Raw genomic sequence first — 115343 nt, forward strand, 5'->3', positions numbered from 1 at the left:
TACCCAACTCCAATCAATCAATGCGTTTTAATCGACAATACAAATAATATAAGACGCGTGAGATGTCGCCCGGTGATTCGCTTTCTGGTGTTTTTTCGATCTTTCCGGGTTTTAAATTCCTATCGATCAAGCTCGCCATCGGGGATAGCAACATGTCGGGAAATCACAATCATGACGGTTGTTGCCAGACAGTTAAGTTTACTTCCAGATTATTCTTATCATCCGATAACCAGATAATGCCGTCCTGAATCGTTGCCTGTAGTGTCATGGTGCGATCGGCAAAGGCACTCACTTTTGCCAGTTGCTCGTCGTCCAGATACCAGACGGAAAGATTGGCAAACTGCGCGCATTTGTTCTGATTTTGCTGCCACCAGATCTGCGCCGCCCGACTATTATAGGCAAACAGCGCCACTTCCGCGGCCTGGGTGCAGGCTTTCTTAATTCGCCGCTCGTCCGGCAGCCCCAGTTCAATCCACAAATCAATACCTAAATGATCATTACGCAGCCACGCTTCCGGCTCGTCATCGGCACACAAACCACGGGTAAATTGCAGACGTTCATCGGCATATTTCAGCCATGCCAGAAGGCGCAGCATCATGCGCTCCTGAGTTTCTGAAGGGTGGCGCGCCAGCGTCAGAGAGGCATCGAGAAACTGGTTGCGGTCAAGATCGGCCACATTAACCGTCGCTTTATAAATTGTCGCTTTAAGCGCCATAAGAAAACTCCTTTCGAATCAGGAGGCCATTGTAACGGAATACGTGCAGTTGCGGCGCTGATATTGCAGAAATGAGTGTGGTATAGTCACCTTGCGAAACAGGGTTTATCTTCGTAGGCTTAGACTTGCATCCACGGTTAAGTCAGAGTGCTGACAGGAGGGCATGTGGAAAAATATTGTGAGTTAATACGCAAGCGGTACGCGGAAATCGCCAGCGGAGACTTAGGATACGTTCCGGACGCGCTGGGCTGCGTTTTGAAAGTGCTGAATGAAATGGCTGCCGACGATGCCCTTTCAGAGGCTGTCAGGGAAAAAGCAGCATACGCTGCGGCCAACTTACTGGTGAGCGATTATGTCAATGAATGATACGTATCAACCTATCAATTGTGATGATTACGATAATCTTGAGCTCGCCTGCCAGCATCACCTGTTGCTGACGCTGGAGCTGAAAGATGGCGAAAAATTGCAGGGTAAAGCCAATGATTTAGTGTCCCGCAAAAATGTGGAATATCTGGTCGTCGATGTCGCTGGCGAAACCCGCGAGTTGCGCCTGGATAAAATTACCAGCTTTAGCCATCCGGAAATCGGTACGGTAGTGGTGAGTGAGTCCTGATTCACTTTTGCCGGATGCGACGCATAGCGCGTCTTATCCGGCTATGCTGAACTAACTATTTCTCTGCCAGAAAAAACTTACACCAGCCTCATCTTCAGCAAAGCCTTCACGTGTAACAAAAATTCCCGCTGCCGCAATCAACGTTTCGCCATAAAACAGCAGTGGCGTAGTATCACGCAGCCACGGCGGCACGCCCAGTTCCTGCCAGATTTTCTTTAACTTACGTCCACCGTTGCGCCCGACAATGTGCAGCAATCCCGACGCTTTGAAACGCACGCTGACCGCTTCATCTGCACGCGGAGGGCGAATATCGCCTCCCGCAGTAAACTGCACACTTCCCAGATCAACCGGTAATTCCAGCGGCTGTTGCCACGCCAGCCACGGCACAATGGTTTCGCTTTGTCCGGCAACGGATTTAATCCACCACAGTTGCGACAGATAGCGACGGATTTCAAACGCGCCAAAGCGCAAACAGGGGGAAGCATCTTCCCGCGCCAGTGCAACTTCTTGCCAAATCCGTACCAGCGCATCGCGGGAAGGCATCGGCGCATTCAGCCCAGCCAGCCAGCGGCGGATAATCGCCGCGCGGCGGACATCGCTCATCGCCATCATTGGCGCAATCTGTAGCGTTCCCTGCGACGTTTGGCAGTGCGCTAAATCATCCGCCAGCAGTTCATCCAACAGGCTCTCTTGTTCAGCGCAAAGCGTGGCGCTGCGTGCCGTTGCTTCGGCAAAATGCGGCCAACGCTGCTGTAATAACGGCACCACGTGCAGGCGCAGGAAGTTACGATCGTAGCTATCGTCCTGATTACTTTCGTCTTCAATCCAGCGTAAGCCATGTTTATGTGCCCACTGCTCCAGCTCTCCACGTGTGCGAGTGAGCAACGGGCGGATAAGCCGGGTTCCGGCAAAATCAGATACTTCTCCCATAGCGGAAAGCCCGGCAGGGCCACTGCCACGTTTTAACGCCAGCAAAAAGGTTTCACATTGATCGTTAAGATGTTGTGCAGTGACCAGAACTTCTCCGGGTAACAGCGTTCGGGCAAATGCCTGATAACGCGCCTGCCGTGCCTGGGCCTCAATGCCTAACCCCTCTTGCGCAAGCTGCACGCGCTCAACCACCAGCGGCACCTGCCACTGCTGGCAGATATTTTCACAATGCACGACCCAGGCATCAGCATTAGCACTTAAACCGTGATGCACATGGATAGCGCGTAACGTGACGTCCGGATTTTCAGCCCGCCACTGCACCAGTTGATGCAGTAAAACGGTGGAGTCCAGTCCGCCACTAAAGGCCACCAGAATCTGGCGTGAGGCGAGAAGTTGAGTATTCAGCGTGAGTGTCATGATAGTGCGAATCTACAATAGAGATGCCCGGCACGTTACCGGGCAAATGCGGCGATGACAAGCCTTACTGCTCATACAGTTCCAGTGGCAGCCCGTCAGGATCGTTAAAGAACGTAAAGCGTTTTTGCGTATACGGGTCGACACGTATCGCTTCACATTTCACATTATGGCTTTCAAGGTGCGCCACTGCCGTATCAATATCATCAACGCTAAATGCCAGATGGCGCAGGCCGCAGGCTTCCGGTCGGCTGGGGCGCTCCGGTGGGAATGGAAATGAGAAAAGCTCAATCACGTACTGCCCGTTAAGCGCCAAATCCCCTTTCCACGAATCACGCGCTTCGCGATAAACTTCGCTTTGCAGCGTGAAGCCGAGAATATCGCAGTAGAAGGCTTTGCTCACCGCATAATCCGTCGCAATAATCGCAATATGGTGAACCTGTTTTAAACCCAACATAGAATCTCCTGCATTGATATGATACGCACGTGCATCGCTATATATTGATAATACGCACAAATTACAGGAAAGATGAATCAGACATTTATACTCGTCATACTTTAAGTTGCATGTGCTGCGTCTGCGTTCGCTCACACCAGTCACTTACTTATATAAGCTCCTGGTGATTCACTCGCTTGTCGCCTTCCTGCAACTCGAATTATTTAGAGTATACTCTGATTTTAAAACAACATCTCAAACGCCTGTAATAGCGGTTGAGATGCGGTTTGGTGAAGCGCTTTGCGGGAGATTACTCTGCGCTATTCTTGCTAACACTCTCGGCAATGCGGCGCAAATATTCGTTATTCTTAAACGCTATCATAATTAATTCGAAAGTCATACGACAGCTTATAAGGCCAATGACGGTATAAGCTACCCCTAAGATAATGTTTCCGCTAAATATGGAGAAGACACCGCCTATCAGTGTCAGCACCATAGCCAGCCAGTAAAAAAACACCAGAACACGCGGCATAAGAAGATGATCGAATCCTAAAATTGCTTTCATATTTTATCCTTAAAAATTCTATGAGATTGATAAATCTATATTATTTTTGACCACTGTGTATATTTGTATATGCCTCCGAAATCGGAGTTATCAACATGAGTTCAAGAATTTTATGGCAGGGGAAAACGAAAGAAAGATTATCTAAATGTATTTATAATATGACTAAATAAACTACATAGAAAAAAAGGCCACCGAAGTGACCCTTTTCAGAAAATTTGCTGATTACGCGTAACCGTAGCTCATCAGTCGCTGATAACGACGATTTTTTAAATCTTCAGTGCTTAACACGTCGAGATCGGCCAGATCCGCCAGCAGTTGCGCTTTCAGAGACGCAGCCATCTCTTCCGGGTTACGGTGAGCGCCGCCCAACGGTTCCGGGATGATGGAGTCAATCAGTTTCAGTTCTTTCAGACGCGGAGCGATGATGCCCATCGCTTCAGCCGCCAGCGGGGCCTTGTCTGCGCTCTTCCAGAGGATAGAGGCACAACCTTCCGGCGAGATAACGGAATAGGTGCTGTATTGCAGCATATTCACTTTATCGCCCACGCCAATGGCCAGCGCACCGCCAGAACCACCTTCACCGATAACCGTACAAACGACCGGTACGCCGAGGCGAGACATTTCACGCAGGTTACGCGCGATGGCTTCAGACTGACCACGTTCTTCTGCGCCCACACCCGGATAAGCCCCAGGGGTGTCGATAAAGGTGATGATTGGCATCTTAAAGCGTTCAGCCATTTGCATCAGACGCAGTGCTTTGCGGTAACCTTCTGGCGCTGGCATACCAAAGTTACGACGAATTTTCTCTTTGGTTTCACGGCCTTTCTGATGACCAATAATCATCACCGGACGACCGTCAAGACGGGCGATACCACCGACGATAGCTTTGTCATCTGCATACGCGCGGTCGCCTGCCAGTTCGTCAAATTCATCAAATGCCAGGCGAACGTAATCCAGGGTATAAGGGCGCTGTGGATGGCGTGCCAGTTGGGCAATCTGCCATGCACCGAGATCGGCGAAGATTTTACGCGTCAGTTCTACGCTTTTTTCACGCAGACGATGCACTTCTTCATCGATGTTAATATCCAGTTTCTCATCCTGGCGGCTAACCGCAGTCAGAGAATCGATTTTCGCTTCCAGCTCTGCAATCGGCTGTTCAAAATCAAGGAAATTCAGACTCATAGTATTCCTGTATTAGTCAAACTCCAGTTCCACCTGCTCCGAACCAATGAGGCCACGGAGATCGTTTAACAAACGATCGCTCGGAGAGACACGCCACGTCGCGCCAAAACGCAACCGTGCACGTGCATCCGCCCTCTGATAGTAGAGATGTACTGGAATTGTCCCAGAGCGGTGGGGTTCCAGAGACTGACGGAGTCGGTTTAAAAGCTGGTCATCAATTTGCCTGTCCGTCAGCGAGATAGCAAGCCCGCGAGCATATTTTTCCCGGGCTTCGTCAATATCCATCACTTCGCGAGCGGTCATTTTAAGCCCACCGCTGAAGTCATCAAAGCTGACCTGTCCGCTGACGATAAGTATGCGGTCTTTTTCCAGCAATTGCTGGTATTTATCCAGGGCGTCAGTAAATAACATCACTTCCAGCCGCCCGGAACGGTCATCCAGCGTGCAGATACCGATACGATTGCCGCGCTTGGTGACCATAACCCGCGCGGCAACAACGAGCCCCGCAGCCGTGGTGACTTTACCACGTTCTGTCGGGTGCATGTCTTTCAGCCTTACGCCTCCGACATAACGCTCAATCTCTTTTAAATACTGGTTGATCGGGTGGCCCGTCAGGTACAGACCCAACGTTTCGCGCTCCCCATCTAACACCACCTGCTCCGGCCACGGCTGGCAGCTAGCGTAGGATTGTTCAATTTGTTCCGGCTCTTCTGCCAGCACGCCGAACATATCGGCCTGGCCGATGGCTTCCGCTTTCGCGTGTTGATCTGCCGCTTTTAACGCATCGCCCAGCGAGTTCATTAACGCCGCGCGGTGTGGCCCCAGGCGGTCAAATGCCCCTGACATGATCAGTTTTTCCAGCACCCGCCGGTTCAGTTTTTTGGTGTCGGTACGGGCGCAAAGATCAAACAGTTCGCGGAAGTAGCCACCTTTATTACGGGCTTCGATGATGGCCTCAATTGGCCCTTCACCCACCCCTTTGATAGCGCCAATACCATACACGATTTCCCCGTCATCGTTGACGTGGAAATGGTAAAGACCGGAGTTTATATCTGGCGGCAGGATTTTAAGGCCCATCCGCCAGCACTCATCCACCAGGCCAACCACTTTCTCGGTATTGTCCATATCGGCAGTCATTACCGCCGCCATAAACTCTGCCGGATAGTGCGCTTTCAGCCATAACGTTTGATAAGACACCAAAGCATAGGCCGCAGAGTGCGATTTGTTAAATCCGTAACCCGCAAATTTCTCTACCAGGTCGAAGATTTTCATCGCCAGTTCGGCATTGATGCCGTTCTTTTCTGCACCTTCGGCAAAAACAGAACGCTGCTTGGCCATCTCTTCCGGCTTTTTCTTACCCATCGCACGACGCAGCATATCCGCGCCGCCGAGGGTATAGCCAGAAAGTACCTGGGCAATCTGCATTACCTGTTCCTGATACAGGATAATACCGTAAGTTGGCTCCAGAACCGGTTTCAGGCTTTCATGCTGCCACTGCACGTCTGGGTAGGAGATCTCCTCGCGACCATGTTTACGGTCGATAAAGTTATCCACCATCCCTGATTGCAACGGACCTGGGCGGAACAGCGCCACCAGTGCGATCATATCTTCGAAGCAGTCAGGTTGTAGACGCTTGATCAAATCTTTCATGCCGCGCGATTCAAGCTGGAATACCGCTGTGGTTTCCGAGCGTTGCAGCATGTCGAAACTTTTCTTGTCATCCAGCGGGATCGCGGCGATATCCAGCGGCGGCTCGCCATTTTTCGCCCGCCGCTTGTTGATCATCTCCAGCGCCCAGTTGATGATGGTGAGAGTACGCAGGCCGAGGAAGTCGAACTTCACCAGTCCGGCGTATTCAACGTCGCTTTTATCAAACTGAGTGACCGGATGTTTGCCTTCTTCATCGCAATAAAGCGGCGCAAAATCGGTAATTTTGGTCGGCGCGATAACCACCCCACCGGCGTGTTTACCCGCGTTACGGGTAACCCCTTCCAGTTTACGCGCCATGTCGATCAGCGCCTTAACTTCTTCATCCGCTTCGTAAATTTCTGGCAACTGCGGCTCGGCTTCAAACGCTTTCGCCAGCGTCATCCCCGGATCTGTCGGGATCAGTTTCGAGATACGATCGACAAAACCATACGGATGCCCCAGCACGCGACCTACGTCGCGGATCACCGCTTTTGCCGCCATCGTACCGAAGGTGATGATCTGCGATACCGCATCGCGACCGTACATGTCCGCCACATGTTCGATAACCTGGTCGCGTTTCTCCATACAGAAGTCAACGTCGAAGTCAGGCATGGAGACACGTTCCGGGTTAAGGAAACGTTCGAACAGCAGGTCGAATTCTAGCGGATCGAGGTCAGTGATTTTCAGCGCGTAGGCCACCAGTGACCCCGCACCGGAACCACGGCCAGGCCCTACCGGTACACCGTTATCCTTCGACCACTGGATAAATTCCATAACGATGAGAAAGTAGCCTGGGAAGCCCATCTGGTTGATAACCTGGAGTTCAGTATCCAGACGCTCGTCATATTCCGGGCGGCGCTTAAGACGTTCTTCTTCGTCAGGGAATAAAAATGCCAGACGCTCTTCCAGACCTTCTTTTGCTCGCTTAACCAGATAATCTTCGGTGCTCATGTCCCCGGTCGGGAACTGCGGCAGGAAGTATTCACCAAGACGCACGGTCACGTTACAACGTTTGGCAATCTCCACGGTGTTAGCAAGAGCTTCCGGGATGTCGGCAAACAGCTCGCACATCTCCTCTTCGCTACGCATATATTGCTGCGGCGAATAGTTACGCGGACGTTTGGGATCGTCGAGGGTAAAGCCGTCGTGGATCGCGACGCGGATTTCGTGCGCGTCGAAATCACTGCTGTCAATAAAGCGCACGTCGTTGGTTGCCACAACAGGCAAACCGCGCCTTTCCGCCAGTTCCACCGCCGCGTGCAAATAGCTTTCTTCATCCGGCCTGCCGGTGCGAATCAATTCGAGAAAATAGCGATCCGGGAAGTGCTCTTCATAAAACGCGACACACTCATCTACCAGTGCGCTGTTACCACGCAAAAGGCTGCGCCCGACGTCGCCCATGCGTCCGCCGGAGAGGAGGATCAACCCTTCGTTTAATTCGATAAGCCAGTCGCGATCGATGATCGGCCCGGCGGCACCATACCCGCGCTGATACGCTTTTGAGATCAGCAACGTCAGATTCTGATAGCCGGTATTGTTCGCCGCCAGCACCGTCAGGTGGGTTAACTCATCACCCAGCAGGTCGCACTGGACATTAAAATCCGCCCCGACGATAGGCTTAATCCCTGCGCCATGTCCCGCTCCGTAGAACTTCACCAGACCGCAAAGGTTGGTGAAATCAGTGATCGCCAGTGCCGGCATCCCCAACGCCGCCGCCTTTTTTACCAGCGGTGCGGTTTTTGCCAGACCATCGATCATCGAGTAGTCGCTGTGCACCCGTAGGTGAACGAAACGTGGTTCAGACATCTTCAGATTCCGGTTTACTTAATCTCGACACAAGAATCAGGACGCAAGTCCCAGTGCGCGTTTGACAGGGCCAAAGCTGCGCCGATGGTGTTCGGTCGCACCGTGTTCAGCCAGTTTTTCCAGATGAAAAGCCGTTGGATACCCTTTGTGTTGGGCAAATCCATATTGTGGGTAAATGATGTCCAGCTCCGCCATTTCAGCATCGCGTGTCACTTTCGCCAGGATAGACGCCGCACTGATTTCCGGCACGCGACTGTCGCCTTTAACAACCGCCATCGATGGCATCGGTAATTTCGGGCAGCGGTTACCATCAATCAACACATATTCCGGCGCAATATGCAGCCCCGCTACGGCACGCTGCATCGCCAGCATGGTTGCGTGTAAAATATTCAGTTCGTCGATTTCATGAGGTTCCGCGCGACCCAGACTCCAGCTTAACGCCTTCTCTTTGATCTCTTCACAGAGCGCCAGACGGCGTTTTTCACTCAGCTTTTTGGAATCATTCAACCCGACAATCGGGCGCGCCGGATCGAGGATCACGGCAGCGGTAACGACCGCACCGACCAACGGCCCGCGCCCAACTTCATCCACACCTGCAACAAGCTGCGTATGCGGATAAACAAATTCGATCATTGTGCTAACTCCAGAACGGCCTGCGCCGCCTGCTCATCGGCATTGCAGCGGATCTGCTGATGCAGCTCGCGGAAAGTGTCGTGCATCGCATGGCTGGTTTTACCATTCGCCAACAGCGGTAACAGCGCCGCAGCCAGTTTTTGCGGCTCACACTCTTCCTGCAATAACTCTTTGACTAACTCTCTGCCCGCCAGCAAATTTGGCAGTGAGACATAATCAGTTTTCACCAGCCGCTTCGCCAGCCAGAAGGTGAAAGGCTTCATACGATAGCCCACCACCATCGGGCATTTCGCCAGCATACACTCCAGTGCTGCCGTGCCCGACGCCAGTAGCGCCGCATCGCTGGCGACCATCGCCTCACGGCCCATCCCATCCAGCAAATGAACCGACAGGTCTGGCGCGACTTCAGCTTTGATGCGTTCAAACTGCTCGCGGCGTTTGGCATTCACCAGCGGCACCACAATCTCAAGATCCGGATATGTCTGGCGCAAAAGCTGGGCCGTTTTCAGGAAATCGGCACTAAGCATTTCGACTTCCGCGCCACGGCTCCCCGGCAGCAACGCCAGGCAGTGGGCATCGTGAGGGATCCCCAACACATCTCGTGCGGCATTTTTATCTGGATCTAACGGCATGGCATCAGCCATTGTGTGGCCGATAAAACGGCACGGCACGTTGTATTTGTCGTAAAACGCTTTTTCGAAAGGCAGAAATGCGAGGACTAAATCAGTGGCTCTGCCTATTTTGAAAACGCGTTTCTGTCGCCACGCCCACACGGACGGACTGACATAATGAATGGTTTTGATACCCTGCTTTTTGAGGTTACCTTCGAGGGTAATATTGAAGTCAGGCGCATCAATGCCAACAAAAACATCTGGCTTCAGTTCGCCAAAACGCTTTGTCAGATCGGCACGAATATGCAGTAAGCGACGCAGACGACCAAGCACTTCAACAATGCCCATCACCGCCAGTTCTTCCATTTCGTACCAGGCTTCGCAGCCTTCAGCCTGCATCCGTGGCCCGGCAACACCGACAAAGCGGGCGTTGGGCACACGTTCTTTCAGAGCGCGGATTAAACCGGCCCCCAGGATATCGCCGGAGGTTTCTCCGGCGACCAGGGCAATCGTTAATGGACGCTGTTCAGCCATTAACGAATCAGACCGCGCGTTGAGCGAGCAAAGAAATCGGCAAAGGCTTTCACTTCCGGATGCGTTTCCGCCAGTTCAGCAATTTCCGGTTTCACTTCATCAAGCGTTTTACCGCTGCGATAAATCAGCTTGTACGCATTGCGGATAGCGGTAATCGCCTCACGGCTGAATCCGCGGCGCTTCAGCCCTTCGATATTGACACCGAACGGCGTTGCGTGGTTACCCTGCGCAATGACATAAGGAGGGACGTCCTGTGCCACACCGGAGCAACCGCCAACCATCACATGCGCACCAATGATGCAGAACTGATGGACTGCGGTCATGCCGCCGATGATCGCAAAGTCGTCTACCGATACGTGCCCCGCCAGCGTTGCGTTGTTGGCGAGAATGCAGCGGTTACCTACCGTACAATCGTGCGCAATGTGCGCATTGATCATCAGTAAGTTGTCGCTGCCCACCTTCGTCAATCCACCGCCCTGGACTGTGCCACGATGAATGGTGACGCTTTCGCGAATGCGGTTACGATCGCCAATCTCCACACGGGTCGGTTCGCCAGCATATTTCAGATCCTGGTTAACTTCACCGATGGAGGCGAACTGATAAATCTCATTGTCGCGGCCAATTTTAGTATGACCATTCACGACAACGTGAGATTTCAGTACGGTATTCTCACCAATTTCGACATGGGGTCCAACGATACAAAAAGGACCAATGTGAGCGTTGGCACCAATCGACGCGCCCTCTTCCACAATGGCGGTTGGATGCACAAAGGCGGATTTATCAATCACGTATCAGGCCTCCCGGCTACGAGCACACATCATCGTTGCTTCGCAAACTACCTTACCGTCGACCAGAGCAACCCCTTTAAAACGGGTCAGGCCACGGCGCGTTTTTTCGAAAGTGACTTCCATGATCATTTGATCGCCTGGTACAACCGGGCGCTTGAAGCGCGCTTCATCAATACCGGCGAAGTAGTAAAGTTCACCCGGTTCCAGTTTTCCTACGCTTTTAAACGCCAGAATACCTGTTGCCTGTGCCATAGCTTCCAGAATCAGCACTCCCGGGAAAATCGGTTTTCCAGGGAAATGGCCCTGGAAGAATGGCTCATTGACAGAGACATTTTTAACTGCGCGCAGAAAACGACCTTCTTCAAAATCCAGCACGCGATCCACCAGTAAGAATGGGAAACGGTGCGGTAGAAGTTCTAAAATCTCTTCAATCTGCAGAGTATGAGTGTTAGTAGTCAAGATACTCTTCCTGTCAAAATATAAGAAACGATAATAATAACACGGCCTGCCGCAATCGTAAGAATGAGACAGGCCGTAAAGTTTGGCGAACAATAGATGGAACGTTAGTCTTGCTGATTAACCTTGCGCTCAAGCGATTTCAGACGCTTGCTCATATCATCAATGTTCATCACCAGTGCAGCGGTTTTGCGCCAGACTTTGTTGGGTTGCAGCGGAATGCCTGAGGAATAGACGCCAGGTTCAGTAATAGGACGCATCACCATACCCATGCCCGTAACCGTCACTTTATCGCATATTTCCATATGCCCGTTGATTACGCTGGCACCGCCGATCATGCAGTAACGACCAATTTTCAGGCTGCCCGCCATAATGACGCCACCGGCAACCGCCGTATTGTCGCCAATCACGACGTTATGTGCAATCTGACACTGATTATCAATGATCACGCCATTGCCGATCACCGTGTCATCCAGCGCGCCGCGATCGATGGTAGTACAGGCACCAATCTCCACGCGATCGCCAATAATCACGCGACCAATCTGTGGGATCTTCACCCAGTTACCACGATCGTTGGCATAGCCAAAGCCGTCTGCACCGATCACAGTTCCGGATTGGATCAGGCAATTCTGACCGATCTGGATCTCATGGTAAATGGTTACGTTCGCCCAAAGGCGCGAACCTGCGCCGATTTTGCTGTTTTTACCAACGAAGCAACCGGCACCGATAATCACGTTATCACCCAGCTCAACGCCGGACTCAATGACCGCGTTAGCGCCAATTGAGACGTTGTTACCCAGCTTCGCCGTTGCATCAATCACCGCACTTGGTGCAATGTTCTGCGCGGGCTGCGGCGTGGTATCTAAAATTTGCGCCATGCGCGCGTAAGTCAGGTAGGGATTCTTCACTACCAGTGCGGCACTTTTCGCGAAAGGAAGATCGTCCTGGGTCATCACAACCGCGGACGCCTGGCACAAGCCTAAATGTTCACGGTATTTAGGATTAACCATGAACGTAATATGACCTGTTTGTGCAGATTGCATGGACGCAACGCCGGTGATGACGATATCGCCATCACCGTGTAGTTCTGCATCCAACTGCTGCGCTAAATCAGCCAGTCGAATTGAAGGCATTACTTATTTAACCTGTTTCAGTACGTCGGCAGTGATGTCTTTTACATCGCTGCTGTTGTAAGCAACGGCGTTTGCATCAACAACCAGATCGATGCTCTGGCTGCTGGCAACGGATTTCACAGCAGTCTGGATACGAGTAACCAGTTTGCCGCGTTCTTCGTTGGAACGACGTGCGCGATCTTGTTCAAAAGCCTGCGCTTTCTGAGCAAAAGTCTGGCGCTGAGCCATCACGTCTTTTTCCAGCTTAGTACGATCGCTACCGGCTTTCATGGACTGCAGCTTTTTCATTTTAGCCTGCAGATCGGTTTCCATACGCTGCAGTTCGCTGGCACGGCCTTTGAACTCATTTTCCAGCGTGTTAGAAACACCGGTTTTCTGTGCTACCTGCTGGAACAGGCTACCCATATTGACGATTGCAATTTTGTCAGCCGCCTGAGCAGAAGTTGCCAGTGCTAAACCGAGACCTGCAGCTAATAACCACTTTTTCACAATAAACTCCTTACCATCCCATTTGCACCGGAAGGTGCAGTTCTTTGCGTGGCCCGGCGATCTTATAAAGATCGCCAAAAGTCATCGCTACACTACCACTACATTCCTTTGTGGAGAACACTTACCAGGTTTTACCAATGTTAAACTGGAACTGTTCTGCTTTGTCTCCATCGTACTTTTTGAACGGCTGGGCGTAGGAGAACACCAACGGCCCCAATGGGGACATCCATTGTAATGCGATACCCGCAGACATACGGATATTGCTTGGATCACTATAGTCCGGATATCCAGAATATTGGCTGGAATCCCAGTTTGTATCCCAAACAGTACCCATATCCCAGAAGAAGGAAGTGCGGACTGAGTTAGCATACTTGTCGCTAATGAACGGTGTCGGGGTGATGAGTTCGAGGCTGGCAACCGCCATGGCGTTACCGCCTACAGCATCATCCGATTTACACAGATCTTTTGCGCCGTCCTGAGTCGCACATTCGTAGTCGTAGTCCGGATCATAATTACTGGCCTGATGCGGGAAGTAAACCGCTTTCGGACCAATGGTGTTGGACTGGAAGCCACGCACGGTGCTGGAACCACCGGCATAGAAGTTTTCATAGAACGGCATCTCTTTGCCGCCTAAGCCATCACCGTAACCCCAACGAGTACGGCCCAGCACAACCCATTTGTGATCGTCGTCGATCGGCACATAGGTCGCCGTGTCTAACGTCACTTTGTAGTATTCGTTATCCGATCCCGGAATGGTCACTTTACCCGTCAGGTTGACACGCGAACCATCCGTCGGGAAGTAACCACGGTCGAGCTTGTTATAGGTCCAGCCATAGTTGAACGTGAAGTCGTCCGTTTTGAAGCTGTTATCTTGATCAGAGGTGCTCGGATGTTCACCCATAGAGTAGAGATAACGCCACATCGCGACCTGCGGCTGCATGTTAGACAAGGAGTTATGTACATAACCCAGACCTGCACGCAGCGAGTTGTATTCGTTAACCGGGAAGCCTAACGTCACGTCTGTACCATAACTCTTGTTGGTATAGTCGGACAGGTCGGCATCATCTGCCTGGAAGTCATTATAGAAGACACGACCACCAAGGCTTACGCCATCTACAGTGAAGTATGGGTTGGTAACGGACAGTTCAGCATAGGTCTGGTAATCGTTTTTAGTACCGTTAATACCAACAGCATAACCCGTACCTAACCAGTTATCCTGCTGTACGCCCGCCTGGAAGCTCACGCCACTTTCTGTACCGTAACCAATACCGAAGTTGAAGCTACCGGTGTTACGTTCTTTGACCTTGTAAACCACATCAACCTGGTCCGGACTACCCGGAACACGTTGGGTATCGGTATCAACCGTTTCAAAGAAGCCCAGACGATTCAGACGTTCTTTACCCTGATCAACCAGATCGCTGCCTAACCAGGCACCTTCCATCTGGCGCATTTCACGGCGCAGGACGGCATCTTTCGATGTGTCGTTACCTTCAAAACGGATCTTACGCACGTAGAAACGGTTACCCGCATCGACATTCACACGTAATTTAACGGTTTTGTCGGCATCGTTAATTTCAGGCATCGACTGTACGCGCGGATAGGCATAACCATAGCGACCGAGAAGCTTTTTAATATCATCTTCCATTTTGGTCACTTTGGTGCCGTTATACAGCTCACCCGGCTCGATTTTCGTCAGTTGCTCAATTTCAGCGGAGTGGCCGGCAAGATTGCCGCTCACTTCAACACCAGAGAGCTTATACTGATCGCCTTCGGTGATGTTCACCGTGACGTAGATACCTTTCTTATCCGGCGTCAGACTGACCTGAGTCGAGTCAATGTTGAAACGAGCATAACCGCGATCCAGATAGTAACTGCGCAGGGTTTCAAGATCGCCCGCCAGTTTCTGTTTCTGGTATTTACGATCACCTACCACGTTCCACCACGGCACTTCGTCACGCAGTTGGAAATGAGAGATCAGTTCGTCGGTGGTGAAAGCATGGTTACCAACAATGTTGATTTGCTGGATTTCTGCTGACACACCTTCCTGGAACACCAGTTTAAGGTCAACACGGTTACGCGGCAGTGGTGTCACGACAGCTTTTACGCTGGCGCTGTATTTACCGACGCTGTAGTAGAAGTCTTCCAGACCTTTTTCGATATCAGCAATGGTGGTGCGATCAAGAGATTCGCCCACACGCACGCCAGAAGCCTCGAGGTTTTGCTTCAGCATGTCATCTTTCACCGATTTGTTACCGGAGAAAGTGATGCTGGCAATGGTCGGACGTTCTTTTACCTGAACCAGAAGGGTATCACCATCACGAAGGACGCGAACATCCTCAAAGTTGCCGGTAGCAAACAGAGCGCGAATGGTATTACTGATATCTTCATCATTAACCGTGTCGCCTGTGCGCACCGGCATACTGAGGAGGGCCGCACCAACGGCGACACGCTGAAGGCCTTCGAAATGAATGTCTTTCACTACGAACCCTTCAGCACCGTATACGGTGGCGCTGCTAAACAGCAGCGACGCTATGAGCAACTTTTTCATCGCCATCGTTATTATGCGTTCTTCCTAACTAACTCTCATAACCGAGAGAAATCATTGAAAAGTGCAAGCCCCATTAACAACACCAGCAGAATCGAGCCAATGCGATAACAAAAGTCTTGAACCCGCTCGGATACCGGTCCGCCCTTGATCTTTTCGATCGCAAGGAACAGCAGATGCCCCCCGTCAAGTACGGGCAACGGAAACAGGTTAATTATCCCTAAGTTCACGCTAATAAGCGCAAGAAACGGCAGATAATAAACAACCCCGAGTTCCGCTGTCATCCCAGCCCCCTTGGCGATAGAGATCGGCCCACTGAGGTTGTTCAGTTTCACATCACCGGTGATCAATTTTCCCAGCATACTGACCGTCAGCTTCATCAACTGCCACGTTTTGTCCGTGGCTTCGACGATGGCGTTGAACGGCCCATACTGGCGTACAACTTTATACTCATCTGGCAAAGGAATGACTTTCGGCTCAATACCGACAAAGCCAATCGCCTTGCCATTACCCGGTTTGCTCTCCGGGACTAATGTTAAAGACAAGGGACTCCCCTGCCTTTCAATTTCCAACGCTAAGGCTTTACCCGGGTTATCCCGGACAAGCATCACAAACGCCACCCATTGCGTTAATGGCTGACCATCGACTTTAACGATCCTGTCGCCTGCTTGCAAACCCGCCTTGCTTGCCGCTGAGTTTGGCTGCACATTTTCCAGTACAGGTTCAATTTGCGGCCCACGGGGACGAATCCCCAAAGAAGATACAGGATCTTCTTTATCAGGCTCAAACGCCCAGTGACGTAAATCGAGCCTTACATCGCGTCGCTGGTCGCTGCCGAATGGTGCTACGGTAACGGTGGTACTTTCATCGCCAATTTTATCGACCAACTGCAAACGCACAGCATCCCAATCAGGCGTTTCGATACCATCAACGGCTTTTAGTTCCGTACCTGGTGCAATTTGTGCTTGCGCAGCTATCGAGTTGGGCAATATTTCGCCAATCACCGGACGAACACCAGGCACGCCAATGATAAAAACCAGCCAGTAGGCAAAGATAGCAAAAATGAAGTTTGCAACCGGACCTGCGGCTATAATCGCCGCACGTTGGCCGACAGATTTATTATTGAAGGCCTGGTGGCGGAGTTCCGGAACAACCGGTTCTGCGCGCTCATCCAGCATTTTGACATAACCGCCCAACGGAATCAGGGCGATGACATATTCAGTGCCTGACTTATCAGTCCGGCGCCAGAGCGCCTTACCAAAGCCTATCGAGAATCGCTCAACGCGGACACCACAACGCCGGGCAACCCAGAAATGACCAAATTCATGCACGGTGATAAGCACACCCAGTGCAACGATGAACGAAGCCAAATCCCAGAGAAAACTCAGCATAATACCTTCCGTCAAAGCGTCCTGAATACCAGCAACAACAGACAAGCAAAGACCGGCACCGCAGCCGTCAGGCTATCAATACGATCCAAAATACCGCCGTGTCCTGGAATTAAATGACCGCTGTCCTTAATTCCTGCTTCACGCTTAAACATGCTCTCGGTCAAGTCGCCTAACACTGAGGCTAACGCCGCGACAATAGAGCAAATGAGTAAGGTGATAGGTGCAACGTTCAAATTCGCCCACATGCCGTAACCCCATGAGATTACCGCTGCGGTCGCGAGTCCGCCAATAAAGCCCTGCCAGGTCTTGCCTGGAGAAACCTTCGGTGCCAACTTATGTTTGCCAAACAATTTGCCAAACATATATGCGCCAGAGTCGGCTCCCCAGACCAGGATCATGACATAGAGCAGCCATATCGCGCCACTGTAATGATTCTCGTCATAGTGCCATGTCCGTAACGCCAGCATGCCCCAAAAGAAGGGAACAATGGTTAATACACCAAAGATAATGCGCAATGTTTTGGAGTTTCGCCAGATTGCCGCAGAACCGGGGTAGAATAACACCAATAACAACGCAGCAACCCACCAGCCAAGCGAAGCCCAAAGCGAGACTTCAACCAGCGGTTGATGGATATTTCGGTGATATTCTGGCAACAGAAAAAGCATCAGCGCCAGCAATAACCCGCACAGCACCGCCAGCCATACCCGCTGCGAGCGAGTGGTAAAACCGCTAAGCTGTCCCCATTCCCACGCTGCCAGCATACAGACCACCAGCGTAACAATAGCGAACCCCACCGGCGGCAACAGAAACAGTGCCGCGATGACTACGGGTATTAAAACAAAAGCAGATATCAGGCGATACTTCAGCAAAAGCGACCCCCATCAGGCTGTTTCATCACCAGGCTCGGTGCCGCCGAAACGACGCTCTCGATTAGCAAAGGCATTTAACGCCCCTTCAAAGTCTTGTTCATCGAAATCGGGCCAGAGAACATCTGTAAAGTAAAGTTCGGCATAGGCAATTTGCCAAAGCAAAAAGTTACTAATGCGATGCTCTCCCCCAGTCCTAATTACTAAATCTACAGGGGCCAGTTCATGCATACAGACATGCTGGTTTAGCATCTCTTCATCTATCTGATCCGGTTGCAGATTTCCTTGCTGCACCTTTTCAGCCAGTTGCCTGACGCCCTGGACTATATCCCAACGTCCACCGTAGTTCGCCGCAATATTCAACGTCAGACCGGTATTCCCGGCAGTTAACGCTTCAGATTTACGAATACGTTCTTGCAAACGCGAGTTAAAGCGACTGGTATCGCCAATAATACGCAGACGCACGTTATGCCGATGCAGGCTTTTTACTTCGCTATCAAGCGCCCACACAAACAGTTCCATTAACGCACTGACTTCCTGCGCTGGTCGGTTCCAGTTTTCACTACTAAAGGCATACAGCGTTAACGCCTCAATACCGTTGTTGGCCGCAAAAGAGACCGCCCGACGGACCGATTTAGCCCCGGCTTTATGCCCGAAGGCGCGAATTTTCCCTTGCTTTTTTGCCCAGCGCCCGTTGCCATCCATAATGATCGCGACATGGCGACAGCCATGAACTGGCAATTTTTCGCTAAGTGGTTGAGTAGCAGACAACATCACGCGTTTCTTATTCCCTGAAAGGGTTTACGGTACTCAGGAATACTGAAGCCTATACAAAAAAAAGCCGTGTCAAACCACGGCATACCTGACCTTAGAAAGCCAACTACTTACGATCAGATGGCGCAGACTATATCACTGAAGCCCTACGCTAACAAATAGCACGACTCTCTGTAGCCGGATTATCCTCAGCTTGCGAGACGCATCACCTCTTTTCTGGCGACCTCGCGCGCATTGACATCAACAGACAACACATCGTCCACGCATTGTGGTTCGCGCATATCCATTTTTTCCAGCACGGATAAATTCAACGCGGCGATATCCGTAAAACGAATCCGTTGCGCAAGGAAGGCTGCAACACTAATTTCGTTTGCGGCGTTCAATGCCGTCGTCGCAGCCTGGCCTTGTTCAAACGCATCCATCGCCAGTTTCAGACATGGATAACGTTCATAATCCGGTGCGGAAAATGTCAACGCACTCAGTTTGCAAAAATCGAGCGGCTTCACGCCAGAGTTCACGCGATTCGGCCATGCCATGGTGTGGGCAATTGGCGTTCGCATGTCGGGTTCACCCAACTGCGCCAGAACACTGCCGTCCTGATAACGCACCATTGAGTGAATCACTGACTGCGGATGAATCAGCACTTCCATCTGGCTGGCGCTGGCGTTAAACAACCAGCGCGCTTCAATGTATTCCAGACCTTTGTTCATCATGGTGGCCGAATCGACGGAAATTTTACGTCCCATCGACCAGTTCGGATGACGACAAGCTTGATCTGGCGTCATTGTTGCCAAATCACGCAATGGCGTCTCACGGAAAGGGCCACCAGACCCGGTAAGTAAAATGGACACCACGCCATTTTGCTCAAGGTCAGCGTATCCCAGATTGTGCTGAATAGGTTGCGGTAAACTCTGAAAAATGGCGTTGTGTTCGCTATCGACGGGTAATAACTGCGCTTTGCTCTGCTTTACGGCGTCCATGAACAGACGTCCACAGGTGACCAGTGATTCTTTGTTTGCCAGCAGTATGGTTTTACCCGCGCGGATCGCGGCAAGCGTAGGTAGCAGGCCTGCGGCACCGACAATCGCAGCCATCACCTGATCAACATCGTCAAGCGCCGCCATATCGCAAGCAGCCTGCTGGCCACTTAAGACTTCGGTGCGGCTACCTTGTTGTTGTAGTGTCGTTTTAAGAAGTTTCGCACTCGCTTCATCGTCCATAACAGCATAGCGGGGAGAGAATTCCAGGCACTGTTCTACCATACGAGTGACATTTTTTCCTGCCACCAGCGCAACTACGCGGAAGTGTTCGGGATTATGGCGCACCACGTCCAGCGTGCTGCAACCAATCGAGCCGGTCGAGCCCAGAATGGTGAGTTGCTTCATGAAACATCCAGAGTTGAGACAGAATAAAAAGCAAAACGCCGCCAGCCGATCCGCAAGGATCTACTGAGCGGCGTTTTTGTCGTTCAAGAAATCAGAACTGCATCAGTTCTGCTTCTTTGTCTGCCAGCGCCGCTTCAATTTTCTTGATTGCAGCGTCAGTCAGTTTCTGTACATCGTCTTGAGAACGGCGATCATCATCTTCGCTGATCTCTTTTTCTTTCAACAGTGCTTTCACTTTGTCGTTCGCGTCACGGCGCACGTTACGCACCGCAACACGTGCTTGTTCTGCTTCACCACGAACGATTTTGGTCAGATCTTTACGACGTTCTTCCGTCAGCGGAGGCAGTGGAACACGAATGTCGCTACCCGCAGAGTTCGGGTTCAGGCCGAGGTCGGACGCCATAATCGCTTTTTCAACGGCCGGAGACATTGAACGGTCAAACACGTTGATTTTCAGTGTACGGGAATCTTCTACCGTTACGCTTGCCAGTTGACGCAGCGGCGTCGGCGTGCCGTAATATTCCACGACAATGCCATCCAGCAGGCTGGGAGAAGCACGACCCGTGCGTATTTTGCTGATTTGGGTTTTGAACGCTTCTACGCATTTGTCCATGCGTACTTCAGCATCTTTTCTGATATCGCTAATCACGTTACGAATCCTTGAAAACTTGTCTCAGTCAGACCAGACAGTCACACACAGTGGAAGTGTGCTAAGTATAGCCCTGATTAAACATATTACGGGTAATCGTCTGGATTATTAGACTATTTTATTTGCCATTTTGACCCAGGGCTGTGCTCGCAATCCTCACGTACTTTTGTACGCTCCGGTTGTTGCGCGCTGGCCGTGACCAAACTGCCTGAAACAATAACGCCTTATAATCAGACTTACGCCCCCGCGATACTTATGCGGAATCTTACCCTTATTTATCCATTACGGGAATTATTCCGTAATCAAAGTCCCTTCTTTTTCACCCATTACCACACGGCGCAGCGCACCCGGTTTGTTCATGTTGAAAACACGAATCGGTAATTTGTGGTCACGAGCCAGCGTAAAGGCAGCCAGGTCCATCACTTTCAGTTCTTTCTCCAGCACTTCACTGTAGGTCAACTGCTCGTACATAGTTGCAGTTGGATCTTGCGCCGGGTCAGCGGTAAACACACCGTCAACTTTGGTTGCTTTCAGCACCACATCGGCTTCAATTTCGATACCACGCAGGCAAGCTGCAGAGTCAGTGGTGAAGAATGGGTTACCAGTACCGGCAGAGAGGATCACCACACGGTTATTACGCAACAGGCTGATAGCTTCGGCCCAACTGTAGCTGTCACACACGCCATTCAATGGAATAGCGGACATCAGACGAGCGTTCACATAGGCGCGGTGCAGTGCATCACGCATTGCCAGGCCGTTCATCACGGTCGCCAGCATGCCCATGTGGTCGCCCACAACGCGGTTCATACCCGCTTTCGCCAGACCAGCACCACGGAACAGGTTACCCCCACCAATCACCACACCAACCTGAATACCCAGTTCAACCAGTTCTTTGATTTCCTGAGCCATGCGATCCAGTATGCTTGCATCAATACCGAAGCCTTCAGTGCCCTGCAGAGCTTCGCCACTTAACTTAAGCAGAATGCGTTTATAGACGGGTTTTGCATTGGTAGCCATGTTTCTTTCCTGAGACTGTCAACGATTGAAATGAATTAATACTGGCGACATTGTACGTCGCTTTTCAGCGCAGCCCCATAAGGGTTAGCTGAATTTACAAGATGGGCGCAAAAAGAAGCCGCCCTCAGGCGGCTCCTTTTCGATAATTAAGACTGCTTGGACATCGCAGCAACTTCTGCTGCAAAGTCAGTCTCAACTTTCTCGATGCCTTCACCCACTTCGAAGCGGATGAAGCCAGTCACTTCAGCGTTATGCTCTTTCAGCAGTTGACCAACAGTTTTTGCCGGTTCCATAACGAACGGCTGACCGGTCAGAGAAACTTCGCCGGTGAATTTCTTCATGCGGCCTTCAACCATTTTCTCTGCGATTTCTTTCGGCTTACCAGACTGCATCGCGATGTCCAACTGTACCTGGTATTCTTTCTCTACCACTTCAGCGGATACGTCTTCCGGTTTGATGAATTCTGGTTTGCTTGCAGCAACATGCATAGCGATGTGTTTAACCAGCTCTTCGTCAGCGCCTTTAGCAGCAACCAGAACGCCGATACGCGCGCCGTGCTGATAAGAACCCAGAACGTCGCCTTCCAGCGCAGCAACACGGCGAATGTTGATGTTTTCACCGATTTTCGCTACCAGCGCAACACGTTCTTCTTCGAACTGTGCTTTCAGAACTTCAACGTCAGTGATTTTGCCAGCAACCGCTGCGTCCAGAACTTTGTCTGCGAACGCCTGGAAACCAGCATCTTTTGCCACGAAGTCAGTCTGGCAGTTAACTTCCAGAATGATGCCGTAGTTGCCGTCGATTTTGGTTTTGATCACGCCGTCAGCAGCAACGTTGCCTGCTTTTTTCGCTGCTTTGATCGCACCAGACTTACGCATGTTTTCGATTGCCAGCTCGATGTCGCCGTTAGCTTCAGTCAGTGCTTTTTTGCAATCCATCATGCCTGCGCCAGTACGCTCACGCAGCTCTTTTACCAGGGATGCGGTAATTTCAGCCATTCTAAAATCCTCGGAGATGTGATCTGCCCGGAATTAAACCGCACAGATATAAAAGTGAAAAAGGGGGCCATATGCAGGCCCCCTAACCAAACGTGTACTACCTGGTCTATAAGGGCTCTCCCCTTCATATTTCAAGCTGCAGGCGCGTTGTCTTCGCTCGCTCACTCAGGTCACTTACTTAAGTAAGCTCTCTGGGATTCTCGAGCTTGCCGCCTTCCTGCAACTCGAACTATTTCGGGGGAGTTATCAAGCCTTATTACTCAGCTTCTACGAAGCTTTCTTCCGCCTGGGAAGCCAGATCCTGAGAACGGCCTTCACGAACGGTTGCAGCAACAGCGCCCAGGTACAGGGTTACAGCACGGATTGCGTCGTCGTTACCCGGGATAACGAAGTCAACACCGTCCGGATCAGAGTTGGTATCAACGATAGCAAATACCGGAATACCCAGGTTGTTTGCTTCTTTGATAGCAATGTGTTCGTGGTCAGCATCGATTACAAACAGAGCGTCCGGCAGACCGCCCATGTCTTTGATACCGCCCAGGCTGTTTTCCAGTTTCTCCAGCTCACGAGTGCGCATCAGCGCTTCTTTCTTGGTCAGCTTGTCGAAAGTACCGTCCTGAGACTGAGTTTCCAGATCTTTCAGACGTTTGATGGACTGACGAACGGTTTTCCAGTTAGTCAGCATACCGCCCAGCCAGCGATGGTTCACGAAGAACTGGTCGCAGCTCAGAGCAGCGTCTTTCACCGCTTCGCTTGCAGCGCGTTTAGTACCAACGAAAAGGATTTTACCTTTGCGAGAAGCAATCTTGTTCAGTTCAGCCAGAGCTTCGTTGAACATCGGTACAGTTTTCTCAAGGTTGATGATGTGAACTTTGTTACGCGCACCGAAAATGAACGGCTTCATTTTCGGGTTCCAGTAACGGGTCTGGTGACCGAAGTGAACACCAGCCTTGAGCATGTCGCGCATGGAAACAGTTGCCATGATTAAAACCTCTATATAAAAGTTGGGGTTATGCCTCCACGTATCCCATATTACCGACCCCAAAGGGCACCCCGGAATATGTGCCGATACGTGTGTGTTGTTACACAAAGTGAGATTGTCGCTTCCGTCCAGTCTGTGTATACGAAATGGATCGGAAGTCCGGCGCGCTTTATACCACAAATACGCCGTGGACTCCAATAATTGTTGGTGCGGTGTACAACATCACACGATGAATTTTCTATTACAGGAAACCCTCGGTGGCACGTTTCGCGAAGTTCAGAATGATTCTCAATTTGGCAGGGTGTGATACCATTGACAGCACTTAAATATATATTGTCGGTATCACCGACGCTGATGGACAGAATTAATGGCTATCTCAATCAAGACCCCTGAAGATATCGAAAAAATGCGCGTCGCTGGCCGCCTGGCTGCCGAAGTGCTGGAAATGATCGAACCGTATGTTAAACCGGGCGTCAGCACCGGCGAACTGGATCGCATCTGTAATGATTATATTGTTAATCAGCAACACGCAGTTTCTGCCTGCCTCGGCTATCACGGTTATCCGAAATCCGTTTGCATTTCTATTAATGAAGTGGTGTGCCACGGTATCCCGGACGACGCCAAACTGCTGAAAGACGGCGACATCGTTAACATTGACGTCACCGTAATCAAAGATGGTTTCCACGGCGACACCTCAAAAATGTTTATCGTCGGTAAACCGACCATCATGGGCGAACGCCTGTGTCGCATTACGCAAGAGAGCCTGTATCTGGCGCTGCGTATGGTAAAACCGGGCATTAATCTGCGTGAAATCGGCGCGGCAATTCAAAAATTTGTCGAAGCAGAAGGCTTCTCCGTCGTTCGTGAATATTGCGGGCACGGCATTGGTCGCGGCTTCCATGAAGAGCCGCAAGTGCTGCACTATGACTCCCCAGAAACCAACGTCGTGCTGAAACCGGGGATGACCTTCACCATCGAGCCAATGGTCAACGCGGGTAAAAAAGAGATCCGCACCATGAAAGATGGCTGGACGGTAAAAACCAAAGATCGCAGCTTGTCTGCACAATACGAGCATACTATTGTAGTGACCGATAACGGCTGCGAAATTCTGACGCTACGCAAGGATGACACCATCCCGGCGATAATCTCGCACGACGAATAAGAGGAAGACAAACGCAAAATTGCCTGATGCGTCCTACCTTCTCCATTTGCAAGAAGTTGTAGGCAGGATAAGGCGTTCACGCCGCATCCGGCATGAACAAAGCGTACTTTGTCAACAATCTGAAGCCGGCGAATGCCGGCTTTTTTAATGCGATAATTTAATCTTATGGGTGGCGCACAATGAATACCCTTCCAGAACAGTACGCAAACACCGCTCTCCCCACCCTTCCCGGTCAACCGCAAAACCCTGGCGTCTGGCCCCGTGATGAATTAACCGTCTGTGGAATAAAAGCCCATATCGACACTTTCCAGCGTTGGCTGGGCGATGCCTTTGACAGCGGGATTTCTGCGGAACAATTGATTGAGGCGCGCACTGAGTTTATCGACCAGCTCCTGCAACGTTTATGGATAGAAGCGGGTTTCAGCCAGATTGCCGATCTGGCGCTGGTTGCCGTCGGTGGCTATGGTCGCGGCGAGTTACATCCGCTTTCAGATATCGATTTACTGATCTTAAGTCGTAAAAAACTCCCGGACGATCAGGCGCAAAAAGTGGGCGAACTGTTAACGCTGCTCTGGGATGTGAAGCTGGAAGTCGGTCATAGCGTGCGCACCCTTGAAGAGTGTATGTTGGAAGGGTTATCGGATTTAACCGTCGCCACCAATTTAATTGAATCACGTCTGTTGATTGGCGATGTGGCGCTATTTCTCGAACTGCAAAAGCATATTTTCAGCGAAGGATTCTGGCCTTCTGACAAGTTCTACGCGGCGAAAGTTGAGGAGCAAAACCAGCGCCACCAGCGTTATCACGGCACCAGTTACAACCTCGAACCAGATATCAAAAGCAGCCCCGGCGGCTTGCGTGATATCCACACCCTGCAATGGGTCGCCCGCCGACATTTCGGTGCTACATCGCTGGATGAAATGGTGGGGTTTGGCTTCTTAACGTCTGCGGAGCGGGCGGAATTAAACGAGTGTCTGCATATATTGTGGCGCATTCGCTTTGCCCTGCATCTGGTCGTTAGCCGTTACGATAACCGACTGCTGTTTGATCGCCAGTTAAGCGTCGCCCAGCGTCTGAATTACAGTGGCGAAGGTAACGAACCGGTCGAACGAATGATGAAGGATTATTTCCGCGTCACGCGTCGCGTCAGCGAACTCAACCAGATGCTGCTGCAACTGTTCGATGAAGCCATCCTCGCCCTCCCCGCAGATGAAAAACCACGTCCGATTGACGATGAATTTCAGCTACGTGGTACGCTGATCGACCTACGCGATGAAACGCTGTTTATGCGCCAGCCGGAAGCCATCTTGCGCATGTTTTATACCATGGTGCGCAATAGCGCGATCACTGGTATTTACTCCACCACGCTGCGTCAGTTGCGCCATGCCCGTCGCCATCTGCAACAACCGCTGTGTAATATTCCGGAAGCGCGAAAACTGTTTTTAAGCATTCTTCGACACCCTGGCGCAGTGCGTCGCGGACTTTTGCCAATGCATCGTCATAGCGTGCTCGGTGCCTATATGCCGCAGTGGTCGCATATCGTCGGGCAGATGCAGTTTGACTTGTTCCACGCTTACACAGTAGATGAACACACCATTCGCGTGATGCTGAAACTGGAAAGTTTTGCCAGTGAAGAGACGCGCCCTCGCCACCCGTTGTGTGTGGATGTCTGGCCACGCCTGCCATCGCCGGAGCTGATTTTCATCGCCGCATTGTTTCATGATATCGCCAAAGGACGCGGCGGCGATCACTCCATACTCGGCGCACAAGACGTGGTAAATTTTGCTGAACTCCACGGGCTGAACTCGCGCGAAACGCAACTGGTGGCCTGGCTGGTTCGCCAGCACTTGCTAATGTCGGTAACCGCTCAGCGCCGTGATATTCAGGACCCGGAAGTCATCAAACAGTTTGCCGAAGAAGTACAAACGGAAAATCGTCTGCGCTATCTGGTATGCCTGACGGTGGCTGATATTTGTGCCACTAACGAAACGCTGTGGAATAGCTGGAAGCAAAGTCTGTTGCGTGAGCTCTATTTTGCTACCGAAAAGCAGCTACGACGCGGAATGCAAAATACGCCGGATATGCGCGAACGGGTTCGCCATCACCAGCTTCAGGCGCTGGCTCTGTTGCGCATGGATAACATCGACGAAGAGGCGCAGCACCAAATTTGGTCGCGCTGTCGCGCTAACTATTTTGTCCGCCATAGCCCAAATCAACTGGCCTGGCACGCGCGCCATTTATTACAGCACGATTTAAGTAAGCCGCTGGTATTACTTAGCCCGCAAGCCACGCGCGGTGGCACCGAGATTTTTATCTGGAGCCCGGACCGCCCATACCTGTTTGCCGCCGTTTGTGCCGAGTTAGACCGTCGCAATTTAAGCGTTCATGACGCGCAAATTTTCACCACCCGCGACGGTATGGCGATGGATACCTTCATCGTGCTGGAGCCAGATGGCAGCCCTCTGTCCACTGATCGCCATGAAGTTATTCGTTTTGGTCTGGAGCAGATACTGACACAAAGTAGCTGGCAGCCACCTCAGCCGCGTCGTCAACCCGCCAAACTGCGTCATTTTACCGTTGAAACCGAAGTGACGTTTTTGCCAACCCATACCGACCGAAAATCATTCCTCGAGCTGATTGCTCTCGACCAGCCTGGACTGCTGGCACGGGTAGGGAAAATTTTTGCCGATCTGGGAATTTCGCTTCATGGTGCCAGAATTACAACCATTGGTGAGCGAGTAGAAGATTTATTCATAATCGCCACCGCTGACCGACGTGCACTTAATAACGAGTTGCAGCAGGAAGTACATCAGCGGTTGACAGAGGCCCTCAATCCAAACGATAAAGGGTGATGTGTTTACTGATATGAAAAGAGTTTAACAATGCAGCAGTTACAGAACATTATTGAGACCGCTTTTGAACGCCGTGCCGAGATCACGCCAGCCAATGCAGACACCGTTACCCGCGAAGCGGTAAATCAGGTGATCGCCCTGCTGGATTCCGGCGCACTGCGTGTTGCGGAAAAAATTGACGGTCAGTGGGTGACGCATCAGTGGTTAAAAAAAGCGGTGCTGCTCTCTTTCCGTATTAATGATAATCAGGTGGTAGAAGGAGCAGAAAGCCGCTACTTCGATAAAGTGCCGATGAAATTCGCCAACTACGACGAAGCACGTTTCCAGAAAGAAGGCTTCCGCGTGGTGCCACCCGCGGCAGTGCGTCAGGGTGCGTTTATCGCCCGTAACACTGTGCTGATGCCGTCTTATGTCAACATCGGTGCATACGTTGATGAAGGTACGATGGTTGATACCTGGGCCACAGTCGGTTCCTGTGCGCAGATTGGTAAAAACGTGCACCTGTCTGGCGGTGTAGGTATCGGTGGTGTGCTGGAGCCGCTGCAGGCTAACCCGACCATCATTGAAGATAACTGCTTCATCGGCGCGCGTTCTGAAGTCGTTGAAGGCGTAATTGTCGAAGAAGGTTCCGTTATTTCCATGGGCGTATACATCGGTCAGAGCACCCGTATTTACGACCGTGAAACGGGTGAAATCCACTATGGTCGCGTTCCGGCAGGTTCTGTAGTTGTTTCTGGCAACCTGCCGTCGAAAGATGGTAAATACAGCCTTTACTGTGCTGTTATTGTTAAGAAAGTTGACGCGAAAACCCGCGGTAAAGTCGGCATCAACGAACTGCTACGTACCATCGATTAAGAGTATGTACACGGGCAGCATGATGCTGCCCGTTTTCTTTGCAGGGAAAGATGATGATTTCACGCCGACGTTTTTTACAGGCTGCCACCGCAACGTTAGCCGCAGGCTCAGGTTTCGGCTATATACATTACCTGGAACCCGGCTGGCTTGAATTAACCCATCAGCACATCGTCTTTTTTAAAGATAAAGCCGCACCGTTCAAAATTCTTTTTCTTGCCGATCTCCATTACTCCCGCTTTGTTCCACTCACCCTGATATCAGAAGCCATTGCCCTTGGAGTGGCGCAAAATCCCGATTTGATATTGCTGGGCGGCGACTACGTACTATTTGATATGCCGCTGAATTTTTCGGCGTTTGGTGGCGTACTATCTCCCCTTGCCGAATGTGCGCCGACATTTGCCTGTTACGGCAACCACGATCGCCCCGTCGGTACGCAAAAGAATCGCTTAATTAGCGAAGCGCTGAAATCGGCTGGTATCAAGGTGTTGTTTAACGAGGCAACGGTTCTCTCCACACAGAATCGACAATTTGAACTGGTTGGCACAGGGGATTTATGGGCCGGGCAATGTAACCCTCCCGGCGTAAACGACGCTAATCTGCCACGGCTGGTGCTGGCACATAATCCCGACAGCAAAGAAGTCATGCGTGATGCCCCCTGGGATCTGATGCTGTGCGGTCATACTCATGGCGGGCAGCTACGCGTGCCATTGGTTGGCGAATCTTTTGCACCAGTCGAAGATAAACGCTACGTCACCGGGTTAAATGCGTTTGGTGAACGAAAAATCTATACGACCCGCGGCGTGGGAAGTTTGTATGGGCTGCGGCTTAACTGCCGTCCGGAAGTGACGATACTGGAACTGGTGTAGAACGTAAAATCTATCGCCAGAATAAAGCAGGTAATTTTTTAATTTTTACGCCATGATAGAAGTCTGGAAAAAGGCTTTCTGCGATCACAGTCGAGCCGGGCGGGCCAGGCCAAATGCTAAGATAAGCACAATTTACTGACTCATTTTGAGGTAACGCTATGTACGACAATCTGAAAAGTCTGGGTATTACCAATCCTGAAGAAATTGATCGTTACAGCCTCCGGCAGGAAGCCAACAACGATATTCTGAAAATCTATTTCCAGAAAGATAAAGGTGAGTTTTTTGCCAAGAGCGTGAAGTTTAAATATCCACGTCAGCGCAAAACGGTGGTTGCAGATGGTGTGGGTCAGGGCTATAAAGAAGTTCAGGAGATCAGCCCGAATCTGCGTTATATCATTGATGAGCTTGATCAAATCTGCCAACGCGATCGTAGCGAAGTGGATCTTAAACGTAAAATTCTCGATGACTTGCGTCACCTGGAGTCAGTGGTGACCAATAAGATCAGCGAAATTGAGGCGGATCTGGAAAAGCTGACACGCAAATAATAGTAACTGATGTCATTCTGCGAGCCGGGTAAAGTATCACCCGGCTTTAATTTTGTTATGAACCTACCGCTCTTCATCCAGTTGCAACGCCACATACAGCAACAGCCTGTCATCAAAATTACCCAAATCCAGCCCGGTCAATTCAGAGATACGGTTGAGACGATACTCCAGCGTATTACGATGGATAAACAACGCCTTTGACGTTGCCAGCGGCTGCACATTATGGCGAAACCACGCCGCCAGCGTACGCCGTAGCAAACCGTTATTATCCATCGCTTTGAGCCGTGCCAGAGGACGAGCCAGTTCGTTGGCTTGCCAGTCACCGCGCAAACTATCAAGTAAAACAGGCAACATCAGATCCTGATAAAAATAGCAGCGATTTTCTGGCATTCGCTGCTTACCGACGACCATCGTCGTTTTCGCCGTGCGATAAGAACGGGCAATACTACCATGACCGGTAAAATAGTTACCCAGCGAAACGCGGAAACGTAACTGACCATACTCTTTCATGCAGGTAATGAGTTGTTCAACTCGCTTACGATGATCTTCCGCATCCCAGCGCCCAAACTGATTCAACGCCGGTTTTAGCACCACCATTTCAGTCAGCGAAACAATCGCAACCAGATTATTACGTTCCGGCATAGTCAGCGCGTTTTGCAGTTGCTGTAATTCCGCCATCGCGCTATCGACGCCAAGCTGACCGCTGTCGACCTCGACAATGGCTACTACGCGGGGTTGATTGAGATCGATGCCCAACCTCTGCGCCCATTCGGTTAATGCTGGCGTACTCTCCTCAGCCTGAATCAGATGCATCACCAGCTCTTCACGCAGTCGGCTATCCTGCGCCAGCAGGTGCATCAACCGTGACTGTTCCAGCATCATTTCTGCCGTCATACAGACCAGCTCGCCATATTTACGCAAATGCTCCGGTTCACCGGTCAGTCCGATCACGCCGACAATTTCGCCCTCAAGCCGTAACGGTAGATTGCTCCCCTGTCGCACACCATGCAGATGGCGCGCCACGGCATCATCAATATCGACTACTCGCCCCTGCGAAAGTACCAGCAATGCACCTTCGTGCAATTCACCAATACGCTCACGATCGCCGCTGCCGATAATTCGCCCGCGAGCATCCATTACGTTGATATTGGTATCGATAATGCGCATAGTGCGCGCCACGATATCCTGCGCCATTTTGGTATCAAGATGCCAGCCAGCCATAAGCCCTCCGTTGAGCACGGTTTAGCATAAGGAAGTACGCAACGCACAGCATTGTGCAAATGCACAAAGGACAATGCAGAAATATGGAGTTGTGGAGGGAGTCACAAATTGAAAAGAGAACCCCTTCCCGTTTGCAGGAAGGGGTTGAGGGAGATTACTGCATTAACAGGTAGATGGTGCTGTCGCCGCGCTGAATGTTCAGTGCCAGAACAGACGGTTTGCTGTCGAGAACTTTACGCAGTTCAGCAATATTTTTCACTGCCTGCTGGTTCGCGCCAATAATCACATCACCTTTTTTCAGGCCGATCTGTGCAGCCGGAGTGCCCGTTTTCACGTTGTTCACTACCACGCCCTGATCTTTGCCTTTGTTGCTCATCTCTGCGCCTTCAATACCGTTGAAGATGGAGCTGGAATCAACCTGATTCTGGCTGCTCTGCTGCAGTTCCAGGTTCACGTTAACCTGCTTACCATCGCGCAGTAAGCCCAGGGTCAGTTTGCTACCCACCGGCATGGTGCCAACCTGGGCACGCAGCGCGGCAAAGCTGCTGATCGGTTTACCGTTCAGTGAGGTGATCACATCACCCGCTTTAATGCCAGCTTTCGCAGCGGAAGAGTTCGGCAGAACCTGACTTACGAAAGCACCGCGCTGGGCGTCAACTTTCATTGCTTTCGCCAGTTCAGAGTTCAGCTCGGTTCCCATAATACCCAGCTCGCCGCGTTTCACCTGGCCGAATTCCACCATTTGCGAGGTCAGGTTTTTCACCATGTTACTCGGGATAGCAAAACCGATACCGATGTTACCGCCGTCCGGCGCGAGGATCGCGGTGTTAATGCCGATCAGTTCGCCGTTCAGGTTAACCAGCGCGCCACCGGAGTTACCGCGGTTGATTGCGGCATCGGTCTGGATGAAGTTTTCGTAGTTTTCGGCGTTCAGGCCGCTACGTCCCAGTGCAGAGACGATACCGGAAGTTACCGTCTCGCCCAGACCGAACGGGTTGCCGATTGCTACGGTGTAATCACCTACACGCAGCGCATCGGAATCCGCCATCTTAATTGCAGTCAGGTTTTTCGGATTCTGGATCTGGATCAGCGCGATATCAGAGCGCGGATCTTTGCCAACCATCTTCGCGTCGAACTTACGGCCATCGCTCAGTTGAACTTTAATGACCGTCGCGTTATCAACAACGTGGTTGTTGGTAACAACATAGCCTTTATCGGCATCAATGATGACACCGGAACCCAGCGCCATGAATTTTTGTTGCTGACCGCCGCCGTTACCGCCCTGGCCACCCTGGCAGAACGGAGAACTCTGGAACGGAGAACCGTCCTGGCAGAACGGAGAATCATCACCGAAGAACTGCTGGAAATTACGCGGCATACGCGGCGTATTAACAGTTGTGCTACCTTCTACGTTAATGCTGACTACTGAAGGCATCACCTTTTCGAGCATCGGTGCAAGGCTTGGCATCTGCTGGGCTGTCGTTGCTGAAGAAGTCTCAGCCGCCGTTGCAGAGATCGGAGATAACGCCAAACCTAAACTCAGAGCCAGTGCACTCAGTGCTAATGTGGTTTTTTTCATGTATTTCAGTCTCGATTAACAGATAACGCAAAATTGCTGTGTTCTTCAGATTCGTTTTATAGCGCGAAGTTCCGAACTAAAGTTTCTGCAAAAAGTAAAAATTTATTGTCCGTCTTTACAAAAGCCTGGTTATTGTTCTACAGCCATCAGACGCCGGTATTCATCCCACGCATAGAGGTCTGTCATACCGCTGATATAATCCTGTAGCAGGCGGCAGCGATAATAATATTCCCATAGAGGAAATTCAGGAGAATCTGACGATAATTTACTGACGGCCTCGACATAGGCCAGCCGATGGCGCGTGGAGAGCTTGTGGAATAAGCGCGATTCAATCGGGAAACGTTTCACCCGTTCTTTTTCTACCAGTTCAGTAAAGTCTGATAACGACAAACTTAATAAAGGACGATAAATCTCTAATAACCCACTAATCACCCGGTAGCCCTGTAATTCAAGCTGCTCGACATCTGGATGGCTAAATACATGTTTTACGGCGACATTTTTATATAACTTCAGAAGATCGCTACATTCACTGGCATCTTCCAACAGCGCATGATTAAACGTTCCGGCAAAAATCGTCGGTAAATTATCAATAAATCGTTGTGCCGCATAAGGCACCAGTTTATTGAGAGTATTAACCCGTAAATACATAAAAAACTGATCTTCCGTGCTGCGACTTAAGCTATTTGAGCGTGATTTTTCCCAGGCATTTTCTACTACCTGTGCAAACAGCGAACCTTTCTCATGCTGACCCCATGCCTCGTGGAGATGATGATAAAGCTGTTCAACGGTAAATATTCTTTTCTCAACCGCATCTTCAAGATCAGCCACACAATAAGAGATATCGTCGGCAGCTTCCATAATCCACGTTAATGGAAAACGACTGTAAAGAGCCAAATTAAGTTCTTTACGCAAACGGGAAATATAGACTTCTTCGGAAAGATAATAGCCCGGCTTTTTCATTAAATAGTTATGCGTCTCAGGCGTATCACCACGCCACCACGCCGGACGGGTATATTTTAAAATACCGCCAACCTGCGCCCAGGTGAGATTCATCCGCATCAATGTATGCACCAGGCGAATCCCCTGCGCATTGCCTTCAAAATGACATAAATCCTGACGAATTTTGCGCCGCAATTCATTGAGCGGTTCCTCTCCTTCCCTTAATCGCAACGTTGCCACACGACAGCGATCATCGGTCAGCGGCTGACTTTCGGCATCCCCCGGGTACAAACGCTGGCGAAACCAGTCATTAATCGCCGCTTCGCCAAAATGACCAAACGGCGGGTTACCGATATCGTGCATCAGGCATGACATCTCAACAATGCTTTCAAAGGGGCCGGTCAGCTCGTCCAGACCATACTCCTCCAACAATTTAAGCTCTTTCAGACGACTTAATATCTCTTTGGCGATATAGCGCCCTACCTGCTGCACTTCCATAGAGTGGGTAAGACGCGTGCGCACGGCGGCATTACGCTCAAGTGGGAAGACCTGGGTCTTTTGTTGCAGACGACGAATTGCCGGGGAGTTGATAATACGTCCCCGATCGCTTTCAAAGATCCGCAGGATCTCATGCTCGGTTTTAATACCCTGCGGTGAACGATAACGACGATGCCAGTTTATTTTTTTTCGGAAATCAATCTGTGTCATGTCCTCTCCCGCGTGAGAAATACGCTTCCCCTTAAGCGCATGATAAACTATGCCCTCAAATCGGGCTTATCGCGAGTAAATCTATGAAAATCGGCATCATTGGTGCAATGGAAGAAGAAGTTACACTGCTGCGTGACAAAATCGAAAACCGTCAAACTCTCCGCCTGGGTGGCTGTGAAATCTACACGGGTCAACTGAACGGAACCGAGGTTGCGCTTCTGAAATCGGGTATCGGTAAAGTCGCTGCGGCGCTGGGTGCGACTCTACTGCTGGAGCACTGCAAGCCAGATGTGATTATTAACACCGGTTCTGCGGGGGGGCTGGCATCAACGCTGAAAGTAGGCGATATCGTTGTCTCTGACGAAACACGTTATCACGACGCCGACGTAACGGCATTTGGCTACGAATACGGTCAGCTACCTGGCTGCCCGGCAGGCTTCAAAGCTGATGATAAATTGATCGCGGCTGCCGAGTCATGCATTGCCGAACTGAATCTTAACGCCGTGCGCGGTCTGATTGTCAGTGGTGACGCTTTCATCAACGGCTCCGTTGCTCTGGCGAAAATCCGTCACAACTTCCCGCAAGCCATTGCGGTAGAGATGGAAGCGACGGCTATCGCTCATGTCTGCCACAATTTTAACGTACCGTTTGTGGTGGTACGCGCCATCTCTGACGTGGCCGATCAGCAGTCTCATCTCAGCTTCGACGAATTTCTGGCCGTTGCAGCCAAACAGTCCAGCCTGATGGTTGAGTCACTGGTGCAGAAACTGACTCATGGCTAAGTCACTGTTCAGGGCGCTGGTCGCCCTGTCTTTTCTCGCGCCGCTGTGGCTCAACGCCGCGCCGCGCGTTATCACTCTTTCTCCCGCCAACACTGAACTTGCCTTTGCCGCCGGGATCACCCCGGTAGGGGTCAGCAGTTATTCCGACTATCCACCAGAAGCCCGGAAGATTGAGCAGGTTTCCACCTGGCAGGGGATGAATCTGGAGCGCATCGTGGCGCTGAAGCCCGATCTGGTGATTGCCTGGCGCGGGGGCAATGCCGAGCGGCAGGTTGACCAACTGATTTCGCTGGGAATAAAAGTGATGTGGGTCGATGCGACAAGCATTGAACAAATTGCTGATGCGCTACGCCAACTGGCACCCTGGAGCCCGCAGCCAGACAAAGCCGAGCAAGCCGCGCAAACCTTACTGGAACAGTATGCGCAACTGAAAGCGCAATATGCTGATAAACCTAAAAAACGTGTTTTCTTACAATTCGGCATTAATCCGCCGTTCACCAGCGGAAAAGAGTCGATTCAGAACCAGGTGCTGGAAGTTTGCGGCGGAGAAAACATCTTTAAAGACAGCCGGGTTCCCTGGCCGCAGGTTAGCCGCGAACAGGTATTAGCACGCGCCCCACAGGCTATTGTCATCACGGGCGGAGCGGATAAAATTCCTAAAATAAAGCAATACTGGGGCGAACAGCTCAAAATTCCCGTTATTCCTCTCACGAGCGACTGGTTTGAACGCGCAAGCCCACGTATTATCCTCGCTGCACAACAACTCTGTAATGCGCTTTCACAGGTGGATTAGCGCCTGATATTTTCAGGTGCTCAGTGGGGATTGAGAAATGCTCGTCTATTGGCTGGATATAGTCGGCACAGCGGTATTTGCCATCTCCGGCGTTTTGCTAGCCGGAAAATTGCGTATGGACCCTTTTGGCGTCCTGGTTCTGGGCGTGGTTACCGCAGTAGGTGGCGGGACAATTCGCGACATGGCGCTGGATCACGGTCCGGTATTTTGGGTGAAAGATCCCACAGACCTGGTCGTCGCGATGGTGACCAGTATGTTGACTATCGTTCTGGTACGCCAGCCAAGACGCTTACCAAAATGGATGCTGCCTGTGCTTGACGCGGTTGGCCTGGCGGTGTTTGTTGGTATTGGTGTCAACAAAGCCTTTAATGCGGAAGCAGGCCCACTGATTGCCGTTTGTATGGGTGTGATCACCGGCGTTGGCGGCGGGATCATCCGGGATGTACTGGCGCGTGAAATCCCGATGATATTACGCACAGAAATCTACGCGACGGCCTGCATTATCGGCGGTATTGTCCACGCTACAGCCCATTACACGTTCTCCGTACCGCTGGAAACAGCCAGTATGATGGGGATGGTTGTAACGCTATTGATTCGGCTGGCAGCTATCCGTTGGCATCTTAAACTACCGACGTTTGCACTGGATGATAATGGACGTTGAAGAGAAGATATGCCGGATAGGTTATCCGGCATATTAAAAGCAGATTAGATGCTGAAGGAAGAACCGCAACCGCAGGTGCTTTTCGCGTTCGGGTTGGTCACGATGAAACGTGAACCTTCCAGACCTTCGGTATAGTCAACGGAACCGCCGACCAGGTATTGCAGACTCATCGGATCAACCACCAGGCCTACGCCCTGTTTTTCGATAGTCATATCGCCTTCGTTCACCTGATCATCAAAGGTGAAACCATACTGGAAGCCGCTGCAACCGCCACCAGTGATATACACGCGTAACTTCAGATTCGGGTTATCTTCATCAGCGATCAGGCTTTTAACTTTGTTGGCTGCTGCGTCGGTAAATTCCAGCGGCAGTGCTACGTCATCACTCATATTTTGCTCCAAACGACATCGGCAATTGGGCAAATTCTAACCCAATAATAAGCGCCATTATCTAATACCCTGGTATTTCGTTCAAGTATTCTCGCTGGCAGCCGCGGCCTTGCTTCGCGCCAGTTGTTCCGCTTCCTGTTTTGCCAGCGTGCGGGCAAGAATCGCTGAGTATAGCGGTTTTCCGCCGGTAAATTGTGCTAATAGTGTTGCGCCAAGACCAGTAATAATCATTGGCAAAATGAGCTGATAGTTATCTGTCATCTCAAGTACCAATATTATCCCGGTTAGCGGCGCACGAACGGATGCCGCCAGTAACGCCCCCATTCCAGCAATAGCAAATGTCCCTGCTTCAAGGTGATATTGCGGAAACAGTTCCGTAGCGACCATGCCAAATGCCGTTCCCAAAACCGTACCAAGCGCCAGCATCGGGGCGAAAATACCGCCCGGTGCACCAGAAGAAAAGCAGAGCAGTGTGGTGATCACCCGCGCAACAAAAATAAAAATCAGCATTCCCATGCTGAAATTCCCTGCTGTCGCGATAGGAATCAGGTTAAAACCGCCGCCCGAAGTTTCTGGCGCAACGAAACCAAGCAAGCCACACAGGCCGCCAATCGCACCGCCCATCAGCACCCATTTCGTGATATTGCCGCCGTGCACACGGTGCAACAAATCCTGCATCCCCAGCACCCATTTATTAAAAATAGGGCCGAAGATACCAAAAATAATACCGAGGATCAGATAAAGCCAGAGCGTATTGAGCGGCGCATCAGAGAGTTTACCTACGTCAATTAACGCGACTTCGTGATTAAATATCCGGTACATAATGGTCGACATAATGACGCCAATAAATACCGCTTTAATCGAAATTAGCGTATAGCGGAATTGCGGACGCATCTCTTCGATAATAAAAAGAATGCCCGCGAGCGGCGCGTTAAAGGCCGCCGCCAGCCCCGCCGCCGCACCGGTTGCCAGCAACGTGTGACGAGCTTCATCACCTTTCATGCGGAAAATATCAAGCACCATGCGGCCAATGTTACCGCCGATCTGTACGGTTGGCCCTTCGCGTCCCAGCACCATGCCACCGCCCAGCGTTCCCAGACCACCAAAGAACTTCACCGGCAATACACGCCACCAGCGGACGGGACGTTGATCTTCCAGCGCGCCTTCAATTTCCGGAATACCCGAACCACCTGCTTCCGGCGCGTATTTGCGCACCAAAAAATAACCGAACATCGCCAGCACCGCCGAACAGAGAAAAGCGACGGTCAACAAAAGTGGGTAATTATCGGCAGTATGTACCAGCGCGCCCATACGTTGGTTCTGCAACCAGGCGACGCCTTTGTCAAAAGCTACTGCTGCCAGCCCGACAAGGGTGCCAACGACCGCAGCCATAAACAAAATGGCTAATGGCGTTTTGTCGCGCTCAAGAAGTTGACGAATCAGTTGTCTGCGTCGCAGACGCGCAGCCTGCGGTATTTCAGAAGAGGGTGTATCAGTTTTCATCCAATGATCACTTATTGGTCATACAAATAAGATGACGGCATTCTACTCGCTCGTTCGATGAAAATCCTTTGCAAAGCGTAATGTTTCAAATGCGCAAAACTTTTATACTCTTAGAAATCCGGGTTGCCGCAGTACAAGCAACCTGATGCTTGACGAGTATTTAACTTGTTATGAATAACATAGAATAGCAGCCATTCACTTTTTCTACGAATCAGGAACCCTCCATGAGTAAGTCTGAAAATCTTTACAGCGCAGCGCGCGAGCTGATCCCTGGCGGTGTGAACTCCCCTGTTCGCGCTTTTACCGGCGTGGGCGGCACTCCACTGTTTATCGAAAAAGCGGACGGCGCTTATCTGTACGATGTTGATGGCAAAGCGTATATCGATTATGTCGGTTCCTGGGGGCCGATGGTGCTGGGCCATAACCACCCGGCGATCCGTAACGCAGTAATTGAAGCCGCCGGGCGCGGTCTGAGCTTTGGTGCGCCGACCGAAATGGAAGTAAAAATGGCGGAACTGGTGACCGAACTGGTGCCGACGATGGATATGGTGCGTATGGTGAACTCCGGCACCGAAGCGACGATGAGCGCTATCCGCCTCGCCCGTGGTTTTACCGGCCGCGATAAAATCATTAAATTCGAAGGTTGTTACCACGGCCACGCCGACTGTCTGTTAGTGAAAGCAGGATCTGGCGCACTGACGCTGGGTCAACCGAACTCTCCGGGCGTTCCGGCGGATTTCGCCAAACATACCTTAACCTGTACCTATAACGATCTGGCGTCTGTACGCGCCGCGTTTGAGCAGTACCCGGAAGAAATTGCCTGCATTATCGTTGAGCCGGTAGCCGGTAACATGAACTGCGTTCCGCCGTTGCCGGAGTTTCTGCCGGGTCTGCGCGCGCTGTGTGACGAGTTTGGCGCGTTGCTAATCATTGATGAAGTAATGACCGGCTTCCGCGTGGCGCTGGCGGGCGCACAGGATTATTACGGTGTCGTGCCGGATCTCACCTGTCTGGGCAAAATCATTGGCGGCGGGATGCCTGTTGGTGCCTTCGGCGGCCGTCGTGATGTGATGGATGCGCTGGCCCCGACCGGCCCGGTGTATCAGGCGGGTACACTTTCCGGTAACCCAATTGCGATGGCAGCCGGTTTCGCCTGTCTGAATGAAGTCGCGCAGCCGGGTGTTCACGAGACACTGGATGAGCTGACAACACGTCTGGCGGAAGGCTTGTTGGAAGCGGCAGAAGAAGCGGGAATTCCTCTGGTTGTGAACCACGTTGGCGGCATGTTCGGTATTTTCTTTACCGATGCCGGGTCAGTGACGTGTTATCAGGACGTAATGGCCTGTGACGTGGAACGCTTTAAGCGTTTCTTCCATATGATGCTGGACGAAGGTGTTTACCTGGCACCGTCAGCGTTTGAAGCGGGCTTTATGTCCGTGGCGCACAGCATGGAAGATATCAATAACACCATCGATGCCGCACGTCGGGTGTTTGCTAAGTTGTGATGATTTTGCCTCGCCCACCGGGCGAGGCATTTTATTAACGGCTCTGCTTTCTCAGCAAATAAATAAAATACGGCGCGCCGATAAACGTCGACAATAATCCCGCCGGGATCTGGAACGGAAACAACACCATCCGCCCGCACCAGTCCGCAAACACCAGCAGCAAACCACCCACCAGCGCCGAAATCACAATGTGCGGCATCGTCCGTCGAAAGCCCATCATCCGTGCAATATGTGGTGCCATCAGACCAACAAAACTCAATGGCCCAATGGTCATTGTCGCGGTCGCCGTCAGACAGGCCGCCAGCATCAGCAACGCAACTCGCGTCGGCGTCAGCGCCATCCCCACGGCTCGTGCGGTATCACCACCCAGCGGTAAAATGGTCAGCCAGCGACGGCACAGCGGCGTAATTGCCAGCAAAATCACCATCACAATTCCGGTGCGCCAGACCTGCGCATCGGTGGCATTGTAGGTCGAACCGGAAATCCAGGTCAGCACTTGCGCCATACGTGGATCGCCGCTCGCCTGCAACATCATCAGCAGCATAGTGAACGCGGTGCTTAATGCCATCCCCGCCAGCAGCATCCGATGTGGTGAAAATCCACCGCGCCCGGCGGCGATCATAATGATCAACAGCGTCACCGCCGCACCGAGACTTCCCGCGGGCAGCAACCAGCCAAAGGCGTTGCCCGGCACCAGAAACAGCATCAGCACTACGCCAAACGCCGCACCAGAGCTGATCCCCAGCACTTCGGGGCTTGCCATCGGGTTTCCGGTCAGCCGCTGAATAATACAGCCAGCCACTGCCAGCATCACGCCTGCAAACAGTGCCGCCATAATTCGCGGCCAGCGCCAGGGCATTAAATCCTCAAGCAGTCCCCCACTCGCCCACGTCCAGCCTTGCGAATCACGACCAAACGACAGCGCCACCACTACGGCAATCAGCAGCAGCACACCACCAGCGAGGGCAAACGCCAGCACATGTTGGCGTTCAATCGCGACCCGATCGTTAACCTTCATATCCGGCGCGCTAATGCTGCGTAAACGTGGCAGCAGCCATAGCAGCAGCGGCGCACCAATCAGTGCAGTGACCGATCCGGTGGAAACTTCCATCCATACGCGGGTTAGCCAGAGAATTATCTGATCGGAAAGCCAGAGAATGAGTGCCCCAATCAGTGACGCCAGCATCAGCCGCGGCAGCAGACGACGCGCGCCCAGCATTTTCGCCAGCAGCGGCGCGAACAAACCGATAAAGCCGATAATCCCGACCGCGTTCACCAGCAAGGCGCTGATAACAATCGCCAGAGACAGCGCAGCCAGACGCGCCAGCGACAGTGCCAGCCCCAGATTGCGCGCCACGCCATCATCAAGCCCCATCAGGGTTAACGGGCGCAGTAGTAGCAATGTCAGCATCACGCCGCCCAGTAACTGCGGCCATAAACGTTCAACGCCGCCCCAGTCGGTTTGCGTCAGCGTACCGGTGCTCCACAGGAACATGCTTTGCAACTGGTCATGATGAAAAATGACCAGTAACTGGTTGATTGCCCCGCAATAAAGGCTCACGACCAGACCCGCGAGGATCAACGTCACTGGCGAAAGGCGTTTACCCCACGCGACGCCAAAGACGATTAAGCCAACCACACAAGCCCCCGCCAGCGCGGCGAACTGACTTGCCGCCACACCAGGAATCGCCCACAGCGTGGTGACGGTAATCCCCAGTTGCGCGCCCGTTGCGACGCCAAGCGTGGTCGGTTCCGCCAGCGGGTTACGTAGCACTTGCTGAAACAGCACGCCAACCAGCCCCAGACCCGCGCCAACCAGCAGCGAAATAGCCAGACGCGGCAGCAAGCTGTAGTGAAAAATCATCTGCTCAATGACGTCAATATCCGGCGACCAGATTGCCTGAGTCCACTGGCTACGCGGCAGCGCATGCGAGAAGTTCATCCAGGTGAGCACCACAGCGGCAATCACCAGCAACGCCAACAATAACGCCGGAAAAAGCGCAATTCGTTTACTCACGCCTGGCCTCCAATGGCGTTATCCAGAATGCGCACAAAGTGCATTGCCGAAAGCGTCGCGCCATAGAACCAAACTGCGGGTACGCGTTGAAAACGCCCTGCACGGACAAACGGCATGGCCTGCCACAGCGGCGTCGCCATTAACGCGTCCATGTCCTTACTGTTATCGTGATCAAAACACAGCACATCAACATCTTTATACGCCGCCAGACGATCAATACTGACCGCGGTACTGCCCCAGAAGTTGGTTTCCCCTTGCCATGCATTCACAATACCGTACTCATCGAGAATTTCCTGGAACAAGCTGTTTGGACCGAAGACCAGCATATGGCGCGGATCGAGAAGCGACGTCAGCAATAACGGGCGCGCTCCACGCTTTACAAAGCGGGGTTTCATACTGCGGATAAATTTTTCATATTGCGCTAAATGCTTTTCTGCCGCGCTTTGCAGGTTGAGCAAATCCGCCATTTCCATCAGTGATTTACGCGCCATCATCAGTGGCTGCTTGCCGTCGCTGAAGTTAAATCCGCGCCCCGGTGCAATGCGTGCCAGCATTTCTGGCGAAGGGCCATATCCTGCCGACCAGACCATAAACGACGGTTTCATTTCGGTCAGTAGTTCGAGGTTAGGTTCTGTACGCAAACCAACGTCAATCACCGATTCCGGTAATGGCGGTTCGCTGACCCACAGTCGATAGTTAATGGTGTCCGCCACACCGTAAGGCATGATGCCGAGCGCCAGTAGCAGTTCCACCGGCAACCACTCCAGCGCCACAATACGATGCGGATCAATCGCCGCCGCGCGAGCGGTATTCATCTGCCATAACAACGGAGAAAGCGCCATCGCCGTTAACAGTCGACGACGCGAAAGAAGAGGTAAGCCGCTCATCAATAAACAAAACTCACAGGTGCGGCACCCGCCGGATGCGGCAAAATACCCATCGGGATGCCATAAATCATTTCGAGGGTTTCGCCGCGCATAATTTCCGCAGGCGTTCCCTGAGCAATCATTTCACCGCCGCGCAGGGCGACCAGATAATCACAGTAACGCGCCGCCATATTGATATCGTGCAGCACAGCAATCACCGTCAGGCCGCGTTCCTGGCTTAAACGATGCACCAGCGCCAACACGTCAACCTGATGAGCGATATCCAGCGCCGAGGTCGGTTCATCCAGCAGCAGGCATCGGCTATCCTGCGCCACCAGCATGGCGATCCACGCTCGCTGACGTTCACCGCCAGAAAGGCTATCCACCAGCCGATGCGCCAGTGGTTTTAAGCCGACAAGAGCGATGGCTTCTTCGACCTTTTCGCGATCTGCCGCGCCAAATCGCCCCAACGCGCCGTGCCACGGATAGCGACCAATCGCCACCAGTTCGCGCACGGTCATCCCTTCAGCCGGAGGAATCTGCTGCGGCAAATAAGCGACTTTGCGGGCAAAGGCTTTACTGCTCCAGCTTTCCAACGGCTGGGCATCAAGAAGAATTTCGCCTTCCGACGGCGGCTGATGACGTCCCAGCATTTTGAGCAGTGTGGATTTACCAGAACCGTTGTGACCAATCAGGCCGGTCACTTTCCCGGCAGGAAAGGTTAACGACAGCGGATGCAAAAGCGTGCGCCCCGGCACACGAAAGGAAATATTACGCAGTGCAAAAGTGGTATCGGAATGATTCGTGTATTCCTGCATAACAGCCAACTTGTGAAGCGGGCACGGAAATCCGTGCCCAAAGCGAAAATTAGAAACGGAAGGTTGCGGTTGCAACGACCTGACGTTCTGCGCCCCAGAAGCAGCCATAGGTGTTAAAGCAACTGGCGACGTATTCACGATCGAACAGGTTGTTAACATGCAGCGCCACGTTGGAGCCAGCCATACCAACTCGCGCCAGATCATAACGCACTAACGCATCAACTACCGTATAACTTCCCACTTTAAAGGAGTTAGCCGGATCGCCGTAGCTGGAGCCAGTATAACGACCGCCAGTACCCAGCGTCAGGCCAGAAAGTGGGCCGTCAAAGAAGGTATAGTCAGCCCACAGAGAAGCCATGTGTTTTGGCACCTGCGCAGGCGTATTACCTTTGTAGGTAGTATCGGTGGTGTATTCCGCATCGGTGTAGGTATAAGAACCGACCACGTTAACACTTGCCGACAGCGCCGCTTTTGCTTCGATTTCTACGCCACGCGCGCGGATCTCACCACCTTCAACCGAGAAGAATGAACCCTCAGGATCTGCCATCAGGTTGTTAGTTTTGGTGAGATTATACAGTGCACCCGTCACCACGATTGGGCGATCTTCCGGTACGTATTTCACGCCGACTTCGTACTGCTTACCTTTAGACGGTGCGAAAATATTACCATCCTTCCCGACCTGAGAAGAAGGTTCAAACGATTCGCTATAGCTGAAGTACGGTGTTACGCCGTTATCAAACAGATAGTTAACACCACCACGCCAGGTGAACTGTTTGTCATCACGTTTGTCAGTCGTTCCCGCTACGCGGTTAAGCGATTCTTGATCTGCCCAGTCATAACGACCGCCCAGAGTGACCAGTACTTTATCCCACTGCGCCTGATCCTGAACGTAAATGCCTGTTTGCTTCTGCTTATTCAGGATGCGGTACGGGCCGGAGTTATCCGGGTCTTTGGCATTGAAATCGAAATCGGTATTCACCGGATTATACAGATTCAACAGCGGCACAGAGTCGTCGTAACCAAACCAGGCGTTGATGTCATTACGCATACGCATAAAGTCGACGCCAGTCAGCAGAGTATGGTCGATATCGCCAGTGGCGAATTTGCTTTGTAACTGGGTATCAACAGAGAAGTTTTGCAGTTTCTCATCATCAACAACGTATTTCCGCGCCAGGTAGTGACCTTTATCCGCAGGTGCTATAGCTGCACACTGCTGGCTGTAAGCATTCGCCGGATCGGAGCAGACACCGTAGCCATAAACGCTGTTTTGCGAGGTTTTGTTTTCAGCAAAACGCAGGTTCTGACGCACCGTAAAGGTGTCGTTAAATTCGTGGTCGAAGCTGTAGCCCACCATCTTCTCGTTACGAGAATAGGTATTGTTCTTCGCACCTTCGTTAAAGTCGGTCGGCAGACGCTTACCGTTCGGCAGCGGCTCAACGGTTCCCTCTTTCGGCAACCAGCCGTAATAGCCCGTTTCCGGCTCGTTCTGGAAGTAAGAAAGGAAGGTGAAATTGGTTTTATCGTCCGGACGCCAGGTGAACGCAGGAGCAATAGCATAACGCTGCTCTTCTGCGCCCTTCTGCTGGGCATTAGCAGAACGCGCAAGACCGGTCAGACGATAAGAATAAACGCCGTCATCATCCAGCGCATCGCTGAAATCAAAACCAGTCTGGAACAGGCTGTCAGTACCGGCTTTAAACTGAACTTCTTTCAGCGGTTCGGTAGTCGGGCGCTTGCTGACCATATTCAACAAGCCACCCGGGCTGCTTTTCCCGTAAAGCACGGAAACCGGACCACGCATGATTTCAGCGCGCTCAAGCATATACGGATCGATAACCGCATCGTTATAGAAGTTACCCTGCATCTTCAGGCCGTTCAGATAGTTATTCTGACTTTGGCCTTCTGCAGCAAAACCACGGATGATCAGGTGGTCATAAGTGTTGGACGCACCACGCGTACCGACCGAAACCCCTGGCGTATAGCTAAGCGCTTCTTTTACTGACTTCGGCTGGTGTAGCGCCATCTCTTCGGCTGTGACCACAGAAATAGACTGCGGTACTTTTTGAATCGGCGTATCTGTTTTAGTACCGGTGGCTGACTGTCGCGCCGCAATAGTGGCTGCCGGCCCCCATGCGCTTTCTTGCGGCGCAGGTGCAGCGGTAACGGTGATAGTCTCTTCTTTCGGTTCAACCGCTGCCTGTGCATAAACAGACATGCCGCTAACCGCTGTGGCTACTACGACTGCGATTTTACGCAGCGAGTGTTTTGGCTGAGCAGTTTTGTAACGCGCCATTGGTATATCTCTGATGTAAAGTGAAAGTGAATGATAACGTAAACGAGAATGATTATTATAAAGATGAAATAATATTCGAAACGGCGAGACGATGGCAAGCAATACCCATCAGAGAAGCAACCAAAGGGTCAATAAACAATCAGATGAAAAGAAAGGGTTAATGCTTTTGGAAGGATGTTATTTTACCGGATGGCGGCACGCCATCCGGTAGGTCACAGTTAAATGTTAATTACTACCAAACATTTCCTTAATCCAGCCCGCCACGCCGTCGCTGTCTTTCTGCTCTTGTTGAGCAGGTTGCTGCTGCTGCGGCTGAGAAGACTGATCAAACGGATTGCCTGACGGCTGCTGCTGCATCTCACTCTGTTGACACAGCGATTGCGGATCGCTGGTCCAGACCGGCAAGATACGCATTCCACCGCTGCAAACAAAGTTGCCGTCGTAGTCGACGCCCATATCCACGATATCTTCCGGCGGTACAAGATTCAGCGGCGTTGGCGTCTGGTTAGCCAGATAACGCTGGTAAATCGACATCGCCCCGCTGGCACCGTACAACTTAGTCGGCTGGTTGTTATCGCGGCCAACCCAGGTGATGGTCACCGTGCTGCCGTCAATGCCCGCAAACCAGGTATCAACGTTGTTGTTGGTAGTCCCGGTTTTGCCCGCCAGGTGCAGATTCGGGTATTTCGCTCCCAATTGGCGACCAGTACCACGTTGCACCACTTGCTGCATGGTCCATAGCGTCAGATACGCCGCTTGTGCCGGAACTGCGCGTTCCGCCTGCGGGAAGCTCTGATAGAGCACTTTACCGTCTTCGGCAATGACTGAACGCAATGCAGAAAGCGGCGCACGGTTACCGCCGCTGGCGATAGTCTGGAATGCCTGCGCCACTTCGATTGGCGTTAAGTTCAGCGCCCCAAGCAACATTGCCGGAACCGGATTCAACTGATCTTTCGGCACGCCCAGTTTAATCCAGGTGTCCGTTACCGCAGGTAACCCTAACGCCATCCCCAGATTCACCGTTGGCACGTTCATCGAACGGGTCAGCGCATCTACCAACATTACTCTGCCGCTCTCGCTATAACGGCGGTCATCGTTCTGTGGTGACCAGACCTGACCGTTAGGCTGACGCAGCGCGATTGGCGCATCGGCAATCCACGTATTCAGGCGATAGATTTTCGGCTGGCTTAAGGCCGTCAGATAGGTCGCTGGTTTTGCCAGTGATCCAATCGAACGACGCGCCTGCATCGCACGGTTGTAACCCGCAAACTGCGGTTCAGAGCCACCGACCATCGCGCGAACTTCACCGCTAAAGCGGTCAACAACCACAATCGCCGTTTCCAGATCGCTCAACTTACGCTGTTTCTTCAGTGCCGGAATGCCTTCCACGGCGGCTTTTTCTGCCGCGTCCTGAGCCACCGAGTCAAAAGTAGTGAAGATCTTCACGCCAGAGAGATCTTTCACTTTATCGCCCAGTTTCGCCTGCAACTCCTGGCGCACCAGTTGCATAAAGGCAGGCTGCGGAGAGATCACCCCACCGCGCGGCTGTACGCCCAGCGGACGTGCGCTCAACATGTCGTAGAGTTCTTGATCAATAATCTGCTGCTGTTGCAGCAGACGCAGTACCAGGTTACGTCGCTCAAGCGCCAGTTTCGGGTTGCGCCACGGGTTATAGATAGACGCACCTTTCACCATACCGACTAACAGCGCCTGCTGATCAAGGCTCAACTCTTCTACCGGACGACCAAAGTAGTACAGGCTTGCCAGCGGGAAGCCACGGATTTCGTTGTCACCGCTCTGACCGAGATATACCTCGTTCATATACAGCTCAAGAATGCGGTCTTTGCTGTAACGCGCATCCATGATTAACGCCATATAGGCTTCGTTCGCTTTACGCCAGTAAGAACGTTCGCTAGAGAGGAACAGGTTCTTCACTAACTGTTGAGTCAGCGTACTCGCCCCCTGCACCGTGCGCCCGGCGGTCAGGTTCGCCAGCACCGCACGTCCAATGGAGTAGAGACTGATACCATCATGCTCGTAGAAATGACGGTCTTCTGTCGCCAGCAAAGTATCTACCAGCAAATCCGGGAAGCCACTACGCGGCACAAACAGACGCTGTTCGCCGTTTGGTGAGGAGATCATGGTGATCAGACGCGGATCAAGACGGAAGAAACCGAACTGACGGTTGTTCTCCATATTGACAATAGTCGCCAGATGATCGCCCTCAAAAGTCAGACGCGCACGCACCTGTCCTTCTTTACTATCCGGGAAATCAAACGGACGGCGGATCATCTCAATGCTGTTGGCCTGCACGGTAAATTCGCCAGGACGGGTCATCTTCGACACCTGACGATATTGCGTGGCCTCCAGCAATTTCACCATCTCGTTCTTACTGATGGTCATGTCTGGCTCAAGGTTTACCATCCGACCATAAACTGCCGCTGGCAATTGCCACACCTTGCCATCAATACGACTGCGAATTTTTTGATCGAGATAAACACCGTAAACGGCGATTAACACCGCAAATACGATCCCCAGTTTCAGTAGCAGCCATAGCAAGCCGCGTTTACCACGAGGCTTACGCCCTTTGCCCTTACCTTTGCGTGGCATCGGTTCTTCATCCTCATAGTCATCATAATCGTCGTCATCTTCGTAGCGACGACGGCTTACCTTTTGTTTGACAGGACGCGTCGGTTTCCCTTTGCGTCCAATTGGCTCGCGGTCATTCCCGGCCATACATTTTCTCCGCAATATTCAGGCGCAAAAGCCCGATTTTCTATTCTTCTGTGACAAGACAGAAGAAGATATCTCTCAAAGTACTTTTCGCCCTCCCCCTATGGGAGAGAACCGGGGCGAAGGGACTGCCCGTGCCCGTTTACCAACCTCACGAATACTTTTTCGTCCGTCGCGTCGGTGCGGTATTCGCCGGGTCGTCCGGCCAGACGTGTTTGGGATAACGCCCTTTCATCTCTTTTTGCACCTCGCGATACGCTCCCTGCCAGAAGGCACTTAAATCACGCGTGATTTGCAGCGGCCTCTGGGCGGGTGAAAGCAATTCCAGCACCAGCGGCACGCGCCCCTGAGCGATAGTCGGATTAGTGGCTTCGCCAAACATCTCTTGCATTCTCACCGCCAGCGCGGGTGGGTTATCTTCATGATAACGAATGGCGATCCGGCTTCCCGTCGGCACAGTGTAATGCGCAGGCAATTCACTATCCAGACGTTGCTGCATTCCCCAATCAAGTAATCCGCGCAGCGCCTGATAAACATCAAGAGATTTCAGGCCACGCAGCGAATGTACGCCGGCCATATGTGGCAGCAGCCACGTTTCCAGCGACGCCAGCAAGCTCGCCTCATCCATTGCTGGCCAGTCATATTCCGGTAACCACTTTGCAGCACACAGCAAACGCAAGCGTAGCTGCTCCGCTTCCGGCGTCCAGTTAAGAACGTTTAGACCTTTATCGCGAATACCGTTGAGCATTGCATGATGTAATTCATCTTCCGACGGTTTCGCCAGCGGCTGTACTTTTACTGTGAGCTGACCAATCTGCAACCGACGCCAGGCCTTCAGCGTGCCTTGTGCATCGTCCCATTCAACGGTGTCAGATTGCTGTAATAGCTGTGAGCAGCGTTGCACTAACTCATCAATATCGACCGGTAGCGCCAGTAGAATTCGCGCATCCGGCGAGGCGCTGCCCTGCAATAATAAAGGAGCGATCAACCACTCGTGGCGGCTTAAGGCATCATCCGCGTCCAGCATTGCTCCCATACCGTTCGCCAGTTGATAACGACCATCCTGGCCACGGCGACGAGCAATACGATCGGCAAAGGCCTGGGCAAGTAGCGGCGCAATAAACGCACTGTCGGCCTCGCCGCCACGGACATTTAAGCGCTTTAACAGTTGCTGACTACGCTGTTGCCAGGCCGGTTGATTGCGGGAAAACGCCACTTCCAGGTCGCTATTCCCCATGCGGGGCGGCTCTTCGAGAATGGCGGCAATTTTTGCGGCGGTAGCGGCTTCATCATCACTCTTCGCGCTCACCAGCATAGCGGCTAACCGCGGATCATTACCCAGCGTCGCCATTTTTTGCCCTTTCGCGCTAAGTCGTTCGCCATCCAGCGCGCCAAGCATCTGTAACAGGCGTTTCGCAGCCTGTAGATTCACCGTTGGTGGTTGATCCAACCAGTTCATCTGCGCCGGATCGCTGCATCCCCATTGCAGTAATTCCATCAGCAAACCGGAGAGATCGCTTTGTAAGATTTCCGGTTCACTTTGTGCAGCGGCGCGTTCCGCCTGTTCTTTGGCGATCAAATGCAGGCAAATGCCCGGCTCCAGTCGCCCGGCGCGCCCGGCACGCTGCGTCATCGACGCCTGACTAACTCGCTGGGTAATCAACCGTGTAAGACCCGTTCGCGGATCAAAGCGCGCCATCCTTTCCTGGGCGCAATCCACCACCAGGCGAATACCTTCAATAGTTAAACTGGTTTCAGCAATATTGGTTGCCAGCACCACTTTGCGCATCCCTTGTGGTGCCGGGAGGATCGCTTTTCGCTGATCGTTCAACGACAATGCGCCATACAGTGGACAAAGCAACACATCACTGCCTACACGCGAAGCCAGTTGTTCCTGCACACGCTGAATTTCCCCGACGCCAGGTAAAAACAGCAGCAGAGATCCTGCTTCCTGGCGTAGCAATTCGGCGGTGGCGACAGCAACGGCTTCGTCAAAACGTTGATGTGTAGGCAGCGGCAAATAGCGGCGCTCCACCGGATACGAACGTCCTGCGGAAACAACAACGGGGGCTTCCGGCAACATTTGCTGTAAGCGCTCGTTATCCAGCGTGGCTGACATAATCAGCAGCTTCAGGTCATCGCGCAGCCCTTGTTGCACATCGAGTAACAACGCCAGCGCCAGATCCGCCTGCAGACTGCGTTCATGAAACTCATCAAGGATCACCAGACCGACGCCGCTTAGTTCCGGGTCGCGTTGGATCATGCGCGTCAACACCCCTTCAGTAACGACTTCCAAACGGGTATTCGGCCCGACGCAATTTTGCGCACGCATCCGGTAGCCAACGGTATCGCCGGGCTTTTCGTTAAGCAGCTCCGCCAGCCGTTGCGCGACGTTACGCGCCGCCAGACGCCGCGGCTCCAGCAGGATGATTTTCCCGCGAATACCAGGATGCACCAGCAGTTGCAGCGGCAGCCAGGTCGATTTCCCGGCTCCGGTCGGCGCGCTTAATAACACCTGCGGTGCACAATCGAGGGCGGCAAGTAATTCAGGTAAGACGGCAGCAACGGGCAACGACGACACAAAACGCTCCTGAGGGTTAACATTCTTCGCGGCGCATTGTAGCATCGCGGTAATTCATAACCGAGTGCCTGACATGTCTGAACCGCAACGGCTGTTCTTTGCCATCGACTTACCTGCAGAAATCCGCGAACAGATTATCCACTGGCGCGCCGCACAGTTTCCACCAGAAGCGGGGCGTCCGGTTGCCGCTGAGAACTTGCATCTGACGCTGGCGTTTTTAGGCGAAGTGAGCGCAGAGAAAGAGAAGGCGCTCTCACTTTTGGCCGGACGGATTCGTCAACCCGGTTTCACACTAACGCTTGATGACGCCGGTCAGTGGCTACGTTCTCGCGTGGTGTGGCTTGGTATGCGCCAGCCGCCGCGCGGATTAATCCAACTGGCGAATATGCTTCGTTCACAAGCAGCGCGCAGTGGTTGTTTTCAAAGCAATCGACCGTTTCATCCGCATATCACCTTATTGCGCGATGCCAGCGAGGCGGTGACAATCCCGCCGCCTGGCTTTAACTGGTCGTATGCGGTGACGGAGTTCACCCTTTACGCTTCCTCGTTTGCCCGAGGACGCACACGCTACACGCCGCTAAAACGCTGGACACTGACGCAATAACAAGGGTTTTATCGCAATGGAATTTTCACCCCCTCTACAACGCGCCACGCTGGTTCAACGTTATAAACGTTTTTTAGCCGATGTGATCACACCAGATGGCCAAGAATTAACGCTACACTGCCCGAATACTGGCGCGATGACCGGTTGTGCAACACCTGGAGATACCGTCTGGTATTCAACTTCCGACAACACAAAACGGAAATATCCGCACACCTGGGAACTGACCCAAAGCCAAAACGGTGCATTTATTTGCGTCAATACACTTTGGGCAAACAGATTGACGAAAGAGGCTATCCTTAATGGGAATATTTCGGAGCTGTCAGGCTATAGCTCGCTGAAAAGCGAAGTAAAATACGGTGCCGAACGCAGCCGTGTTGACTTCATGTTACAGGCGAGGTTTCGACCTGACTGCTATATTGAAGTGAAATCGGTTACGTTAGCGGAAAACGAACAGGGATACTTTCCCGATGCAGTGACTGAACGAGGTCAGAAACATCTTCGGGAGTTGATGAGCGTAGCGGCTGAAGGCCAGCGTGCAGTGATTTTTTTCGCCGTGCTACATTCAGCCATTACACGGTTTTCACCCGCGCGCCACATCGATGAGAAATACGCGCAACTATTGTCAGAGGCTCAACAGAGGGGGGTAGAAATTCTGGCTTATAAGGCGGAACTTTCTGCTGAAGGTATGGCTCTTAAAAAATCACTGCCCGTTACTCTGTAGTTGAATAAGTAACTGGTTAATTTACATTCTGGTCGCGTGCGCAAATACGCTTTTCCTCACACAGTTGTCAAGTGTTACGTTTAGATAATTGCTATCCGGAAAAGCATCTGCTATTTATAGCGGCCTCATTTTTCCCCCGAACATGGGGATCGATAGTGCGTGTTAAGGAGAAGCAACATGCAAGAAGGGCAAAACCGTAAAACATCGTCCCTGAGTATTCTCGCCATCGCTGGGGTGGAGCCATATCAGGAGAAGCCGGGCGAAGAGTATATGAACGAAGCCCAGCTGGCGCACTTCCGTCGTATTCTGGAAGCATGGCGTAATCAACTCAGGGATGAAGTCGATCGCACCGTTACACATATGCAGGATGAAGCCGCCAACTTCCCGGATCCGGTAGACCGTGCCGCCCAGGAAGAAGAGTTCAGCCTCGAACTGCGTAACCGCGATCGCGAGCGTAAGCTGATCAAAAAGATCGAGAAGACGCTGAAAAAAGTGGAAGACGAAGATTTCGGCTACTGCGAATCCTGCGGTGTTGAAATTGGTATTCGTCGTCTGGAAGCGCGCCCAACAGCCGATCTGTGCATCGACTGCAAAACGCTGGCTGAAATTCGCGAAAAACAGATGGCTGGCTAATTAAAGCTGTTCCATCACGTTTACCACAGGCGGGAAATGCTCCCGCCTTATTTTTTGTTCAAAGAGATGACAGACACACACTATATTGGGCGCTTTGCCCCCTCACCTTCCGGCGAGCTTCATTTTGGTTCTCTGATCGCTGCGCTTGGCAGCTATCTGCAAGCACACGCCCGGCAAGGTCGCTGGCTGGTACGCATTGAAGATATCGACCCACCCCGTGAAGTTCCCGGTGCCGCAGAGACTATCCTGCGCCAACTGGAACATTACGGCCTGCACTGGGACGGCGATGTTCTCTGGCAATCCCAACGTCACGACGCCTATCGTGAAGCCCTCGCCTGGTTACGTGAGCAAGGACTAAGTTATTACTGCACCTGTACGCGCGCACGTATTCACAGTATTGGCGGTATCTACGACGGTCATTGCCGTGAATTGCATCATGGCCCGGACAACGCGGCTGTACGTATTCGGCAGGTGCATCCGGTTATGCAGTTCACTGACCAACTGCGCGGCATTATCCACGCCGACGAAAAACTGGCGCAGGAAGATTTTATTATTCATCGCCGTGATGGTTTGTTTGCCTATAACCTGGCTGTGGTGGTTGATGATCACTTCCAGGGCGTGACTGAAATTGTCCGTGGCGCAGATTTGATTGAACCCACAGTGCGGCAAATCTCGCTGTACCAGCTTTTTGACTGGCAAGCGCCAGATTACATTCATTTGCCGCTGGCGCTTAACGCACAAGGCGCTAAACTTTCCAAGCAGAATCATGCGCCTGCGTTACCAAAAGGCGACCCGCGCCCGGTACTAATCGCGGCACTTCAATTTCTTGGTCAGCAGGCAGAAACACATTGGCAGGATTTCAGCGTCGAGCAAATCCTTCAGTCAGCCGTCAAAAACTGGACGCTGACCGCCGTACCTGAGTCGGCAATTGTAAATTCAACATTCTCAAATGCGTCATGCTGAGCTATGATTAGCCGCTATTTTTTGTCCTGAATGATGTTTGACACTACCGAGGTGTATTATTTTTACCCGAGTCGCTAATTTTTGCCGCAAGGTGCTAAGCCGCGAGGAGAGCGAGGCTGAACAGGCAGTCGCCCGTCCACAGGTGACGGTGATCCCGCGTGAACAGCATGCTATTTCCCGCAAAGATATCAGTGAAAATGCCCTGAAGGTAATGTACAGGCTCAATAAAGCGGGATACGAAGCCTGGCTGGTTGGCGGCGGCGTGCGCGACCTGTTACTTGGCAAAAAGCCGAAAGATTTCGACGTGACCACTAACGCCACGCCTGAGCAGGTACGCAAACTATTCCGTAACTGCCGTCTGGTGGGTCGCCGTTTCCGTCTTGCTCACGTGATGTTTGGTCCGGAAATTATCGAAGTCGCAACCTTCCGTGGGCACCACGAAGGCAACGTCAGCGACCGCACGACCTCCCAGCGTGGGCAAAACGGCATGTTGCTGCGCGACAACATATTCGGTTCCATCGAAGAAGACGCCCAGCGCCGCGATTTCACCATCAACAGCCTGTATTACAGCGTCGCGGATTTTACCGTCCGTGATTACGTTGGCGGCATGAAAGATCTGAAAGACGGCGTGATTCGCCTGATTGGTAACCCGGAAACGCGCTACCGTGAAGATCCGGTACGTATGCTGCGCGCGGTACGTTTTGCCGCCAAGTTGGGTATGCGTATCAGCCCGGAAACCGCAGAACCGATCCCACGCCTGGCTACCCTGCTGAACGATATCCCACCGGCACGCCTGTTTGAAGAATCACTCAAACTTCTACAAGCAGGCTACGGTTACGAAACCTATAAATTGCTGTGTGAATATCATCTGTTCCAGCCGCTGTTCCCGACCATTACCCGTTACTTCACGGAAAATGGCGACAGCCCAATGGAGCGGATGATTGAGCAGGTACTGAAAAATACTGATACGCGTATCCATAATGATATGCGCGTTAACCCGGCGTTCCTGTTTGCCGCCATGTTCTGGTATCCACTGCTGGAGACGGCACAAAAAATCGCGCAAGAGAGCGGCCTTACCTATCACGATGCTTTCGCGCTGGCGATGAACGATGTGCTGGACGAAGCCTGCCGTTCACTGGCGATCCCGAAACGTCTGACTACGCTAACTCGCGATATCTGGCAGTTGCAGTTGCGCATGTCCCGTCGTCAGGGCAAACGTGCATGGAAACTGCTGGAGCATCCGAAGTTCCGCGCCGCTTACGACCTGCTGGCACTGCGTGCAGAAGTGGAACGCAACGCTGAGCTGCAACGTCTGGCGAAATGGTGGGGTGAATTCCAGGTTTCTGCGCCACCAGATCAAAAAGGGATGCTCACCGAGCTGGATGAAGAACCAGCACAGCGCCGTCGTACTCGTCGTCCGCGCAAACGCGCACCGCGTCGCGAGGGCACCACATGACAGTGGCATATATTGCCATAGGCAGCAATCTGGCCTCTCCGCTGGAGCAGGTCAATGCTGCCGTGAAAGCACTCGGTGAAATTCCTGAAAGCCGCATTCTTGCCGTTTCTTCGTTTTACCGTACCCCTCCGCTGGGGCCACAAGATCAGCCGGATTACTTAAACGCCGCCGTGGCGCTGGAAACAACTCTCGCACCTGAAGAGTTACTCAATCACACACAGCGTATTGAATTGCAGCAAGGTCGCGTTCGTAAGGCCGAACGCTGGGGGCCGCGCACGTTAGATCTCGACATCATGCTGTTTGGTGATGCGGTGATTAACACTGAACGCCTCACTGTTCCGCACTATGATATGAAGAACCGTGGTTTTATGCTCTGGCCGCTGTTTGAGATTGCGCCAGGTCTCGTATTCCCGGATAACCACACGCTTGCCCGGTTACTGACTGATGCACAATTTCCGCGCCCTTCTCTTTGGTAATACGTGTTCTCCTGTATTAATTAGCCCCGCTTTCGCGTAATACAAAAAATACGCACAAAAAAATAATTAAAACATCCTCTAATTTAATATTATTTCCCCCGTTCGCTTTGACATCAAACTTTAATCAATTACACATGATTTTATCTTAAATGTAATTTAATTTATTCTAACAATGATAAACATTGACTTTTAAAAAATTTAGAGCCATTTAAATGAAATAGAAAGGATATATATATCTTTCATCCACTTACCCTGCCAGATTTGCCGCTAAACAATTCATCACAGAAATAAAAAGCCACACATAATATTCATTATAAAAATAATATTTAATATAGAAATACAAATAGCCCATTAATATAAAAACAATATTTTACAAAAAAACACACTCCTATTATATTGCCCATCCCGTAATTAACTTTACGTATCATTTTTTAACTCATTTAATATTTTATGGAGAATTATAATGAACAAGAAGCTTCTGGCGGTTGTTCTGGCAGCGTCCTGTTTTTCTGCTGGTAATGCAATGGCTGTGGATGGTGGTGAAATCAATATCAACGGTCTGGTTTCTGATGAAACCTGCCCGGCAACCGTTAACGGTGGCAGCAACGATGTTAACATCACCCTGAAAACCGCGAAACCAAGTGATATTACAGCGCTGAATGACAAAGCGCTGGGTGCATACCCGGCAGCAATCAGCATCTCAGTAAACTGCTCCAATGCAGCCGCAAATAAAACGGCAACAATGAGCTTTACCTCTACTTTCCACAGCTCCACCCAGGGTACTCTGGAAAACGACAACTCCATCAGCGGCCCGGCTAAAGGTGTCAACATCGCACTTCACGATGTCTCCGCCACCACCCCGGCACTGGTTAAAGTAAACGATCCTTCAAGCAAAATTTCTTCTCCTATCGATTCAACCAGCCATATCGCCACCTTCAGCTATATGGCGTCCTATGTGAAATCTTCTTCAACCGCAACCGTCACCAGCGGCCCGGTGAAAACCAACGCAACCTATACCCTGACTTATCAGTAATAGCGTTACCGTTGTAAAAATCACAAGGGGATGTGTTACATCCCCTGTTTCAGGATTTAGAGATGTTTCAGGGAGAGATAACATGTTGAATTATAACAAGACTATCGCTGCTATCGTTGTCGGTGCAACGCTTACGGCATTCAGCCCCATAACCCAGGCCGATATCGTTATCAACGGTACGCGCATCATCTATAAAGAAAGCGACAAAAAGATCACTGCTCGCCTGGAAAATAAAGGCTCTCGCCCATTGCTGGTGCAGTCCTGGCTTGATACCGGTGATGACAATGTAGACCCGGCTTTGATCAAAGTCCCGTTTAACGCGACCCCACCGGTCTCACGCATAGACCCGAAAAAAGGCCAAACCGTTACCATCACCTATACCGGTACGCAGGCATTACCGAAAGACAGGGAAAGTGTGTACTGGTTTAACGTGCTGGAAGTTCCACCCAAAATGCAGGCAAAAGAAGCTGAAAATAAAAATGTCCTGCAACTGGCTTTCCGTACCCGTATCAAACTGTTCTATCGCCCTGATGGATTAGCCGGTGAGCATTTCAAAGCGCCAGAGCAATTAACCTGGCGCTGGAATGGAAATAAAATAAAAGTGACGAACCCAACGCCTTATTACGTTTCCTTCTCGTCTGTCGATGTGCAGTCGGGAAATAAAAAATATATCGTAGACGCCACAATGGTTGCACCAAAAAGCGATGCCGAATTTACAGTACAGGGTCTGAATACCTCCCCTGGCGGCGCTAAATTACACTATTCAGCGATTAGTGATTACGGCAGTGAAATAAAAGGCGAAGCAAATATGTAATCTCACGAATTACATTATCGCCAGGGTAAATATCTTGAATTAATTATTGACTGAATGATTACAGCGTCGAGCATAAGAAAAAACAGATGACTCATTGTAAACTGACACGGATTGCCGTTATTTTTGCCTGCATTTATGGCCATGCTGCCAATGCGGCAGAAAGTATTGAATACGATCCCAGCTTCCTGATGGGGAGTTCTGCCCAGGGGATTGACCTGTCGCGTTATTCCGACGGTAACCCTGCTATGCCCGGCAGCTATGACGTAAAAGTCTACGTCAATGAAAGTGCCGCAACGAGCATGACCGTAGAACTTATTGATACCGGCAAGAAAAGTGCCGACGCCTGTATTTCTCGTAAAATGCTCAATCAGTTGCATATTAAACAGCCGGATCTCAAAGACGGAGAGGCTGTATTACGCAAAGGCGAAACGGAAGCTGATGATTGTCTCGATCTGGCGCGGGCGATCCCACAGTCAGAAGTCTATTTCGATACTAACGATCAGAAGTTGGATATCACGGTTCCGCAGATCTGGATCCTCAGTAATTATCAGGGATATATCGACCCGTCATTATGGGAAGACGGCATCAGTGCCGCCATGTTGTCCTACCGTATGAACGGCTGGCGCAACACGCGCCGGGGTGATGAAACTCAGTCGTTCTATACTGCACTCAACGCAGGGCTTAACCTCGGGAACTGGCATTTCAGAAGCAACGGTAACTATAGCTGGCAGCAGGATGTTGGCGGTAATTTTGATATCCAGAACAGCTATATGCAGCGCGAGCTGCCATTTATTCGTTCTCAACTTGTGGTCGGGGAGACCTACACCACCGGGGAAACCTTCGACTCTGTCGGCATTAAAGGCGCACGCCTGTACAGCGACGACCGCATGTTACCGCCTTCCATGACCAGTTTTGCCCCGGTGATCCGCGGCGTGGCAAACAGTAACGCCAAAGTCACCATCACCCAGGGCGGCTATAAAATTTACGAAGGAACCGTACCGCCTGGCGAATTCGCCATTGATGACATCATGCCTTCTGGCTACGGCAATGATCTGGTGGTCACCATTGAAGAAGCCGACGGTTCACGGCGGACATTCTCACAACCGTTCTCCTCGGTTATGCAGATGCTGCGTCCGGGCGTCGGGCGTTGGGATCTCAGCGGCGGGCAAATCGTTCGCGACGATTTGCGCGAAGACTATAACTTGCTGCAAGGGTCATTCTACTACGGTATCAACAACACCTTCACCGGCTATACGGGTATCCAGTTCACCGATGCTGACTTTATGGCCGTGCTGCTGGGGCTGGGCGTAAACACCAGCATCGGCGCAGTATCGCTGGACGTCACTCAGTCGAAGGCGAATATCTACAACGATCAAACCTACACCGGGCAAAGCTATCGTATTTCGTGGAACAAAATGTTCAGTGCCACCAATACCTCACTAAACCTGGCCGCCTATCGCTATTCCACTAGTAATTACCTGGGGCTGAACGATGCCCTGACGTTACAGGATGATGCCAGACACAGCTCACCAGACGAGCAACGCACAATGGGGAATTATCAGCGTACCCGCAATCAGTTCACTATCAGTCTCAACCAGCCGCTGATGTTCGAGGAGGTCGATTACGGCTCGTTTTATCTTAATGGTAGTTGGACGGATTACTGGAGCGGAAGCCATAGCCAGAGCACGTACTCCATGGGCTACAGCAAAGGGACAAGTTGGGGAACCTGGAGTGCCACAGTACAACGCACCTGGAATGAAGACGGCGATCAGGATGACAGTTTCTATCTGAGTTTCAGCATTCCGCTGGAAAAATTACTGGGCGGTAAACATCGCGACAGCGGCTTCCAGTATCTCGACAGCCGTATGAGCACTGACTTTAACGGCAGCCATCGTTTGAGCGCCAGCGCCAACGGCAGCAGCGGCGACGGGAAATATAACTACAGCGTGAATACCAATTACTCCACCAATAAGCAGAGTTCCAATCTGGCGGATATTGGCGGTTATCTCAGCTATGAATCGCAATGGGGTACATGGTCTGGCTCAGCATCGGCTGACACTGACCACAGCCGTCAGATGTCGCTCAGCACCGATGGCGGCTTTGTCCTGCACGGTGGCGGGCTGACGTATACCAATCACAGCTTTAGCGATACCGATACGCTTGTCCTGGTGAAAGCCCCTGGAGCGCATGGCGCACGAATCAACTACAGCAGTAACACCATTGACCGCTGGGGTTATGGCGTCGCCACGTCCGCCTCTCCGTACCGTGAAAACAACATCACGCTCGATATTCAGGAGCTGGAAAACGACGTAGAGCTTAAGAGCACCAGCTCACAAACGGTTCCGCGCTACGGGGCCATTACCATGACCAATTTCGAAACCGATCAGGGCCGCTCGGCGATGATCACGATGCGTCGTAGCGATGGCGAACCTCTGCCATTTGCCGCCAATATCACCAATGAGCAAGGGCAATCTCTGGGCTATATCGGCCAGAACAACCAGGCCTTTGTGCGTGGTATCGAAGATAACGGCGTGTTGCAGGTGAACTGGTCCGATAAGGACAACGTTTCGCAGCACTGCATCGCGCGCTATCAGGTTCCGGCATCCGCTGCTGACCAGCGCGGGAACCAGACCCTGTCACTGGATAACGTACTCTGTACGGTATCTGCAACTCACTAAAATCCGCGAGATATGGATAACCTATGACACGGAAAAATATTCCTCTGGCACTCGCCATGCTGACGCTCTCAGCCTCGGCACTGGCCGTTGATGTCAACGTTAAATTCAGGGCCGATATTATACAGCCGACCTGTGATATCAAACTGGAAGGAACCGGTACTTCTAAAACCGGCACTGATGCCTATAAGCTGGTCATTCCTGATATCAGGCTGGACCAGTTACGCGCGAAAAGCGCCGAAACGGTAGGTGAATTTACCTTAAAAACGGAAAACTGTACGGGGAGCCCGAGCAAAATCGTTTCTACCATCATGGCTGAGAAAAAAACCGGTGTCGCGGGGATGAACCTGGCGATCCCTCTCGCAACTGGGGCAGGGTTAACGGGCAGTATCGGTGTCGGTTTCCGTCGGGCCAGTACGTCAACTGACACATTTTTTAAAGTCCAGAACGATGAAAAAATCACGTGGACTGCCAATGAAATCACCAAGGATGGGTTAAAACTGGCTGCCGTAATGCGAGAAACCCAGACTGATAAGGGCACAATCGGTGATTTCAGCGCCAAAGTCACGTTTAACTTCACCTATGAATAACGGGGTAGCACAATGAAAAAAACAACTTTAGCCTGCTACGTCGTCAGCGCCATGGCATGCTTCAGCATTGGGATGAATACCGCCAATGCCACCACGGATTCCCTGGATCTTACCGTCGTGACAAAAGTCACAGCGGGAACCTGTAGCGCCGAACTACAGGAAAACTCAAAGACAGTTACCGACATTGATTTTCAGGATGTTTTCATCCCAGAAGTGATCAGCGGAAACAAAGCAAAATCATTCAATCTGATACTCAGCAACTGCGCAGCAACGCCCAGCGCTGAGTTGACATTGAAACCGGCCAGTGGTTCAACCTGTGATGGTGCAGCAGGCGCGGGAGAAGCATTTGCCAACTCCTCCGTTGCAACCCCGAAAGCAGCAGCAGTCGCCGTTGAAGTCTGGGGGTCAGCAACCCCTAAAAGCGGCACACAACTGAAGTGTAAATCCGCCAACGCGTTCCCGGTCACGATAGTCGGCAAAAGCGTGACCGTGCCGCTCAGCGCACGGCTAATCCGCGATAGCGGTAAGGCTGACGCGGACGTCACTGCCGGTGAGTTTTCCAGCCAGGCAGTATTTGATATTACCTATAAGTGATTTACAGCGCAGCCTGTGTAAAAGGGACGTTATGAAAAAGCACGGTTTATCTACCACTCTTATCATTAGTGCTACGCTATTTAGCGCCAGTACATTGGCTGATGTGAGTGTCGACTTTAACGCAAAAGTGCTGAGCACCACCTGCACGGTATCCGTTAGCAACAACGGGACGGTCGATTTAGGTACGGTGAGCCTGGGTTATTTCGCCAGCGGCATTACGGCGGAGCAATATTTTTCAGGGGGTCAGGAATTCTTTATCCATTTGTATAACTGTTCCGGGAGTGCCCCAACAGGGACCACAAATTTGCATCTGGATTTCAAACCTAAAAACGGCGCTTTTGCAGCAGGCTCGCAACAAGTTTTTCCGAATGAGGAAGTCAATGGCGCCAAAAATGTTGGCGTGGTGATTTTTTCAACGCACGATCGCAGCAATATGTTTAACGTCTGGTCTCCTGCGGGTATTTCACGGTCGACATATACGGTTAATGCACAGAGTATGAATAACTCGACCTGGGCTTTTTATACCCGAATGCAAAAAGTTGATGATATTGCCTCTGTCACTGCCGGAAAAGTGGCAACCAGTGTACTGGTAGATACTTGGTACGATTAATTCAATGGAATGAAAAATAAAGAGCGGATTCAGATGATCATTAACAGACTGAGTAAGACAGTAATTAGCCTGGTATTATTAATCAGCACTGGTGCTGTATTTTCAACATGGGCGGGAACACGTATTAGCTACGGCGAACCAAATGATGATGGTGATGTTATAATCAATATTTTCCCTAATGGAACACAACCCGCTTCTGCCGGAGGGCAGCCTGCACCAGGATTGATTACGCCGTTAGGCGTATACATGATATCGAACTCCACATCCAATATGATTTACTGTTATTCTGGCGACGCGTCCAGCGGAGATCAATCTGCTTCGGAGCTTTACCATAACCTGATTAACTCAGGCAAACAGTATGGTGGCAAACCCTTATTTAAGACAACGACACAAGGTGTCTATGTGTCGGTCGAAATCCTTAATTTCAGTAGCCCTGGCATTACATTTGGCATAGGAGCGGAACACAGCCTTCTTGCTGATGGAACCAATAAAGATGAATTCTCGGGCCATGTTGTCGACCCATCACAATGTACAGGCTATCAACAACTCACTTTCCAGGTGAGAACCACCTATTACCTCGGCAGCGACTATCAGCCCGCTATATATACTGGCGGCGGCGGTGCCGGTAACTACGATTCATTTAAGGCGGAGATTGACAGTAACAGTACCCTTGATACCCGTGGTTTCGCTTCAACAAATTCCCCCGGTTTTAGCATCAGAAGCAGCACCCATGGGCAAGGGTATTATTTAGTGGTTGAGTTTAGAAACCTTGGTCTGATGATTACGTCTCCAACCTGTTATGCCGATGCCGTTGCAGGTACAAATGTTAAAGGCAACACCGTCGATTTTGGCAATGTTTTAACCACGGATATTAGTAACGGGACCAGTAATTCCAAACGTCAGTTCCAGATAGCATTAAAAGACTGTGTGGGGATTGGAAGCATAATAACGAAACTGTCCACCACAAAAACCGGGAACAGCGTCAGGCTATTGGGCAACCAACAGACAAACAATGCAGCCGGAGGAATTGGGGTGAAAATTACCGGCCTGAATGATTCCGTGACCGGTAAAGCGGAACAGCTTTATCCTAACAATCCATATTCCGTTTATACAGAATATGAGTCGGCGACAAACTCTGACGGTTGGATTGACGTTAATGCCATTGATGTGACTCACCCTGGGGTCGAACATATCCTGGATTTCGAAGCGCAACTGGTTCCCGATTTCGTGCAGGATCAACCTGCCCCGGTGATCACCGCAGGTGGATTTGAAGCCACGGGCACGTTCTCCATGACTTATCCCTGATATTACTTACTGCCAGGTGCGCACTGCGCCTGGCAATAAGCGGTTTGTACCACATAACTACACTGATAAATTAAAAAATCATAACTCTATATCATTTCTATCATATGAATAAATGATGTTAGTTACGCCAAAGGGAACCAGCATTATGCTGATTAAATCTTACTATCACTAAATATCAAACACTCATGCAATGAGTGTCTGAAATGGAGTGCATATGTACAGTGGGAGTATCTATTTTAACTTCAATTTAGCGAATGTGACCTTATCACTTCCGACCTGTTTTTCCTCAGTGATTACAGGAAAAACAGTCAATGGAACGACTGTTGAACTTGGCAGTTATACAACCGGTCAGATCAAAAATGGTGCAACTCCAGTACCTTTTCAAATATCCCTACAAAACTGTATTCGTGTGCAAAATATTGAAACCAAAATGTCCTCTGGAAACATTGGGGTGCAAAACAAAAAATTAATCACTAATACTTTGACAGGCGCCAATGCCGCAGAAGGCGTCGGAGTTCTGATCGAAGGGCTAAAAAACCGTGTGAGTGAAAAAATGGTTCTCGAACCTAACGTGGGAACCTCTGTGTATAAAGCATATGAAGATGAAATTGATACTTCAGGTGGCATCTATCCAGGCAAAGGCCAGGGAACAACACAGGTGCTTGAGTTTCAGGCGACATTGCAACAAGACGGAAACGAAGCTATCAAGGGAGGCGCTTTCGAGGCCACCAGCAGATTCCAGATAACTTATCCTTGATAGACGCCAGATTGCTGGAAAAGCGTTCGTTGTTACACGCCGGATGTGACGCGGACACTTTATCCAGCCTATGAAATCGTGAAAAAATTCAATAAATTGTGACACACCATATGAGCCTGATAAGCGTAGCGCATCAGGCAATTTTGCGTTCGTCATCAGTCTCAAGTCATATCATCAGTTAACTGGTGATATGAGCGTACCGAAATGATTGCCCCACCCGATATGGCTGCTAGAATGCCAATAATTGCACTTTAGCCATCAGGATACGTTATGAAACCGACGACTATTTCGCAGCTTCAAAAATACAAGCAGGAAAAAAAACGCTTCGCGACCATTACCGCTTACGACTACAGCTTCGCCAAATTGTTTGCTGACGAAGGCCTTAACGTGATGCTGGTAGGTGACTCGCTAGGTATGACCGTTCAGGGACATGATTCCACCCTTCCCGTAACAGTTGAAGATATCGCCTATCACACCGCCGCCGTGCGTCGCGGTGCGCCAAACTGCCTGCTTTTGGCCGATCTCCCCTTTATGGCTTATGCCACGCCGGAACAGGCATTTGAAAACGCTGCCAGGGTAATGCGTGCCGGAGCCAATATGGTCAAAATTGAAGGCGGTGCATGGCTGGTAGAAACGGTACAAATGCTGACAGAACGTGCCGTGCCGGTATGTGGTCACTTAGGCTTAACGCCACAGTCCGTGAATATTTTTGGTGGCTACAAAGTGCAGGGGCGTGGTGATGAGGCTGGCGACCAATTACTCAGCGATGCGTTAGCACTAGAAGCCGCAGGTGCGCAATTGCTGGTACTGGAGTGTGTACCCGTTGAGCTGGCAAAACGCATTACCGAGGCACTGGCGATCCCCGTCATTGGCATTGGTGCGGGTAACGTCACTGACGGACAGATCCTCGTGATGCACGACGCATTCGGCATTACCGGTGGTCACATTCCTAAATTCGCCAAAAATTTCCTCGCTGAAACGGGCGACATCCGTGCTGCGGTGCGGCAGTATATGGCTGAAGTGGAGTCCGGCGTCTATCCGGGCGAAGAACACAGTTTCCATTAAGGAGTGACGTTGTGTTAATTATCGAAACCCTGCCGCTGCTGCGTCAGCAAATTCGCCGCCTGCGTATGGAAGGCAAGCGCGTGGCACTGGTGCCCACTATGGGTAACCTGCATGATGGCCATATGAAACTGGTCGACGAAGCCAAAGCCCGCGCCGATGTGGTGGTGGTTAGCATTTTCGTTAACCCAATGCAGTTCGACCGCCCGGAAGATCTGGCGCGCTACCCGCGCACCTTGCAGGAAGATTGCGAGAAGTTAAACAAGCGTAAAGTGGATTTGGTCTTTGCGCCATCGGTAAAAGAGATCTACCCGAACGGTACAGAAACCCACACCTATGTTGATGTTCCCGGCCTTTCCACTATGCTGGAAGGCGCCAGCCGCCCGGGACATTTCCGTGGCGTGTCGACCATCGTCAGCAAGCTGTTCAACCTGGTCCAGCCAGACATCGCCTGCTTCGGAGAAAAGGATTTTCAGCAACTGGCGCTGATCCGCAAAATGGTCGCTGATATGGGCTTTGATATTGAGATTGTCGGCGTGCCGATTATGCGCGCGAAAGACGGCCTTGCGCTCAGCTCCCGTAACGGTTATCTGACGGCAGAACAACGCAAAATTGCACCAGGTCTGTACAAAGTTTTAAGTTCGATTGCTGACAAATTGCAGGCTGGAGAGCGGGATCTCGATGAAATTATCGCCATTGCTGGGCAAGAGTTGAATGAAAAAGGCTTCCGCGCCGATGATATTCAGATTCGCGATGCCGACACGTTGCTGGAAGTCACTGAAAAAAGCAAACGGGCAGTGATTCTGATTGCCGCCTGGCTTGGCGATGCTCGCCTGATCGACAATAAAATGGTCGAACTGGCGTAATACTTAACTGGCGCTACGGCTGATAGCGCCAATTATTAATTGCCACGTCATCTGTCATAACACAGGTAACTTAGTTAAGGTTAATTAGCTTATCAATCTCTGTAAGTGGTAAATTTGCCAACTCTGCAACATCCTCACGAAGCATTCCTTTACTCAGAAGACGCTGGGCGAATTCCTGTCTTACTTCCTGTCTTACCTTCTGGAGACCCTCTTTATATCCCTTCTGAAATCCCTTCTGAAATCCCTTCTGAAATCCCTTCTGAAATCCCTTCTCTTCAAACCACTGCGCCAACGTCTGCCTGGTTTCTCTCCGTGTCTTTATGTCCATAGGTTCCCTTAATTATCTGGTCAGTTAATAATAATCATTATCTGGCTATAACTGATAATGCCGGCAACTTAGTTAATTAGCTTATCAAGCTCAGCAAGAGATAAATTCGTCATCTCTGCAACGTCTTCCCGAGACATCCCTTTACTCAGAAAACGCTGGGCGAATTCTTGCCTTTCCTCCTGTCTTCCCTGCTGAATTCCCTTCTCAATTCCCTTCTCTTCAAACCACTGCGCCAGCGTCATCATAGACTCCCCTCCCGTTTCCCTGTCTCTCACCACACCGTAAAACAAATCCGCTTGTTCAGTATGACCGCGTTGCAGCATATAGTTTTGCATGGCAACTAACTGACTTCCGCTAGTGTACCCTTCGTCAATCAGCGTGACCAGTTGCTCCAGCAATAACATTAAGTCGCGCTGGCGAATATGTTTTTGCAGCAGTTCGAGAATCGCAATCCGCCGATGTTTCATGATTTCATCATCTGGCGTGATGGTGATATCCACCAGCGGGAAAGGGTTGTTATAGACACGTCGCGCCAGCTCCGGTGAGTAAAACATATCAAACCAGCACATCGAGAGTGGGTAAGGCGTGGCCTCGCCCTGATAAAACAGAATCGGCACCACCAGCGGCAGCTTATCGTGGTCCGCTTCCAGATGTCGGTGCATGGCGGCAATAGAGTAGCGCATCATGCGAAAGGCCATTTTTTTGTCCGGCTTGCTTTGATGTTCAATCACAACATGCAGATAGCCGGGATTACCCAGCATTTGCACAGAATAGAGTACGTCAGTGCTATGCCCTTTCAGGCTTTCTTCGATAAAACTCCCCGACTCAAGATGCAGCGTGTCGAGATCACACAGCTCGCGTAATTCCGCTGGCAAATGTATCTCCAGGAAATCGCGGGCCGTTTCCGCATGCATTAAAAATTGTTTAAAAACCGCGTCATGCGGAGTGGTACTTGGTGCGTCCATCTTCCCTGTCTTCCATGTTGGCTTGCGTGAAGGCAGTATCCAGTCAATGTATACCGTCGTCAGCCGTCTCTTGATTGTTTACCGAGCAGCATTCAGAGAAATTTCAATCGGTTACAGGAGTTGCATAGCGGGCTTCGGCGCGGCACGCAAACTCCCGCTGTAAATGGCCTCAGATGAGTAGACACTAAACAAAAATCGGGCAATACTGCGTGAGAATTTTCTCAAGGCAGGCATCGCCTGCTTCGTTAACGACAGGGTAGAAAGGTAGAAGTTATGATTCGCACGATGCTGCAGGGCAAACTCCACCGCGTGAAAGTGACTCATGCGGACCTGCACTATGAAGGTTCTTGCGCCATTGACCAGGATTTTCTTGACGCAGCAGGTATTCTCGAAAACGAAGCTATCGATATCTGGAATGTCACCAACGGCAAGCGTTTCTCCACCTACGCTATCGCGGCAGAACGCGGTTCGAGAATTATTTCTGTCAACGGTGCGGCGGCCCACTGCGCCAGCGTCGGTGATATTGTGATCATCGCCAGCTTCGTCACCATGCCGGATGAAGAAGCCCGTACCTGGCGGCCAAACGTCGCCTACTTTGAAGGCGACAACGAAATGAAACGTACCGCAAAAGCCATTCCGGTACAGGTTGCCTGAGTATTACCCCTGCGGCTGGTTACTCACCAGCCGCGACATTGTCTCCAGCGAATCCGTTCTTAAGATATAAAGCCGTTTTAACAACAATGGATTATCCCCCGGTTTAACTTTACCTTTCATGGTGGTCACCGCCAGATGAAACCCGGCTTCATTTGCCGCTTTAACCGCTTTATCATTAAATCCGCCAAACGGGTAAGAAAGATACAATACATGCGGATTAAATTGCGTCAGCGCCCGGCGTGAGCGTTCGAAATCAAACAGAATATTGTGCTCACTACGGCTGAGTAATATTGGTCGGCGATAGCCATCAACCCGATGTAAAAAGTGGGTATGTGACTGGAAATCAAAAACATCGCTGACATCACGTAGTTCAGAAATACTCATAAACTGTAATGACTGCGGATTCCATTTTTGTGGGTGACGTTTAATACGCGAGGTAATAATAAATGCCGTCGCCTTCATACCATATTGTTTCAGAACAGGATACGCATAGCGACTTACCGATTTTAAGCCATCATCAAAAGTCAGCACAACCGCGCGAGCTGGAAGATTTATCGAATTATGCAAATATCCTTCCAGTTGATACAAGGTTAACGTGGTATATCCCCTGTCGCGCAACCAGGTCATCTGGTTATTGAATGCACGTACCGACGTTGTGGTCGAAGTATGGCGAAAACGGGTATTCTCTTCATCGCGTAAAATATGATGGTAGGTCAATACAGGAATACCATTATCCTGCTGCGCATCTAACGCACTGATATAGGCCAGACGTTCGCCAATACGAATTTGATACCAGGTTTGATTCAGGCGATCTTTCAATTTATTAATAATGGGATAACGCAAATTATCGGCCAGCACGCCAAATGGTGCGCTGCCAGCATCAGGCGCGTTATATATCGGTGTATCTTTCCAGGTAATAAGATTTTGGTTGCTCAGTGGCTTATGCAAATCCCCCAGGCCATCTTCAACTTTTTGCCGCCCTTGTACCGGTTCCAGATGACCTTTATCAATATATCCCGTACCAAAACCAAAGTTGAATTCATAATAATCGGCTGCGGTTGGCATGACCGAAATAATCTGCCCGGCGCGAATGTTACCAACAGTTACCGTTTTGTCGCCAATTTTACCCCAGATAGCCGCATCCTGAGTGGTTTGCATATAACGCATGGGAAGCGCTGCGCCGGCACCAGATGAAACCAGCAGCAGTAGAAAAATAAACTTTTTAATCATGAGGAAACAACCAGGCGAGAAACAACGCCGTTAGTGTAGCAAAATCGGAATGCGATTTAATACTCGAACCAATTGTGCTTTAGCACAAAGGGGGGATTTTTTTGTTGCTGATGCCAGAGACTACTGACTTCAGGAGCCCCCAGTTCGACAATGCGATTGCGGAACTCTGCACTCGACATTGTTTCACGACAAGCAATCATCTGTTCAATTAACGGTAGCGTGATACCAGAAATCACTTCGCAACAGGAATGTTTGTGGCTTAATAAAGACGCAACGCGATAAGGCGCTGCGCCCGCGATATCCGTGAAAAAGATCACGCCATCGCCGGAATCCGTCCCATGCAGGGCATCACATAACATTCGGCTAAGCATATTGGCACTAAGACCACGCCAAAAATTCACTGCCCGGCACTGGATAAGTGCGCCATATTTTTTTTCCAGCGCATCCAGTATCTCTTGCGCCCGATCGTCGTGACAGGTAATGACCCAACCTAACATCGCTTTCCTCCTTAGCCGAAAATCAGTCTACCCTGACCATTGTTGATAAAGGGTGATAACCGTCAAAACTCCCCTCCCCCGCATCCGGAGGAGAGGAGATCAACTTAGCTACGCAAGCCGCGTCCGCGCTGAATCAGCGACCAGCAGATCAGATAAAACGCAATAATAAAGACAACCAGCACACCAAAGGTAGTAACCAACGGCACATCATTAATGCCGAGGAAGCCGTAGCGGAAACCACTGATCATATAGACTATCGGGTTCAGGTGCGACAGCCCCTGCCAGAACGGCGGCAGTAAAGTCAGGGAGTAAAATACCCCGCCCAAATAAGTGAGTGGCGTTAACACAAAGGTCGGCACCAGGCTGATGTCATCAAACGTTTTGGCAAACACACCGTTCAGCAGTCCGGCAAGAGAGAACAACACCGCCGTGAGCACCAGCGTTAAAGCAACAAATACCCACGAATGCACCTGAAACGGCACAAAGAATAGCGAAATAGCCGTCACCAGCATGCCAACAAGCAGTCCGCGCGCCACGCCACCGCCGACATATCCAGCAATGATGACGTGTGTTGGCACCGGCGCTACCAGCAATTCTTCAATATTACGCTGGAACTTGGCACCAAAAAATGATGATGCAACGTTAGCGTAGGCATTGGTGATCACCGACATCATGATCAGCCCCGGCACGATAAACTGCATATAACTAAAGCCATGCATATCGCCAATGCGCGAACCAATCAGGTTACCAAAGATAATAAAATAAAGGGTCATGGTGATGACCGGCGGCACCAGCGTTTGTATCCAGATACGCATAAAGCGATGGATCTCTTTCGCCCAGATGCTTTTTAGCGCCACCCAGTAAAGATGCATCATGCGCGATCTCCTTGTTTTTCATTAACCAGTGAAACAAACAGCTCTTCCAGACGGTTGGCTTTGTTACGCATACTTAATACCTGCACGCCCTGCTCACTTAGCTGCGTGAATACGCTGTTAATCCCCTGCTCGCGCAACACTTCAACTTCAAGCGTAGCGGTATCCACCAGCCGATACTGGTAGCCATCGAGCTTCGGTAATGGACTTTTCGGCGCAAGATCGAGAATAAAGGTTTCCGATTTCAGCTTCGCCAATAGCGCCTTCATCGAAGTGTTCTCCACCAGTTCACCATGCTGAATAATGCCGATATTGCGACACAGCATTTCTGCTTCTTCCAGGTAGTGCGTGGTGAGAATGATCGTGGTGCCTTTGTCGTTTAAATCCTTCAAAAATCCCCACATTGAGCGGCGAAGTTCGATATCCACGCCTGCCGTTGGTTCATCCAGAATCAGCAGTTTAGGTTCATGCATTAACGCACGGGCGATCATTAAACGGCGTTTCATCCCACCAGATAACATACGCGCACGTTCGTTGCGTTTTCCCCACAAATCAAGCTGCTTAAGATACTTTTCGCTGCGGATATACGCTTCTTTGCGCTCTACACCGTAGTACCCCGCCTGATTCACCACAATTTGCTGCACGGTTTCAAACGGGTTGAAGTTAAATTCCTGCGGCACCAGTCCTAACTGGCGTTTGGCGTTCACGACATCTTTTTCAAGATCGTAGCCAAATACGCTGACCCGCCCGGAGGTTTTATTCACCAGCGAGCTAATAATACCGATGGTGGTCGATTTCCCGGCTCCGTTCGGCCCCAGAAGCGCATAAAAATCGCCGGCTTCGACCTGTAAATCTATTCCACGAAGCGCCTGAACGCCGCCTGGATAGGTTTTTTTAAGCTGTTGAAGTTCCAGTGCAATGGTCATAAATTTTTACTTACCTTACGTTCTTACACTTTATCTGTGGTTTAAATCGTCCCGGAGTTGCCCTATATTAGCCAAACGTAATTATTTGGTTACAGGTCGTTAACCTCCATGAAAGACATAGATACACTCATCAGCAATAATGCACTATGGTCAAAAATGCTGGTGGAAGAGGATCCCGGGTTTTTTGAGAAACTGGCACAAGCGCAAAAACCGCGCTTTCTATGGATTGGATGTTCCGACAGTCGCGTTCCTGCAGAACGTTTAACCGGTCTTGAGCCGGGCGAACTCTTTGTTCACCGTAATGTTGCCAACCTGGTCATTCACACCGATCTCAACTGCCTCTCCGTGGTGCAGTATGCAGTGGATGTTCTCGAAGTTGAACACATTATTATCTGTGGCCACTATGGTTGCGGTGGTGTGCAAGCCGCGGTTGAAAACCCGGAACTGGGGCTGATCAACAACTGGCTGCTGCACATCCGCGATATCTGGTTCAAACATAGCTCATTGCTTGGCGAAATGCCGCCAGAGCGCCGTCTGGATACCCTGTGCGAACTGAACGTAATGGAACAGGTATATAACCTGGGCCACTCCACCATTATGCAGTCAGCATGGAAACGCGGGCAGAAAGTGACCATCCACGGCTGGGCTTACGGCATTCACGACGGCTTGCTGCGCGATCTGGATGTTACAGCCACCAACCGCGAAACCCTGGAGCAACGTTATCGCCACGGGATTTCCAACCTCAAGCTAAAGCACATCAACCACAAATAAATTCGCCATGCCGGATGCAACACATCCGGCACATCCGCACTTACTCGTCCAGCAGCACCACTTTGCCGATATACGGCAGATGACGGTAACGCTGTGCGTAATCGATGCCGTAGCCAACCACAAACTCATCCGGAATAGAGAAACCGATAAATTCTACCGGTACGTTCACTTCACGGCGAGACGGTTTATCCAGCAGCGTACAAATCGCCAACGATTTCGGTTCGCGCAGGCTTAAGATTTCACGCACTTTCGACAGTGTATTACCCGAGTCGATGATATCTTCAACAATCAGCACATCCTTGCCGCGGATATCTTCATCCAGATCTTTGAGGATTTTCACATCACGGGTGGTGGACATGCCGCTACCGTAGCTGGAGGCGGTCATAAAATCGACTTCATGAGATACCTGAACTTCACGGCACAGGTCCGCCATAAACATAAATGAGCCACGCAGCAGGCCTACCAGCACCATATCGCTGCCGCTGTCTTTGTAACGCTCAGTAATCTGACGACCCAGTTCAGCGATGCGCGCTTTAATCTCCGCTTCGGGGATCATTACTTCTACAGTATGTTTCATATCTCTAACCATATGATTTAAAAACAAATCACTTCGCACGGGCGGGTTTCAGCGCCGCAACAAAGCGCAAGACACGCAGTATACCAGCAAAACTATTCATTGGCGGAATCTGTTAATAAAGCTCAAATTGTGATGACGATCACACATGTTAAAACCTATAATTAATTGCTACTAAAATATTAATGAATTGAAATGGTGTTTCTTTATGGCAATTAACAATACCGGCTCGCGACGCTTACTCGTGTCGCTAACCGCCCTTTTTGCAGCACTCTGCGGGCTATATCTTCTCATTGGCGGAGGCTGGTTGGTCGCGATTGGCGGCTCCTGGTACTACCCCATCGCTGGTCTGGTGATGCTTGGCGTCGCCTGGATGTTGTGGCGCAGTAAACGCGCAGCACTTTGGCTGTACGCCGCTCTGCTGCTCGGCACCATGATTTGGGGCGTCTGGGAGGTCGGTTTCGATTTCTGGGCACTCACTCCGCGCAGCGATATCCTGGTCTTCTTCGGTATCTGGCTGATCCTGCCGTTTGTCTGGCATCGCCTGGTCATTCCTGCCAGCGGCGCAGTTGCCGCACTGGTGGTCGCACTGTTGATTAGCGGTGGTATCCTCACCTGGGCCGGATTTCACGATCCGCAGGAAATCAACGGCACCTTAAGCGCTGATGCCACACCTGCCGAAGCTATCTCCCCCGTTGCCGATCAGGACTGGCCTGCCTATGGCCGCAATCAGGAAGGTCAACGCTATTCACCACTGAAGCAGATTAACGCCGATAACGTCCACAAGCTGAAAGAAGCCTGGGTGTTCCGTACAGGCGATGTGAAACAGCCGAACGATCCGGGCGAAATCACCAATGAAGTGACGCCGATTAAAGTAGGCGACACGCTTTACCTGTGTACCGCTCACCAGCGTCTGTTTGCGCTCGATGCCGCCAGCGGCAAAGAGAAATGGCATTACGATCCTGAGCTGAAAACCAACGAGTCTTTCCAGCATGTAACCTGCCGTGGCGTCTCTTACCATGAAGCCAAAGCAGAAACTGCTTCGCCGGAAGTGATGGCGGATTGCCCGCGTCGTATCATTCTTCCTGTGAATGATGGTCGCCTGATTGCAATTAACGCTGAAAACGGCAAGCTGTGCGAAACCTTCGCCAATAAAGGCGTGCTCAACCTGCAAAGCAACATGCCGGATACCAAACCGGGTCTGTATGAACCGACGTCGCCGCCGATTATCACCGATAAAACCATCGTGATGGCCGGTTCAGTCACCGATAACTTCTCAACCCGCGAAACGTCTGGCGTAATCCGTGGTTTTGATGTCAACACCGGTGAACTGCTGTGGGCTTTTGATCCGGGCGCGAAAGATCCGAACGCCATCCCATCAGACGAACACACCTTTACCTTTAACTCGCCAAACTCGTGGGCACCTGCGGCCTATGATGCGAAGCTGGATCTGGTGTATCTGCCGATGGGCGTGACCACGCCCGATATCTGGGGCGGTAACCGCACACCGGAACAGGAACGTTATGCCAGCTCGATTCTGGCACTGAATGCCACCACCGGGAAACTGGCGTGGAGTTACCAGACCGTTCACCACGACCTGTGGGATATGGATCTTCCGGCACAACCAACGCTGGCGGATATCACCGTTAACGGTGAAAAAGTGCCGGTCATTTACGCTCCTGCAAAAACTGGCAACATTTTTGTACTCGATCGTCGTAATGGCGAACTGGTCGTTCCGGCTCCGGAAAAACCGGTTCCACAAGGCGCAGCGAAAGGCGATTACGTTACTCCTACCCAACCGTTCTCTGAACTCAGCTTCCGTCCGACGAAAGATTTGAGCGGTGCGGATATGTGGGGTGCCACCATGTTTGACCAACTGGTGTGCCGCGTGATGTTCCACCAAATGCGCTATGAAGGCATTTTCACCCCACCATCTGAACAGGGTACTCTGGTCTTCCCGGGTAACCTGGGAATGTTCGAATGGGGCGGGATTTCCGTTGATCCGAATCGTGAAGAGGCAATTGCCAACCCAATGGCGCTACCGTTTGTGTCGAAACTGATCCCGCGTGGCCCGGGTAACCCGATGGAACAGCCGAAAGATGCCAAAGGTACAGGTACGGAATCCGGCATTCAGCCGCAATATGGCGTGCCGTATGGCGTAACGCTCAACCCGTTCCTTTCGCCGTTTGGTCTGCCGTGTAAACAGCCTGCCTGGGGATACATCTCGGCGCTGGATCTGAAAACCAATGAAGTGGTATGGAAGAAACGTATTGGTACGCCGCAGGACAGTATGCCGTTCCCGATGCCCGTTCCGGTGCCGTTCAATATGGGGATGCCAATGCTCGGCGGGCCAATCTCCACTGCGGGCAACGTGTTGTTTATTGCCGCTACGGCAGATAACTACTTGCGCGCTTACAACATGAGCAACGGTGAAAAATTGTGGCAGGGCCGTTTACCAGCAGGTGGTCAGGCAACGCCGATGACCTATGAAGTGAATGGTAAGCAATATGTGGTGATCTCCGCAGGCGGTCACGGTTCATTTGGTACGAAGATGGGCGACTATATTGTGGCTTATGCGTTACCGGATGATGTGAAGTAACCATAATGCCCGGAGAGATCCGGGCATATTCCCGAAGACGCTGTTTTTACACCGTAAACCCTAACATCATCCCCGTATCTTCATGCTCCAGCAGATGGCAGTGCGCCATATAAGCATGTTCTTTCGGTGCATCGTGATTAAACTTCACCAGCACCTCACTGACATTACCTTCCACCTTCACAGTATCTTTCCAGCCCGCGCGATGCACCGCTGGTGGTTGGCCATTTTCCGACAAGATACGGAACTGGGTGCCGTGAATATGGAACGGATGCAACATCATGTCGCCAACGCCAGAGATAACCCAACGTTCGAACTTCCCTTTCGCCGCCGCAAACATCGGCTTGTTCATATCGAAGGCCTGACCGTTGATTTTATTAGCATGGTGGAAATCGAACTTCCCGCCGTGGTTCATATGATTCATATTGCCGTGGCCCATGTGGCCCATCATCTGTCTGTGGTTCATTCCGCTCATTGCCTGATCGCCATATTTCTCCATTAACATCTGCATCCCCATCATATCGAGCATCGGATCCATAGAGAGTTGCAGTTTGCGTATCGTTAATCCGTCCAGCGAAGGTAACGCTGGCAGGCTACTCAAGGTATCCGGCAAAGCACCAGAGGCACTAATGGCAATCGGCTGAATACGCATTACCGGGTGCGGCTTGTCAAACGGTGCAATCGCCATTCCCATCTGGCTGACAGGCAGTGTCACCAGATCAAACGGTTTGTTGTCGTTAACCTCCACCAGCACTTCAAAACGCTCGCCCATCAGCACCGGAAGTTCACTCACCTTTACCGGTTCAGGCAACAGGCCACCATCGCTGGCGATCACATACAGTGGGCGATTATCACTGGTGGCAAAATTGAGCGAGCGGGCGTTACAGCCATTGAGCAAACGCAGCCGCAACCAGCCACGCGGCGCGGCATGTTGCGGGTAAATAGCGCCGTTGGTCAGCAACGTATCGCCAAACCAGCCCACGGCGGCGGTCATCACATCGAGTTGATAATCAATCTGCCCGTCGGCGTTAAATTTTTTATCCTGAACAATCACCGGGACATCATCGATCCCCCACTGTTTTGGCAGCATTAATTTCAGGATCTCATCGTCCTCAATCACCACCAGCCCAGCCAGCCCCATCGCCACCTGACGCCCGGTTTTGCCATGTTGATGCGGGTGGAACCAGCAGGTAGCGGCAGGCTGATCGACATTCAGCGTCACTGTGCGTTTACCGCCAGGCGGAATAATTCCCTGCGGGCCGCCGTCCACTCCCCCCGGCACTTCCAGACCGTGCCAGTGCAACGTCGTCTCTTCCGCCAGTTGGTTATAGATATCAACCGTCACGGCTTTTCCACGCTGTAACTTCACCGCAGGCCCCAATAAATTGCCGTTATAGCCCCAGGTGGTCGCCGTTTTTCCAGCAAAGGTGGACTGGCCTGTGCCAATGGTCAACTGAATGCGATTACGGGCATCGGTAGCGAGCAAATCAGGGATCGGTAATGTTGGGCGTTCAGCAGCAAAAACCGCGCGGCTCCATAGTGGTAAAGCAGAAGCCACGCCCAACGCGACGGAATATTTTAAGAAATCACGACGTTGCATAGATATTTCCTTATTCTCAAGCAGGCGAAACAAAATCAAACGTTGAGCATAGTCCTTCCCCTTACGGGAAGGTCAAGCCACAGACACAACTTAATCCACAATAATGGTCGTCGCCTCGCTCGCAGTGTGCTAACGTTTATCTTCTTTAAGCCCCTGGTAGAAGCAATGAAGACGTTTTTCAGAACAGTATTATTCGGCAGCCTGATGGCTGTATGCGCAAACAGTTACGCGCTCAGCGAGTCTGAAGCCGAAGATATGGCCGATTTAACGGCAGTTTTTGTTTTTCTGAAGAACGATTGCGGTTACCAGAACTTGCCTAACGGGCAGATTCGTCGCGCACTGGTCTTTTTTGCCCAGCAAAACCAGTGGGATCTCAGCAACTACGACAACTTCGACATGAAAGCCCTCGGTGAAGATAGCTACCGCGATCTGAGCGGTATCGGCATTCCCGTCGCTAAAAAGTGTAAAGCCCTGGCCCGCGATTCCTTAAGCCTGCTTGCCTACGTAAAATAATTCCTGATACCTTTTTGTAGAAACATTGACCGTGCATCCGCGGTCAATGTTAGCTATTATGTTGCGCCCTTTTTTTACGGGTGTTAACAAAGGAGGTATCAACCCATGGCCGAAAAAAAACTGTGGCATGAAACGCTACACGACCAGTTTGGGCAGTACTTTGCTGTAGATAACGTTCTGTATCATGAAAAGACCGATCACCAGGATCTGATCATTTTTGAGAACGCCGCATTTGGTCGCGTAATGGCGCTGGATGGCGTAGTACAGACCACCGAGCGCGACGAATTTATCTATCATGAGATGATGACCCACGTTCCGCTGCTGGCTCACGGTCACGCTAAACACGTGTTAATCATTGGCGGCGGCGACGGCGCGATGTTACGTGAAGTAAGCCGACATAAAAACGTTGAGTCAATCACGATGGTGGAAATCGACGCGGGCGTAGTGTCTTTCTGCCGTCAGTATCTGCCTAACCATAACGCCGGTAGCTACGACGATCCGCGCTTTAAGCTGGTGATCGACGATGGCGTCAATTTCGTGAATCAAACCAGCCAGACCTTTGATGTCATCATCTCCGACTGCACCGATCCCATCGGTCCCGGCGAAAGCCTGTTCACCTCAGCATTTTATGAAGGCTGCAAACGCTGCCTGAATCCTGGCGGTATTTTTGTCGCGCAAAACGGCGTCTGCTTTTTACAGCAGGAAGAAGCCATCGACAGCCATCGCAAACTCAGCCATTACTTCAGCGATGTTGGCTTTTATCAGGCGGCAATCCCGACCTATTACGGCGGCATCATGACCTTTGCATGGGCGACAGATAACGACGCCTTACGCCATCTCTCTACCGAAATTATTCAGGCACGTTTTCTCGCCTCTGGCCTGAAATGCCGTTATTACAACCCGGCAATCCACACGGCAGCGTTTGCCTTACCCCAGTATCTGCAAGACGCACTGGCTTCACAGGCGTCCTAAGGAGAAGATAAGAAATTGAAAAAACTGAAACTGCATGGCTTTAATAATCTGACCAAAAGTCTGAGTTTTTGTATTTACGATATCTGCTACGCCAAAACCGCCGAAGAGCGCGACGGTTATATCGCTTATATCGATGAACTCTATAATGCCAACCGTCTGACCGAAATCCTGTCAGAAACTTGTTCCATTATCGGGGCCAATATTCTTAACATCGCCCGCCAGGATTACGAACCACAAGGTGCCAGCGTCACTATTCTGGTGAGCGAAGAACCTGTCGACCCGAAACTTATCGACAAAACGGAACACCCCGGGCCGCTGCCAGAAGCCGTGGTTGCGCATCTCGATAAAAGTCATATTTGCGTACATACCTACCCGGAAAGCCATCCTGAAGGCGGTTTATGTACTTTCCGCGCCGACATAGAAGTCTCTACCTGCGGCGTGATTTCCCCGCTGAAGGCGTTGAATTACCTGATCCACCAGCTTGAATCCGATATCGTGACCATTGATTATCGCGTGCGCGGTTTTACCCGCGATATTAACGGTATGAAGCACTTTATCGACCATGAGATTAATTCGATTCAGAACTTTATGTCTGAAGATATAAAGGCGCTGTATGACATGGTGGATGTAAACGTCTATCAGGAAAATATCTTCCATACCAAGATGTTGCTTAAAGAGTTCGACCTTAAGCACTACATGTTCCACACCAAACCGGAAGATTTAACCGACAGCGAGCGCAAAGAGATTACCGCTGCGCTATGGAAAGAAATGCGCGAAATTTATTACGGGCGTAATATGCCTGCCGTTTAACAGCTCTGGCGGAGCACAAAGGCTCCGCCAGATTTACCTACTTCTACTGTACGAAATTGCGGTACGCCGCCACCACCTGAAGAAAATCCTCAACGCCGCACAGCGACAGGCTTTCTTCGTCGTAGTAGTTCATCCCTTCTTCCATTTCGTCACCCGCAAATTCCAGTTGATTGGCGCGGATCATCACCTCCTCGCCATCCATCCACAGGGTGTATTCGTGCCCTGCCCGCTGCCAGGAACGTTCGCTACCTTTTAATGTGCGCGCGGCTTGTTCCACTTCATCAAGCAAGGCCAGGTTTTCTTTCACCTCTTCATTAAACCAGTGCCCGACCACTTCATGCCCCATGGACATGCGCACCTTTACCACTCCGGTAATATCGCGCAGAAATTCGTAATCCATAGTGTGTTCCTCTGCTCCCGGCAATGCGCCGAAATCGCATTGCGCCATTGATGTAATTATCGCAGCCTTACCAGAGAAAAACAGCGGAACGACGATGGTTTAGAGATAAAAATAGTGAAAAAAGCGTTCCAGCCACCATGGCCAGAATTTTTGTCATTTTCGACAGACATCTTCTTACCAGGGAAGAAGACAATCCAGTGCTACTCTGCGCACAAAACATAGATTAATAAAGAGGGTGAATTGTTTTATAATCAAAAATCCACCAGTCATCCGTAATCTTGCCATTATCATAAAGTTGAAGATCGCTACTTCCCTCTGCGTCGGTGGTTGTTATCACATCAGCATTTCGCTTCCAGTGTGATATAGGAGATTCAGTGCTCATGGTTAAAAGGTTTTCTTTCATCGGCTCACACTGTGCGCATCCCCTGACATTACCGTCCTCATAAAAACCCACTAATCCACCATTTGCGACAAACAAATATTGTAATTTTGCTGTCGCGGCAAAAGCGTTGCCGCATAGTAGAAAAAAGATAATTATAATAAACGCTTTTTTCATTCACTTTATCTCCATTAAGTGAAAAACTTCACCCTGTAATAACCAGCAGAAAACCAAATAAGATAAACACTATCAATATCTTATTTCGCCTATCAGAATTGAAATCGATTGATTTTTTAGCGAACATATTCATTTAAAACATAAAAATATAATTCACTAAAATGATAACGACATTATTATGATAATCGCTCTCTTACATGCAGGGAAACACTATCATTAAGGAAAAGAGTGCGGGTTCTGAGAATTAACGTTATTGAGTTGCCCGTCAGATATTCCGGCAAAAAAAAGCCACTCCCCAAAAGAAGTGGCTCAGATTGCTGACAAAGTGCGCTTTGTTCTTGCCGGATGCGGCGTAAACGCCTTATCCGGCCTACAAAATAGTGCAAATTCAATAAATTGCAGAAACGTTGTAGGCCTGATAAGCGCAGCGCATCAGGCAATGTTGCGTTTATCATCAGTCTTAGCCACTTCCCAAAAGAAGTGGCTTTTCACAACAGGCTACTACCTTAAACCGCAGTCTGGAAAATCACCCCATCCGCTTTTTCGGTGTACTGAGAAAGCTGGTTGAAGTTCAGATAACGGTAAGTATCAACGGCTGTTTTATCTACCTGCGCAACGTAGGTCTGGTACTCTTCCGGCGTTGGCAGTTTGCCAAGAAGCGCTGCAACGGCTGCCAGTTCCGCAGAAGCCAGGAAGACGTTCGCGCCAGTACCCAGACGGTTCGGGAAGTTACGGGTAGAGGTGGAAACCACCGTCGCGCCGTCCGCCACACGCGCCTGGTTACCCATGCACAGTGAACAGCCCGGGATCTCGATACGCGCGCCGCTCTTACCGAAGACGCTGTAGTAGCCTTCTTCTGTCAGTTGCGCGGCGTCCATCCGGGTTGGCGGTGCTACCCACAGGCGGGTCGGCAACTGGCCTTTATGCGCATCCAGCAGTTTACCTGCTGCACGGAAGTGACCGATGTTGGTCATGCAAGAACCGATAAACACTTCGTCGATCTTCTCGCCCTGAACCGCTGACAGCGGACGTGCGTCATCCGGATCGTTCGGTGCACAGAGGATTGGCTCTTTGATATCGGCCAGATCGATGTCGATCACTGCCGCGTATTCGGCATCAGCATCGGCTTCCAGCAGCTCAGGATCCGCCAACCATTTTTCCATGCCCTGAATACGACGTTCCAGGGTACGACGATCGCCGTAACCTTCCGCGATCATCCACTTCAGCAGGACAATGTTGGAGTTCAGGTATTCGATGATCGGCTCTTTGTTCAGCTTGATGGTACAGCCCGCAGCGGAACGTTCAGCGGAAGCATCGGTCAACTCAAATGCCTGCTCAACTTTCAGATCCGGCAGGCCTTCAATTTCCAGAATGCGACCAGAGAAGATGTTTTTCTTACCTTTCTTCTCAACGGTCAGCAGACCTTGCTTGATTGCGTACAGCGGGATCGCGTGTACCAGATCGCGCAGGGTGATGCCCGGCTGCATTTTGCCTTTAAAGCGCACCAGAACGGATTCCGGCATATCCAGCGGCATGACGCCAGTCGCCGCAGCAAACGCGACCAGACCAGAACCTGCCGGGAAGGAGATACCGATCGGGAAACGCGTATGGGAGTCACCACCGGTGCCCACGGTATCCGGCAGCAGCATACGGTTCAACCAGGAGTGGATTACGCCATCACCTGGGCGCAGCGACACACCGCCACGGTTCATAATGAAGTCAGGCAGCGTATGGTGCGTGTTAACGTCAACCGGCTTCGGATACGCCGCTGTATGACAGAAAGACTGCATCACCAGGTCAGCCGAGAAGCCCAGGCACGCCAGGTCTTTCAGTTCATCACGGGTCATTGGGCCGGTAGTGTCCTGAGAGCCGACAGACGTCATTTTCGGTTCGCAGTAAGCGCCCGGACGAATGCCTTTCACGCCACAGGCGCGACCCACCATTTTCTGTGCCAGCGAGAAGCCACGATCGCTTTCAGCGACATCTTTCGCCTGACGGAACACATCGCTCTGCGGCAGACCGAGCGCTTCACGCGCTTTGGTGGTCAGACCGCGACCGATAATCAGCGGAATACGACCGCCCGCCCGCACTTCATCAATCAGTACGTCGGTTTTTAGTTCAAAGGTCGCCAGCAGTTCACCGGTTTCGTGGTTACGCACTTCACCTTTGTACGGGTAAACGTCAATCACGTCGCCCATATTCAGGTTGGAAACGTCCACTTCAATTGGCAGTGCACCGGCATCTTCCATCGTGTTAAAGAAGATTGGCGCAATTTTGCCGCCGAGACACAGACCGCCGCCGCGTTTGTTCGGCACATGTGGAATATCGTCGCCCATAAACCACAGTACAGAGTTAGTGGCGGATTTACGCGAAGACCCCGTACCCACAACGTCACCCACATAAGCCAGCGGGAAACCTTTCTGTTGCAGGGCTTCGATCTGCTTGATCGGGCCAACAACACCGGGTTGATCTGGCTCGATCCCTTCGCGGGCGTTTTTCAGCATCGCCAGCGCGTGCAGCGGGATATCCGGGCGTGACCACGCATCCGGTGCCGGAGAGAGGTCATCAGTGTTGGTTTCGCCGGTGACCTTGAAGACGGTAACGGTCAGTTTTTCAGCCAGTGCCGGGCGATTCAGGAACCATTCAGCATCCGCCCAGGACTGCATAACCTGCTTCGCGTATTTGTTACCTGCTTTGGCTTTCTCTTCTACGTCATAGAAGTTATCGAACATCAGCAGCGTGTGGGACAGTGCTTTAGCAGCGATCGGTGCCAGTTTGGCATCGTCCAGCGCGTCGATCAGCGGATGAATGTTGTAACCACCCTGCATGGTGCCCAGCAGTTCAATGGCTTTTTCCGGAGTCAGCAGCGGAGATTTGGCTTCACCTTTTGCGACGGCGGCCAGGAAGCCTGCTTTTACATAGGCTGCTTCATCGACGCCAGGGGGAACACGGTTGGTTAACAGATCTAACAGGAATTCTTCTTCGCCCGCGGGCGGGTTTTTCAGCAGCTCTACGAGCGCGGCCATTTGGTTTGCATCCAGGGGTTTGGGCGCAATCCCCTCAGCGGCACGCTCAGCTACGTGCTTACGGTATTCTTCTAGCACGACGGTTCTCCTCGCTCTCATTGTCATAGTGCGGCAGGCGATTCTCTTCACGCTCCTGTGAGACAGCAGTTTGTAGGGTAAATGCCCAGTACCGCAACGGGCAGAATAGCAGGATTTTGACGATGTGTTAATCTGTTTACAAAAAAGCAACATAAAAAAGTGGCTGAATCGTTAAGGATAGTCTAGAGATTGTTTCCCTCCGAAAAACCTGTTAATTCGCATTGTGATAATCACCCTTCTCAACAAATCCCAACATTAGTCAAAATTTAAACTACCGCCTCTTTATACTCGTGTCTACAGCACCTGCGGGTGGCAGTTCGTCGACCATTGCGATTTCCTTGAGATCAGGACTATGAAAATTACTTTGCCGTTTAAACCCCATGTGCTGGCGCTAATTTGCAGCGCCGGGCTATGTGCCGCTTCCGGTACGTTGTATGTGAAAAGTCGCACGGTGGAAGCCCCCGTAGTAGCGCAATCAACACAACAGCCTGCGCCTGACGTCGCTGCGGTTACGCTTCCTGCAACAGTTTCCATGCCCCCGGTAACGCCTGCCGTCGTCAAATCTGCCTTCAGTACTGCGCAAATCGATCAATGGCTCGCACCTGTCGCGCTGTACCCCGATGCACTGCTTTCGCAAGTGCTGATGGCATCGACCTATCCGGCAAATGTCGCCCAGGCCGTGCAGTGGTCGCACGATAACCCGCTCAAACAAGGCGATGCGGCTATTCAGGCAGTATCCGGTCAGCCGTGGGATGCCAGCGTCAAATCACTGGTGGCTTTTCCGCAATTGATGGCGTTGATGGGTGAAAACCCGCAGTGGGTACAAAATCTTGGCGATGCGTTTCTGGCGCAGCCGCAGGATGTGATGGACTCGGTACAACGTTTGCGGCAACTGGCGCAACAAACCGGGTCACTGAAGTCATCAACTGAACAGAAAGTTATTACGACCACGAAGCAAGCCGTACCGCTAAAACAGACTGTCACGGCTCCTGTCACACAATACAATACCGTTTCAACATCCAGCCCCGTCGTCGCAGAACCTGCGCCGACCGTAATAACCATTGAGCCAGCCAATCCGGATGTAGTTTATATTCCCAACTACAACCCAACCGTGGTTTACGGGAACTGGGCCAATACCGCGTATCCGCCGGTTTACCTGCCGCCACCAGCCGGAGAACCGTTTGTTGACAGCTTCGTGCGCGGATTCGGCTACAGCATGGGCGTTGCCACCACATACGCGTTATTCAGCAGCATCGACTGGGATGACGACGATCATGACCACCATCACCACGACAACGATGATTATCATCACCACGACGGTGGTCATCGTGACGGCAACGGCTGGCAACACAACGGCGACAACATCAACATCGACGTCAACAATTTCAACCGTATCACCGGTGAGCATCTTACGGATAAGAATATGGCATGGCGGCACAATCCGAATTACCGCGATGGTGTGCCTTATCATGATCAGGATATGACTAAGCGATTTCATCAAACCGATGTCAAAAGCGGTATGAGCGCCACACAACTACCCGCACCGTCGCGCGACAACCAGCGCCAGGCGGCTGCAAGTCAGTTTCAGCAACGAACACATGCTGCACCAGTCACTACGCGCGACACCCAACGTCAGGCTGCGGCACAGCGGTTTAATGAGGCGGAACACGATGGGAGTTATGACGACTTCCGCGAGTTCAGCCGTCACCAGCTACTGACCCGGCAGCAAAAGGACACCGCTCGCCAGCGTTATCAATCGGCCTCTCCTGAGCAGCGCCAGGCAGTCCGCGAGAAAATGCAAACCAGCCCGCAGAATCAGCAGCGAAGAGAGGCGGCACGTCAGCATATTCAGTCCACTACTCCCGAACAGCGCCAGGTATTTAAAGAAAAAGTACAGCAGCGCCCGCAGAACCAACAACAGCGTGATAACGCCCGCCAGCGTATTCAATCGGCATCACCAGAACAGCGGCAGGTCGCACGCGCGAGAATTCAGGAGAGTCACCCGCAGCGTTTAAACGACAATAACCGTCCGGCCAGACTGAATAACGAACAACGGTCAGCGGTACGCGAACGGTTGTCTGAGCGTGGAGCAAGACGACTGGAAAGGTAAATTGCAGGCATAAAAAAAGCGGCGCTGTTAGCCGCTTAAGACTGATGACAAACATCGAATTGCCCGATGCGCAAGCTTATCGGGCCTACACGGAACCTGCAATATATTGAATTTGCATGATTTTGTAGGCCGAATAAGGCGTTTACGCCGCATCCGGCGTAAACAACCAGCACTTTGCCAACAATCTGAAGCGTCAGAATAGCCGCTTCTTAATTTACCGGATGCCCCGGCACAAGAAAAATTACTTCTTCTTCGCTTTCGGGTTCGGCAGGTCGGTAATGCTACCTTCGAACACTTCTGCCGCCAGGCCCACAGACTCGTGCAGAGTCGGGTGCGCGTGGATGGTCAGCGCGATGTCTTCAGCGTCGCAACCCATTTCGATTGCCAGACCGATTTCACCCAACAGCTCGCCGCCGTTAGTACCGACAATCGCACCACCGATCACACGATGAGACTCTTTGTCGAAAATCAGCTTGGTCATACCGTCCGCGCAGTCAGAAGCGATCGCACGACCAGAAGCAGCCCACGGGAAGGTGGCAGTTTCGTAGCTGATGCCTTTCTCTTTCGCTTCTTTCTCGGTCAAACCCACCCATGCAACTTCTGGTTCGGTATAGGCAATAGACGGAATAACTTTCGGATCGAAGTAGTGTTTTTTACCGGCGATAACTTCAGCGGCAACGTGACCTTCGTGAACACCTTTGTGTGCCAGCATCGGCTGACCGACGATATCACCGATAGCAAAGATGTGTGGTACGTTGGTACGCAGTTGTTTGTCAACGCGGATGAAGCCACGGTCGTCCACTTCCACGCCTGCTTTGCCTGCGTCGAGGTTTTTACCGTTCGGCACACGACCAATCGCCACCAGCACGGCGTCGTAACGCTGTGGTTCAGCCGGTGCTTTTTTGCCTTCCATCGTCACGTAGATACCGTCTTCTTTTGCTTCAACGGCAGTGACTTTGGTTTCCAGCATCAGGTTGAATTTCTTGCTGATACGCTTGGTGAAGACTTTAACGATGTCTTTATCTGCTGCCGGGATAACCTGGTCGAACATTTCAACCACGTCAATCTGTGAACCCAGCGCGTGGTATACCGTCCCCATTTCCAGACCGATGATACCGCCACCCATAACCAGCAGGCGTTCTGGCACTTCTTTCAATTCCAGAGCGTCGGTGGAGTCCCAGATACGCGGATCTTCATGCGGAATAAACGGCAGTTGGATCGGGCGAGAACCCGCCGCGATGATCGCATTGTCGAAGTTGATCACAGTCTTACCGTTCTCACCTTCAACTTCCAGGGTGTTCGCCCCGGTGAATTTACCCAGACCGTTGACCACTTTCACTTTACGGCCTTTCGCCATACCAGCCAGACCGCCGGTCAGTTGAGTGATAACTTTCTCTTTCCAGGTACGAATCTTGTCGATATCGGTTTTCGGCTCACCGAAAACGATACCGTGTTCAGCCAGTGCTTTGGCTTCTTCGATAACTTTTGCTACGTGCAGCAGTGCTTTAGAAGGGATACAGCCGACGTTCAGGCAAACACCGCCGAGGGTGTTGTAGCGTTCTACGATTACGGTTTCCAGACCTAAATCAGCGCAGCGGAAGGCAGCGGAGTAACCTGCGGGGCCTGCCCCAAGTACCACGACCTGAGTTTTGATTTCAGTACTCATCATGACCTCTATATATTTATCTCCGGCGGGTCTGACGTTTTTTTTATGACGCCCATTATCCACCGGGTCGTTCTATCCGTCGGTATTTTACAAAATTGTTAACAATTTTTAAACAACAAACGGCAACCGATTTGTCTATTACCTGATAACCTCAATATATTCATAAGATTACCAGAAAAAAGCCGGCCGTTGGGCCGGCTCTTTTATTTACATCACCAGACGGCGAATGTCAGACAGCGTGTTGTTAATGATGGTAATGAAACGCGCACCATCAGCACCGTCGATCACGCGGTGGTCAAAGGAGAGAGAAATCGGCAGCATCAGACGCGGCACGAACTCTTTACCATTCCACACAGGTTCCATCGCGGACTTGGAAACGCCGAGGATAGCCACTTCCGGTGCGTTCACAATCGGCGCGAAGTGGGTAGTACCCAGGCCGCCGATACTGGAGATGGTGAAGCAACCACCCTGCATTTCGCCCGCAGTCAGCTTACCGTCACGCGCTTTCTTGGAAATGGTCATCAGCTCGCGAGACAGCTCGATGATGCCTTTCTTGTTGACGTCTTTGAATACCGGAACAACCAGACCGTTCGGAGTATCCACCGCCACACCGATGTTGATGTATTTCTTCAGGGTCAGACGCTGACCGTCTTCCGACAGAGAACTGTTGAAGCGAGGCATCTGCTCAAGTGCCGCAGCAACGGCTTTCATGATGAAGACAACCGGGGTGATCTTCACATCCAGCTTACGTTTCGCAGCTTCTTCGTTCTGCTGTTTACGGAACGCTTCCAGCTCGGTGATATCGGTTTTGTCGAAGTGGGTAACGTGCGGGATCATCACCCAGTTACGGCTCAGGTTAGCACCAGAGATTTTCTGAATGCGACCCAGTTCCACTTCTTCGATTTCACCAAACTTGCTGAAGTCCACCTTCGGCCACGGCAACATGCCTGGGATACCGCCGCCAGTCGCTGCCGGAGCCGCTTCTGCACGTTTGATGGCTTCTTTCACATAAGCCTGAACGTCTTCGCGCAGGATACGACCTTTACGGCCAGTGCCCTTCACTTTCGCCAGGTTAACGCCGAACTCGCGAGCCAGACGGCGGATCAGCGGAGTCGCGTGAACATAAGCGTCGTTTTCAGCAAATTCAGATTTGCCTTCCGCTTTTGCAGCCGGTGCTGCTGCCGGAGCTTCAGCTTTTGCAGCCGGGGCCGGAGCAGCCGCTTCCTGTTTCGCCGGAGCTGCAGCAGGCGCAGCGCCTTCAACTTCGAAGATCATAATCAGCGAGCCAGTTTTCACTTTGTCGCCAACATTCACTTTCAGTTCTTTCACCACGCCCGCGAACGGAGCCGGAACTTCCATAGAAGCTTTGTCGCCTTCTACGGTGATCAGTGACTGCTCAGCGGTAACTTTGTCGCCCACTTTCACCATCACTTCGGTCACTTCAACTTCGTCGCTGCCGATATCCGGAACGTTAACGTCTTTTGCCGCCGCAGCCGCTGGTGCTGCTGCCGGAGCTGCTTCTTTCTTCTCTTCTGCCTGAGCAGGTGCAGCGTCTGCTGCACCGTCGGCGGAATCGAAAATCATAATCAGTGCGCCGGTCTGGGTTTTATCGCCAACAGAGACTTTGATCTCTTTAACGATACCCGCCTGCGGAGACGGAACTTCCATAGAGGCTTTGTCGCCTTCTACGGTGATCAGCGACTGTTCGGCTTCAACTTTGTCGCCCACTTTGACCAGGATCTCGGTGATTTCAACTTCATCAGCCCCGATGTCCGGTACTTTGATTTCGATAGCCATTATTCTTTTACCTCTTACGCCAGACGCGGGTTAACTTTATCTGCATCGATGTTGAATTTGGCGATTGCGTCAGCAACCACTTTCTTATCGATTTCGCCACGTTTAGCCAGTTCGCCCAGCGCCGCAACCACGACATAAGAAGCATCAACTTCAAAGTGGTGACGCAGGTTCTCACGGCTGTCGGAACGACCGAAGCCATCAGTACCCAGTACGCGGTAGTCGTCAGCCGGTACGTAAGTACGGACCTGCTCAGCGAACAGTTTCATATAGTCGGTAGATGCCACTGCCGGAGCGTCGTTCATCACCTGAGCGATGTACGGAACGCGCGGAGTTTCCAGCGGATGCAGCATGTTCCAGCGTTCACAATCCTGACCATCACGCGCCAGTTCGGTGAAGGAGGTCACGCTATAAACGTCAGAACCTACGCCGTAATCTTTCGCCAGGATCTGTGCTGCTTCACGGACGTGGCGCAGGATAGAACCGGAGCCCAGCAGTTGAACTTTACCTTTGCTACCTTCAATGGTTTCGAGTTTGTAGATACCTTTACGGATACCTTCCTCAGCACCTTCCGGCATTGCCGGCATGTGGTAGTTTTCGTTCAGCGTGGTGATGTAGTAGTAAACGTTCTCTTGTTTTTCACCGTACATACGCTCCAGACCATCATGCATGATGACAGCAACTTCGTAAGCGTAAGCCGGGTCGTAAGAAATACAGTTCGGGATAGTCAGCGACTGAATGTGGCTGTGACCATCTTCGTGCTGCAGACCTTCGCCGTTCAGGGTGGTACGACCGGAAGTACCGCCGATCAGGAAGCCACGCGCCTGCTGGTCGCCAGCCGCCCAGCACAGATCGCCAATACGCTGGAATCCGAACATCGAGTAATAGATGTAGAACGGAATCATCGGCAGATTGTTGGTGCTGTAAGAGGTCGCCGCAGCCAGCCAGGAACAACCTGCGCCCAGCTCGTTGATCCCTTCCTGCAGAATCTGACCTTTCTCGTCTTCTTTATAGTACGCAACCTGCTCGCGATCCTGCGGGGTGTACTGCTGACCGTTCGGGCTGTAGATACCAATCTGACGGAACAGACCTTCCATACCGAAAGTACGCGCTTCGTCAGCGATGATCGGCACAAGTCGGTCTTTGATCGACTTGTTCTTCAGCATCACGTTCAGGGCACGAACGAAAGCGATAGTGGTGGAGATCTCTTTGCTCTGTTCTTCCAGCAGCGCACCGAAGTCTTGCAGGCTCGGCAGCTCCAGCTTCTCGGTAAAGTTCGGCTGGCGGCTTGGCAGATAACCGTGCAGTTTCTGACGCTGAGCGTGCAGATAGGTATGCTCTTCAGAACCTTCCGGGAAGGTGATGTACGGCAGTTTTTCGATATCTGCATCAGACACCGGCACATTGAAACGGTCGCGGATATGGCGCACGCCGTCCATGTTCATTTTCTTAACCTGGTGCGCAATGTTTTTACCTTCAGCCGCATCGCCCATGCCGTAACCTTTAATGGTATGAGCAAGGATTACTGTCGCTTTGCCTTTGGTTTCCTGCGCTTTCTTGAATGCAGCGTAGATTTTCTTCGGATCGTGACCGCCACGGTTCAATGCCCAGATCTGCTCGTCAGTCCAGTCTGCAACCAGCGCTGCGGTTTCCGGATATTTACCGAAGAAGTGTTCACGAACGTACGCACCATCTTTCGATTTGAAGGTCTGGTAGTCGCCGTCAACGGTTTCGTTCATCAGTTGGATCAGTTTACCGCTGGTATCTTTACGCAGCAGCTCATCCCAACGGCTACCCCACATCACTTTGATCACGTTCCAGCCAGCACCTTCGAAGATGCCTTCCAGTTCGTTGATGATCTTGCCGTTACCGGTGACCGGGCCGTCAAGACGCTGCAGGTTACAGTTGATAACGAAGACCAGGTTATCCAGTTTTTCACGGGTAGCGATGGTGATCGCACCTTTGGATTCTGGTTCGTCCATCTCGCCGTCACCAAGGAATGCGTAAACGGTCTGTTTAGAGGTATCTTTCAGGCCACGGTGTTCCAGATATTTCAGGAACTTCGCCTGGTAGATAGCACCGATTGGCCCCAGCCCCATAGATACGGTCGGGAACTGCCAGAATTCCGGCATCAGTTTCGGGTGCGGGTAGGAAGAGAGGCCATTACCGTGGACTTCCTGACGGAAATTATCCAGTTGCTCCTGAGTCAGACGACCTTCCAGGAAAGCTCGTGCGTAAACGCCCGGGGAGATGTGCCCCTGGAAGTAAACCAGGTCGCCGCCATCCTGCTCGTTGCGTGCACGGAAGAAGTGGTTAAAACACACATCATAAATGGTTGCGGAAGACTGGAAAGACGCCATGTGGCCGCCCAGTTCCAGATCTTTTTTGGATGCACGCAGAACCGTCATGATGGCGTTCCAGCGGATAGCTGAACGAATACGGCGTTCCAGTTCCAGATTACCCGGATACTCCGGCTGTTCTTCAACGGGGATGGTGTTGATGTAGTTGCTGACGCCGGTGCCTGCGGCTACGTTGACTCCGCCTTTGCGGGCTTCAGCAAGCAGTTGGTCGATCAGATACTGAGCACGCTCAACACCTTCTTCACGGATGACCGATTCGATCGCCTGGAGCCAGTCGCGAGTTTCGATCGGATCCACGTCATTTGGGAAACGTTCTGACATGGGTTATTCCTTATCTATCTAATAACGTTGAGTTTTCTGGAACCTGTCCCATTGAACTCTCGCTGGAAAGCTCAATAAGACAGGTTCTACGTTTAGTTGCTGCGCTTTTATATGCGCTTGATTTACAACATCTTCTGGCTAATTTTCACCAGAAAAATCACTAATTCTTTCGTTGCTCCAGACGGCGCAGAGAACGTTCACGGCGGCTCTCCTCACGGCTTCTGTCGAGCAAGATTTCTTCGATAAAGGCCAGATGGCGATGCGATGCTTCGCGCGCTTCTTCTGGCTTACCGGCCATAATTGCTTCGAATATGCGAGTGCGGTGACTACTCACCAGCGGCAGCATCTCTCGACGCGAATAGAGCAATTCGAAGTTTTGACGGACATTCTGGGCCAACATCGGCTCCATACACCTTAGCAGATGAAGCAAAACCACATTGTGGGCCGCTTCGGTGACGGCAATCTGATACTGGAGTACGGCGTTTGATTCCGCGTCCAGATCGCCAGACTGCTGCGCCAGCTCTATGGCGTGGTGGAGTTCACGAATGCGTTCCTTGTCTTCATCGGTACTACGCAACGCGGCGTAATAGGCGGCTATGCCTTCCAGGGCGTGTCGTGTTTCGAGCAAGTCGTATTGTGATTCAGGATGGTCGGAGAGCAGCTCCACCAGCGGATCGCTGAAGCTTTGCCAGAGGCTGCTCTGGACAAAAGTGCCGCCACCCTGGCGACGAAGCAACAAGCCCTTCGCTTCGAGACGTTGAATCGCCTCACGCAAGGAGGGACGGGAGACGTCGAACTGTTTCGCCAGTTCGCGTTCCGGTGGGAGTTTTTCACCAGGGCGAAGGGTGCCCTCGAGGATCAAAAACTCCAGTTGCTGCTCAATCACATCGGAGAGTTTTGGTTGGCGGATTTTGCTGTAGGCCATGAGTTCCTGTCTTAAGCCACTTGCCGAAGTCAATTGGTCTTACCAATTTCATGTCTGTGACGCTAAAGTAACAAAGTATTCACCTTATGTCTATACAGGTTTTGATTGAAATCATGAAACTGTGCACATTTTAACAACTTGACATATATAGCGTTTCAAAGTTGTAACTATGCACAAATGTAGGCTTTACGTGAGCAAGGTTTTTTTTAACGATTATTAAACTATAAAAATCCGAATTGAACCGATTCACTTACCAATTTTTCGATTTTTAATTCAATAAAAATGAATTTATATTCTTTGTTATGGGTGGGATTGTTTGAGACTGGTCTTTACAAATGGTTTCTTTTTAGACAACCCATCTTCAACCATGCATAAAGCGGGTGCATTCGCTGCCGCATACCATTATTCTTGATCTGACGGAAGTCTTTTTGTAACAATTCAAACTTCCAAGTTGTAAACAAATTAATACAACAAACGGAATTGCAAACTTACACACGCATCACTGCGTAGATCAAAAAAACAATCACCGCACGAGGTTTCATGATGGAAGGTCAACAGCACGGCGAGCAGCTAAAGCGCGGCCTTAAAAACCGCCATATTCAGCTTATCGCGCTGGGTGGCGCGATAGGGACCGGGCTATTCCTGGGAAGCGCCTCCGTAATACAGTCCGCAGGGCCAGGGATCATTCTGGGTTACGCCATTGCTGGTTTTATCGCCTTTCTGATCATGCGTCAGCTAGGTGAAATGGTGGTCGAAGAACCGGTAGCAGGCTCCTTCAGCCACTTTGCTTATAAATACTGGGGGAGCTTTGCTGGCTTCGCCTCAGGCTGGAACTACTGGGTATTGTACGTATTAGTTGCCATGGCGGAGCTTACTGCCGTCGGCAAATACATTCAGTTCTGGTATCCGGATATCCCAACCTGGGCTTCTGCCGCCGTGTTCTTTGTGGTGATCAACGCCATCAACCTGACCAACGTTAAAGTGTTTGGCGAGATGGAGTTCTGGTTTGCCATTATCAAAGTTATCGCGGTGGTGGCGATGATCATCTTCGGCGGCTGGCTGCTGTTCAGTGGCAACGGCGGTCCGCAAGCGACCGTCCGTAACCTCTGGGAACAGGGCGGATTCCTGCCGCACGGCTTCACCGGGCTGGTGATGATGATGGCGATTATCATGTTCTCGTTTGGTGGTCTGGAGCTAGTGGGGATCACCGCCGCAGAAGCCGATAACCCGGAGCAAAGCATCCCGAAAGCAACCAATCAGGTTATCTACCGCATCCTGATTTTCTACATTGGTTCGTTAGCCGTCCTGCTCTCACTGATGCCGTGGACGCGCGTTACCGCTGATACCAGTCCATTCGTGTTGATCTTCCATGAACTGGGCGACACCTTTGTGGCTAACGCCCTGAATATCGTGGTGTTGACGGCGGCACTTTCCGTGTACAACAGTTGCGTCTACTGCAACAGCCGTATGCTGTTTGGTCTGGCACAACAGGGAAATGCACCGAAAATGCTCGCTTCCGTCGATAAACGCGGCGTGCCGGTCAACACCATTCTGGTATCTGCGCTGGTTACGGCATTGTGCGTACTGATTAACTACCTTGCCCCAGAGTCCGCATTCGGACTGTTAATGGCGCTGGTGGTTTCCGCTCTGGTAATCAACTGGGCGATGATAAGTCTTGCGCACATGAAATTCCGTCGTGCCAAACAAGCACAAGGTGTGGCTACCCGCTTCCCTGCCCTGCTCTATCCGCTGGGTAACTGGATCTGCCTGCTGTTTATGGCGGCGGTACTGGTAATTATGCTGATGACGCCGGGGATGGCGATTTCGGTTTACCTGATCCCGGTATGGCTGGTGGTGTTAGGCATCGGCTATCTGTTTAAAGAGAAAACCGCAAAAGCAGTAAAAGCGCATTAACCTCTCTCCGCCCTCACCCTGTCTGGGTGAGGGCAACAATCTTTACACCAATGTCCCGTAAATCGTCAGTAGCGCAATCACTACCACGACCACAAACGAGGTTTTCTTCGCCATTGAAACTGCTGCTTTCGGTGTCTCCACCTTATCGACATGCGGTTCACGCGCCAGAGAGAACTGCGCCAGACGCGTTAACACCTGATATTGCGAAGTATGGAAATCGGCCAGCGAAGCAAACCAGGCAGGTAACGCTTTCTCACCGTGGCCGATCAAGGCATAAACCACACCCGCAAGGCGAACCGGCACCCAATCCGCGACATGAAGCACTGCATCAATCCCCGACTGTAAACGATGATGCGGCGTCTGGTAACGCGCCAGCCAGTATTGCCATGCGCGCAAAAACGCATACCCCATCAGCGTAACTGGCCCCCAACTTCCCCCCACAATCAACCAGAACAGCGGTGCCAGGTAAAAACGAAAGTTAATCCACAGCAGTGCATTTTGCAGTTCCCGCAAGTATTCACGTTCATCGCAGCCTGCAGGGACGCCGTGAATCATAGTGAGTTCGCCAGCCATTGTGGAACGGGCATGGCTATCATTACGTGAAGCGGCTGCCAGATAAGCATGATAATGAAGACGAACTTTACCTGCGCCAATACACAGCAAACCAATCAGCAGCCACACCAGCAGCGTCGGAACGTTGAACAATAGCCCATGCAACGCGCGCAACAGCAAAAAAGTCACCCCCATCGCAATAATGGTCATACCTAACGTGCGCCCGAGTGAAAAATGTTTCACCCGCCGAAAGAACGCCTCAAGGCGGTGATCAAGCTGCCAGTGCTCGCCCAACTTAAACAGGCGCTCAAAAATTAACACCAGTAAGGTTGTGAATAGCGTCATGTTGTCTCCTTGCTGACCAGCGCGCGAAACCGTGCCCAATCAAATGCAGGACCAGGATCGGTTTTACGATCCGGCGCAATATCGCAATGCCCCGTCATGTTATTAGCAATAGCTGGATAGCGATCAATCAGCGCCCGAGTGACCGCCGCCAGTTGCTGATACTGCGCATCGGTGTAAGCCAGCGTATCGGTGCCTTCCAGCTCAATCCCAATAGAAAAATCATTACAGCGTTCACGACCTTGATACTGAGAGACACCCGCGTGCCAGGCGCGTTTATCGAAAGGAACATACTGGACAATTTCACCATCACGGCGAATCAAACAGTGAGCGGAAACGCGCAAATGAGCTATCTCAGCAAAGAAGGGATGCGCCTGCGGATCAATAGTTCCGGTGAATAATGCGTCGATCCACGGGCCGCCAAACTCACCTGGCGGCAGGCTAATATTGTGCACCACCAGCAGGGTGGGAACTTCGTCATCCGGGCGACAATCGTAATGAGGCGAGGGAACGCGGCGCGCGCCGGTCAGCCACCCCTGTTCTAACAACATGCAGGATCTCCTTATATGTGGTGCTAATATCCGGTTCAGAGTAGCATGTTTCTACCTTATGATTCGTTAGCTATCTGGAGTTTTAACATGCCGCCTCGCCGCTATAACCCTGACACCCGACGTGACGAGCTGCTGGAACGCATTAATCTCGATATACCCGGCGCGGTGGCCCAGGCGCTGCGGGAAGATTTAGGCGGAACAGTCGATGCCAACAATGATATTACGGCAAAACTTTTACCGGAAAATTCTCGCTCTCATGCAACAGTGATCACCCGCGAGAATGGCGTATTTTGCGGCAAACGCTGGGTTGAAGAGGTGTTTATTCAACTGGCTGGTGACGATGTCACCATTATCTGGCATGTGGATGACGGTGATGTCATCAACGCCAATCAACTCCTTTTCGAACTTGAAGGCCCCTCCCGCGTGCTGTTAACGGGTGAACGTACGGCGCTCAATTTTGTACAAACCCTTTCTGGGGTTGCCAGTAAGGTTCGCCACTATGTCAAACTGCTGGAAGGCACCAACACGCAGTTGCTGGATACTCGCAAAACCTTGCCCGGTCTGCGTTCGGCTCTGAAATATGCGGTACTTTGCGGCGGCGGAGCGAATCACCGCCTGGGACTTTCTGACGCCTTCCTGATTAAAGAAAACCATATTATTGCCTCTGGCTCAGTACGTCAGGCGGTCGAAAAAGCGTCCTGGCTGCACCCGGATGCGCCAGTAGAAGTCGAAGTCGAGGATCTGGAAGAACTTGATGAAGCCCTGAAAGCAGGTGCCGATATCATCATGCTGGATAACTTCGAAACAGAACAAATGCGCGAAGCTGTCAAACGTACCAATGGTAAGGCGCTGCTGGAAGTTTCGGGTAACGTCACCGACAAAACTCTGCGCGAATTTGCCGAAACAGGCGTGGACTTTATCTCTGTCGGCGCGCTGACCAAACACGTACAGGCACTCGACCTTTCAATGCGTTTTCGCTAATTGCTGACAGATTCATCCGCTCCGTAGCGAGCGGATGAATCTTACCTTCTCCAACTTTCTTCGTAACGCCTCGCAAATATCTTGTCTTTCACTGCAACATAATAAAAAACCTCGGAACCCGCCTTCCCGTTTCGTTTTTTGCCCCTCGCCTGTGCCGATGGCGTTTGCCAAAGTAGCGCCAACGAAATCAAGGAGCGAAACAGATGGACAAACAACGCGGCTTTACACTCATCGAACTAATGGTAGTTATTGGCATTATTGCCATTTTAAGCGCCATTGGTATTCCCGCTTATCAGAACTACCTGCGCAAAGCAGCGCTCACCGACATGCTGCAAACCTTTGTGCCTTACCGCACCGCCGTAGAATTATGCGCACTGGAGCATGGCGGATTAGATACCTGCGACGGCGGCAGTAACGGCATCCCCTCGCCCACCACCACTCGCTATGTCTCTGCTATGAGTGTGGCAAAAGGCGTGGTGTCGCTGACAGGACAAGAGAGCCTCAATGGGTTAAGCGTCATCATGACACCAGGTTGGGATAACGCCAACGGCGTCACCGGCTGGACGCGCAACTGCAATATTCAAAGTGACAGCGCGTTGCAGCAAGCCTGCGAAGATGTCTTCCGCTTTGATGACGCCAACTAAGGAGCGGCAATGAATATTTCACAGCTCACCGCTCTGTGCCTGCGTTACCAGGGCGTCTTGCTGGATGCCAGCGAAGAGGTGGTTCATGTTGCGGTGGTCGATGCGCCCTCACATGAGTTACTTGACGCTTTGCATTTCGCTACTACCAAACGCATTGAGATCACCTGCTGGACGCGCCAGCAGATGGAAGGCCACGCCAGCCGGTCACAACATAGGTTGCCCGTAGCAGCCCCGGAAAAATATCAGCCCAAAACAGAATTGCTGACTCAAACGTTACAATCTGCACTCGAACAACGCGCTTCTGATATTCATATCGAACCAGCGGACAATAGCTACCGCATCCGCTTACGCATCGACGGCGTGTTGCATCCTTTACCAGATGTTCCACTGGATGCCGGAATAGCATTAACCGCCAGATTAAAAGTGCTGGGAAGCCTGGATATTGCGGAACATCGCCTGCCGCAGGATGGGCAATTCACTGTCGAACTGGCGGATAACACAGTCTCATTTCGCATTGCTACCTTGCCATGTCGGGGCGGTGAAAAAGTGGTATTGCGGCTGTTACAGCAGGTGGACCAGGCGCTGGATGTCAACACGCTGGGAATGCAGCAGTTACAACTGGCGGACTTTGCTCATGCCCTACAGCAACCACAAGGGCTGGTGTTGGTTACCGGTCCTACCGGTAGCGGTAAAACGGTCACACTTTATAGCGCTCTGCAAACGCTGAATACCGCCGATATTAATATTTGCAGCGTCGAAGATCCGGTGGAGATCCCCATCGCAGGGCTTAACCAGACGCAAATCCATCCGCGTGCTGGTCTTACCTTTCAGGGGGTTTTGCGTGCGTTATTACGTCAGGATCCCGATGTCATCATGATCGGAGAGATCCGTGATGGTGAAACGGCAGAAATTGCCATTAAAGCCGCACAAACGGGTCACCTGGTGTTGTCCACGCTACACACCAACTCTACCTGCGAAACACTGGTGCGTTTACAGCAAATGGGTGTTGCCCGCTGGATGCTCTCATCAGCACTCACGCTGGTGGTAGCCCAACGTCTGGTTCGCAAACTTTGCCCGCATTGTCGCCTGCAGCAAGGGGAAGCAATCCGCCTTCCAGGCAATTTATGGTCATCGTCGTTGCCCCGCTGGCAAGCACCTGGTTGTAAACATTGCTACCACGGTTTTTATGGCCGCACGGCCTTATTTGAAGTTCTGCCCATAACACCTGTCATACGCCAGCTCATTTCCGCTAATACCGACGTTGAATCGCTGGAAGCGCACGCCCGACAAACAGGAATGCACACGCTTTTTGAAAACGGCTGCCTGGCCGTGGAACAAGGTTTAACCACCTTTGAAGAGTTAATCCGCGTATTGGGGATGCCACATGGCGAGTAAGCAACTCTGGCGCTGGCATGGCATAACCGGCGACGGCAATGCGCAAGATGGAGTACTGTGGGCAGAGAGCCGTTCTTTGCTACTTATCGCACTACAGCAACAAGCCGTTACCCCACTGCACCTGAAGCGGATATCTATTAATTCAGCCCAGTGGCACGCAGACAAAAGCGCGGAAGTCATTCATCAACTGGCAACATTACTCAAAGCCGGACTAACCCTTTCGGAAGGATTAGCCCTATTGGCGGAGCAACATCCGAGCAGGCAATGGCAGGCGTTATTGCAATCGCTGGCACACGATCTCGAACAGGGTATTGCCTTTTCCAATGCCTTATTGCCCTGGTCAGAGGTTTTTCCGCCGCTTTATCAGGCGATGATCCGCACAGGTGAACTGACCGGTAAGCTGGATGAATGCTGCTTTGAACTGGCTCGTCAGCAAAAAGCCCAGCGCCAGTTAGCCGACAAAGTGAAATCAGCATTGCGTTATCCCATTATCATTTTAGTGATGGCGATAACGGTAGTTGTAGCAATGCTGCATTTTGTTCTGCCCGAGTTTGCCGCTATCTATAAAACCTTTAACACCCCGCTACCGACACTTACACAGGGGATCATGACGCTGGCAGATTTCAGCGGTGAGTGGGGCTGGCTGCTGCTGTTGTTCGGCTTACTGCTGGCAATAGCCAATAAGTTGCTGATGCGCCGCCCGACCTGGCTTATCGTGAGGCAGAAATCGCTGTTACGCATCCCAATTATGGGTTCACTAATGCGGGGACAAAAGCTCACGCAGATCTTTACGATTCTGGCGCTGACACAAAGTGCAGGTATTACTTTTTTGCAAGGGGTAGAGAGCGTCAAAGAGACAATGGGCTGCCCGTACTGGGCACAACTTCTGACACAAATCCAGCACGATATCAGCAACGGTCAGCCCATCTGGCTGGCGTTAAAAAATGCCGGTGAGTTTAGCCCGCTCTGTTTGCAGTTAGTGAGAACGGGAGAAGCATCCGGGTCGCTGGATCTCATGCTGGAGAATCTCGCCCACCATCATCGGGATAACACGTTGGCGCTGGCAGATAATCTTGCTGCTTTACTGGAACCGGCCTTACTGGTCATTACCGGAGGAATTATCGGCACGCTGGTGGTGGCAATGTATTTGCCAATTTTCCATCTGGGCGACGCGATGAGTGGGATGGGATAACGCTGGCGCAGTGATCCACGCCAGCATTGGGAGATTACAGGTTATTGAAGATGCGGTTTTCTTGTTCCAGTACGCGGATAAACGTGGTGCGCTTGGTCAGTTCTTTCAGGCGAGAAGCCCCAACATATGTACAAGCTGAACGCAGGCCACCCAAAATATCACGCGCGGTGTTTTCAACTGGGCCACGCAGCGGCAGCTTAACGGTTTTACCTTCCGCTGCACGATATTCTGCAACGCCGCCAACGTGACGTTTCATCGCAGACTCGGAGCTCATACCGTAGAACAACATAAATTTTTCGCCGTTCTCTTCGACGATACGACCGCCGCTCTCTTCGTGACCCGCCAGCATACCGCCGAGCATCACGAAATCAGCACCGCCACCAAAGGCTTTAGCTACATCGCCCGGCGTGGTGCAACCGCCATCGCTGACGATCATCCCGCCCAGACCGTGCGCGGCATCAGCGCATTCGATTACTGCAGAAAGCTGCGGGTAACCGACGCCCGTCTTGACGCGAGTCGTACAAACAGAACCTGGGCCAATGCCAACTTTAACGATATCGGCACCGGAGAGGATAAGCTCCTCACACATTTCACCTGTCACTACGTTGCCAGCACAAATGGTTTTGGTCGGCCACGCTTCACGCGCTTTCGCAACGAACTGTACGAAGTGCTCGGAATAACCATTCGCCACGTCAATACAAACGAAGTTTAATGCCGGGTTCAGGTCGAGAATCTGTTTAGTTTTTTCGAAATCCGCATCTGACGTGCCGGTAGAAACCATCACATGTTTCAGCACATCAGCGGAAGAATTGTTGATAAACGCTTGCCACTCGTCAACAGAGTAATGTTTATGTACAGCAGTCAGAATATCGAAAGAAGCCAATGCCGTAGCCATGGTAAAAGTGCCTACGGTATCCATATTTGCGGCGATAATCGGCACGCCGGACCAGCTCTGACCTGAATGTTTGAAGGTGAATTGACGTTCCAGTTCAACATCGGAACGGCTTTTAAGAGTGGAGCGTTTAGGACGGATGAGAACGTCTTTAAAACCTAACTTCAGATCTTCTTCAATACGCATGTGCGGATTCCTGGGGTTAATGGCTATAAGGGTAAGAGCACAACTCCAGTGACGCTATCATACGCACTAATCTATGTGGCGCAAGACTGCGAAATTGTCTTTTTTTACGCTACAATCCCATAAATTTACCTGGTAAATAATGGGCGAACGTTTCATTAATCCCGCTTTCGCGTGCTCATTTTTAATGTTTTGATAATCATGATGAATTCCCGGGAATATAAAATATGAGGTATACGGTTGCCTTAACGGGTGGCATTGGCAGTGGCAAGAGTACCGTTGCAAATGCGTTTGCTGACCTCGGAATTAACGTCATTGATGCCGATATTATTGCGCGTCAGGTAGTTGAACCGGGTAGACCTGCACTGCGTGCCATTGCTGAACATTTCGGCGCTGATATGATTGCTGCTGATGGAACATTGCAGCGCCGGGCCTTACGCGAGCGGATCTTCGCCAACCCGGAAGAGAAAAACTGGCTTAATGCCCTGCTACATCCGTTGATTCAGCAGGAGACGCAACATCAGATCCAGCAAGCAACTTCCCCCTATGTACTTTGGGTTGTGCCATTGCTGGTAGAAAACTCGCTGTATAAAAAAGCGAATCGTGTGCTGGTGGTGGATGTCAGCCCAGAAACGCAACTTAAGCGCACCATGCAGCGCGATGATGTTACTCGCGAACATGTCGAACAAATTCTTGCTGCCCAGGCAACGCGCGAAGCCCGCCTTGCCGTGGCAGATGACGTCATTGATAATAACGGCGCACCGGATGCTATTGCATCGGATGTTGCCCGCCTGCACGCAAATTACTTGCAGCTTGCGTCGCAGTTTGTCTCACAGGAAAAACCTTAATGCAGACCCAGGTCCTTTTTGAACATCCACTAAATGAAAAAATGCGTACATGGCTACGCATTGAGTTTTTGATTCAGCAACTCACTGTAAATTTACCCATCGTTGACTACGCTGGCGCTCTGCATTTCTTCCGTAATGTCAGTGACTTGCTGGATGTTTTCGAGCGTGGGGAAGTACGCACCGAATTGTTGAAAGAGCTTGACCGCCAGCAGCGTAAACTCCAGACCTGGATTGACGTGCCAGGCGTGGACCAGAGCCGTATTGAAGCATTAATTCAGCAGTTAAAAGCGGCGGGCAGCGTGCTGATTTCCGCACCGCGTATCGGGCAATTTCTGCGTGAAGATCGTCTGATTGCTTTAGTGCGCCAGCGTCTGAGCATACCCGGCGGTTGTTGTAGCTTTGATTTGCCAACTTTGCATATCTGGCTGCATTTACCCCAGGCGCAGCGCGACAGCCAGGTAGAAACCTGGATTGCCAGCCTGAATCCGCTCACCCAGGCACTTACCATGGTGTTAGATTTAATTCGCCAGTCGGCACCGTTTCGCAAACAAACCAGTCTGAACGGTTTCTATCAGGATAATGGCGAAGACGCTGATCTTCTACGGCTGAATCTGGCCCTTGATTCACAGCTTTATCCGCAAATTTCCGGTCATAAGAGTCGTTTTGCGATTCGTTTTATGCCGCTGGACAGTGAAAATGGTCTGGTGCCAGAGCGCCTGGATTTTGAACTGGCGTGCTGCTAAGGAGTTACGATGTCAGAAACTATTACGGTGAACTGCCCAACTTGCGGGAAAACGGTGGTATGGGGTGAAATCAGCCCGTTTCGGCCATTTTGTTGCAAACGTTGTCAGTTGATCGACCTCGGAGAATGGGCTGCTGAAGAAAAACGCATCCCCAGCAGCGGCGATCTGTCCGAAAGCGATGACTGGAGCGAAGAGCTGAAGTAATTGGGTGTAAGAGGTGAGGCATTGTCGGATGCGGTGTAAACGCCTTATCCGACCTGCAAGATCTTGCATATCAACGGATTACAAAATCCCGCAGGCCTGATAAGACGCGCCTGCGTCGCATCAGGCATCAGGGCAAATGTCGGATGCGGCGTGAACGCCTTATTTGACCTACAGGCGCTTAAGCTTCGCAATTACCGGTTCATTGGCTGGCGGAAAATCTTCTGCATTGAGGCTGGCCAGCGCCATCCACTCACCAGGTTGCCCTTCTTTTCCCCACGGTTCCCCTTCCCAGCCTTCGACCAGCCAGAACCACAGTGTGATATGCCTGTCAGGGAACTGATATTCCAGCTTTTCAAACAGCGAAAAACGTTGTGGCGTAATCCCGACTTCTTCCTGAAGCTCCCGCACCACCGCCTGTTCTGGCGTTTCACGCGCTTCAATTTTACCGCCAGGAAACTCCAACTTATTCGCCATGTGCGCATCTGCGGCACGGCGGGTTATAAAGATTTCGTGGTTCTCGTTGCGAATAATACCTACCGCAATTTGCAGTTTTTTCATTGTCTTAAACCTATAAAAAAGGCGCAGATTTCTGCGCCTTTTGTCTTATTGATTAGCTTTTATTGCAGGCGACCATGGCACTGCTTGTATTTTTTACCGGAACCGCACGGGCAAGGATCGTTACGCCCAACTTTACGCTCGCCGGTTTGTGCAGCCAGCGCCGCTGCGGCTGCAGAGTCGTCATCCTGATGGCTAAGCTGCTGCATTTGCGCTAAACGCTCGGCTTCCATACGACGCTGTTGCTCCAGCTCTTCAACTTCTTCCGGCATACGAACCTGAACTTTGCTCAGCGTGCTAACCACTTCATATTTCAATGATTCCAGCATCGCCGCAAACATTGCGAAGGATTCACGTTTGTATTCCTGCTTCGGATCTTTCTGCGCGTAACCACGCAGGTGGATCCCCTGACGCAGGTAATCCATCGCCGCCAGGTGCTCTTTCCACAGGGAGTCCAGCGTTTGCAACATCACACCTTTCTCGAAGTGACGCATCATCTCGGCGCCAACCACTTCTTCTTTACGCTGATACACTTCGATGGACTGCGCCAGAATACGCTCACGCAGCGTCTCTTCATGCAGCTCTGGCTCTTTGTCCAGCCACTCGGCAATCGGCATATCGAGATCGAAATCGTTTTTCAGACGCTCTTGCAGCCCAGGAATGTCCCACATTTCTTCCAGTGATTGTGGCGGAATGTAGGCATCGATGGTCGCTTTGAACACATCTTCACGAATGCTGTTGATGGTTTCGCTCACATCGCTGACATCCAGCAGTTCGTTACGCTGGGAGTAAATGGCGCGACGCTGATCGTTAGCTACGTCATCGTATTCCAGCAACTGTTTACGAATGTCGAAGTTACGGCTTTCAACTTTACGCTGGGCGTTGGCAATTGCTTTGGTTACCCAAGGGTGTTCAATCGCTTCACCAGGTTTCATACCCAGTTTACGCATCATGCCGGAAACACGGTCGGAGGCAAAAATACGCATCAGCGCATCTTCCATCGACAGGTAGAAACGGGAAGAACCGGCATCGCCCTGGCGACCCGAACGGCCACGCAACTGGTTATCGATACGACGAGATTCGTGACGTTCTGTACCGATGATATGCAAACCACCTGCTGCCAGAACCGCGTCGTGGCGTACCTGCCAGTCAGCTTTAATTTTTTCAATTTGCTCTGCGGTCGGGTTTTCCAGCGCGGCAACTTCTGCCTGCCAGCTACCGCCGAGCACAATGTCAGTACCACGACCCGCCATGTTGGTCGCAATAGTCACAGCCGCCGGATAACCCGCCTGGGCAACAATCGCAGCTTCGTTGGCGTGGAATTTGGCGTTCAGAACGTTATGCTTGATACCCGCTTTGGTCAGCTCGTTTGATACCAGTTCTGATTTTTCGATGGAGATAGTACCAACCAGCACCGGCTGGCCTTTCGCGGTACGCTCTTTGATATCTTCAATGATCGCCTGGATTTTTTCCGCTTCGGTCATGTAGACCAGATCCGGCAGATCTTTACGAATCATCGGACGGTTAGTCGGAACGACGACGGTATCCAGCTTGTAGATTGAGCTAAATTCGAATGCTTCGGTATCAGCCGTACCGGTCATCCCCGCCAGTTTTTCATACAAACGGAAGTAGTTCTGGAAGGTGATAGAAGCCAGCGTCTGGTTTTCGTTCTGGATCTGCACACCTTCTTTCGCTTCCACAGCCTGGTGCAGGCCATCGGACCAGCGACGCCCTTGCATGGTACGACCGGTATGTTCGTCAACGATGATAACTTCACCATCTTTAACGATGTAATCGACGTCGCGGGTAAATAGCGCGTGGGCACGCAGCGCCGCCGTTACGTGGTGCATCAGCATGATATTAGCCGGAGAATACAACGACTCGCCTTCGGCCATGATCCCTTCTTTCACCAACAGCTCTTCAATCAGCACCAAACCACGTTCGGTCAGATTCACCTGACGAGATTTTTCATCAACCGAGAAGTGACCTTCGCCCTGGAAGGTTTCAGAGTCTTCTTTTTCCTGGCGGATCAGGTGTGGAATGATTTTGTTGACGCGCTTATACATTTCCGAACTGTCTTCTGCCGGACCAGAAATGATCAGCGGTGTACGCGCTTCATCGATCAGGATGGAGTCCACTTCGTCCACCAGCGCATAGTGCAGTTTACGCTGTACACGCTCTTCTGGGCTGAACGCCATGTTGTCGCGCAGGTAGTCGAAACCGTACTCGTTGTTAGTACCGTAAGTAATGTCGGCCGCATAGGCTTCACGTTTCGCTGGCGCAGGCATGCCCGGTAGGTTGATGCCGACGGTCATACCGAGGAATTCAAACAGCGGACGGTTGTTTTCGGCGTCACGCTGCGCCAGGTAATCGTTGACGGTAACAACGTGCACGCCCTTACCGGTTAATGCGTTCAGGTAAGCAGGCAGCGTTGCGGTCAGTGTTTTACCTTCACCAGTACGCATTTCCGCGATACAGCGTTCATTAAGAACCATGCCGCCGAGCAACTGAACGTCGAAGTGACGCATCCCAAAGACACGCTTACTTGCTTCACGCACAACGGCAAAGGCTTCCGGGATCAGGTTTTCCAGCACTTCGCCTTTTTCCAGACGTGCGCGAAACTCTGCAGTTTTTCCCTTCAGTTCTTCGTCGGAGAGTTTTTCCATCTCCGGTTCCATGGCATTGATGAGGTTGACGACTTTGCGCATCCGGCGCAGGGTGCGGTCGTTACGGCTACCGAAAACTTTTGTTAATAATTTGATTAGCATAATAAAATCTCAAACGCCCCGCAGTGCGGAGTTAATAAAATGAAATAAAGGTTTTGTCGTTATTAGCTAAGGCGTTGAGGGCCAGCACGGATACCTTGCGCCTGGCTGATCCAGACGGGCGTGCTGAATGCTGCTTGCGGAGTAAAATGCGCATAATCAATGCGATAACCATTTTCAGGCGGCGTGCCTTCCTGGGTCAGCAGCGCGCTGAGCGTATCCAGTAAAGCAAGATGTTGCGCCTGAAACGGTAAAGACTCTTCAGCAACGGGCAGCGTTTGCGGTGCCATTGCGAAGGAAAGATGACGGATTACCGTGCGAATTGCGTGTTGATGCCAGTAATCAACGGAATAGTTCGAGTTTGGGCGGCGCGTATTCGCTTCCAACAAGGCCAACTGACTAAAGTTAACTTTGGCGGAAGGCTCGTGGTTGCGGGTTGTCGCTTTTGCGGGCGCATTTGGTTCGGCGGCGTTGCTGAGCGCAGGCAAACCTAAACTCGCCGCGACCATCCCTAATAAGAGATGCGGCCAGAAGTAGCGTTTACCAAACTGTCGCCAGCGCGTCAGTATTCCACTCACGTTATTGCCATCCCAATCGTATTCAAACGTTTTTAGCGCACAAATCTTATCATTAAAGGCCGAAGTCCACAGCAGGAATGAAGATAAGTTGTGCGTAAAAGTGCTTAAGAAAACAGCGTTCGCACCGTTTCTTACGGCCCTGATAACAACTCAAAAAAAACGACTGGTTCACCTGGCCGGAGAGAGTGCCAGATTTGCCAGTCGAATTTTATACGACAGTATAAATGTCGTTATGCCAGTACCGTCGAAGGCGCTTTGAAGGCCAACGGCAGTTCTGCGTCGTCCTGGAAGGTCACATATTCCCAAGCTTCCTGTTTTGCCAGGACAGCCTGCAACAGTTTGTTATTCAGTGCATGACCGGATTTATAGGCGGTAAATGCACCAATAATATTGTGACCACACATGAACAAGTCACCGATCGCGTCAAGCATTTTGTGACGCACAAATTCGTCTTCAAAACGCAAACCGTCTTCGTTCAGTACGCGATAATCGTCAACAACGATGGCACAATCGAAGCTGCCGCCCAGGCACAAACCACGAGACTGCAGATATTCAATATCGCGCATGAAACCGAATGTACGCGCACGGCTGATCTGACGCATAAACGCATCAGCAGAGAAGTTCATCGCATAGCGTTGATTGCTGGAATCGATAGCCGGATGGTTGAAATCGATGGTGAAATCCAGCGAAAAACCATTATATGGCTTAAATTCAGCCCACTTATCGCCATCTTCGACACGAACAGTCTCTTTGATGCGAACAAATTTCTTGGCGCAGTTGAGTTCGTCGATACCAGCATCAAGCAGCAGGTAAACAAACGGAGCAGCGCTGCCGTCCATAATCGGGATTTCCGGTGCGTTAACTTCGATAACGATGTTATCGATGCCTAAGCCCGCGAGCGCAGCGTTCAAGTGCTCAACGGTTGAAATCCGTACATCATGCTCGTTGACCAGACACGTACAGAGCATGGTATCACGCACAGATTTGGCATCGGCCGGGAAATCTACCGGTGGATTCAAGTCGGTGCGACGATAGATGACCCCGGTGTTGGCCGGCGCAGGGCGTAACGTCAGGGTGACTTTCTTGCCGGTATGTAAACCGACACCCGTCGCCTGAACGATACGTTTAAGTGTCCTTTGTTTGATCATCGTATTATCTCGCCAAATTATCTATCCAACCGAAGTGTACTATACATTCGGCAGGCCAGTTTAGCACAAAGAGCCTCGTAACCCAAATTCCAGCTTATTCTTAGTCAGCTTGCTTACGCAAGAATGCAGGGATATCCAGATAATCAGGTTCTTTCGCGGTTTGCGGCGTATTGTCGTTCACCACTTTAGCGACCGGTTTCTGTTCCTGAGTCAGCGGTGCCATACCGTGCTGTTGGTAACGATCCATCACCGGCTGCTGAACTTGTTTATTGGTCACGAGAGTGATTTCAGGACGTTTGTCCATGCCGATGCCTGTTGCAACCACGGTTACACGCAGTTCATCGTTCATATCCGGGTCAAGAGATGTACCGATAACCACAGTCGCGTTATCCGAAGCAAATGCACGGATGGTGTTACCTACGGTTTCGAATTCATCCAGACGCAGGTCGAAGCCCGCCGTGATGTTAACCAGCACGCCGCGCGCGCCAGACAGGTCGATGTCTTCCAGCAGCGGAGAAGAGATAGCCATTTCAGCCGCTTCTTCCGCACGGTCTTCGCCGCTTGCCACACCAGAACCCATCATCGCGTAGCCCATTTCAGACATCACGGTACGAACGTCTGCAAAGTCGACGTTCATCAGACCCGGACGAGTAATCAGTTCAGCGATACCCTGAACAGCACCTTTCAGCACATCATTCGCTGCGCCAAACGCATCAAGCAGGGAAATACCGCGACCGAGCACCTTCAGCAGTTTATCGTTCGGGATGGTAATCAGTGAGTCCACATGCTTGGACAATTCAGTGATCCCCTGCTCCGCGAAGGCCATACGCTTCTTGCCTTCAAAGTTGAAAGGCTTAGTCACGACAGCAACGGTCAGGATCCCCAAATCTTTTGCAACTTCAGCAACGACCGGCGCAGCACCTGTACCAGTACCGCCCCCCATACCTGCTGCAATAAATACCATGTCTGCACCTTCCAGCGCCGCACGCAGTGCATCGCGATCCTCATCAGCCGCATTACGGCCAACTTCTGGATTAGCGCCAGCTCCCAGTCCTTTGGTTATACCACTACCGATCTGAATCGTCTGCCCAACCGCTGTTTTACGCAGCGCCTGTGCATCGGTATTTACCGCGAAGAATTCAACACCTTCAATGCGCTCACGCACCATGTGCTCAACAGCATTACCGCCGCCGCCGCCGACGCCGATGACTTTAATCACCGCGTCGTTGGTAAGTTCCATTGGTTCAAACATAGTTTCTCTCCGATATGTGCCTGTCGCCTGAGGCCGTAATCACCGTCGACCTCATAAAAATTAAAACTCTTTTCGCAGCCAACTATTGAGTCGCTTGATCCACGAGCCAACTGATGCTGTAACACGTTTTTCTACTTCCGCTTCACCGTTAAGATGTGACTCTTTCCCGTAGTGAAGCAATCCCACAGCCGTCGAGTAATACGGCTCCTGAGCATAATCAGTTAAACCAGTGATATTCAGCGGCGCGCCAATACGCACCTGCGTATGAAACACTCGCTGAGCGCAGGCGGCAAGACCTTCGATCTGCGCCGCGCCACCGGTTAATACAATGCCCGCCGCCAGGTGATGTTTCACACCTTGTTGGCGAAGCTTTTCCTGCAACTGCAATATCTCTTCGTTGACCAGATTGAGCAGCTCGGTATACCGTGGCTCAATCACCTCCGCCAGCGTCTGACGTTGCAGACTACGCGGTGGTCGCCCACCTACGCTCGGCACTTCCACACTCTCATCTTTACCAACGATGGAGCCTAACGCGCAGCCATGGCGAACTTTAATCGCTTCGGCGTCGCTTGGCGGCGTGCCAAAGGCATAGGCGATATCACTGGTCACCACATTGCCAGCATAAGGAATTACCTTGGTGTGGCGCAATGCCCCACCGGTATAAACGGCGATATCCATTGTACCACCACCGATATCGACGACGCAGACTCCCAATTCACGTTCGTCTTCCGTCAATACCGAATAACTTGATGCCAGTCCGGCAAATATCAGTTGGTCAACTTTCAGGCCACAACGTTCAACCGCTTTAACAATGTTTTTCGCCATATCATTGTGACATGTGATCAGGTGCACTTTTGCCTGCATTCGCACGCCGGAAAGCCCCACCGGGTTCTTGATCCCTTCCTGATAGTCAATCGCGTACTCTTGCGGGATCACGTGCAACACACGATGTTCATCACGCACGCGCACCGATTTCGCGGTATGGACGACGTTTTCCACATCTTCTTGCGTCACTTCTTCTTCAGAAATGGGCACCATACCTATTTCATTCTGACAACTGATGTGCTTACCAGAAAGCGCCAGATATACTGAAGAGATCTGACAATCTGCCATCAATTCTGCCTGGTCAATAGCGCGTTGTACGCATTTGACCACGGATTCGAGGTCGTTAACCCCGCCTTTATCCATACCACGTGACGGGCAACTGCCCACACCAATGATATTGACCATACCGTCGGGCAGAACTTCCCCTACTAAAGCGGCAACCTTCGCGGTACCAATCTCCAGTCCTACTACCAGTTTTCTGTCCGTCGCCTTGATCATTGTTGTTCTGCCTGTGCCTGATTTTGTTGCTGAGTAGATTCCTCTGGCGGCAAGGGCGCCCAGCCTACTGCCGCACCAGAGTCATAACGCAAATCAACGTAGCTAATCCGTTTGCCATCGGTTTGCGCCTGCTGCTGTAAAACCGGATAAAGTTCTACAAAGCGAGCCAAACGTTTCATCGTATCGCCCCGGCCAAGGTTGAGCTTAATATCGTTATTCAGCGTCAACTGCCAGGAACGCCGCGCGGTCATCGCCGCTTCCTTCAGAGTAAATCTGTCCTTTGCCAGCATCTGCCCCATTTCGCGATAGCCCTGCAACACTTCATTTGCGCTGCCTTCCGGGCCATACAACATCGGGAGCACCTGCTTGCTGGTGCGATCTGGTGGCACGCTGAAGGTATTTCCTTCGGCGTCTACCATATGTTGATCATTCCACCGCGCAATCGGCACATATTCAACCAGATGAATCTTCAATTCATCAGGCCACTGCTTTCTGACGCTCACCTGCTTAATCCACGGCAGGCGTTGTTCTATTTGCGTCTGGATGATGTTGACATCCTGGGTCATAAAAGTACCCGGCTCACCCAACGCCAGGATCGACTGCCGGATATCGTCATTACGCGTGTAATGCCGTTCACCGGTCAACACCAGCTTTGAGAGCGGCAGGCGTTGCGCATCTTCCATCCAGCCCAACACGACCCAGCCGCTCACCAACACTGTCGTTAAAACCGTCAGCAGGAAAAGGATCCCCGCCAGACGTGTTCCATTATTGCGGCGAGAAGAAATCTCTTCCTCGCTGTTTCGCGTGTTCAGAGCAGCCTGCGACATATTAGTCCGCCAGTTCCAGAATTCGTACTACCAACTGCGAGAAGCTTAACCCCGCCTGACGCGCCGCCATCGGCACCAGACTATGGCTGGTCATACCCGGTGAGGTATTGGCTTCCAGCAGATAAAACTGTCCATCACTGTCCAGCATGACGTCAATACGCCCCCATCCTTTGCAGCCTAAAGTCGTCCATGCTTTCAGCACTAATGCCTGCAAATTGGCCTCTTGTGACGCTTCCAGACCTGCGGGGCAGAAATACTGTGTCTCATCAGAGAGATACTTTGCCTCATAATCATAGAAGGTTCCGGCGGGTTGAATACGTATTGACGGTAAAATTTCTTCACCGAGTATCGCAACCGTGAACTCCGGCCCACTTAGCCATTTTTCAATCAATACTTCTTCATCGTGCTGAAATGCCAATCTTAATGCATCTTGTAGAGCATTTTCTGCTACTACTTTTGACATTCCAACGCTGGAACCTTCGCGACTCGGCTTGACAATAAGCGGCAAACCTAAGGCAGAAATTTCTGCTAACTGCTTATCACTAAGGCCTTTTTCAAATTCTGCGCGGGTTAATGCCACCCACGGCGCTACCGGTAAACCTGCTCCCTGCCACAGCAATTTGCTGCGTAGTTTATCCATTGAAAGCGCAGATGCCATCACCCCGCTGCCGGTATAAGGTAGCCCCATCAGCTCGAGCATGCCCTGCAATGTGCCGTCTTCACCGCCGCGCCCGTGCAGAGCGATAAATACTTTCTGAAAGCCCATCGCCTTCAGTTGCGTCACGTCGACTTCTTTCGGATCGACAGGATGCGCGTTGATACTGCCTTCACGCAGCCCGGCTAACACTGCAGCACCAGAATTCAAAGAAACTTCTCTCTCTGCGGAGTTCCCGCCCAACAGGACCGCGATTTTATCAGTCATGTTGCTCTTCCTCCGGAGTTTGCGGCTTCAGTTTGATTTCAGCTAAAGAACGAGCAATTTTTCCGATATTACCCGCCCCCTGCACAAGAATCAGGTCGTTACCAGTTAATACCGGTGCTAACATCTCGGCTACCTGCGCCGGATCAGGCACCAGAATGGGATCAATTTTCCCACGTCCACGAATTGTACGACACAACGAACGGCTGTCCGCTCCCGGAATCGGTGCTTCGCCAGCCGGATAAACGTCCAGCATCAATAAGGTATCGACCTGGGTCAGGACATTGGCAAAATCGTCATACAGATCACGAGTGCGGGTGAAACGGTGCGGCTGAAACAGCATCACCAGGTTTTTATCCGGCCAGCCAGCACGCGCCGCTTTAATCGTGGCATCCACTTCTGTCGGATGGTGGCCGTAGTCATCGACCAGCATTGCTGTACCGCTTTTACCGTTGACCGGCTCCAGCGGAAACTCACCGAGGAAATCAAAGCGACGACCGGTTCCCTGGAAGCTCTCCAGCGCACGCAGAATAGCGTCGTCGTCAATCCCCTCTTCCGTGGCGACCGCAACCGCAGCGGCAGCGTTCAGCGCATTATGACGGCCTGGCGCATTCAGAGTAACGCGCATCGGCTCTTTGTCCTGGCGCAGCAACGTAAAGTGCCCCTGCGGGCCAATCTGCTGATAATCTTCCACACGAACGTCAGCATCTTCACTGAAACCATAAGTGGTAATCTGACGGCCAACGCGCGGTAACAACTCACGGATCACCGGGTCGTCAACACACATCACCGCACGTCCGTAAAACGGCAGGTTGTGCAGAAAATTAATAAAAGTCTGTTTTAAATTCTCGAAGTCACCCTGGTAGGTATCCATGTGATCGGCTTCGATATTGGTGACAATCGCCACCATCGGTTGCAGATGCAGGAACGATGCGTCGCTCTCATCCGCTTCGGCAATCAGGTAACGCCCGTGACCTAAACGCGCATGAACACCCGCCGCTTTTACCAGCCCACCGTTAACGAAGGTCGGGTCGAGGCCCGCTTCTGCGTAGATGCTGGAAACCATCGCGGTGGTGGTGGTTTTACCGTGTGTCCCGGCAATGGCGATGCCATGACGAAAACGCATTAACTCAGCCAGCATTTCCGCACGACGAATAACCGGAATACGCGCTTCATGGGCAGCAACAATCTCTGGATTGTCAGCAGAAATCGCGCTGGAAACAACGACCACGCTGGCGTCACGCACGTTTTCCGGGCGATGGTTGAAGTAAATCGTCGCCCCCAGATTCATTAACTGCTGCGTGACCGGATTTGGCGCTAAATCGGAACCACTGATCTGATACCCTTCATTGGCCAGAACTTCGGCAATACCGCCCATACCGGCACCACCGATGCCGACAAAGTGTATGTGCCGAACGCGACGCATTTCGGGCACGATGGAACGCAGTTTTGCCAATTGTTGTGTATTCATTCTTTACGCCATTAACTTCTCAAATTCATGCGATGCAAAAGGCATCGCCACAATTACGCCCGGGCAGCCCGGCTCACTTCATTTGCCACTCGCTCGGTGGCATCCGGAATGGATGCAGCACGGGCGCGTTCTGCCATGGTTAATAAGGTTTCTCGCGACCACCCGGCCAGGGTGTTGGCGACAGCGTCCACAGTAAGTTGCGGTTGCTCGATAATTTTGGCTGCGCCCGCTTTTTCCAGCGGCAGCGCATTCCAGTATTGCTGGCGGTCTTTATGCTGAAACGGCACAAACAATGCCGGTAGCCCCGCCGCGGCGATTTCACTCACCGTCAACGCGCCGGAGCGGCAAACAACGACATCCGCCCATGCATAGGCCGCCGCCATATCATCAATAAATTCTGTCACTTTATGCTGCGGTTGCCCCGCTTCGGCATAAGCCTGTTCAACAGATTGTTGCGAACCTTTGCCACTCTGATGCCAGATAGTTACCGTATCGCCCAGCTTTGCTGCGACCTGAGGCATTGTCTGGTTAAGAATACGCGCGCCCTGCGAACCACCCACCACCAACACACGAATCGGGCCTTCACGCCCGGCCAAACGTTGCTGCGGTAACGGCAGCGCCAGCACATCGGTACGCACCGGGTTACCAACCACTTCCGCATTGGGGAAAGCGCCTGGAAACGCCTGCATCACTTTGGTGGCAATTTTCGCCAGCCATTTATTGGTCAAGCCTGCAATGCCGTTTTGTTCGTGAAGTACAACCGGAATGCCTAACGACCATGCTGCCAGACCACCTGGCCCGGAAACGTAGCCGCCCATCCCGAGCACCACATCAGGCTTGTAAGCTTTCATAATTGCCCGCGCCTGCCGCCAGGCGTTAAAGATACGCAGCGGAGCCACGAGTAATGCTTTGATCCCCTTACCACGCAGGCCGGAGATACGAATAAAGTCGATCTCAATACCGTGCTTCGGCACTAAGTCCGCTTCCATACGATCGGCAGTACCCAGCCAGCGAACTTGCCACCCCTGGGTCATTAAATGGTGCGCAACCGCCAGCCCGGGGAACACATGTCCGCCAGTACCGCCAGCCATC

Annotated in this window: 104 protein-coding genes and 1 pseudogene (1 of these 105 running past the window's edge); 42 read left to right on the forward strand and 63 right to left on the reverse strand. The window is 51.5% G+C overall.

What is annotated here, in order from left to right; all coding sequences use genetic code 11:
* Positions 1 to 169 precede the first annotated feature (169 nt).
* On the reverse strand, positions 170 to 715 hold the full coding sequence (locus C0K55_RS10540; RefSeq protein WP_001185278.1) for a YaeQ family protein: 546 nt from the start codon (positions 713 to 715) through the stop codon (positions 170 to 172).
* Positions 716 to 880: 165 nt separating this feature from the next.
* On the opposite strand from C0K55_RS10540, the gene C0K55_RS10545 reads away from it, so the two are divergent.
* Positions 881 to 1081, forward strand: a complete 201-nt coding sequence (locus C0K55_RS10545) for a YaeP family protein (protein ID WP_000417058.1) — start codon at positions 881 to 883, stop codon at positions 1079 to 1081.
* On the forward strand, positions 1068 to 1328 hold the full coding sequence (gene rof / locus C0K55_RS10550) for a Rho-binding antiterminator (protein WP_001517780.1): 261 nt from the start codon (positions 1068 to 1070) through the stop codon (positions 1326 to 1328). Before C0K55_RS10545 ends, rof begins: the two co-directional genes overlap by 14 nt.
* 51 nt (positions 1329 to 1379) lie before the next feature.
* Here the strand turns inward: rof and tilS are convergent, their stop codons facing one another.
* The 20 genes from tilS to rpsB all read right to left on the reverse strand — a co-directional run bounded on the left by tilS (position 1380) and on the right by rpsB (position 23601).
* Positions 1380 to 2675 (reverse strand): tRNA lysidine(34) synthetase TilS, encoded by a 1296-nt coding sequence (gene tilS / locus C0K55_RS10555; protein ID WP_105267035.1) that lies wholly within the window; start codon positions 2673 to 2675, stop codon positions 1380 to 1382.
* Between the two features lie 64 nt (positions 2676 to 2739).
* Complete coding sequence (locus tag C0K55_RS10560) at positions 2740 to 3129, reverse strand: VOC family protein (protein ID WP_000901101.1); 390 nt, start codon at positions 3127 to 3129, stop codon at positions 2740 to 2742.
* Between the two features lie 289 nt (positions 3130 to 3418).
* Positions 3419 to 3673, reverse strand: a complete 255-nt coding sequence (locus C0K55_RS10570; protein WP_000644312.1) for a DUF4282 domain-containing protein — start codon at positions 3671 to 3673, stop codon at positions 3419 to 3421.
* Between the two features lie 222 nt (positions 3674 to 3895).
* Positions 3896 to 4855, reverse strand: a complete 960-nt coding sequence (accA, locus tag C0K55_RS10575; protein WP_105266587.1) for an acetyl-CoA carboxylase carboxyl transferase subunit alpha — start codon at positions 4853 to 4855, stop codon at positions 3896 to 3898.
* A gap of 12 nt (positions 4856 to 4867) precedes the next feature.
* Complete coding sequence (gene dnaE, locus C0K55_RS10580) at positions 4868 to 8350, reverse strand: DNA polymerase III subunit alpha (RefSeq protein ID WP_105266588.1); 3483 nt, start codon at positions 8348 to 8350, stop codon at positions 4868 to 4870.
* Positions 8351 to 8386: 36 nt separating this feature from the next.
* Complete coding sequence (rnhB, locus tag C0K55_RS10585; protein ID WP_000569435.1) at positions 8387 to 8983, reverse strand: ribonuclease HII; 597 nt, start codon at positions 8981 to 8983, stop codon at positions 8387 to 8389.
* Positions 8980 to 10128: a lipid-A-disaccharide synthase gene (gene lpxB / locus C0K55_RS10590; RefSeq protein ID WP_000840596.1), complete on the reverse strand. Its 1149-nt coding sequence runs from the start codon at positions 10126 to 10128 to the stop codon at positions 8980 to 8982. Before lpxB ends, rnhB begins: the two co-directional genes overlap by 4 nt.
* The gene (gene lpxA, locus C0K55_RS10595; protein ID WP_000565976.1) at positions 10128 to 10916 is read right to left on the reverse strand and encodes an acyl-ACP--UDP-N-acetylglucosamine O-acyltransferase; all 789 of its coding nucleotides are present in this window, start codon (positions 10914 to 10916) and stop codon (positions 10128 to 10130) included. Before lpxA ends, lpxB begins: the two co-directional genes overlap by 1 nt.
* 3 nt (positions 10917 to 10919) lie before the next feature.
* Positions 10920 to 11375 carry a 3-hydroxyacyl-ACP dehydratase FabZ gene (fabZ, locus tag C0K55_RS10600; protein WP_000210739.1) on the reverse strand — a complete coding sequence of 152 codons (456 nt, stop codon included), beginning with the start codon at positions 11373 to 11375 and terminating at the stop codon, positions 10920 to 10922.
* A gap of 104 nt (positions 11376 to 11479) precedes the next feature.
* Positions 11480 to 12505: a UDP-3-O-(3-hydroxymyristoyl)glucosamine N-acyltransferase gene (lpxD, locus tag C0K55_RS10605; RefSeq protein WP_001139277.1), complete on the reverse strand. Its 1026-nt coding sequence runs from the start codon at positions 12503 to 12505 to the stop codon at positions 11480 to 11482.
* 3 nt (positions 12506 to 12508) lie between these two features.
* A complete protein-coding gene (gene skp, locus C0K55_RS10610) occupies positions 12509 to 12994 on the reverse strand; it encodes a molecular chaperone Skp (RefSeq protein ID WP_000758958.1) in 486 nt (161 codons plus the stop codon).
* A 121-nt stretch (positions 12995 to 13115) separates the two neighbouring features.
* Complete coding sequence (gene bamA / locus C0K55_RS10615; protein ID WP_001240903.1) at positions 13116 to 15548, reverse strand: outer membrane protein assembly factor BamA; 2433 nt, start codon at positions 15546 to 15548, stop codon at positions 13116 to 13118.
* Positions 15549 to 15577: 29 nt separating this feature from the next.
* The gene (gene rseP, locus C0K55_RS10620; protein ID WP_105263337.1) at positions 15578 to 16930 is read right to left on the reverse strand and encodes a sigma E protease regulator RseP; all 1353 of its coding nucleotides are present in this window, start codon (positions 16928 to 16930) and stop codon (positions 15578 to 15580) included.
* Positions 16931 to 16941: 11 nt separating this feature from the next.
* Positions 16942 to 17799, reverse strand: a complete 858-nt coding sequence (cdsA, locus tag C0K55_RS10625; protein WP_000922453.1) for a phosphatidate cytidylyltransferase — start codon at positions 17797 to 17799, stop codon at positions 16942 to 16944.
* Between the two features lie 12 nt (positions 17800 to 17811).
* On the reverse strand, positions 17812 to 18570 hold the full coding sequence (ispU, locus tag C0K55_RS10630; RefSeq protein WP_001517776.1) for a (2E,6E)-farnesyl-diphosphate-specific ditrans,polycis-undecaprenyl-diphosphate synthase: 759 nt from the start codon (positions 18568 to 18570) through the stop codon (positions 17812 to 17814).
* A gap of 188 nt (positions 18571 to 18758) precedes the next feature.
* The gene (gene ispC, locus C0K55_RS10635) at positions 18759 to 19955 is read right to left on the reverse strand and encodes a 1-deoxy-D-xylulose-5-phosphate reductoisomerase (protein WP_000811946.1); all 1197 of its coding nucleotides are present in this window, start codon (positions 19953 to 19955) and stop codon (positions 18759 to 18761) included.
* A 91-nt stretch (positions 19956 to 20046) separates the two neighbouring features.
* Positions 20047 to 20604, reverse strand: a complete 558-nt coding sequence (gene frr / locus C0K55_RS10640; RefSeq protein ID WP_000622419.1) for a ribosome recycling factor — start codon at positions 20602 to 20604, stop codon at positions 20047 to 20049.
* Between the two features lie 291 nt (positions 20605 to 20895).
* On the reverse strand, positions 20896 to 21621 hold the full coding sequence (gene pyrH, locus C0K55_RS10645) for a UMP kinase (protein WP_000224575.1): 726 nt from the start codon (positions 21619 to 21621) through the stop codon (positions 20896 to 20898).
* A 146-nt stretch (positions 21622 to 21767) separates the two neighbouring features.
* Positions 21768 to 22619 carry a translation elongation factor Ts gene (gene tsf / locus C0K55_RS10650; RefSeq protein ID WP_000818112.1) on the reverse strand — a complete coding sequence of 284 codons (852 nt, stop codon included), beginning with the start codon at positions 22617 to 22619 and terminating at the stop codon, positions 21768 to 21770.
* 256 nt (positions 22620 to 22875) lie between these two features.
* Positions 22876 to 23601 (reverse strand): 30S ribosomal protein S2, encoded by a 726-nt coding sequence (rpsB, locus tag C0K55_RS10660; protein WP_000246882.1) that lies wholly within the window; start codon positions 23599 to 23601, stop codon positions 22876 to 22878.
* A 367-nt stretch (positions 23602 to 23968) separates the two neighbouring features.
* Here rpsB and map point away from each other — a divergent pair, with 367 nt between their 5' ends.
* From map to C0K55_RS10690, 5 genes are all read left to right on the forward strand, one after another.
* Positions 23969 to 24763 (forward strand): type I methionyl aminopeptidase, encoded by a 795-nt coding sequence (gene map / locus C0K55_RS10670; protein WP_001018205.1) that lies wholly within the window; start codon positions 23969 to 23971, stop codon positions 24761 to 24763.
* 179 nt (positions 24764 to 24942) lie between these two features.
* On the forward strand, positions 24943 to 27615 hold the full coding sequence (gene glnD / locus C0K55_RS10675) for a bifunctional uridylyltransferase/uridylyl-removing protein GlnD (RefSeq protein ID WP_105266589.1): 2673 nt from the start codon (positions 24943 to 24945) through the stop codon (positions 27613 to 27615).
* A 30-nt stretch (positions 27616 to 27645) separates the two neighbouring features.
* Positions 27646 to 28470 (forward strand): 2,3,4,5-tetrahydropyridine-2,6-dicarboxylate N-succinyltransferase, encoded by an 825-nt coding sequence (gene dapD / locus C0K55_RS10680; RefSeq protein WP_001186657.1) that lies wholly within the window; start codon positions 27646 to 27648, stop codon positions 28468 to 28470.
* 53 nt (positions 28471 to 28523) lie between these two features.
* Positions 28524 to 29336: a phosphodiesterase YaeI gene (gene yaeI / locus C0K55_RS10685; RefSeq protein WP_024214652.1), complete on the forward strand. Its 813-nt coding sequence runs from the start codon at positions 28524 to 28526 to the stop codon at positions 29334 to 29336.
* Between the two features lie 158 nt (positions 29337 to 29494).
* Positions 29495 to 29881 carry a DUF3461 family protein gene (locus C0K55_RS10690; protein WP_000272188.1) on the forward strand — a complete coding sequence of 129 codons (387 nt, stop codon included), beginning with the start codon at positions 29495 to 29497 and terminating at the stop codon, positions 29879 to 29881.
* Between the two features lie 63 nt (positions 29882 to 29944).
* Here the strand turns inward: C0K55_RS10690 and cdaR are convergent, their stop codons facing one another.
* The 3 genes from cdaR to dgt form a co-directional block, all read right to left on the reverse strand.
* A complete protein-coding gene (gene cdaR / locus C0K55_RS10695; protein WP_105266590.1) occupies positions 29945 to 31102 on the reverse strand; it encodes a DNA-binding transcriptional regulator CdaR in 1158 nt (385 codons plus the stop codon).
* 154 nt (positions 31103 to 31256) lie between these two features.
* Positions 31257 to 32681 (reverse strand): serine endoprotease DegP, encoded by a 1425-nt coding sequence (gene degP, locus C0K55_RS10700; protein WP_105266591.1) that lies wholly within the window; start codon positions 32679 to 32681, stop codon positions 31257 to 31259.
* A gap of 129 nt (positions 32682 to 32810) precedes the next feature.
* On the reverse strand, positions 32811 to 34328 hold the full coding sequence (gene dgt, locus C0K55_RS10710) for a dGTPase (protein WP_016262891.1): 1518 nt from the start codon (positions 34326 to 34328) through the stop codon (positions 32811 to 32813).
* A gap of 83 nt (positions 34329 to 34411) precedes the next feature.
* Between dgt and mtnN the strand changes: the two genes are divergently transcribed.
* Genes mtnN through C0K55_RS10725 form a run of 3 tightly spaced genes read left to right on the forward strand, consistent with a single transcriptional unit; the run spans position 34412 to position 36564 of the window.
* Positions 34412 to 35110: a 5'-methylthioadenosine/S-adenosylhomocysteine nucleosidase gene (gene mtnN / locus C0K55_RS10715; protein WP_000689856.1), complete on the forward strand. Its 699-nt coding sequence runs from the start codon at positions 34412 to 34414 to the stop codon at positions 35108 to 35110.
* Positions 35103 to 35903 (forward strand): vitamin B12 ABC transporter substrate-binding protein BtuF, encoded by an 801-nt coding sequence (btuF, locus tag C0K55_RS10720; protein ID WP_105266592.1) that lies wholly within the window; start codon positions 35103 to 35105, stop codon positions 35901 to 35903. The genes mtnN and btuF overlap by 8 nt, the downstream gene beginning before the upstream one ends.
* A gap of 37 nt (positions 35904 to 35940) precedes the next feature.
* Entirely contained in the window at positions 35941 to 36564 is a 624-nt protein-coding gene (locus C0K55_RS10725; RefSeq protein ID WP_000964219.1) for a TRIC cation channel family protein, read from the forward strand.
* 44 nt (positions 36565 to 36608) lie between these two features.
* Here C0K55_RS10725 and erpA read toward each other — a convergent pair whose 3' ends face one another.
* Genes erpA through C0K55_RS26575 form a run of 4 tightly spaced genes read right to left on the reverse strand, consistent with a single transcriptional unit; the run spans position 36609 to position 38515 of the window.
* Positions 36609 to 36953: an iron-sulfur cluster insertion protein ErpA gene (gene erpA / locus C0K55_RS10730; protein WP_001295564.1), complete on the reverse strand. Its 345-nt coding sequence runs from the start codon at positions 36951 to 36953 to the stop codon at positions 36609 to 36611.
* Complete coding sequence (gene yadW / locus C0K55_RS25920; protein WP_122983118.1) at positions 36946 to 37011, reverse strand: small protein YadW; 66 nt, start codon at positions 37009 to 37011, stop codon at positions 36946 to 36948. The genes erpA and yadW overlap by 8 nt, the downstream gene beginning before the upstream one ends.
* Before the next feature lie 23 nt (positions 37012 to 37034).
* A complete protein-coding gene (gene clcA, locus C0K55_RS10735) occupies positions 37035 to 38456 on the reverse strand; it encodes a H(+)/Cl(-) exchange transporter ClcA (protein WP_000845418.1) in 1422 nt (473 codons plus the stop codon).
* 11 nt (positions 38457 to 38467) lie between these two features.
* Positions 38468 to 38515 carry a hypothetical protein gene (locus C0K55_RS26575; protein WP_214678600.1) on the reverse strand — a complete coding sequence of 16 codons (48 nt, stop codon included), beginning with the start codon at positions 38513 to 38515 and terminating at the stop codon, positions 38468 to 38470.
* Between the two features lie 165 nt (positions 38516 to 38680).
* Between C0K55_RS26575 and hemL the strand changes: the two genes are divergently transcribed.
* Positions 38681 to 39961: a glutamate-1-semialdehyde 2,1-aminomutase gene (gene hemL / locus C0K55_RS10740; protein ID WP_000045318.1), complete on the forward strand. Its 1281-nt coding sequence runs from the start codon at positions 38681 to 38683 to the stop codon at positions 39959 to 39961.
* A 34-nt stretch (positions 39962 to 39995) separates the two neighbouring features.
* Here the strand turns inward: hemL and fhuB are convergent, their stop codons facing one another.
* The 6 genes from fhuB to hrpB form a co-directional block, all read right to left on the reverse strand.
* Positions 39996 to 41978, reverse strand: coding sequence for a Fe(3+)-hydroxamate ABC transporter permease FhuB (gene fhuB, locus C0K55_RS10745; protein WP_061090670.1), 1983 nt, complete (start codon positions 41976 to 41978; stop codon positions 39996 to 39998).
* Positions 41975 to 42865, reverse strand: coding sequence for a Fe(3+)-hydroxamate ABC transporter substrate-binding protein FhuD (gene fhuD / locus C0K55_RS10750; RefSeq protein ID WP_038354977.1), 891 nt, complete (start codon positions 42863 to 42865; stop codon positions 41975 to 41977). The genes fhuB and fhuD overlap by 4 nt, the downstream gene beginning before the upstream one ends.
* Complete coding sequence (fhuC, locus tag C0K55_RS10755) at positions 42865 to 43662, reverse strand: Fe3+-hydroxamate ABC transporter ATP-binding protein FhuC (protein ID WP_105224938.1); 798 nt, start codon at positions 43660 to 43662, stop codon at positions 42865 to 42867. The genes fhuD and fhuC overlap by 1 nt, the downstream gene beginning before the upstream one ends.
* A gap of 49 nt (positions 43663 to 43711) precedes the next feature.
* On the reverse strand, positions 43712 to 45955 hold the full coding sequence (gene fhuA, locus C0K55_RS10760) for a ferrichrome porin FhuA (protein WP_000135211.1): 2244 nt from the start codon (positions 45953 to 45955) through the stop codon (positions 43712 to 43714).
* Positions 45956 to 46180: 225 nt separating this feature from the next.
* Positions 46181 to 48691: a bifunctional glycosyl transferase/transpeptidase gene (mrcB, locus tag C0K55_RS10765; protein ID WP_105266593.1), complete on the reverse strand. Its 2511-nt coding sequence runs from the start codon at positions 48689 to 48691 to the stop codon at positions 46181 to 46183.
* 148 nt (positions 48692 to 48839) lie between these two features.
* A complete protein-coding gene (hrpB, locus tag C0K55_RS10770) occupies positions 48840 to 51269 on the reverse strand; it encodes an ATP-dependent helicase HrpB (RefSeq protein WP_105266594.1) in 2430 nt (809 codons plus the stop codon).
* 73 nt (positions 51270 to 51342) lie between these two features.
* Between hrpB and thpR the strand changes: the two genes are divergently transcribed.
* From thpR to panC, 16 genes and pseudogenes are all read left to right on the forward strand, one after another.
* Positions 51343 to 51873 carry an RNA 2',3'-cyclic phosphodiesterase gene (gene thpR, locus C0K55_RS10775; protein WP_001294671.1) on the forward strand — a complete coding sequence of 177 codons (531 nt, stop codon included), beginning with the start codon at positions 51343 to 51345 and terminating at the stop codon, positions 51871 to 51873.
* A 16-nt stretch (positions 51874 to 51889) separates the two neighbouring features.
* Positions 51890 to 52594 (forward strand): DNA/RNA nuclease SfsA, encoded by a 705-nt coding sequence (gene sfsA / locus C0K55_RS10780; RefSeq protein WP_000396058.1) that lies wholly within the window; start codon positions 51890 to 51892, stop codon positions 52592 to 52594.
* A gap of 177 nt (positions 52595 to 52771) precedes the next feature.
* Entirely contained in the window at positions 52772 to 53227 is a 456-nt protein-coding gene (gene dksA, locus C0K55_RS10785) for an RNA polymerase-binding protein DksA (protein WP_001155227.1), read from the forward strand.
* 66 nt (positions 53228 to 53293) lie between these two features.
* Complete coding sequence (gene gluQRS, locus C0K55_RS10790) at positions 53294 to 54190, forward strand: tRNA glutamyl-Q(34) synthetase GluQRS (protein ID WP_032141541.1); 897 nt, start codon at positions 53294 to 53296, stop codon at positions 54188 to 54190.
* Between the two features lie 58 nt (positions 54191 to 54248).
* Entirely contained in the window at positions 54249 to 55646 is a 1398-nt protein-coding gene (gene pcnB / locus C0K55_RS10795; protein WP_206196644.1) for a polynucleotide adenylyltransferase PcnB, read from the forward strand.
* Positions 55643 to 56122: a 2-amino-4-hydroxy-6-hydroxymethyldihydropteridine diphosphokinase gene (gene folK, locus C0K55_RS10800; protein WP_000215161.1), complete on the forward strand. Its 480-nt coding sequence runs from the start codon at positions 55643 to 55645 to the stop codon at positions 56120 to 56122. Before pcnB ends, folK begins: the two co-directional genes overlap by 4 nt.
* A 463-nt stretch (positions 56123 to 56585) precedes the next feature.
* Positions 56586 to 57155 (forward strand): fimbrial protein, encoded by a 570-nt coding sequence (locus C0K55_RS10805; RefSeq protein WP_001035584.1) that lies wholly within the window; start codon positions 56586 to 56588, stop codon positions 57153 to 57155.
* A gap of 82 nt (positions 57156 to 57237) precedes the next feature.
* Positions 57238 to 57969: a fimbrial chaperone gene (locus tag C0K55_RS10810; protein ID WP_105266794.1), complete on the forward strand. Its 732-nt coding sequence runs from the start codon at positions 57238 to 57240 to the stop codon at positions 57967 to 57969.
* A gap of 86 nt (positions 57970 to 58055) precedes the next feature.
* A complete protein-coding gene (locus tag C0K55_RS10815) occupies positions 58056 to 60647 on the forward strand; it encodes an outer membrane usher protein (RefSeq protein ID WP_105266795.1) in 2592 nt (863 codons plus the stop codon).
* Between the two features lie 23 nt (positions 60648 to 60670).
* Entirely contained in the window at positions 60671 to 61234 is a 564-nt protein-coding gene (locus C0K55_RS10820; RefSeq protein ID WP_105266796.1) for a fimbrial protein, read from the forward strand.
* A gap of 12 nt (positions 61235 to 61246) precedes the next feature.
* Entirely contained in the window at positions 61247 to 61828 is a 582-nt protein-coding gene (locus tag C0K55_RS10825) for a fimbrial protein (protein ID WP_085448648.1), read from the forward strand.
* A 31-nt stretch (positions 61829 to 61859) separates the two neighbouring features.
* A complete protein-coding gene (locus C0K55_RS10830; protein WP_105266797.1) occupies positions 61860 to 62438 on the forward strand; it encodes a fimbrial-like protein in 579 nt (192 codons plus the stop codon).
* Between the two features lie 9 nt (positions 62439 to 62447).
* Complete coding sequence (locus C0K55_RS10835) at positions 62448 to 63743, forward strand: fimbrial protein (protein ID WP_236942246.1); 1296 nt, start codon at positions 62448 to 62450, stop codon at positions 63741 to 63743.
* A 217-nt stretch (positions 63744 to 63960) separates the two neighbouring features.
* Positions 63961 to 64500, forward strand: a pseudogene (locus C0K55_RS10840) (fimbrial protein); the annotation flags it as partial.
* Between the two features lie 270 nt (positions 64501 to 64770).
* Positions 64771 to 65565, forward strand: coding sequence for a 3-methyl-2-oxobutanoate hydroxymethyltransferase (gene panB / locus C0K55_RS10845; protein WP_000805500.1), 795 nt, complete (start codon positions 64771 to 64773; stop codon positions 65563 to 65565).
* Positions 65566 to 65576: 11 nt separating this feature from the next.
* Entirely contained in the window at positions 65577 to 66428 is an 852-nt protein-coding gene (panC, locus tag C0K55_RS10850; protein ID WP_000905373.1) for a pantoate--beta-alanine ligase, read from the forward strand.
* Positions 66429 to 66498: 70 nt separating this feature from the next.
* Here panC and C0K55_RS10855 read toward each other — a convergent pair whose 3' ends face one another.
* The gene (locus C0K55_RS10855) at positions 66499 to 66756 is read right to left on the reverse strand and encodes a hypothetical protein (RefSeq protein WP_016262876.1); all 258 of its coding nucleotides are present in this window, start codon (positions 66754 to 66756) and stop codon (positions 66499 to 66501) included.
* Between the two features lie 68 nt (positions 66757 to 66824).
* Positions 66825 to 67721, reverse strand: a complete 897-nt coding sequence (gene rpnC / locus C0K55_RS10860; RefSeq protein WP_000339936.1) for a recombination-promoting nuclease RpnC — start codon at positions 67719 to 67721, stop codon at positions 66825 to 66827.
* Positions 67722 to 67994: 273 nt separating this feature from the next.
* Here rpnC and panD point away from each other — a divergent pair, with 273 nt between their 5' ends.
* Positions 67995 to 68375, forward strand: a complete 381-nt coding sequence (panD, locus tag C0K55_RS10875) for an aspartate 1-decarboxylase (protein WP_000621515.1) — start codon at positions 67995 to 67997, stop codon at positions 68373 to 68375.
* Positions 68376 to 68378: 3 nt separating this feature from the next.
* On the opposite strand, the gene C0K55_RS10880 is transcribed toward panD, so the two are convergent.
* From C0K55_RS10880 to C0K55_RS10895, 4 genes are all read right to left on the reverse strand, one after another.
* A complete protein-coding gene (locus C0K55_RS10880; protein ID WP_001517754.1) occupies positions 68379 to 69605 on the reverse strand; it encodes a polysaccharide deacetylase family protein in 1227 nt (408 codons plus the stop codon).
* 56 nt (positions 69606 to 69661) lie between these two features.
* The gene (locus C0K55_RS10885) at positions 69662 to 70102 is read right to left on the reverse strand and encodes a PTS sugar transporter subunit IIA (protein ID WP_000901999.1); all 441 of its coding nucleotides are present in this window, start codon (positions 70100 to 70102) and stop codon (positions 69662 to 69664) included.
* A gap of 104 nt (positions 70103 to 70206) precedes the next feature.
* The gene (locus C0K55_RS10890; protein ID WP_000972195.1) at positions 70207 to 70977 is read right to left on the reverse strand and encodes an ABC transporter permease; all 771 of its coding nucleotides are present in this window, start codon (positions 70975 to 70977) and stop codon (positions 70207 to 70209) included.
* Positions 70974 to 71900, reverse strand: a complete 927-nt coding sequence (locus tag C0K55_RS10895) for an ABC transporter ATP-binding protein (RefSeq protein WP_000150640.1) — start codon at positions 71898 to 71900, stop codon at positions 70974 to 70976. The genes C0K55_RS10890 and C0K55_RS10895 overlap by 4 nt, the downstream gene beginning before the upstream one ends.
* Before the next feature lie 108 nt (positions 71901 to 72008).
* Here C0K55_RS10895 and can point away from each other — a divergent pair, with 108 nt between their 5' ends.
* Positions 72009 to 72671 (forward strand): carbonate dehydratase, encoded by a 663-nt coding sequence (gene can / locus C0K55_RS10900; protein WP_000651596.1) that lies wholly within the window; start codon positions 72009 to 72011, stop codon positions 72669 to 72671.
* Between the two features lie 40 nt (positions 72672 to 72711).
* Here can and hpt read toward each other — a convergent pair whose 3' ends face one another.
* Positions 72712 to 73248 carry a hypoxanthine phosphoribosyltransferase gene (gene hpt, locus C0K55_RS10905; RefSeq protein WP_000683336.1) on the reverse strand — a complete coding sequence of 179 codons (537 nt, stop codon included), beginning with the start codon at positions 73246 to 73248 and terminating at the stop codon, positions 72712 to 72714.
* A gap of 205 nt (positions 73249 to 73453) precedes the next feature.
* Here hpt and gcd point away from each other — a divergent pair, with 205 nt between their 5' ends.
* Positions 73454 to 75844: a quinoprotein glucose dehydrogenase gene (gene gcd / locus C0K55_RS10910; protein WP_105266799.1), complete on the forward strand. Its 2391-nt coding sequence runs from the start codon at positions 73454 to 73456 to the stop codon at positions 75842 to 75844.
* A 46-nt stretch (positions 75845 to 75890) separates the two neighbouring features.
* On the opposite strand, the gene cueO is transcribed toward gcd, so the two are convergent.
* Entirely contained in the window at positions 75891 to 77441 is a 1551-nt protein-coding gene (gene cueO / locus C0K55_RS10915; RefSeq protein WP_105266800.1) for a multicopper oxidase CueO, read from the reverse strand.
* 165 nt (positions 77442 to 77606) lie between these two features.
* On the opposite strand from cueO, the gene C0K55_RS10920 reads away from it, so the two are divergent.
* The 3 genes from C0K55_RS10920 (at position 77607) to speD (ending at position 79736) form a co-directional block, all read left to right on the forward strand.
* Positions 77607 to 77954 carry a YacC family pilotin-like protein gene (locus C0K55_RS10920; protein ID WP_000846616.1) on the forward strand — a complete coding sequence of 116 codons (348 nt, stop codon included), beginning with the start codon at positions 77607 to 77609 and terminating at the stop codon, positions 77952 to 77954.
* A 105-nt stretch (positions 77955 to 78059) separates the two neighbouring features.
* Positions 78060 to 78926: a polyamine aminopropyltransferase gene (gene speE, locus C0K55_RS10925; RefSeq protein WP_000818362.1), complete on the forward strand. Its 867-nt coding sequence runs from the start codon at positions 78060 to 78062 to the stop codon at positions 78924 to 78926.
* Between the two features lie 15 nt (positions 78927 to 78941).
* The gene (gene speD / locus C0K55_RS10930; RefSeq protein WP_000734282.1) at positions 78942 to 79736 is read left to right on the forward strand and encodes an adenosylmethionine decarboxylase; all 795 of its coding nucleotides are present in this window, start codon (positions 78942 to 78944) and stop codon (positions 79734 to 79736) included.
* Positions 79737 to 79779: 43 nt separating this feature from the next.
* On the opposite strand, the gene yacL is transcribed toward speD, so the two are convergent.
* The 3 genes from yacL to acnB form a co-directional block, all read right to left on the reverse strand.
* A complete protein-coding gene (gene yacL / locus C0K55_RS10935) occupies positions 79780 to 80136 on the reverse strand; it encodes a protein YacL (RefSeq protein ID WP_105266801.1) in 357 nt (118 codons plus the stop codon).
* Positions 80137 to 80359: 223 nt separating this feature from the next.
* A complete protein-coding gene (locus tag C0K55_RS10940) occupies positions 80360 to 80692 on the reverse strand; it encodes a hypothetical protein (protein ID WP_000708862.1) in 333 nt (110 codons plus the stop codon).
* A 506-nt stretch (positions 80693 to 81198) separates the two neighbouring features.
* Positions 81199 to 83796, reverse strand: a complete 2598-nt coding sequence (gene acnB, locus C0K55_RS10950; RefSeq protein ID WP_001517749.1) for a bifunctional aconitate hydratase 2/2-methylisocitrate dehydratase — start codon at positions 83794 to 83796, stop codon at positions 81199 to 81201.
* A 352-nt stretch (positions 83797 to 84148) separates the two neighbouring features.
* Between acnB and C0K55_RS10960 the strand changes: the two genes are divergently transcribed.
* Positions 84149 to 85906, forward strand: coding sequence for a DUF3300 domain-containing protein (locus C0K55_RS10960; RefSeq protein WP_105266406.1), 1758 nt, complete (start codon positions 84149 to 84151; stop codon positions 85904 to 85906).
* A 241-nt stretch (positions 85907 to 86147) separates the two neighbouring features.
* Here the strand turns inward: C0K55_RS10960 and lpdA are convergent, their stop codons facing one another.
* The 4 genes from lpdA to pdhR all read right to left on the reverse strand — a co-directional run bounded on the left by lpdA (position 86148) and on the right by pdhR (position 92972).
* Entirely contained in the window at positions 86148 to 87572 is a 1425-nt protein-coding gene (lpdA, locus tag C0K55_RS10965; RefSeq protein ID WP_000102487.1) for a dihydrolipoyl dehydrogenase, read from the reverse strand.
* Positions 87573 to 87779: 207 nt separating this feature from the next.
* Positions 87780 to 89369 (reverse strand): pyruvate dehydrogenase complex dihydrolipoyllysine-residue acetyltransferase, encoded by a 1590-nt coding sequence (gene aceF / locus C0K55_RS10970; protein WP_105266407.1) that lies wholly within the window; start codon positions 89367 to 89369, stop codon positions 87780 to 87782.
* A gap of 14 nt (positions 89370 to 89383) precedes the next feature.
* Complete coding sequence (gene aceE / locus C0K55_RS10975; RefSeq protein WP_000003835.1) at positions 89384 to 92047, reverse strand: pyruvate dehydrogenase (acetyl-transferring), homodimeric type; 2664 nt, start codon at positions 92045 to 92047, stop codon at positions 89384 to 89386.
* 160 nt (positions 92048 to 92207) lie between these two features.
* Positions 92208 to 92972 (reverse strand): pyruvate dehydrogenase complex transcriptional repressor PdhR, encoded by a 765-nt coding sequence (pdhR, locus tag C0K55_RS10985; RefSeq protein WP_000331776.1) that lies wholly within the window; start codon positions 92970 to 92972, stop codon positions 92208 to 92210.
* A 540-nt stretch (positions 92973 to 93512) separates the two neighbouring features.
* On the opposite strand from pdhR, the gene aroP reads away from it, so the two are divergent.
* Positions 93513 to 94886 (forward strand): aromatic amino acid transporter AroP, encoded by a 1374-nt coding sequence (aroP, locus tag C0K55_RS10990; protein WP_000969908.1) that lies wholly within the window; start codon positions 93513 to 93515, stop codon positions 94884 to 94886.
* Positions 94887 to 94928: 42 nt separating this feature from the next.
* Here the strand turns inward: aroP and ampE are convergent, their stop codons facing one another.
* Positions 94929 to 95783 (reverse strand): beta-lactamase regulator AmpE, encoded by an 855-nt coding sequence (ampE, locus tag C0K55_RS10995; protein WP_000171988.1) that lies wholly within the window; start codon positions 95781 to 95783, stop codon positions 94929 to 94931.
* Positions 95780 to 96331: a 1,6-anhydro-N-acetylmuramyl-L-alanine amidase AmpD gene (gene ampD / locus C0K55_RS11000; protein ID WP_000923708.1), complete on the reverse strand. Its 552-nt coding sequence runs from the start codon at positions 96329 to 96331 to the stop codon at positions 95780 to 95782. Before ampD ends, ampE begins: the two co-directional genes overlap by 4 nt.
* Before the next feature lie 87 nt (positions 96332 to 96418).
* Between ampD and nadC the strand changes: the two genes are divergently transcribed.
* The 4 genes from nadC (at position 96419) to hofC (ending at position 100543) form a co-directional block, all read left to right on the forward strand.
* Positions 96419 to 97312: a carboxylating nicotinate-nucleotide diphosphorylase gene (gene nadC / locus C0K55_RS11005; protein ID WP_001135155.1), complete on the forward strand. Its 894-nt coding sequence runs from the start codon at positions 96419 to 96421 to the stop codon at positions 97310 to 97312.
* Positions 97313 to 97515: 203 nt separating this feature from the next.
* Positions 97516 to 97956, forward strand: coding sequence for a prepilin peptidase-dependent pilin (ppdD, locus tag C0K55_RS11010; RefSeq protein WP_000360899.1), 441 nt, complete (start codon positions 97516 to 97518; stop codon positions 97954 to 97956).
* A 9-nt stretch (positions 97957 to 97965) separates the two neighbouring features.
* Positions 97966 to 99351, forward strand: coding sequence for a type II secretion system protein GspE (gene gspE, locus C0K55_RS11015; protein WP_016262869.1), 1386 nt, complete (start codon positions 97966 to 97968; stop codon positions 99349 to 99351).
* The gene (hofC, locus tag C0K55_RS11020; RefSeq protein WP_016262868.1) at positions 99341 to 100543 is read left to right on the forward strand and encodes a protein transport protein HofC; all 1203 of its coding nucleotides are present in this window, start codon (positions 99341 to 99343) and stop codon (positions 100541 to 100543) included. The genes gspE and hofC overlap by 11 nt, the downstream gene beginning before the upstream one ends.
* A gap of 34 nt (positions 100544 to 100577) precedes the next feature.
* Here the strand turns inward: hofC and guaC are convergent, their stop codons facing one another.
* Together guaC and C0K55_RS26360 are read right to left on the reverse strand one after the other, a co-directional pair.
* Complete coding sequence (gene guaC, locus C0K55_RS11025; RefSeq protein WP_016249612.1) at positions 100578 to 101621, reverse strand: GMP reductase; 1044 nt, start codon at positions 101619 to 101621, stop codon at positions 100578 to 100580.
* 155 nt (positions 101622 to 101776) lie between these two features.
* Positions 101777 to 101821, reverse strand: a complete 45-nt coding sequence (locus tag C0K55_RS26360; protein ID WP_175419238.1) for a hypothetical protein — start codon at positions 101819 to 101821, stop codon at positions 101777 to 101779.
* Positions 101822 to 101845: 24 nt separating this feature from the next.
* Between C0K55_RS26360 and coaE the strand changes: the two genes are divergently transcribed.
* The 3 genes from coaE to yacG are packed head-to-tail and all read left to right on the forward strand — an operon-like array spanning position 101846 to position 103413.
* Positions 101846 to 102466 (forward strand): dephospho-CoA kinase, encoded by a 621-nt coding sequence (coaE, locus tag C0K55_RS11030; RefSeq protein ID WP_001270922.1) that lies wholly within the window; start codon positions 101846 to 101848, stop codon positions 102464 to 102466.
* On the forward strand, positions 102466 to 103209 hold the full coding sequence (zapD, locus tag C0K55_RS11035; RefSeq protein ID WP_001194740.1) for a cell division protein ZapD: 744 nt from the start codon (positions 102466 to 102468) through the stop codon (positions 103207 to 103209). The genes coaE and zapD overlap by 1 nt, the downstream gene beginning before the upstream one ends.
* A gap of 9 nt (positions 103210 to 103218) precedes the next feature.
* On the forward strand, positions 103219 to 103413 hold the full coding sequence (gene yacG / locus C0K55_RS11040) for a DNA gyrase inhibitor YacG (RefSeq protein ID WP_000005032.1): 195 nt from the start codon (positions 103219 to 103221) through the stop codon (positions 103411 to 103413).
* Positions 103414 to 103581: 168 nt separating this feature from the next.
* Here yacG and mutT read toward each other — a convergent pair whose 3' ends face one another.
* The 10 genes from mutT to murG form a co-directional block, all read right to left on the reverse strand.
* A complete protein-coding gene (mutT, locus tag C0K55_RS11045; protein WP_016262867.1) occupies positions 103582 to 103971 on the reverse strand; it encodes an 8-oxo-dGTP diphosphatase MutT in 390 nt (129 codons plus the stop codon).
* 59 nt (positions 103972 to 104030) lie between these two features.
* Positions 104031 to 106736, reverse strand: a complete 2706-nt coding sequence (gene secA, locus C0K55_RS11050; RefSeq protein ID WP_000905806.1) for a preprotein translocase subunit SecA — start codon at positions 106734 to 106736, stop codon at positions 104031 to 104033.
* 62 nt (positions 106737 to 106798) lie between these two features.
* Positions 106799 to 107311 carry a secA translation cis-regulator SecM gene (gene secM / locus C0K55_RS11055; protein ID WP_000014327.1) on the reverse strand — a complete coding sequence of 171 codons (513 nt, stop codon included), beginning with the start codon at positions 107309 to 107311 and terminating at the stop codon, positions 106799 to 106801.
* Positions 107312 to 107541: 230 nt separating this feature from the next.
* A complete protein-coding gene (gene lpxC, locus C0K55_RS11060) occupies positions 107542 to 108459 on the reverse strand; it encodes a UDP-3-O-acyl-N-acetylglucosamine deacetylase (RefSeq protein WP_000595484.1) in 918 nt (305 codons plus the stop codon).
* Between the two features lie 100 nt (positions 108460 to 108559).
* Positions 108560 to 109711, reverse strand: coding sequence for a cell division protein FtsZ (ftsZ, locus tag C0K55_RS11065; protein WP_000462777.1), 1152 nt, complete (start codon positions 109709 to 109711; stop codon positions 108560 to 108562).
* Between the two features lie 60 nt (positions 109712 to 109771).
* Positions 109772 to 111034 (reverse strand): cell division protein FtsA, encoded by a 1263-nt coding sequence (gene ftsA / locus C0K55_RS11070; protein WP_000588474.1) that lies wholly within the window; start codon positions 111032 to 111034, stop codon positions 109772 to 109774.
* Positions 111031 to 111861, reverse strand: coding sequence for a cell division protein FtsQ (gene ftsQ, locus C0K55_RS11075; RefSeq protein ID WP_000075732.1), 831 nt, complete (start codon positions 111859 to 111861; stop codon positions 111031 to 111033). The genes ftsA and ftsQ overlap by 4 nt, the downstream gene beginning before the upstream one ends.
* Before the next feature lies 1 nt (position 111862).
* A complete protein-coding gene (gene ddlB, locus C0K55_RS11080) occupies positions 111863 to 112783 on the reverse strand; it encodes a D-alanine--D-alanine ligase (RefSeq protein ID WP_000130029.1) in 921 nt (306 codons plus the stop codon).
* Positions 112776 to 114251: a UDP-N-acetylmuramate--L-alanine ligase gene (gene murC, locus C0K55_RS11085; RefSeq protein WP_001096039.1), complete on the reverse strand. Its 1476-nt coding sequence runs from the start codon at positions 114249 to 114251 to the stop codon at positions 112776 to 112778. Before murC ends, ddlB begins: the two co-directional genes overlap by 8 nt.
* Before the next feature lie 53 nt (positions 114252 to 114304).
* On the reverse strand, positions 114305 to 115343 hold the 3' portion of the coding sequence (gene murG / locus C0K55_RS11090; RefSeq protein WP_000016580.1) for an undecaprenyldiphospho-muramoylpentapeptide beta-N-acetylglucosaminyltransferase. 29 nt of this gene lie beyond the right edge of the window; only the last 1039 of its 1068 coding nucleotides appear in the window; its start codon lies beyond the right edge, outside the window; it ends in the stop codon at positions 114305 to 114307.

The organism is Escherichia sp. MOD1-EC6098 (genome assembly GCF_002965865.1).
In the GTDB taxonomy this organism is placed as follows: Bacteria; Pseudomonadota; Gammaproteobacteria; order Enterobacterales; family Enterobacteriaceae; genus Escherichia; species Escherichia marmotae.

What these genes read in the sequence shown, in the direction of transcription:
- C0K55_RS10880 (WP_001517754.1), bottom strand. Translation starts at nt 69,605, where the DNA reads ATGATTAAAAAGTTTATTTTTCTACTGCTGCTGGTTTCATCTGGTGCC.
- ispC (WP_000811946.1), bottom strand. Translation starts at nt 19,955, where the DNA reads ATGAAGCAACTCACCATTCTGGGCTCGACCGGCTCGATTGGTTGCAGC.
- aroP (WP_000969908.1), top strand. Translation starts at nt 93,513, where the DNA reads ATGATGGAAGGTCAACAGCACGGCGAGCAGCTAAAGCGCGGCCTTAAA.
- yaeI (WP_024214652.1), top strand. Translation starts at nt 28,524, where the DNA reads ATGATTTCACGCCGACGTTTTTTACAGGCTGCCACCGCAACGTTAGCC.
- tilS (WP_105267035.1), bottom strand. Translation starts at nt 2,675, where the DNA reads ATGACACTCACGCTGAATACTCAACTTCTCGCCTCACGCCAGATTCTG.
- C0K55_RS10960 (WP_105266406.1), top strand. Translation starts at nt 84,149, where the DNA reads ATGAAAATTACTTTGCCGTTTAAACCCCATGTGCTGGCGCTAATTTGC.
- dapD (WP_001186657.1), top strand. Translation starts at nt 27,646, where the DNA reads ATGCAGCAGTTACAGAACATTATTGAGACCGCTTTTGAACGCCGTGCC.
- bamA (WP_001240903.1), bottom strand. Translation starts at nt 15,548, where the DNA reads ATGGCGATGAAAAAGTTGCTCATAGCGTCGCTGCTGTTTAGCAGCGCC.
- rpnC (WP_000339936.1), bottom strand. Translation starts at nt 67,721, where the DNA reads ATGGACGCACCAAGTACCACTCCGCATGACGCGGTTTTTAAACAATTT.
- zapD (WP_001194740.1), top strand. Translation starts at nt 102,466, where the DNA reads ATGCAGACCCAGGTCCTTTTTGAACATCCACTAAATGAAAAAATGCGT.
- C0K55_RS10690 (WP_000272188.1), top strand. Translation starts at nt 29,495, where the DNA reads ATGTACGACAATCTGAAAAGTCTGGGTATTACCAATCCTGAAGAAATT.
- mutT (WP_016262867.1), bottom strand. Translation starts at nt 103,971, where the DNA reads ATGAAAAAACTGCAAATTGCGGTAGGTATTATTCGCAACGAGAACCAC.
- panB (WP_000805500.1), top strand. Translation starts at nt 64,771, where the DNA reads ATGAAACCGACGACTATTTCGCAGCTTCAAAAATACAAGCAGGAAAAA.
- aceF (WP_105266407.1), bottom strand. Translation starts at nt 89,369, where the DNA reads ATGGCTATCGAAATCAAAGTACCGGACATCGGGGCTGATGAAGTTGAA.
- dksA (WP_001155227.1), top strand. Translation starts at nt 52,772, where the DNA reads ATGCAAGAAGGGCAAAACCGTAAAACATCGTCCCTGAGTATTCTCGCC.
- hemL (WP_000045318.1), top strand. Translation starts at nt 38,681, where the DNA reads ATGAGTAAGTCTGAAAATCTTTACAGCGCAGCGCGCGAGCTGATCCCT.
- hofC (WP_016262868.1), top strand. Translation starts at nt 99,341, where the DNA reads ATGGCGAGTAAGCAACTCTGGCGCTGGCATGGCATAACCGGCGACGGC.
- lpxD (WP_001139277.1), bottom strand. Translation starts at nt 12,505, where the DNA reads ATGCCTTCAATTCGACTGGCTGATTTAGCGCAGCAGTTGGATGCAGAA.
- C0K55_RS10940 (WP_000708862.1), bottom strand. Translation starts at nt 80,692, where the DNA reads ATGAAAAAAGCGTTTATTATAATTATCTTTTTTCTACTATGCGGCAAC.
- btuF (WP_105266592.1), top strand. Translation starts at nt 35,103, where the DNA reads ATGGCTAAGTCACTGTTCAGGGCGCTGGTCGCCCTGTCTTTTCTCGCG.
- C0K55_RS10920 (WP_000846616.1), top strand. Translation starts at nt 77,607, where the DNA reads ATGAAGACGTTTTTCAGAACAGTATTATTCGGCAGCCTGATGGCTGTA.
- C0K55_RS10835 (WP_236942246.1), top strand. Translation starts at nt 62,448, where the DNA reads ATGAAAAATAAAGAGCGGATTCAGATGATCATTAACAGACTGAGTAAG.
- C0K55_RS10560 (WP_000901101.1), bottom strand. Translation starts at nt 3,129, where the DNA reads ATGTTGGGTTTAAAACAGGTTCACCATATTGCGATTATTGCGACGGAT.
- C0K55_RS10805 (WP_001035584.1), top strand. Translation starts at nt 56,586, where the DNA reads ATGAACAAGAAGCTTCTGGCGGTTGTTCTGGCAGCGTCCTGTTTTTCT.
- can (WP_000651596.1), top strand. Translation starts at nt 72,009, where the DNA reads ATGAAAGACATAGATACACTCATCAGCAATAATGCACTATGGTCAAAA.
- C0K55_RS10890 (WP_000972195.1), bottom strand. Translation starts at nt 70,977, where the DNA reads ATGATGCATCTTTACTGGGTGGCGCTAAAAAGCATCTGGGCGAAAGAG.
- lpdA (WP_000102487.1), bottom strand. Translation starts at nt 87,572, where the DNA reads ATGAGTACTGAAATCAAAACTCAGGTCGTGGTACTTGGGGCAGGCCCC.
- C0K55_RS10895 (WP_000150640.1), bottom strand. Translation starts at nt 71,900, where the DNA reads ATGACCATTGCACTGGAACTTCAACAGCTTAAAAAAACCTATCCAGGC.
- sfsA (WP_000396058.1), top strand. Translation starts at nt 51,890, where the DNA reads ATGGAATTTTCACCCCCTCTACAACGCGCCACGCTGGTTCAACGTTAT.
- lpxC (WP_000595484.1), bottom strand. Translation starts at nt 108,459, where the DNA reads ATGATCAAACAAAGGACACTTAAACGTATCGTTCAGGCGACGGGTGTC.
- yacL (WP_105266801.1), bottom strand. Translation starts at nt 80,136, where the DNA reads ATGGATTACGAATTTCTGCGCGATATTACCGGAGTGGTAAAGGTGCGC.
- yacG (WP_000005032.1), top strand. Translation starts at nt 103,219, where the DNA reads ATGTCAGAAACTATTACGGTGAACTGCCCAACTTGCGGGAAAACGGTG.
- lpxB (WP_000840596.1), bottom strand. Translation starts at nt 10,128, where the DNA reads ATGGCTGAACAGCGTCCATTAACGATTGCCCTGGTCGCCGGAGAAACC.
- ampD (WP_000923708.1), bottom strand. Translation starts at nt 96,331, where the DNA reads ATGTTGTTAGAACAGGGGTGGCTGACCGGCGCGCGCCGCGTTCCCTCG.
- ftsA (WP_000588474.1), bottom strand. Translation starts at nt 111,034, where the DNA reads ATGATCAAGGCGACGGACAGAAAACTGGTAGTAGGACTGGAGATTGGT.
- ftsQ (WP_000075732.1), bottom strand. Translation starts at nt 111,861, where the DNA reads ATGTCGCAGGCTGCTCTGAACACGCGAAACAGCGAGGAAGAGATTTCT.
- ppdD (WP_000360899.1), top strand. Translation starts at nt 97,516, where the DNA reads ATGGACAAACAACGCGGCTTTACACTCATCGAACTAATGGTAGTTATT.
- degP (WP_105266591.1), bottom strand. Translation starts at nt 32,681, where the DNA reads ATGAAAAAAACCACATTAGCACTGAGTGCACTGGCTCTGAGTTTAGGT.
- nadC (WP_001135155.1), top strand. Translation starts at nt 96,419, where the DNA reads ATGCCGCCTCGCCGCTATAACCCTGACACCCGACGTGACGAGCTGCTG.
- ampE (WP_000171988.1), bottom strand. Translation starts at nt 95,783, where the DNA reads ATGACGCTATTCACAACCTTACTGGTGTTAATTTTTGAGCGCCTGTTT.
- pyrH (WP_000224575.1), bottom strand. Translation starts at nt 21,621, where the DNA reads ATGGCTACCAATGCAAAACCCGTCTATAAACGCATTCTGCTTAAGTTA.
- speE (WP_000818362.1), top strand. Translation starts at nt 78,060, where the DNA reads ATGGCCGAAAAAAAACTGTGGCATGAAACGCTACACGACCAGTTTGGG.
- fhuC (WP_105224938.1), bottom strand. Translation starts at nt 43,662, where the DNA reads ATGCAGGAATACACGAATCATTCCGATACCACTTTTGCACTGCGTAAT.
- C0K55_RS10825 (WP_085448648.1), top strand. Translation starts at nt 61,247, where the DNA reads ATGAAAAAAACAACTTTAGCCTGCTACGTCGTCAGCGCCATGGCATGC.
- fhuD (WP_038354977.1), bottom strand. Translation starts at nt 42,865, where the DNA reads ATGAGCGGCTTACCTCTTCTTTCGCGTCGTCGACTGTTAACGGCGATG.
- gcd (WP_105266799.1), top strand. Translation starts at nt 73,454, where the DNA reads ATGGCAATTAACAATACCGGCTCGCGACGCTTACTCGTGTCGCTAACC.
- C0K55_RS10570 (WP_000644312.1), bottom strand. Translation starts at nt 3,673, where the DNA reads ATGAAAGCAATTTTAGGATTCGATCATCTTCTTATGCCGCGTGTTCTG.
- pdhR (WP_000331776.1), bottom strand. Translation starts at nt 92,972, where the DNA reads ATGGCCTACAGCAAAATCCGCCAACCAAAACTCTCCGATGTGATTGAG.
- C0K55_RS10815 (WP_105266795.1), top strand. Translation starts at nt 58,056, where the DNA reads ATGACTCATTGTAAACTGACACGGATTGCCGTTATTTTTGCCTGCATT.
- C0K55_RS10855 (WP_016262876.1), bottom strand. Translation starts at nt 66,756, where the DNA reads ATGGACATAAAGACACGGAGAGAAACCAGGCAGACGTTGGCGCAGTGG.
- rof (WP_001517780.1), top strand. Translation starts at nt 1,068, where the DNA reads ATGTCAATGAATGATACGTATCAACCTATCAATTGTGATGATTACGAT.
- glnD (WP_105266589.1), top strand. Translation starts at nt 24,943, where the DNA reads ATGAATACCCTTCCAGAACAGTACGCAAACACCGCTCTCCCCACCCTT.
- panD (WP_000621515.1), top strand. Translation starts at nt 67,995, where the DNA reads ATGATTCGCACGATGCTGCAGGGCAAACTCCACCGCGTGAAAGTGACT.
- rnhB (WP_000569435.1), bottom strand. Translation starts at nt 8,983, where the DNA reads ATGATCGAATTTGTTTATCCGCATACGCAGCTTGTTGCAGGTGTGGAT.
- hpt (WP_000683336.1), bottom strand. Translation starts at nt 73,248, where the DNA reads ATGAAACATACTGTAGAAGTAATGATCCCCGAAGCGGAGATTAAAGCG.
- aceE (WP_000003835.1), bottom strand. Translation starts at nt 92,047, where the DNA reads ATGTCAGAACGTTTCCCAAATGACGTGGATCCGATCGAAACTCGCGAC.
- murC (WP_001096039.1), bottom strand. Translation starts at nt 114,251, where the DNA reads ATGAATACACAACAATTGGCAAAACTGCGTTCCATCGTGCCCGAAATG.
- cueO (WP_105266800.1), bottom strand. Translation starts at nt 77,441, where the DNA reads ATGCAACGTCGTGATTTCTTAAAATATTCCGTCGCGTTGGGCGTGGCT.
- accA (WP_105266587.1), bottom strand. Translation starts at nt 4,855, where the DNA reads ATGAGTCTGAATTTCCTTGATTTTGAACAGCCGATTGCAGAGCTGGAA.
- thpR (WP_001294671.1), top strand. Translation starts at nt 51,343, where the DNA reads ATGTCTGAACCGCAACGGCTGTTCTTTGCCATCGACTTACCTGCAGAA.
- guaC (WP_016249612.1), bottom strand. Translation starts at nt 101,621, where the DNA reads ATGCGTATTGAAGAAGATCTGAAGTTAGGTTTTAAAGACGTTCTCATC.
- C0K55_RS10830 (WP_105266797.1), top strand. Translation starts at nt 61,860, where the DNA reads ATGAAAAAGCACGGTTTATCTACCACTCTTATCATTAGTGCTACGCTA.
- clcA (WP_000845418.1), bottom strand. Translation starts at nt 38,456, where the DNA reads ATGAAAACTGATACACCCTCTTCTGAAATACCGCAGGCTGCGCGTCTG.
- rpsB (WP_000246882.1), bottom strand. Translation starts at nt 23,601, where the DNA reads ATGGCAACTGTTTCCATGCGCGACATGCTCAAGGCTGGTGTTCACTTC.
- mtnN (WP_000689856.1), top strand. Translation starts at nt 34,412, where the DNA reads ATGAAAATCGGCATCATTGGTGCAATGGAAGAAGAAGTTACACTGCTG.
- ispU (WP_001517776.1), bottom strand. Translation starts at nt 18,570, where the DNA reads ATGTTGTCTGCTACTCAACCACTTAGCGAAAAATTGCCAGTTCATGGC.
- ftsZ (WP_000462777.1), bottom strand. Translation starts at nt 109,711, where the DNA reads ATGTTTGAACCAATGGAACTTACCAACGACGCGGTGATTAAAGTCATC.
- C0K55_RS10725 (WP_000964219.1), top strand. Translation starts at nt 35,941, where the DNA reads ATGCTCGTCTATTGGCTGGATATAGTCGGCACAGCGGTATTTGCCATC.
- dnaE (WP_105266588.1), bottom strand. Translation starts at nt 8,350, where the DNA reads ATGTCTGAACCACGTTTCGTTCACCTACGGGTGCACAGCGACTACTCG.
- ddlB (WP_000130029.1), bottom strand. Translation starts at nt 112,783, where the DNA reads ATGACTGATAAAATCGCGGTCCTGTTGGGCGGGAACTCCGCAGAGAGA.
- C0K55_RS10540 (WP_001185278.1), bottom strand. Translation starts at nt 715, where the DNA reads ATGGCGCTTAAAGCGACAATTTATAAAGCGACGGTTAATGTGGCCGAT.
- fhuA (WP_000135211.1), bottom strand. Translation starts at nt 45,955, where the DNA reads ATGGCGCGTTACAAAACTGCTCAGCCAAAACACTCGCTGCGTAAAATC.
- erpA (WP_001295564.1), bottom strand. Translation starts at nt 36,953, where the DNA reads ATGAGTGATGACGTAGCACTGCCGCTGGAATTTACCGACGCAGCAGCC.
- C0K55_RS10885 (WP_000901999.1), bottom strand. Translation starts at nt 70,102, where the DNA reads ATGTTAGGTTGGGTCATTACCTGTCACGACGATCGGGCGCAAGAGATA.
- cdaR (WP_105266590.1), bottom strand. Translation starts at nt 31,102, where the DNA reads ATGGCTGGCTGGCATCTTGATACCAAAATGGCGCAGGATATCGTGGCG.
- mrcB (WP_105266593.1), bottom strand. Translation starts at nt 48,691, where the DNA reads ATGGCCGGGAATGACCGCGAGCCAATTGGACGCAAAGGGAAACCGACG.
- dgt (WP_016262891.1), bottom strand. Translation starts at nt 34,328, where the DNA reads ATGACACAGATTGATTTCCGAAAAAAAATAAACTGGCATCGTCGTTAT.
- secA (WP_000905806.1), bottom strand. Translation starts at nt 106,736, where the DNA reads ATGCTAATCAAATTATTAACAAAAGTTTTCGGTAGCCGTAACGACCGC.
- C0K55_RS10820 (WP_105266796.1), top strand. Translation starts at nt 60,671, where the DNA reads ATGACACGGAAAAATATTCCTCTGGCACTCGCCATGCTGACGCTCTCA.
- gspE (WP_016262869.1), top strand. Translation starts at nt 97,966, where the DNA reads ATGAATATTTCACAGCTCACCGCTCTGTGCCTGCGTTACCAGGGCGTC.
- map (WP_001018205.1), top strand. Translation starts at nt 23,969, where the DNA reads ATGGCTATCTCAATCAAGACCCCTGAAGATATCGAAAAAATGCGCGTC.
- folK (WP_000215161.1), top strand. Translation starts at nt 55,643, where the DNA reads ATGACAGTGGCATATATTGCCATAGGCAGCAATCTGGCCTCTCCGCTG.
- C0K55_RS10810 (WP_105266794.1), top strand. Translation starts at nt 57,238, where the DNA reads ATGTTGAATTATAACAAGACTATCGCTGCTATCGTTGTCGGTGCAACG.
- tsf (WP_000818112.1), bottom strand. Translation starts at nt 22,619, where the DNA reads ATGGCTGAAATTACCGCATCCCTGGTAAAAGAGCTGCGTGAGCGTACT.
- gluQRS (WP_032141541.1), top strand. Translation starts at nt 53,294, where the DNA reads ATGACAGACACACACTATATTGGGCGCTTTGCCCCCTCACCTTCCGGC.
- coaE (WP_001270922.1), top strand. Translation starts at nt 101,846, where the DNA reads ATGAGGTATACGGTTGCCTTAACGGGTGGCATTGGCAGTGGCAAGAGT.
- rseP (WP_105263337.1), bottom strand. Translation starts at nt 16,930, where the DNA reads ATGCTGAGTTTTCTCTGGGATTTGGCTTCGTTCATCGTTGCACTGGGT.